The following is a 115,343-nucleotide window of genomic DNA, read 5'->3' as shown; positions in this document are numbered from 1 at the left end:
AACGGTGCTTCTGAAGCAGTGCGGCTGCCCGTGAAGAGGAATCCTCATCGTAGAATTCGATACGAAGTACGCCTTCTTCAAACTCCCTGTTATGGATGATTCCGATATTTTTAATACTGATATTGTTGGATGCAAGGATGGTTGCGATCGTAGCGATTCCACCGGCTTCATCAATAATATCACAGTATACGGCAAATACTTTTTTAATCGGACCGGATGAGCGGTTCGGAATCGAATTGCGGTAATTTCTGGAGCTGTCAAACCACTGGTAAATGCCCTGCTCGTCTTCGTCTTCTATTATAGAAGCAATCTGTTTCAGCTCATCCATATATGCGTCCAGGATATTGAGAATATTGTCTTTGTTCTTCAGGCAGATATGCTGCCACATAGTCGGTGAGGAAGAAGCGATGCGAGTGATGTCCTTGAATCCTCCAGCGGCCAGCAGCTTCATCAGTTCGTCTTTCGTGTCTACCTGCTTCACGTAGTTGACCAGAGAGGATGCGATGATATGTGGAAGGTGACTGATCGTACCTGTTACATAGTCATGCGTTTCGCAGTCCAGCTCAATTGGCAGTGCTTTCAGACTTTCAATGAGAGTAGTGTATGCATCCACTTTTTCACGGCTGACTTCTTTTGTCGGAGTCAGCACAAAGTAAGCATTCTCCAGTAACATTGCCTTGGAATTTGGGTAGCCGCTTTTTTCGGAGCCAGCCATCGGGTGTCCACCGATAAAGTTCGCATCCATGCCAAGGCGGTGCACTTCTTTGTGAATGCCGGTTTTCACGCTTCCTACATCAGTAAGAATCGTATCTTTATCAAGAAATGGCTTCACCTGAGGCAGGTAAGCATTATTATAAGAGACAGGTGCACACAGGAAAATGTATCCGCAATTCCGAAAATTCTCATCAATGGTAGTCGCGGCTACATCAATCAGAGATTCCTGAGTAGCCAGTGCCAGAGTCTCCTTATTCTTGTCAAATGCAACAATCTGATAATCCGGATAGTACTGGCGTATTGCCTTTGCGAGTGAGCCTCCGATCAGGCCAAGTCCGATAAATCCAATCTTTTTCTTCATATGTCATACCTCCGAATTCGTCACGATAATGACATTTTACTACCGTAGAACTTTTTTTGTCAATGATTTTACGATTTAAAGCGAAAAAGTATAATTGATTGTAAAAATTGTATATAAGTGTTGAAAATATCTGAAAATTTTAGTACAATATAACCATACTCAATCGAGTGTAAGATTTTACAAATTAAGGAGGCAGCGAAATATGAAGGTTTACAGAACAGACGAGATCAGGAACGTGGTCCTGTTGGGACACGGAGGCAGTGGAAAAACCAGTCTAGTTGAGGCCATGGCTTATGTATCAGGCGCTACGAATCGTATGGGTAAAGTTTCAGACAGCAATACGATCAGCGATTTTGATAAAGAGGAACAGAAACGCGGATTTTCAATTGGTACAACACTTGTTCCGATTGAATGGGAGAAAGCAAAGATTAACGTATTGGATACGCCGGGATATTTCGACTTCGTAGGCGAAGTAGAAGAAGCAGTCAGTGCAGCAGATGCAGCAGTTATCGTAGTATCTGGTAAAGCCGGTGTAGAAGTTGGAACAGAGAAGGCATGGGAACTCTGTGATAAGTATAATCTGCCTCGTATGATCTATGTAACTGAGATGGATGTGGATGATGCCAGCTTCCGTCAGATTGTAGAAGATCTTACCGAAAAGTATGGAAAAGTGATCGCACCGCATTTTTCACCGATTCGTGAGAATGAAAAGCTGGTGGGATATGTCAATATTATCAAGAATGCAGGAAGAAGATACACCGGTATCAGCCAGAGAGAAGAGTGCGAGATTCCGGATTACTGCATGGAATACGTAGAGAAGTATCGTGAGAAGCTACTTGAGTCTGTAGCAGAGACAAGTGATGAATTTATGGAGAGATATTTCGCAGGAGAAGAATTCTCTGTTGAAGAAATTCGTGCAGCCATGCGTACAGAAGTTATGGAAGGTACAATCGTACCGGTGGCTATGGGATCTAATATTCAGGCGCAGGGTGTTGCGAATCTCCTGTCTGATATCGTAAGATTCTTCCCGAGTCCGGATTACAGAGAGTGTATCGGTGTGAACCGCACGACCAACGAGATGTTTGAAGGTCATTATAACTTCGCTTCTCCAAAGACAGCGTATGTGTTTAAGACAATGGTAGATCCGTTTATCGGTAAATATTCTTTCATAAAAGTATGCTCTGGTGTGTTAAAGGGCGATGATGTCATGTACAATGCATCTTCAGAGACGGAAGAGAAGCTTGGTAAGATCTATACCATGTGTGGTAATAAGCCGATGGAAGTCAGCGAGATGTTTGCAGGAGATATTGGTGCCATTGCCAAGCTGTCTCCGAATACGAAGACCGGTGATACACTTTCAACCAAGAATAATCAGATACTCTATGGCAAGACGGATTACTCTAAGCCTTATACATATATGAAGTATGTATGCAAGAACAAAGGCGATGAGGATAAGGTATCTCAGGCTCTGCAGAAGATGATGGCAGAGGATGTAACTGTAAAGGTAGTGAACGACAGCGAGAATCGTCAGACACTACTGTATGGTATGGGAGACCAGCATCTGGAAGTACTTGCAAGCAAGCTGGCTGCCAGATACAAATGTGAGATCACACTGGAGACACCAAAGGTTGCATTCCGTGAGACTATTAAGAAGAAATCTGACGTAGATACCAAGTATAAGAAACAGTCCGGAGGACATGGACAGTATGGACATGTTAAGATGCGTTTTGAGCCATCCGGAGATCTGGAGACACCATATGTGTTCGAAGAAGAAGTAGTTGGCGGAGCAGTTCCGAAGAATTACTTCCCGGCAGTAGAGAAAGGACTTCAGGAATCTGTTCTGAAGGGACCTCTTGCAGGATATCCGGTAGTTGGAGTAAAGGCTGTTCTTTATGATGGATCTTATCATCCGGTAGACTCATCTGAGATGGCATTCAAGACTGCTACGATTCAGGCGTTCAAGAAAGGCGTGATGGAAGCAGGTCCGGTACTTCTGGAGCCAATCGCGTCTGTTAAGGTTACCGTACCGGATGATTATACCGGTGATGTTATGGGAGATCTGAATAAGCGCCGCGGTCGTGTGCTTGGCATGAATCCGGTTGGAAGCGGCAAGACCGTGATTGAGGCAGATGTGCCGATGACAGGTATGTTCGGATACTGTACCGTACTTCGTTCTATGACAGGCGGAAGAGGAACTTACGAATACGAATTTGCACGCTACGAACAGGCTCCGTCTGATGTGCAGGAAGCTGAGATCGCAAAACGCGCAGAGGAATAGTTGGAATAAATATGATAAGGGATATGCTCTTTTGAGGGCATATCCTTTTTAAATGCCGGTCTTCATGTTATAATGTGTTCATTGCAAAGAGAAAGGAAATTATCTATATGAAGAAATCAAGAAAAACAGCGATAGTAATCGGTGTGATCCTGCTGATCGGCATTTATTACTACGTGACCCTTCCGGCTATCAATATCCATTCCACGGACACATGGTTTTATATAGCAGGACTGATCGTATTTATTCTGGTGTTTTACATTATCAGAAAGCGGATGCGCCCGACAGAGATCCGGGAATCCAAACCGGCGAAGGCGATGCTTACGGTGCTTCTTGCAGTAGGCGTTGTGTATCTGATCGGCTCAATCCTGTCTTCTCCAATTGTAAATGCGAAGAAATATCAGAAGTTGCTGAAAGTAGAAAAGGGCAATTTTACAGAGGACGTAGAAGAGGTGTCATTTGACAGAGTACCACTTCTGGATAAGGATACTGCTGAGATCCTTGGAGACCGTAAGATGGGAAGCATGGTAGATATGGTATCGCAGTTTGAAGCGGACGACATTTATACACAGATCAACTACAAAGAGCGTCCGGTGCGTGTGACTCCGCTGAAATACGCAAGCTTTATCAAATGGATTACCAACCAGTCAGAAGGTATCCCGGCGTATATTCGGATTGACATGGCAAGCCAGAATACAGAGCTTGTAAAGTTAGATCAGGGCATTAAGTATTCTACAAGTGAATATCTGAACCGAAATATTTACCGTCATTTGCGTTTCAGCTATCCGACGGCGATCTTTGATGAACTGAGTTTTGAGATTGATGATAAGGGAGTCCCATACTGGGTAGCACCGGTAAAGAAGTTTAATATCGGACTCTTTGGCGGTGAAACGGTTGGAAGTGTCGTACTGTGTAATGCGGTGACCGGAGAGTGCAAGTCATACAAGATTGAGGATGTACCGCAGTGGGTAGACCGGGCATATTCCGCAGATCTGCTGGTAGAATTATTTGATTATTACGGCACATTGAAACATGGATTTCTGAACAGTGTGCTTGGACAGAAGGACTGCCTGAAGTCTACAGATGGATATAATTATCTGGCAATGGATGACGATGTATGGATGTACACGGGTGTGACTTCGGTAAATGGTGACCAGTCCAATGTGGGATTCGTACTGGCAAATCAGAGAACTATGGAGACCAGATATTATGAAGTGGAGGGCGCGACTGAGGCTGCTGCTATGGAATCGGCGGAAGGACAGGTGCAGAACCTGAAGTATACGGCGACATTTCCACTGCTTCTGAACCTGCAGGGTGAGCCGACGTATTTCATTGCCCTGAAGGATGATGCGGGGCTGGTGAAGAAGTATGCACTGGTTAATGTTCAGAAGTATCAGATCGTAGCCATCGGAGATACGGTCAGTCAGTGTGAGGATAACTATCTGGATCTGCTTTATACAAATGGTGTTAAAGAGACGGAAAAAGATACCAGAGAGGTGAAGACAATTACAGGCAAGATTACAAAAATCGCCCAAGCGGTTGTGGATGGCAATTCACATTATTATCTGATGCTTGAAGGTTCAGATGAGATCTTTGATGTATCGGTTGCAGATTATATCAATGTAATCCGGTATGATGTGGGGCAGGAAGTTAATCTGGAATATAAAGAAGGGGATACAACGAATACGGTATTATCTGTAAAGTAAATATAGCAATCATAGAGCCGCTCTGACAGAAGATCATTCTGTTGGAGTGGCTTTATTGATAAAATATATCAACAGAATAAGTTAGGCTTGAGCAACAACCAGAACGTGGAGTAAGGTAAGTTGTAATCAAAAGTAATTTATTTAAAATATATTTTACACAGGAGGTTTTTACTATGGCAGACATTAAGAAAATTGGTTTATTTGCAGGTGGAGTTTTATTTGGATCAGCTGGCATCAAAGCACTTTCAAGCAAGGATGCTAAAAAGGTATACACACAGGGAACAGCAGCTGTGCTCCGTGTTAAAGATTGCCTGATGAAGACTGCGACTAATGTACAGGAGAATGCAGAAGACATTCTTGCAGAGGCTAAGCAGATCAATAAAGACAGAGAAGAAAGCGAAGCAGAAGAAGTTCTCGAGGCAGAAGCATTCGAAGAGACTCTGGCAGAAGAATAGAATAGAGGCGTTTAAATATGAGGTTCATAATTAAGCATGAGATAAAGGGAAGAATTCGTGTCCATGCTGTGCAGCGGAAGATGACGATGCAGGAAGCTGACATTCTTTGTTATTATCTGGAACAGACGCCGGGTGTGACAAAGGTGAAGGTATATGAACAGACAGGAGACGCCACAGTTGAGTATCAGGGCGGTCGGGAAGAGATTCTTGACCGCTTTCGAGCATTCTCCTACGATGTATCGGTGCCGGACAGTGTACTGGAAAGTTCCGGACGTGCACTGAATGCAGAGTATAAGGAGAAACTGATTTACAGCGTGACAAGACGTGCTGTAATGAAATGGCTGGTTCCGTGTTCGATTACCAATGTTATTACTACTGTAAAGTCGGTCAAATACCTGGCAGCAGGTATCAGATGCCTGGCAAAAGGCAAGCTGGAAGTGCCGGTACTGGATGCAACAGCAATCGGGGTATCTGTATTACGTAGAGATTTCGGTACAGCCGGATCCGTTATGTTCCTGTTGGGAATTGGAGAGATTCTGGAAGAATGGACACATAAGAAATCAGTCGGAGACCTGGTGCGGAGCATGTCTCTGAATATTACCAAGGTATGGCTGAAGACGGAAGATGGAAAAGAAGTACTGGTGGATGCAGAGACCATCCGGCAGGGAGATCAGATTGTAGTACATATGGGTAACCAGATCCCGTTTGATGGAGTGGTAGTATCCGGAGAAGCGATGGTAAATCAGGCATCGCTTACAGGAGAACCGCTTCCGGTCCAGAAAAATGCAGAGAAATATGTCTATGCAGGAACGGTACTGGAAGAGGGAGAACTGGTAATCCGCGTAGCGGCCCAGAGCGGTGCAACCCGTTATGAGAAGATTGTTACCATGATCGAAGAATCTGAGAAAATGAAGTCTGCGATCGAGAGCAAGGCCTCCCATCTGGCGGACAGACTGGTGCCGTATACATTCCTGGGAACGGGTCTGGTATGGCTGTTCACGCGGAATGTTACCAAGACATTATCCGTGCTGATGGTAGATTTTTCATGTGCGCTGAATCTTGCAATGCCAGTTACGGTATTATCCGCAATGCGAGAGTCCAGTGACCATCATATTACCGTCAAAGGCGGTAAGTATCTGGAAGCACTTTCAGAAGCTAAGACGATTGTGTTTGACAAGACCGGTACACTGACGAAGGCACAGCCGGTATTCCGAGAGGTAATTCCGTTTGGTGGAAAAGATGAAGAAGAGATGTTGCGTATCGCCGCCTGCCTGGAAGAGCATTTTCCACATTCCATGGCGAAAGCCGTAGTACAGGCTGCAAAAGACAGGAATCTGACGCATGAGGAAATGCATTCCAAGGTGGATTATATTGTGGCACATGGTATCGCATCACACATCGGTGAGAAGAAGGTCGTGCTGGGAAGTTATCATTTTGTATTTGAGGATGAGCAGTGTGTTCTGCCTGAAAATGAACAGGAACGTTTCGACCAGATATCTGCAGAATGCTCCAGACTGTATCTGGCAATTGATCATCAGCTGGCGGCAGTGCTGTGTATTGAAGATCCGATCCGACCGGAAGCAGCAGAGGCAATTCAGAAGCTGCATGAGGCAGGATTTGAAAAGATCGTTATGATGACTGGAGACAGCGAACATACTGCAAAGGCGGTAGCAAAAGCAGTTGGTGTGGATGCTTATTATTCGGAAGTTCTTCCGGAAGATAAAGCAGCTTTTGTTCAGAAGGAAAAAGAAGCAGGTAATAAGGTTGTGATGATCGGTGACGGAATCAATGATTCACCGGCACTGTCAGCATCTGATGTGGGAATCGCAATTAGTGATGGGGCAGAGATCGCAAGAGAAATCGCAGACATCACGATAGCAGCGGATGATCTGATGGAATTGGTACAGCTGAAGAAACTGAGTAATTCCATGATGAAGCGTATCAATCGTAATTATCGTCTGATTGTGGCTATCAACGGAAGTCTGATCGGACTTGGCGTGGCAGGAGTGATCCAACCGGCAACGTCAGCACTGCTTCATAATACATCAACACTTATGATTGGTTTGGAAAGCATGAGAAATCTGTTACCAGAAGAGTAAAGTAAAGAAGTCACTGTATCGGGAATCCGGTACAGTGACTTTTGTTATTCATATCAACATATTCAATTGGATTAATTCAGGAATGTGCATCCTTCATAAGCATCACCTGTCAGGCTGTCTTTTTCAGCACTGAGGCTTACATAAAAGTCGATTCCACATTCAGCAGAGAGCTGTTTCAGTCGTGTAATAAATCCAGGGACATCTTCCAGATTAATTCCGGTGTGCTTCATCAGTCCGTCGATGAATACGCATTCCAGATCAAGATTACTGCTGTACATACCATATAAGAAACCGATGTATTCGTCAGCATTATTGATAGCCGGATAATCATCCATACATACGACACGGATATCAAATCCAACACCTCTGGTGTCGCGGTGGCTGTTCTTTAAAAAAACAAGATTACCCTTGCATGCTTTTACCTGCTCGTTAGCGAGCTCCATCATCTTCTGTGTTTTTCCGCTGCCTTTTGGGCCTGCTAATAAATTTACCATGGGAAACAACTCCTTTATGTAGATATTTTTGAGTCTCGATGTTCGCTCAAATCTTATGAGTTAATTATACACGAAATAGTACTGTCGGACAACCTAAAAAGACTAAAAAAAGAATTAATTATCAGTCAATTACAAGGGGTGAAAATTCTTGACTTATAGTCTGTTTCTTCTTATAATTATTTAGTATATGTGAGAAACTGAGTTGAGGTGCATAAACAGGTCTTTTCGTCTCTTTCGGGATGGAGAGGCTTTTATTAAAGAATATATCAGTATTAGCGAATTTGCGCCGATATCTGCGATATGAAAGGAAGGAAAGTTATGGCACAGAAGATTGTTTACAATCACAAGGCAATCGAGAAGAAATGGAGAGAAAACTGGGAAAAGAATCCGGTTAATGTTCAGTTTGATGAGAATGGAAATAAAAAACAGAAATATTACTGTCTGGACATGTTCCCGTATCCGTCAGGAAATGGACTTCATGTAGGACACTGGAGAGGATATGTTATTTCTGATGTATGGAGCCGTTACAAGCTGCAGCAGGGTTATTATATCATTCACCCGATGGGATGGGATGCATTCGGACTTCCGGCTGAGAACTATGCAATCAAGATGGGTGTTCATCCGGAGATTTCCACAGCACAGAATGTAAAGAATATTAAGCGTCAGATCAATGAGATCGCTGCATTATATGACTGGGATAGAGAGGTTAATACTACAGATCCTAACTTCTACAAATGGACACAGTGGATCTTCGTAAAGATGTTCAAAGAAGGTCTTGCGTATGAGAAGGAATTCCCGATCAACTGGTGTCCTTCATGTAAGACAGGTCTTGCTAACGAAGAAGTAGTAGGTGGCAAATGTGAGCGTTGCGGCGCTGAGGTTACGAAGAAGAACCTGCGTCAATGGATGCTCAGAATTACCAAGTACGCTGACAGACTTCTGAACGATCTGGATAAGCTTGACTGGCCGGAGAAGGTTAAGAAGATGCAGACTGATTGGATCGGTAAGTCATACGGTGCAGAGGTTGACTTCCCGGTAGAAGGAAGAGATGAGAAGATTACTGTATACACAACCCGTCCGGATACACTTCATGGTGCTACATTTATGGTACTTGCACCGGAGCATGAGCTTGCTAAGAGCCTGGCTACAGACGAGACAAGAGAAGCAGTAGAGCAGTATATCTACGATGCATCTATGAAGTCTAACGTAGACCGTATGCAGGATAAGGAAAAGACAGGTGTATTTACAGGAAGCTATGCAACCAATCCGCTGAATGGAGCAAAGGTACCGATCTGGCTGTCAGACTATGTACTGGCTGATTATGGTACAGGAGCTATCATGTGTGTACCGGCTCACGATGACCGTGACTTTGAATTTGCAACCAAGTTCAACATTCCGATCATTCAGGTTATCGCAAAAGACGGTAAAGAGATTGAAAATATGACAGAGGCATACACAGAAGCTGTCGGAACCATGATCAATTCCGGTGAGTGGAATGGTATGGAATCTTCTGTACTTAAGAAAGAAGCACCACACATTATCGAAGAGAGAGGTATTGGACGTGCAACTGTGAATTACAAGCTGCGTGACTGGGTATTCTCTCGTCAGAGATACTGGGGCGAGCCAATTCCGATCGTACACTGTCCGAAATGTGGCAACGTACCGGTACCGGAAGAAGAGTTGCCGCTTCGCCTGCCAGAGGTAGAGTCTTACGAGCCGACAGGTACCGGAGAGTCACCGCTTGCAGCAATCGATGAGTGGGTGAACTGTAAGTGCCCACAGTGTGGAGCAGACGCTAAGCGTGAGACCAACACCATGCCACAGTGGGCAGGATCATCATGGTATTTCCTGCGCTATGTGGATAATCATAATGACAAAGAACTGGTATCCAGAGAGAAAGCAGATGAGATGCTTCCGGTAGATATGTATATCGGTGGTGTAGAGCATGCCGTACTTCACCTGCTGTATTCACGTTTCTATACCAAGTTCTTATACGATATCGGAGTTATTGATTTCGACGAGCCATTCCACAAGCTGTTCAACCAGGGAATGATCACAGGTAAGAACGGTATCAAGATGAGTAAGTCAAAAGGCAATGTTGTATCACCGGATGATCTGGTAAGAGATTACGGATGCGATTCTCTGAGAATGTACGAACTCTTCGTAGGACCGCCGGAGTTAGACGCAGAGTGGGATGACCGCGGAATCGACGGAGTTAACCGCTTCCTGAAGCGTGTATGGAATCTGGTGATGGACAGCAAAGATGCAGACGTGAAAGCAAGTAAAGAGATGATCAAAGAGCGTCACAGACTGATCTACGATGTAACCACACGTCTCGAAAGCTTCAGCCTGAACACAGTAATCTCAGCATTCATGGAGCATAACAACAAGCTCATCGAGATCGCTAAGAAAGAAGGCGGAATCGACAAAGAGACACTGTCCACCATGGCAGTACTGCTGTCACCGTTCGCACCACATATCGCAGAAGAACTGTGGGAAGAACTGGGACACACAGAAAGCGTATTCAAAGCCGGATGGCCAGTATACGATAAAGAAGCCATGAAAGACGACGAGATCAAAGTACCGGTACAGATCAACGGAAAGACCAAAGCCGTAATCGAGATCTCAGCAGATGCAACCAAAGAAGAAGCATTAGAAGCCGGAAAAGCTGCAATCGCAGACAAACTCACCGGCAACGTAATCAAAGAAATCTACGTACCAAAGAAAATCATAAATATTGTAATGAAATAGGCAGTGCGCATGGAAGAAAGAGAGGAAAGATCCTACTTGTAGGGATCTGACCTCTCTTTCTTTTATGCATAGGGCGTATGCCCGTCAACTGAGTGAACGAAGTTCACGAGGTTGTAGCACTGCCGTAAGCATACATGGGGCGCCGCCCCCCCAACTGAGCAAGCTGTGCTTGCGAGGTTGTCTAGCGGCTTACGAATAGGCGAGGCGTATGCCCGCGGGCTGAGTGAACGAAGTTCACGAGGTTGTAGCACTGCCGTAAGCATACATGGGGCGACGCCCCACAACTGAGTGAGCAATGCTCACGAGGTTGTCCAGCGGCTTACGAATAGGCGAGGCGTATGCCCGCGGGCTGAGTGAACGAAGTTTCACGAGGTTGCCCGGCGGCTTTTGCTTAATCGGTAATAACGATTTTAGTGACAAGCCCGTCATCATCGTATGTGAACAAGAAAGTATCTGCGTCTTCAACAGACCCTTTTTTTAAGGTTACTTTTACGGTTTCGGAATTATCCTTCTTTTCTACCAATTCTATATTCTGAACGGAGATTTCATAATTATTGATAAAAGCGTCGGAGAAATATTTATCGGCAATTCCCTGGCTATAAAATGCATCAAAAGCTGTATCAGTAAAATATTCTCCGAGTGTATCTTTTAAATTCTGGTAGGTATCTACAGGCTCGGGCTCGGTTTCTGAACTTTCTGAACTACTGTCAGTACCTTCTCCGATAGCAGTTATATCGCTCGTAGAATAGTATTCTTCGTTCGGACAGTTAGCAATTGTCTGGATAATTTTTTTAGCGGCAGTACTGACAGAGTTATTATTTTCTGATGACTTGCATGCTGATAGAAAAATGGTTGCTGTTAGTGCGATAATTAGAAAACGGAACCTTTTTTGGGGCTTCATACGGATACCTCCTTTGAAATGGTTTTTAATTATTGGTACTATTTAGAAAATATCATAAAAAACAAGGAAAATCCATATGAATAACTCCAAAATACAGTCTTTATGCAACGGATATTGATCGCAATGGAGTAATAGAATTGCCTGTTAAAAACGATGGCAATAAAGAGAATGAATACCAAGAATCTGATAAGTTTACTCTTGCCTGAATAGCCACAGACGAGTAAAATGTATGAGTATACAAAGGCAATTAAACATTCAGACAGGAGGAATACGGATATGACGAAGAATTTGATCATCTACTATTCTCGAAAGGGTGAGAATTACGTGAATGGTAATATAGAGAAGCTTGCAAAGGGCAACACAGAAATTTGTGCAGAATACATCCAGAAAGCGGTGGGAGGAGATCTCTTTGAAATCGAAACCGTAACGGAGTATGGAGAGAGCTATCGTGCATGTGTAGAAGAAGCAAAGAAAGAATGGCAGGAGAATGCCAGACCGGAATTGAAAACATATTTAAAAGATATTGCTGCATATGACAATATTTATGTATGTGGTCCATGCTGGTGTGGTACTTATCCAATGGCAGTATTTACACAGCTCGAGAAGCTGGACTTTACAGGCAAGAAGGTAATGGGACTGATGACACATGAAGGCAGTGGGCTGGGAAGCAGCGAACAGGGACTTAAAAAGGCGTGCAATGGCGCAATCTTTGGGACAAGTCTTGCGATTCATGGAGCTGAGGCAAAAGCTTCTGAACAGAAGATTGCTGAATGGGCAGTTAGGAGCATTGGCTAAACTGTCATGAAAGATAATCATATAAAGCATAAAAAAGAAATGGACATGCTGAATGGAGGTCTTGCAGGAAAATTGATCCTATTTGCAATTCCACTGGCATTCAGCAGCATTTTACAACAGCTATTTAATTCAGCAGACGTGGCAGTGGTTGGAAGATTTGCAGGTGACAGGGCACTTGCAGCAGTAGGAAGCTGCGTGGCAATCGTAGGAATCTATGTGAATCTGTTGGCAGGACTTGCAGTCGGACCCAATGCAGTTCTTGCCACACTGATCGGACAAAAGAAAAGAGAACGAATTAACAGTACCTTACATACAGTGATCACGTTTGGAATATTGCTTGGTATTGGGTTGATGGCAGTGGGGATGCTGGTTGTCAGAATAGTACTGGAAGCATCTGGAACACCGACGGAAGTCATGGATGAAGCCATGATCTATATTCGGATCTATCTGTTGGGAGTGCCATTTATGCTGACATATAACTTTGGATCAGCAGTACTTAGAAGTTATGGTGATACGAGAAGACCTATGTATTATCTGCTTATATCAGGTAGCGTGAATGTGGTATTGAATCTGGTATTTGTGATCGGTTGTCATCTTGGAGTGGCAGGAGTAGCAATTGCAACTGCAATATCGAATGTACTCAGTACCGCTATGGTGCTCACTCATTTATATCGACGAGATGATGAATTCCAGTTCCGTTTTCATCGCATGAGAATAGAATGGAAAGTATTGAAAAGAGTATTGGCAATCGGTATTCCGGCTGGTGTACAAGGAGCAATCTTTTCTGTGTCTAACGTATTTATACAGACAGGAATTAATTCCTTTGGTGCGGATGCCATTGCCGGATCATCACTGGCATTGAACTTTGAGTATTTTACATACGATATATCGGCGGCATTTGGACAGGCAGCAGTGACATTTGTGAGTCAGAATTATGGCGCTGGCAATATAAAGCGATGCAAAAAGATATTTTGGCTCTGTATGTTGTTTGGTTTTGGATTCACGGAAATCCTGAGTGTTATATTTATGATTTGGGATAACTTTTTCGTCGGAATCTATACAACCAGTAGTGCGGTAGCATATTATGCGCTGATACGTATGCATAGAATCTGTTCACTGGAAGGATTGACGGCCACATATGAGGTGGAGAGTGCTACACTGCGTGGTATGGGTAAATCTGTAGAGCCGTCCATTATTATTATTCTGGGAACCGTCGTGTTCCGTATGATATGGCTGGTTACAATATTCCGTCAGATTCATACATTTGCAATGCTGATGGATGTGTATGTAGTATCCTGGATCTTCACAGGTGGTGCGATATTCATTATCTATCTGCATCATATGAAGAAAATCAGCAAGAATGTTCAGGTATAATTAGTACAATTAAAGAAAAGTCATCAGGGAGCGGTTTAGACAAGCCGCTCCTTAATTTCTGCAAAATTGATGACCAGATTGTTGTCATAGATCCGTACAGGGATCTTATCGTCGAAAGTATAAGAATGAGGCTTGCCACTTTCTTCAAAGAAATAGCACAGGACAGATTCTGTTTTAGGATCTACAATCCAATATTCACGTACGCCGGCATTCTGGTATTTCATACGTTTCTTTTCATAATCTCTTTTTCGGCTGGACGGGGAGACAATCTCAATGCAGAGATCGGGTGCACCGTATATGCCTTTTTTCACGATGCGGTCACGATGACAGATGACGGAAATGTCAGGCTGGAGCATCGTGCGGTTATCACAGTCTAATTGCACATCTAACGGTGACGGAAGAATCTTACAAGGACCGTTATTGGTACGTATATACAGCTTGATTTCAAAAAATAATTCGCCAATTAATTCCTGATGAATAGATGAGGGAGCCTCCAGAAAAATCAGTTCGCCGTCGATCAGTTCAGCACGGATATCGTCTGGTAGAGCATAGTAGTCTTCCAAGGTATATTCCCCCTGTCTTTTTCGTAGAACTGCATACGCAGGCATAGCTTTATGAACTTCGTTAACACGCTCCGTATTCTGTTCAGATTCGTGATTGATAGATTTGTGATTCATAGTCGTCCTCCCTTGCTTGTGGAGTAAAAGTTATTTAAAAGGCACGGTAAGTATACTATTTGGAATCAACTATGTCAAAATAATAAGCGAAATTCTAAAAATATTATTTACTTAATTCGTTATTGATTCTGGATTGATTTTGTGATAGGATGTGAGAAAATAACTAAAAGACAACATAAAATTAATTCTATAAAATCTGTTTGACTAAAAACTATAGACTATATAAAATAGTTATATAGCGAAGGCTTTGACGGTCATATCTGCTTTTATAGATATTCGTGAAAGGAGAGAGGATTGTATGAAGCCAAATGATAAATTAGTTTCAGATTTGCAGAAAATGCATGAAGCAGATTTGGAACGTATCAAAAAATTCCGCTTGTTAGATGATGACTTTATGAGTAAAGTATTTGAAGATTCGGAATGTGCAGAAATTCTTTTGAAGATTATTCTGAATCGGGACGATTTGAAAGTTCAGGATGTTCATGTGCAGCATGTCGTTCATAATCTTCAGGGAAGATCAATTCGGCTGGATATATATGCAGTTGATTTAGAAGGGAAATTATATGATATAGAGATACAGCGGGATGATAAAGGAGCTGGCGTCAAACGGGCTAGATACAACAGCAGCTTGTTGAGTGCAAATGCTACAGATACGGGTGAAGAGTATAATGAATTAAGAGAAACATATGTAATATTTATCACAGAAAATGATGTTTTAAAAGGTAATTTGCCGATATATCATATTGAACGTGTTATTCTGGAAAATGGAGAGTTGTTTTATGATGAAGAGCATATCATATATGTGAATTCCAGGATTGCTGACGAAACGACGCTTGGCAGATTGATGCACGATTTCTGGTGTACAGATGCGCGGGATATGTATAATACAGTATTAGCAAATAGAGTTCGTTATTTTAAAGAAGACGTGAAAGGAGTGGAGATTATGTGCAAGGAAATGGAAAAGATGCGTGATGAAGTGCGAGAAGAAGCCAAGCTTGAAATAATATATAAAATGATCAAAAAGAATTATTCAAATGCCGAAATTAAAGAATTTTATGATGTTACAGATGAAGAGATTGAACAGATAAAGGAAAAGATGAATGATGATTAGAATACGTAAGGCGGAATGGAAGGATATAGATGTGATTGATCAGACACAGGTGGATGTATATGTACTTGGTGAATGAAAACTATTTATTGTAATGCAAGAGAATAACGTATATATGTTAAGTTAAAATCCAGCGGACCGGTCAGGTCTGCTGGATTTCTTAAGTAATATTCTATGCTTTCAGTATCTCTGACAGATTTGCCTGGATACCTGCAGCAATCTCCGGTTTATTCATAGAGTATACATGGATATGCTTTACTCCATTTGCCAACAGATCGATGATCTGGTCTGTAGCGTAAGCAATGCCGGCCTGTTTCATGGCAGCTTCGTTGTCGCCAAAACGGTCTACGATGTTCTTGAAACGCTCCGGTACGTTACAGCCAGAGAGTTTCACAGCATTCTTTACCTGAGCGCGTCTGGTGATTGGCATGATACCCGGGATGATCGGAACGGTGATTCCGGCTTCTCTTACGCGGTACATGAAGTTGAAGAAGATATTGTTATCGAAGAACATCTGGGTTGTGAGATATTCGCATCCGGCTTCAACTTTTCTTTTTAAACCTTCAAGGTCATCTGCTTTGGTCGGAGAATCCGGGTGTACTTCCGGGTAGCAGGCTCCGCCGACACAGAAGTCACCGTTTTCTTTGATAAATGTTACTAGTTCGGAAGCGTGGGCAAAGTCAGTAAATACTTCACCCTCGAAGTTATTTGGCAAGTCGCCTCTGAGTGCAAGGATATTCTCGATGCCTGCGGATTTCATTTCGTTCAGTGCAGCTTTGATGTTTTCTTTGCTTGCACATACGCAGGTTAGATGTGAGATAGCAGGTACGTTGTATTTCTGTTGAATCTCGCTTGCAAGCTGGATCGTATTGCCCTTTGTGCTTCCACCGGCACCGTAAGTAACGCTCATGTAGCTTGGCTGCAGTTTGGCGATGCCGAGAGTGGCAGTTTCTACATTGGCAAAATCAGTATCTTTTTTTGGAGGAAAGACCTCGAAGGATAAGGAGGTCTGTTCTTGTCTGAGTAATTCTCTTATTTTCATCGTATGTATACCTCGTTGTCTGAAAAACAGCAGACCATTATGATCTGCTGTCTTTCTATGCTTTTAGGTTAGGGTTTATTTGCGTAACTGTTCAGAACCCACTCATGTATTCGCAAAACCGCACGATAACTCATGCTTTCTCACTGCTGCGCAGTTACTTATTTTCAAGCAATTTGTCAATGCTTACCAGTTTCACGCTGAGTACGAAGATTTTAGCAGCTTCCCGGATCTCTTGCAGTGTCGGATAAGAAGGTGCAATACGGATGTTGGAATCTTTTGGATCCTTGCCGTATGGGAATGTAGCACCTGCACCGGTCATTACAAGACCTGCTTCTTTTGCCTTGGCTACGATTGCCTTAGCGCATCCGTCCATGGAATCGAAGGAAATGAAATATCCTCCGCGCGGTGCGATCCAGGAACCAATCTCCAGTCCGCCAAGCTCTGTTTCCAGAGTATCAAGTACAGCGTCGAACTTCGGACGCATAATGTCTGCGTGTTTCTTCATATGCTGAACCATGCCATGGATATCTCCAAAGAATCTTGCGTGGCGCAGCTGATTTAATTTGTCATGACCGATGGTCTGGATTTTCATCTGCTTGCGGATGTCAGCAAGGTTGGCATCTGAGGCAGCGATGGCACCGATACCGGAACCTGGGAAGCTGATCTTGGAAGTAGAAGCGAATTTGTATACCATGTCAGGGTGTCCTTCTTTTTTACATTCCATCAGGATCTCGATCAGGTAATCCTGCTTGTCCTCATACAGGTGATGAATACCGTATGCATTGTCCCAGAAGATACGGAAGTCTTCGGCAGCCGGATTCAGTTTGGCGAAACGGTGAACTGTCTCGTCTGAGTATGTGATTCCCTGCGGGTTGGAGTATTTCGGTACACACCAGATACCCTTTACAGCAGGATCGTTATTAACGTATTCTTCGACCATATCCATGTCAGGACCGGTTGGAGTCATCGGGATATTGATCATTTCTATTCCAAAGTATTCGGTAATGGCAAAGTGACGGTCGTATCCAGGTACCGGACATAAGAACTTAACCTTGTCCAGTTTGCACCATGGAGTGCTTCCCATAACACCGTGTGTCATAGAACGTGCAATGGTGTCGTACATAACATTCAGACTGGAATTGCCGAAGATGATAATATTGTCTTTTGGAACTTCCATCATATCTGCAAGAAGCTGTTTGGCTTCTTTGATTCCGTCCAAAACACCATAGTTACGGCAGTCAACACCTTCTTCACATACAAGGTCTGAGTCACTTGTGAGTACATCCATCATACCCATAGACAGATTCAGCTGTTCGGTAGATGGCTTACCACGTGACATATCCAACTTGATGCCTTTGGCTTTTACTTTCTTGAATTCTTTCTCCAGATTACTTTTTAAGCTTAATAATTCTTCTTTTGATAAATCCTTATACGCAGTCACTTCAACACATCCTCCAATTACTTATATACTTATGTGATAACATCAACGTGTATAATTTTACCATAAATTGAAAAATCGTCAATTATTTCTTGCAAAATAAATTATAAAAACTTCGATTTTGGCAATAAAAATGAATATATGTGAAATGTGAATGCGGATTTTATTCATTTTTGCAAGAAATTGTTATGAAAAGATCAAATAAAGCACACATATCGGGATTGGTATCGTACATGCATTCCGGATGCCACTGGACACCCAGGGCAAATGTGTGGGCATCAGACTCCAGCGCTTCGATCACACCGTCATCGGTAAAGGCAGATGGGATCAGATGCTGTGCAGGGGTTTGGATAATCTGATGGTGATAAGAATTAGTGAAAGTATAAGAGCCAAAGAGCCTGTGGAGTATACTGTTTTTCGTAAATGTTACTTTGTGGGAAGGGTCACTTCGATGGAATGTCTGCTGAAAATGACTGATGCAAGGTTCTTGGGTAAGTGAGATGTCCTGGTAAATACTTCCGCCAAGTGCAGCGTTTAAGACTTGCATACCACGGCAGATTGCAAGAAGAGGTCTGTTATAGGAAAGAACTGACCGGATCAGGGCTAGATGAAATATATCAGTGGCTAGGTCTGTTGTGCCAATACCCGGCAAAGGATCTTCGCCAAGAAGAGTGGGAGTGATGTCGTTACCGCCGCAGAACAGGAAACCGTCACAGAAAGACAGCTCATCCATAGAAGGGCAGATATCGGTGATCGGAAGCAGTACAGGGATACCGCCGGAAGCCTCAATGGCATGAATATAAGGTGTGGATACAAACTGACGCTGCGCGCCTGGGGATTCTGAGAATCCGCAGACTGCGATACCGATGACTGGTTTCATGAAGGCTCCTTTAATGATGTGATTACGGCTAAGATGCCACGGATTGCATGCGATGTGATTACAGCTAAGACGCCACGGATTGCTTCGTGTTATGCATCTTAATATATGCAAAAGGAGCACTGCTTATGCAGTGCTCCTGATAAAATCATAGTCAGCTTATCAAGCTGCTTCATAGATATGAAGATTAGTTGGTGTGATTTTTTGCTTCCTGCATCTTCATAGCACGAACCTTTAACGGCAGACCGAACAGATTGATGAATCCGTCTGCATCGTGGTGGTCATACAGATCACCGGTTGTGAAGCTTGCAAGAGACTCGCTGTACAGTGAGTATGGAGAAGTAGTACCGGCTTTTGTGATATTACCTTTGTACAGTTTGAATTTTACTTCACCTGTCACATATTCCTGTGTGCTTTCGATGAATGCCTGGATTGCTTCGCGCAGTGGTGTGAACCATTTTCCTTCATATACTACCTGAGACAGCTTATTGCCCATCTCTTCTTTTACTTCATAAGTAGCACGGTCTAATACCAGTTCTTCCAGCTGCTGATGTGCTTCGTACAGGATGGTTCCGCCAGGTGTCTCGTATACACCACGAGATTTCATACCTACAACACGGTTCTCAACGATATCGATGATACCGATACCATGCTTGCCGCCAAGTTCGTTCAGCTTGCGGATGATGTCAGATACCTTCATTTCTACGCCGTTAACGCTCTTCGGTACACCTTTTTCAAATGTCATTGTAACGTATTCCGGCTCATCTGGTGCCTTTTCTGGTGTAACACCGAGTACCAGCAGGTGATCGTAATTAGGTTCGTTAGCCGGATCTTCCAGTTCCAGACCTTCGTGGCTGATATGCCAGATGTTACGGTCGCGGCTGTAGCTGTGGCTTGCGTCAAATGGAAGGTCGATGCCATGTGCTTTACAGTATTCGATTTCATCTTCGCGTGACTGCATGGTCCATACATCTGTCATTCTCCAAGGAGCAATGATCTTGATGTCCGGAGCCAGAGCTTTGATACCAAGTTCGAAACGGATCTGGTCATTTCCTTTACCGGTAGCACCGTGACAGATTGCAACAGCGCCTTCTTTTCTGGCAATCTCTACCAGTTTCTTAGCGATAGCAGGACGAGCCATAGATGTACCTAACAGATATTTGTCCTCGTATACAGCGTGTGCCTGTACACATGGTACAATGTAATTGTCGCAGAAATCGTCTACGATATCTTCAATATATAATTTGGAAGCGCCGGACATTTTAGCACGCTCTTCCAGTCCGTCAAGCTCTTCTGCCTGTCCACAGTCGATACAGCAGCAGACAACGTCGTAATCAAATGTTTCTTTCAGCCACGGAATGATCGCTGTTGTATCAAGTCCGCCAGAATATGCAAGAACAACTTTTTCTTTCATAATTAAATACCCTCCGATTTGTAAATGTGTGTTAATGTTTAATAAATATAACTGTTCAAAAACCTGGTCAGATAGATCGGATATTTCGAACGGTTATGCTTGCTTTATCAAATGACAACACCAACTATACACTAAAATTTATAAATATGCAAGGTAAATACTGTAAATAGAGATGAATAATATGCATGAAAAATGAATTAATATGCACAAAAAATATAAAAATCAAAGGCAGAGTATTTACAATGGACAAATAGTGGTCTAAACTATGTATTAAAACATCGATATTGCGAAAGAGAGGGTAACAATATGATTAAAGTTGGAATTATAGGTTCTACTGGTTATGCCGGAGCAGAGCTTGTAAGAATACTTACAGGACATAAAGAAGCAGAGATTGTGTGGTATGGTTCGAGAAGTTATGTGGACAAACAGTATGCGGATGTATACCGCAATATGTTCCAGATCGTGGATGCCGCTTGTATGGATGATAATATGGATGAACTTGCCAGACAGGTGGATGTGATCTTTACAGCTACACCACAGGGACTGTGCGCCTCTCTGGTGAATGAAGATATATTATCGAAGACAAAGATCATCGATCTGAGTGCGGACTTTCGTATTAAAGATGTATCGGTCTATGAGAAATGGTACGGCATCGAGCATAAGAGTCCGGAGTTTATCAACGAGGCGGTATATGGATTGTGCGAGATCAACAGAGATAAGGTAAAAGGAGCAAGACTGGTAGCTAATCCGGGATGCTATACCACATGCTCTATTTTGACTGCATATCCATTGGCGAAAGAAGGCATCATTGATATGAGCACATTGATCGTAGATGCCAAGTCCGGTACTTCCGGAGCAGGAAGAGGAGCAAAGCTTCCGAATCTGTTCTGTGAAGTTAATGAGAATATGAAGCCATACGGTGTGGCAACTCACAGACATACACCGGAGATTGAGGAGCAGCTTGGATATGCATCCGGTGAAAAAGTAGTGATCAATTTCACACCGCATCTTGTGCCGATGAACCGTGGTATTCTGGCTACGGAATATGCATCTCTGAAAAAAGATGTTACTTATGAAGATGTAAAAGCAATTTATGATAAATACTATGCAGATGAGAAGTTTGTCCGTGTGCTGAAGGAGAACGAACTTCCGGAAACCAAATGGGTAGAGGGCAGTAATTATGTGGATATTAATTTCAAGATTGATCCGCGTACCAATCGGATTATCATGATGGGAGCCATCGATAATCTGGTAAAAGGAGCAGCAGGACAGGCTGTTCAGAATATGAACCTGATGTTTGGAATGGATGAAGCAGAAGGACTGAACCTTGTGCCGATGTTCCCATAGTATCGTGTGATACAGGGCACAGATCCGATTACGGGACAGAATGGAGAAGAATAATGATAAGGGTAATGACTATCGAAGATTATGATGAAGTATATGCGTTGTGGAAGAAAATCCGCGGATTTGGCATTCGCAGTATCGACGATTCCAGGAAAGGCGTGGACCGGTTTCTGAAGCGGAATCCTACGACCAGTGTGGTTGCTGAGAAGGATGGCAGGATTGTCGGAAGCATCCTTTGCGGACATGACGGAAGACGGGGCTGTTTCTATCATGTATGCGTGGATGAGAATTACCGTAGACATGGGATCGGCAAGGCAATGGTAGTAGCGTCTATGGAAGCACTGAAAGCAGAGCATATTAATAAAGTATGTCTGATCGCATTTACCAGTAACGATGGTGGAAATGCGTTCTGGAATACGATTGGCTGGACCAGAAGACTGGATCTGAATTACTATGATTTTACACTGAATGCAGAGAATATTACCGCATTTAATCAGGGCACATAAACGAACAGATAATAAGAAAGGTGGAAAGAACATGGAGAAAATCAAAGGTGGAGTTACCGCAGCAAAAGGATTTGAAGCATCAAGTACAGCAGCAGGTATTAAATATAAAGACAGAACAGATATGGCACTGATCTACAGTCAGGTACCATGCGAGGCGGCAGGAACATTTACTACTAATGTGGTAAAAGCAGCGCCTGTGAAATGGGACCGCCAGGTCGTAGACAGCGGCAAGAAAGCGCAGGCAGTGATCGTGAACTCAGGCATTGCTAATGCATGTACCGGAGCAGAGGGTTTTGGATATTGCAAGGATACAGCAGAAGCAGCAGCTAAATATCTGTCCGTAGATGCAGAAGGAGTTCTGATCGGTTCTACCGGCGTTATCGGTAAGCAGATGCCAATCGATAAGCTGACAGCAGGCATCGAAATACTGGCTGGTAAGAAGAATGACAGTATTGAGAATGGTACAGAGGCTGCCAAAGCTATTATGACTACAGACACTCATGAGAAAGAACTGGCAGTGACGATTCAGGTGGGTGGTAAGACCGTAACTATCGGAGGTATGGCAAAGGGGTCCGGAATGATCCATCCAAATATGTGCACTATGCTTGCATTTGTTACAACAGATGCTGTTATTACAAAGGAAGCACTGCAAAAAGCACTTAGTGAAGATGTTGTAGATACTTATAATATGATTTCTGTAGATGGAGATACCTCAACCAATGATACGGCACTTGTGCTGGCAAATGGTATGGCTGAGAACCCGATGATTGAGTATGGTACAGAAGATTATCAGACATTCAAGGCTGCGCTTCACGAGATCAATGAATATCTTGCAAAGCAGATCGCAGGAGACGGTGAAGGGGCAACAGCACTTTTTGAAGTCAAAGTAAAGGGTGCTGAGAGTGTGAAAGCAGCTAAAGTGCTTGCCAAGTCAATCGCATGCTCTAATCTTACCAAGACGGCCATTGCAGGTCACGATGCCAACTGGGGAAGAATCGTATGTGCGATGGGTTATTCCGGAGCACAGTTTGATCCTGAGAAAGTAGACCTGTTCTTCGAGAGCAAAGCAGGAAAGATCCAGATTGCAGAAGATGGCGTAGCACTTGATTTCAGCGAAGAGAAAGCAACTGAGATTCTTTCACAGCCGGAAGTAACAGCAATTGCTGATGTGAAAATTGGTGATGCAGAGGCAACGGCGTGGGGATGTGATCTGACGCATGGCTATATTGAGATCAATGCAGATTACAGAAGTTAGGAGACAGGAAAATGGATAAGAATATGAAGCAGTATCTGGATAAGGCAGAGGTGTTGATCGAAGCGTTGCCTTATATCCAGAAGTTTAACCGTAAGGTTATCGTTGTAAAATACGGCGGAAGTGCGATGGTAGATGAGAATCTGAAAAAGCGTGTCATCGAAGATGTGACACTGCTGAAGCTGGTTGGATTTAAACCGATCATTGTACATGGCGGTGGTAAGGAGATCAGCCGCTGGGTAAGCAAGGTTGGCATGGAACCGAAATTCATCAACGGTCTTCGCGTTACAGATGAACCTACCATGGAACTGGCTGAGATGGTACTGGGAAAGGTCAACAAAGAGCTGGTACAGATGGTAGAGAGCCTGGGCGTACGCGCCATCGGTCTCAGTGGCAAGGATGGTGGACTTTTGAATGTTACGAAGAAATATTCCAATGGCGAAGATATCGGATACGTAGGAGAGATACAGAAGGTAAATGCGGATATTTTGTGGGATCTTCTGGACAAAGATTTTCTTCCGATCGTATGTCCAATCGGTTTGGATGACAGCTTCCATACCTATAATATCAATGCAGATGATGCGGCATGTGCCATTGCCCGTGCAATGAATGCAGAGAAGCTTGCATTCCTGACAGATATCGAAGGCGTGTACAAAGATCCAAACGATCCGGCTACGCTGATCTCAGAACTTCAGATTTCTGAGGCAAAGGAATTTATCGAAAAAGGTTATATCGGAGGCGGTATGCTGCCGAAGCTCAATAACTGTATTGACGCCATTGAGAATGGTGTATCCAGAGTACATATTCTGGATGGAAGAATTCCGCACTGCCTGCTTCTGGAGATTTTTACGAATAAGGGAATTGGTACAGCCATTCTAAAAGATGGCGATGAAATGTATTCTAACAAATAGAGTCGTCTAAAAAACCAATCAGTGGATATACTAACGGTAGGATAACAGGAGGTAGATCTATGATTGGTTTTTTGATTGCGCTTCTTTCGGGTGCGCTGATGAGTGTTCAAGGAGTGTTTAACACGCAGGTGACGAAGACGACAGGTATGTGGGTGAGCAACGGCTGGGTACAGCTCAGTGCTTTTCTTGTGTGTGCAGTGGCATGGCTGATCGCAGGACGGGATGAGATCCGTACGATCGCAGAAGTCGAACCCAAATATATGCTGCTTGGAGGTGCTATCGGTGCGGGGATTACGTGGACGGTTATTAAGAGCATGGATCAGCTGGGACCTGCAAAAGCGGCGCTTTTGATCGTTATTTCACAGCTCATTGTGGCTTACGTAATTGAACTTCTGGGACTCTTTGGCATCGAGAAAGAACCATTGGAATGGCGAAAGGCAGGCGGTATGCTGCTGGCGTTGATTGGAGTTGCAATTTTCCAGTGGAAATAGTAGAATATTCTTACCTGAGCATAGGAAGAGGGTATTTACGGTGTCGACAGCTGTAAAGGAGCAAATATGCGGGACAGGAAAAAGAGAATAACAGTAGTCATAATGCTCTGCATTCTGCTTGCGGTGGTGTCAGGGTGCGGTAAAGAGAAGCATTCAGATACGCTGGAAGAAGTGCAGAAGAGAGAGAAAACCGAGTCTGTAGAAGTGTCAGATGAGACGGAAAACGAGGCAGATGAAACGGAGCAGACAGTAGATACAGAATCTGTGAAGAAAGCAGGGAGCGAAGGCGTGATCTATGTATTTGTATGCGGGCAGGTAGCAAGTCCCGGGGTCTATGAGCTCCCGGAAGGAAGCAGAATCTGTCAGGCAATTGATGCAGCAGGCGGGATGCTTGACACAGCATCGACGGACTGGGTGAATCAGGCTGAGACTGCAGAGGATGGGCAGAAGATTTATGTACCATCGACAGAAGAAGCAGAGACAATGCCCGAAGGTCAGCAGACCGGTCAGATGCAGGAGACATCATCGGCAGAGGGAACCGATGGAAAAGTGCATCTGAATGCGGCGTCCAGGGAAGAACTTATGACTCTGACCGGAATCGGAGAGAAGAAAGCAGACGCCATTATCCGATACCGGGAATCTAATGGCGGTTTCCAATCTGTAGATGAACTGATGCAGGTGGAAGGAATTAAAGAAGGAACTTATAATAAGATCAAAGACAGTATTGTGATATAGAGGGTGAGAGTAACATGATGAATAAAAGAGTGCTGGTTGTAGACGATGAGAAGCTGATCGTAAAGGGAATCCGCTTCAGTCTGGAACAGGATGATATGAAGGTAGATTGTGCGTATGATGGCGAGGAGGCACTGAAACTTGCGAGAGAGAATACGTATGATATGATCCTGCTGGATATTATGCTTCCGAAATTCGACGGATTCGAAGTGTGCAGACAGATCCGGGAGTTTTCGGATGTGCCGATTATCATGCTGACAGCAAAAGGGGATGACATGGATAAGATCCTGGGACTGGATTACGGTGCAGATGATTACATTACCAAGCCGTTCAATATTCTGGAAGTGAAAGCAAGGATCAAGGCGATTTTCAGGAGAATCGGACGAAAAGATGCATCAGAAGATGAGAAGATGCTGGTTCACAGAGATATGAAGATTGATTATGAGAGCCGGAGAGTATTTATCGCTGACCGGGAAGTGAACCTGACGGCCAAGGAATTCGATCTTCTGGAGCTTCTGGCAAAGAATCCGAATAAAGTATACAGCAGAGAGAATCTGTTGAATATGGTCTGGGGCTACGAATATCCGGGGGATGCAAGAACAGTGGATGTACATATCCGGAGACTGAGAGAGAAGATTGAGACACATCCAAGCGATCCAAAGTATGTGTATACAAAGTGGGGAGTTGGTTATTATTTCAAGGCTTAAACGTTATATCAGAATCAGAGTATTCAAGAGCCTGCGCCTGTATATTACGGTGCTTTTGATGCTTGTCGGCATCATTCCGTGCCTGGTGCTTAAAGGGCTGGTTCTTAAAAGCTATGAGACCAGAGCAGTCGAAGTGCGTACTGCCGAAATCCAGAATCAATGCACGATTCTGTGCAGTCAGCTCAGCAATTCTAACTATCAGGACAATGGCATTTCAGACATTATTCAATCAGAGCTTACACAGCTTGCAAATGTATATCATGGGCGGATTATGGTCATTGACAATGATTTCTGCATCATGAGTGACACGGATGATAAGGACGTGGGACGGAAGATGGTGGCAGAATCTGTAGTGAAATGTTTCCGCGGGGACAAGGCTTTTCGTTATGACAGGGATAACCGTTTTATCGAAGTGACCGCGCCCATCCGAGTGTCAGAAGACAGTGAGATCACAGGAGTGGTGCTTGTCAGTGTATCAACCGATACGGTTGCAGCGACCAAAGCACTGCTGGCAAAGAAAACGAATATGGTAGAGCTTGCGATTATTCTGATCGTAGTGATTGCAGCATTTTTCCTGGGAACGATCATGGTGCGTCCGTTTGCAAGGATTACCAGATCCATTGGAGATCTTCAGGATGGATATGATGCAGATTATCTGCACGTGTATACCTATAAAGAGACTACTCTGATCTCAGATGCATTTAACCAGATGCTTGGAAGATTGAAGAAGCTGGATGATTCCCGTCAGGAATTTGTGTCCAACGTGTCTCATGAACTGAAGACACCATTGACATCTATGAAGGTGCTGTCGGATTCTCTGTTGTCGCAGGAGGAAGTTCCGGTGGAACTGTACCGCGAATTTATGGGGGATCTGTCAGAAGAGATCGAGCGAGAGAATAAGATTATTAACGATCTGCTGTCTCTGGTGAAAATGGATAAGACAGCAGCAGCCATGAATATCCAGTCAGAGAATATCAATGAACTGATTGAAAAGATTCTGAAGCGTCTGCAGCCGCTTGCATCGGAGGCAAATGTGGAAGTAGTATACGAAAGCTTTCGTCCGGTAACGGCAGAGGTGGATGAAGTGAAGCTGTCGCTTGCCATTTCCAATCTGGTAGAGAATGCGATCAAGTATAATCGGGAGAATGGCTGGGTACATGTCTCTTTAAATGCAGATCATAAGTATGTCTATATAGAAGTGGCAGATTCTGGGATCGGTATTCCGGAGACAGAGACGGAGCATATATTTGAGCGATTCTATCGGGTGGATAAGTCGCATTCCAGAGAGATCGGCGGTACCGGACTTGGACTTTCCATTGCGCGCAATGCAGTAGTTATGCACCGTGGTGCAATCAAAGTGTTCAGCCAGCCGGGGGAAGGTACGACATTTTCCGTAAGAATCCCGATCAATTATGCAGGTTAGGAGGCAAGTATGAAAAAGAGTGGATGGATGATCGCATTGCTTATGTTCGGTTGTCTTCTGACAGTGGGATGCCATAAGGAAGAATCTTATGATATGCAGATCTATTATCTCAATTCAGAAGAAACAGCATTGAATACCGAGGGATATAATCTGAAGTCTGATAAAGCAGAAGGGCAGGTACAGGAAGTCCTGAAGAAGATGCAGAATCCAAAGGATTCGGTAGAATGTGTGCCTGCAATTCCGACAGATCTGATGATCACAGATATTCGCCTGGAAGACGGAAGGCTGGATCTGTATTTCAGTGAGGATTATAACATTCTGGATGCGGCATCGGAGGCACTTTTGCAGGCTGCGGTGGTACAGACTGTGACACAGATTGATGGAGTGGAGCGAGTACAGTTCCATGTAGCCGACGAGGTGCTGAAAGATCATCATGGCGATGAGGTGGGTTATCTGCGCAGTGAGGACTTTGTGCAGAAATAAGAGAACTGATAGAAAAGATTATACGAAAAATCATTAATAAGATAAAAGATAAAATAAATAAAAGAAAACTATTTGCTCTATGTGTGCTGTATCTGGTCATTATGCTGGTTATGGTAAGTCGTGAAATGATGACTGGTGCAGGAATATTTGTTACATTTCCGGTGGATACAGTGGAAAACGGAAGATTGGTGACGGTAACGGGTGAGGTGTTTCGGATAGACGAAACGGAAGAGTATCAGACATTATATCTGAAAAGGGTTGGAATCAGTGATGGCAGACAGAACATACAGGAGCGATATTTTCTTGCATATGTCAAAGGAAATCATTCCTTTGCACTTGGCAATAAGATAAAGGCGTCCGGATCTCTGGAATTCTTTGAGAATGAAAGAAATCCCGGCGCTTTTTCCAGAAAGAAGTATTATCGGACACAAGGAATTCCTGCCTGTATCTGGGCAGAAGAAGCAGAACTTGTGAATAGGAATACGGATCTGTTCAGGGAAAGACTGAGGCTCTTAAGAAAGAGATGGTCGGAAACTGTCCTGCAGATTCTGGGAGAGAAAAAAGGCGGGATACTGAATGCTATGCTTCTGGGAGATAAGCAGAAGATGGACGCTGAGATAAAAGAGCAGTATCAGTTAAATGGGATTGCCCATATACTGGCAATATCCGGGCTGCATCTGTCTTTTGTCGGACTTGGATTTTATCGTTTTGTGCGCAGAACAAGTGGCTCGTATCTGGCGGGAGGCTTGGCAGGGATTACATTTCTGTTGCTTTATATTGCCATGATCGGCTGTACTGTATCGGCAGTCCGGGCGGTAATTATGTTCTGTATGCAGGTGGGAGCTGATATGACGGGCAGAGTGAATGACAGGTTGACCGCGTATACACTTGCCATGGCAGGTGTGATCTGGTGGAGACCGCTGGCATTTCTTGATGCAGGTTTTCAGTTGTCTTTCGGTGCAGTAGGAGCGGTGCTGTTTCTTTATCCGATAATCGCGTCAGAGAAGAATGCGTTTGGAAAACTGGCAGAGAGTCTAAGGGTCAGCGTTTGCATTGAACTTCTTACAGTTCCGGTGATCCTGCATCATTATTACGAACTGCCGACCTGGTCGGTGTTATTGAATCTGATCGTGATTCCACTTATGAGTCTGGTGCTGTTGCTTGGGTTTCTGGGTGGTATGGGACTTATGCTGATACGTCCGGCAGGAATCGGTATGCTGTATGGATGTGGATATATCCTGGATTTTTTTGAATTGTTGTGTAAGGGTATGGAATATCTTCCCGGAAGAAGACTGACAACCGGAAGACCGGGAACCGCCGGGATCATTTTGTATTATATGATATTAGCAATCGTTGTGTTTTGGTACCGCAAGCAGAAAGAAGTGTGCGAAGAAGTGAAGGACGTGCACTTCATGCCAGGGACAGGCTTGCGGCTCATTTTATTGGCAGCAGGCATTTTTGCATTGGTGATGAATTGTCCTGCGTTCCGTCACACAGGGCTGGAAATCACATTTTTGGACGTAGGACAGGGAGACTGTGCTTTTGTGCGGACGGAGGGTGGGAGGACCTGTCTGATTGATGGAGGCAGCAGTGATACGAAGAAGGTGGGACGATATCAGATCGAGCCATTTCTAAAATGCAGAGGAGTGAGAAGGCTCGACTATGTATTTGTCAGTCACGGAGATATGGATCATATCAATGGTTTGGAAGAGCTGCTTGAGCGGCAGCAGGAAGGTATAGCCATCGCCTGTATGGTATTGCCGGAGCGGAAGTTATGGGATGGCAAGCTGGAACAGCTTTACGAGCTGGCGACATCCAATGGAATCCGTGTTGTAACAATACAGAAAGGTCAGGAGATTTCATGGGAAGATGTGACACTTACCTGTCTGGAACCGTGTGCAGAGAGATTTGAGAAAGCAAGTGGTGAGATATCGGGTAATGCAGCATCTATGGTGCTGGAATTACAGTATGGAGAATTGAAGGTGCTGTTTACCGGAGATGTGGAAGGTGAGGGAGAAGAAATACTGACAGAAGATATGAAAGAAGACTGTACAGTATTAAAAGTTGCGCATCATGGATCAAGAAATTCTACTTCAGAAGCATTTCTTAAGAAATCGGAACCGATGCTTGCCATTATTTCAGCAGGACGGGAAAACCGGTACGGGCATCCACATGCGGAGACAATGGAACGGTTAACAGTGGAAGGGTGCAGTATTTTGAATACGGCAGAATGCGGTGCGATTACTCTCAGACAGACTGGAAAAGAGGTGGCAAATTTGCGGATTATCCAGTATAATAGGTTCTATGAAAAGTTTGAATGAAGATATTAAGCAGGGACAATTTAAGAATATATATCTGCTGTACGGGGAAGAGGATTATCTGAAAAAGCAGTACAGGGACCGGCTGGTGAAAGCGATGCTGCCGGAGGGTGATACTGTGAATTATGCCCATTATGAAGGTAAGGGAATTCCTGTCGGAGGGATCATTGATCTGGCTGAGACGATGCCTTTTTTTGCAGAACGCAGACTGATCGTTATTGAGGATTCCGGGCTGTTTAAGAGTAGTGCGGCGGAGTTTGCGGATTATATAAAGAATCTGCCGGAGACCACCTGTTTTCTGTTTGTGGAGAATGAAATCGACAAACGGAATAAGCTATACAAGGTAGTGAAGGATAAAGGACGCGTGGTAGAGATGGCGCGTCAGGATGAGAAGACGTTGACAATCTGGCTGATGGGACTGATCCGTAAGGAAGGCAAGCAGATCCGAGAGTCCACGATCCGGCACATCCTGGATCGGGCAGGCACGGATATGAAGAATCTTGAGACAGAGATGGAGAAGCTTTTCACCTATACGATCGATCGGGATGAGATTACAGACGAGGATGTGGATGCGGTGTGTACCGCACAGATTGAAGGACACATTTTTGAGATGGTAGATGCAGTAGCGGTTGGGGATAAGAAGAAAGCCCTGGATTATTATTATGATCTGCTGGCACTTAAGGAGCCGCCGATGCGTATCTTATACATGCTGACCAAGCAGTTCCGGTCACTTCTGGTGGTACAGTCACTGATGCGGCGGGGCATGGCACAGAAGCAGGTTGCTTCTGAAGCGGGGCTTCATCCATTTGTAGCAGGCAAATGCATGCGACAATGCCGAAGCTTCAGCCAGGATCAGCTAAAGGATATTCTGGAACTTGGAGTAGAATTGGAAACAGACGTTAAGACAGGGCGTATGAAGGATACGACCTGTGTGGAATTATTTATACTGTCTCCGCAGACCGGTGGACAGCAGAGAGCTTAGAACAGTCTGACGAAGATAGAGCAGAAGAATTTAGAAGAAGATGGAAGGAAGATAAGAAAAACATGGCAGGAACAGACCAGAGTAAAATTCGTAACTTTTGTATTATAGCGCATATCGACCACGGGAAATCGACCCTGGCAGACCGTATTATTGAGATGACAGGACTTCTGACCAGCCGGGAGATGCAGGCGCAGGTACTGGATAATATGGAGCTTGAGCGAGAACGTGGTATCACGATTAAGTCTCAGGCAGTGCGTACGGTGTATAAGGCGAAAGATGGAGAAGAGTATATCTTTAACCTGATCGACACTCCGGGACATGTAGACTTTAATTACGAGGTATCCAGAAGTCTGGCGGCCTGTGATGGCGCAATCCTTGTAGTAGATGCAGCGCAGGGTGTGGAAGCACAGACCCTCGCTAATGTATATCTGGCATTGGATCACGATCTGGATGTGATGCCGGTGATCAACAAGATTGATCTTCCGAGCGCAGAGCCGGAGCGTGTTATTGAGGAGATTGAAGATGTGATCGGTATTGAAGCAGAGGATGCACCACGTATTTCTGCCAAGACCGGACTGAATGTAGAGGAAGTACTGGAGCAGATTGTAGAGAAGATTCCGGCTCCGGGCGGAGATCCAAAGGCACCGCTGCAGGCACTGATCTTTGACTCATTATATGATGCTTATAAGGGCGTCATCGTGTTCTGCCGTCTGATGGAAGGTACGATAAAGAAGGGTACGCCGATTCGCATGATGGCGACCGGAGCAGAGGCAGAGGTTGTTGAAGTGGGATATTTCGGAGCAGGACAATTTATTCCATGTGACGAACTGAGTGCAGGTATGGTAGGCTATGTGACCGCCAGTCTGAAGAATGTAAAGGACACCCGTGTGGGTGATACGATCACGAATGCGCAGGATCCTTGTGCAGAGCCATTGCCGGGATATAAGAAGGTGAATCCGATGGTATATTGCGGACTCTATCCGGCGGACGGAGCCAAGTATCCGGACCTTCGTGACGCACTGGAAAAGTTACAGTTAAATGATGCATCGCTGCAGTTTGAGCCGGAGACATCAATTGCATTGGGATTTGGATTCCGCTGCGGCTTCCTGGGACTTTTGCATTTAGAGATCATTCAGGAGCGTCTGGAGAGAGAATATAATCTGGATCTGGTAACAACAGCACCGGGCGTTATTTACAAGGTGCATAAGACCAATGGAGAGGTCATGGATCTGACGAATCCGTCGAACCTGCCAGACCCATCTGAGATTGAATACATGGAAGAGCCAATGGTAAAAGCAGAGATCATGGTGACTTCAGAATATATCGGAACGATCATGGATCTGTGTCAGGAACGCAGAGGTATCTATCAGGGCATGGAATATATCGAAGAGACCAGAGCAGTACTGCACTATCACCTGCCGCTGAATGAGATCATTTACGATTTCTTTGATGCGCTGAAATCCCGCTCCAGAGGTTATGCATCGTTTGATTATGAGATGCTTGGCTATCAGCAGTCCAACCTTGTGAAGCTGGACATTCTGATTAACAAAGAGACAGTGGATGCATTGTCATTTATCGTATTTGAGGGCAGTGCATACGAGCGCGGCAGAAAGATGTGTGAGAAGCTGAAAGAGGAGATTCCGAGACATCTCTTTGAGATTCCGATCCAGGCAGCAGTGGGAAGTAAGATTATTGCCAGAGAGACGGTAAAAGCGATGCGTAAGGACGTGCTTGCCAAGTGCTATGGCGGTGATATTTCGCGTAAGCGTAAGCTGCTGGAGAAACAGAAGGAAGGTAAGAAGCGTATGCGTCAGGTGGGCAATGTAGAGATTCCGCAGGAAGCATTTATGAGTGTATTGAAGCTGGATGAGAATTAATGAAAAAAGAATTAGAATTATATCTGCATATTCCCTTTTGTGTAAGCAAATGCAAGTACTGTGACTTTCTGTCGGCACCATCTGGTGAAGAACAACGGCAGATCTATGTCGAACGGTTATGCCGCAGGATCCGTTACTGGTCGGATGTGATACACAATTATGGATATGAGATCGTCAGTATATTTGTGGGCGGGGGAACTCCGTCCATTTTGACAGAAGCGCAGATCACGCAAGTTTTTGAAGCAGTTTATGAGAGCTTTCCAATCAGGGAAGATGCAGAGATCACGCTGGAAATGAATCCGGGAACCGATGTGAAAGATAAGCTTCCAGTGTATCGTAAGCTTGGAATCAATCGGCTGAGCATGGGGCTTCAGTCTGCTGATAACAAAGAACTGAAGTGTCTGGGACGAATTCACACATATGAAGATTTCAGACAGGTGTATCAGTGGGCAAGAGAGGCCGGATTTACCAATGTTAACGTGGATCTCATGTCAGCGATTCCGGGACAGACATTGGAGAGTTACGTAGATACACTTCGAAAGGTGGCAGATCTTGAACCAGAACACATTTCTGCATACAGTCTGATCATTGAGGAAGGTACGCCGTTTTGTGAGCGGTATGGGGAAGGCAGACACGCAGAAGAACTGCCAGATGAGGATACAGAACGGCAGATGTATGTGCGCACCAGAGAGATTCTGGAAGACTATGGTTATCACCGCTATGAGATCTCTAATTATGCGAAAGATGGTTATGAATGCAGGCACAATCTGGGTTACTGGGACAGAAAAGAATATCTGGGACTCGGCGCAGGTGCATCGTCACTGATGGATCATATCCGATGGAAGGAACCAGATCATATCGGACCGAGTACGGGACTGGTGCTGGAAGAGCGGGAAGACTTCACCAGACTCAGCAGAAAAGATGAGATGGAAGAATTTATGTTCCTGGGACTACGTAAGATCAAAGGTGTGTCGGAACAAGATTTTTATAAATCATTCAAAGTGTCGATGGATGAAGAATATAAAGATAATATAGAAAATCTGATAAAAGAGGGACTGTTAGTAAGAGAAGAGGATCGGATCCGACTGACAGACCGGGGAATTGATCTCAGTAATTATGCACTCAGTCAGTTCCTGTTAGGGAAATAAAAAACACAGCCACTGGAACTTCCATGGCTGTGTTTTTTACTTTACAGGAAATTGCTTTCCTGTAAAGTAAAAATCGCTCCGCGAGAATGTGCCAAGGCACATTCTTTGCTCTTGTATATTACCGTTCGTCTTTGTGAGCCAGAGCTGCCTCTACGAATCCGCGGAATAACGGATGTGGGCGGTTTGGTCTGGACTTCAGTTCCGGATGTGCCTGAGTGGCGATAAACCACGGATGTTCCGGAATCTCTACCATCTCTACGATACGTCCGTCCGGTGACAGCCCGGAGAGCATCATGCCTGCTTTTTCCAGCTGGTCACGGTAGTCATTATTAACCTCGTAACGATGACGATGACGTTCCTCGATATTTTCTGAACCATAGAGCTGATACGCCTTTGACTCTTTGTTCAGTACACATGGATAAGAACCAAGTCTCAGTGTACCACCGATGTCTTCGATGCCGATCTGATCCGGCATGATGTGAATGACAGGGTTCGTTGTCTGAGGATCAAGTTCTACGCTGTGTGCGTCTTTCAGTCCGACTACATCTCTTGCAAATTCTACGATGGAAAGCTGCATACCAAGACACAGTCCCAGGAATGGGAGACCGTGGGTTCTTGCATAGCGGATCGCTTCGATCTTACCATCGATACCGCGGTCGCCGAAACCTCCCGGTACCAGAATACCATCTACATCACTGAACAGCTCGTCCGCATTCTCAGGAGTCACTGTTTCAGAGTCAATCCATTTGATGTGTACCGTAGCACGGCTAAAGATACCGCCGTGTTTCAATGCCTCTACAACACTGATATAAGCATCGTGAAGCTGGATATATTTGCCGACCAGGGCAACAGTTACATCAGTATTCGGATGCTTCAGGTAGTCCACCATCTCTGTCCAGTCTTTCAGATCCGGTTCCGGGCATTCCAGGTGCAGACATTCGCAGACAGCACCGGCCAGATTCTCCTTTTCCATGGCGAGTGGTGCTTCATACAGATATTCTACGTCCAGATTCTGCAGTACGTGATTAGACGGTACATTACAGAACAGTGCGATCTTATCCTTGATGCCGTCAGTCAGCGGGTGTTCAGAACGGCAGACAAGGATGTCCGGCTGGATACCCATTCCCTGGAGATCTTTTACGCTGGCCTGGGTAGGCTTGGTTTTCATTTCCTGAGATGCACGCAGATAAGGAATCAATGTAACATGGATCAGGATGACATTCTCATGTCCTTTATCGTGTTGGAACTGACGGATTGCCTCCAGGAAAGGCTGGCTTTCGATATCGCCTACCGTGCCGCCAACCTCGATGATGGCAATCTCTGTATCCTTAGCAGCAGGATTCCGATGGAATCTGCTCTTGATTTCATTTGTAATATGAGGAATTACCTGTACGGTACCTCCGCCGTAATCACCGCGGCGTTCTTTGTGAAGTACAGACCAGTAGATCTTTCCAGTGGTAACATTGGAATTCTTGGTCAGGCTTTCATCGATAAAACGTTCATAATGTCCCAGGTCCAGGTCAGTCTCAGCTCCGTCATTGGTAACAAATACCTCGCCGTGCTGTACCGGGTTCATTGTGCCTGGGTCAATGTTAATATAAGGATCGAATTTCTGCATGGTTACTTTGTAACCGCGTGCTTTTAAAAGACGTCCCAGAGAAGCAGCTGTGATTCCTTTACCGAGTCCGGATACCACTCCGCCTGTAACAAATACGTATTTTACTGCCATGTGTTCCTCCTTCATATATATGCAGGGGATACCTGCATGTTATCTGATACTATAATACACCGGATTATTTGGCAAATACAGGATTTTTTTCAAATTTGGCTTCATAAGTTGCCTGGATAGACAACTTTTTAAACATTCTGCTGTCTACGTTGCTGACCATGACAGAAGTGTGCGCCTGACATCCTTTCAGCTTCGGAAGCTGTTTCAGAACTTCCTGGGCAGTAGGGTCTGTGGCAGCACTTACGGACAGTGCGATCAATATTTCGTCGGTGTGAAGCCTTGGATTCTTGCTTCCAAGATAATTAACTTTTAATCTCTGGATAGGCTCAATCGCCTCCGGTGAAATGACTTTCCTCTCGTGATCAATACCGGCAAGTTCTTTTAATGCATTCAGAAGAAGTGCAGCTGATGCTCCCAGCAGATCGGATGTCTTGCCTGTGACGATACGTCCGTCTGGCAGTTCCAACGCTGAGGCTGGTGCGCCGGTCTCTTCTGCACGTTTCAATGCGGCATCCACAACATGGCGGTCGTGAACGGTGATTCCGGTCTGATTCATCAGCATCTCGATCTTGTATACTTCATTCTCCGTACATGCGCCTAACAGAAATCTGCGGCGGGAATCGTAGTAGCGGCGGATGATCTCCTGACGGGATGCTTCTCTGCAGGCTTCGTCATCACTGATGCAGAAACCTGCCATATTAACGCCCATGTCAGTCGGTGACTTGTATGGGCTTTCACCATAAATGCGTTCAAATGTGGCACACAGTACCGGGAAGATCTCTACGTCACGATTGTAGTTAACGGTAGTCTCTCCATAAGCTTCCAGATGGAACGGATCAATCATGTTGATGTCGTTCAGGTCTGCGGTAGCTGCTTCATATGCCAGGTTGACCGGATGATTCAATGGGATATTCCAGATCGGGAATGTCTCGAATTTGGCGTAGCCGGCTCTTACCCCACGTTTGTGTTCATGATAGAGCTGTGAAAGGCAGGTCGCCATCTTTCCGCTTCCAGGTCCCGGTGCTGTGACAATGACTAAAGGATGCGTGGTCTCGATGTAATCATTCTTACCATATCCCTCGTCGCTGACGATCAGTGGGACATTAGCCGGATATCCCGGTATTAAATAATGAATATACACTTTGATGCCAAGACGCTCCAGACGCTGCTTGAAGAGATCAGCGGCAGTCTGTCCGGCATATTGGGTAATGACAACACTTCCTACATAAAGACCTGAATTCATATAAGCTTCACGAAGGCGGATTACATCGGTATCGTAGGTTATCCCCAGATCTCCACGTACCTTATTCTTTTCAATGTCTCCGGCACTGATGACGATAACGATCTCAGCCTGGTCGGCCAGTTCTTTTAACATGCGCAGTTTGCTGTCCGGCTGAAAGCCTGGCAGTACTCTGGATGCATGGTAGTCATCAAAAAGCTTGCCTCCGAATTCCAGATACAATTTGTTATCAAAGTGGCTGATACGCTCACGGATGTGAGCAGACTGCATTTCCAGATACTTGTCGTTGTCAAATCCTAATTTCATTTGTATATTCCTCTTCCCCAATGTTATTGCTTTATCCTGCTGATAAAAACTCCAAATCCAAGTATACTACAAATTATATCCTGTTTACAATATTTTCATAAATTATTTGTTGATTTTAAATGGGTCGATATTTATAATTAGAACTGATAAACACAGGAGGACCACTATACTATGGATAATCAGAATAACAGAAATAGTAATAGAAATAATCAGAATGATAATAAGAATAACAAACCGGACAGACAGGGTATCTCCTTTGTCCTGCTGATCGCGTTGATTACTACATTTCTGGTGCTGTCACTCTATCAGTTCCAGAAGACATCATCTGCAGAAGAGATTACGTATGACAAGTTTCTGAACATGATCAAGCATCACAAGGTGCAGGAAGTTACGATTTCCAGTGACAAGATCATGATCAAGGCCAAGAAGGAAAAAGGCGAGACTACAGCGAAGGAATATTATACCGGAGTTGTGGATGATAATACCCTTTCCGAACGACTGTATGAGGCAGGTATTAAATATGAACAGGAGATACCGGATACGACTTCGATGATGGTATTGAATGTGATTGCGACCTTCCTGCCGGTCGTACTGATCGTGGCGATGTTCTACTGGAGCTTCAAGCGGATGTCTAAGGGTGGAGGCATGATGGGTATTGGCAAGAGCAATGCCAAGATGTATGTAGAAAAAGAGACCGGCGTTACATTTAAGGATGTAGCGGGACAAGACGAAGCGAAGGAATCTTTGCAGGAAGTCGTAGATTTCCTGCATAACCCTGGCAAATACACCGGTGTGGGAGCGAAGCTTCCGAAGGGAGCCCTGTTAGTAGGACCTCCGGGAACCGGTAAGACACTGCTTGCGAAGGCAGTAGCGGGAGAGGCGAAGGTGCCGTTTTTCTCGCTGTCAGGATCAGCATTTGTGGAAATGTACGTAGGTGTAGGTGCATCCAGAGTGCGCGACCTGTTTAAGCAGGCACAGCAGATGGCACCATGTATTATTTTTATCGACGAGATCGATGCTATCGGTAAGAGCCGTGATAATCAGTTGGGTGGCAATGATGAACGCGAGCAGACACTGAACCAGTTACTGGCTGAGATGGACGGATTTGATACGAACAAGGGACTGTTGCTTCTGGCAGCAACGAACCGTCCGGAGATTCTGGATCCGGCTCTTCTGAGACCGGGACGTTTCGACCGTCGTATCATCGTAGAACGTCCGGATCTGAAGGGACGTGTAGAGGTACTGAAAGTACATGCCAAGGATGTGCGTATGGATGAGACAGTGGATCTGGAAGAGATCGCACTGGCAACTTCCGGAGCAGTTGGTTCAGACCTTGCCAATATGATCAACGAGGCTGCGATCAATGCAGTTAAACATGGAAGGAATGCAGTATCGCAGAAAGACCTCTTTGAGGCTGTCGAAGTGGTACTGGTTGGTAAAGAAAAGAAAGACCGCATTATGAGTCAGGAAGAGCGACGTATCGTATCTTACCACGAGGTAGGACATGCACTGGTAAGTGCTCTCCAGAAGGATTCAGAGCCTGTACAAAAGATTACTATCGTACCGAGAACCATGGGTGCTCTCGGATATGTAATGCAGACACCGGAGGAAGAGAAGTTCCTGAATACCAAGAAAGAGCTGGAAGCAATGCTTGTCGGAATGCTTGGTGGACGTGCTGCGGAAGAGATTGTGTTTGATACGGTTACTACAGGTGCTTCGAATGATATTGAGAAGGCAACCAAGATTGCACGTTCCATGATCACACAGTATGGTATGAGCGAAAAGTTCGGACTGATCGGACTGGAATCTATTCAGAACCGTTATCTGGACGGAAGAGCCGTTATGAACTGTGGAGAGGCTACAGCAGCTGAGATCGATCAGGAAGTAATGGAGATGCTGAAGAAGGCATATGACGAAGCGAAACGTCTTCTTACAGAGCATAGAGAGGCTCTGGATAAGATCGCAGCATTCTTGATTGAGAAAGAGACTATTACCGGTAAGGAATTCATGAAGATTTTCCATGAAGTGGAAGGCATTGATCCGGATGCGCCGAAGAAGACCGAAGAGCGTATTGGTATGAAAACAGTACCGGGACGTGAGAAAGCAGTTGAAGCAGATCTGGCAGCAGAGAAGACAGTGGCAGAAGATACACCGGAAGAAAAGACGGTGCCTGAGACACCATCAGCCGATGTAGAATAAGATAAAAGGTATATGGGGAGAAAGCATTTGCTTTCTCCCTTTTCAGTATATGGGAAGATGATGTAGAATAGAGAATATGGAGAGGGGAAAGAGAGGCAGACAGATGTTTGATATACAGGAAGAATTGAAAAAGCTTCCGGGAAAACCGGGCGTATATCTGATGCATGGCGAGAAAGACGAGATTATCTATGTGGGTAAAGCAATCAGTCTGAAGAACCGGGTGCGGCAGTATTTTCAATCCAGCAGGAATAAAGGGCCGAAGATTGAACAGATGGTAACGCATATTACCAGATTTGAATATATCATCACAGATTCGGAGCTGGAAGCTCTGGTGCTGGAGTGTAATCTGATCAAGGAGCACAGACCGAAATATAATACTATGCTGATGGATGACAAGAGTTATCCATTTATTAAAGTGACGGTGCAGGAGCCATTTCCGAGGATCATGATGGCAAGACAGATGAAGAAGGATAAGGCGAAGTACTTTGGACCGTATACCAGTGTAGGAGCAGTGAGAGATACGATTGAGCTAATCCGGAAACTGTATAAGATCCGCAGCTGCAATCGGAGACTTCCGCGTGATATCGGGCTGGAGAGACCATGCCTGAATTATCATATCCATCAGTGTGGTGCACCTTGTCAGGGGTATGTGGATCAGCAGGAATACCGGGAATCCATCGATCAGGTACTGCAGTTTCTGAACGGCAATTATGATCTGATCCTGGGAGACCTGCAGCGTAAGATGGAAGAGGCGTCGGAGGCAATGGAATATGAACGGGCGATTGAATACCGGGATCTCCTGCAGAGTGTACAGAAAATCGCGCAGAAGCAGAAGATTACGGATACGGCCGGGGATGACAGAGATATTGTGGCAATGGCGAAGGATCTGGAGGATGCAGTCGTGCAGGTATTCTTTGTGCGTAATGGCAGACTGATCGGCAGAGATCACTTCTTCCTGCGACTGACAGGAGAGGAGACCAAGAGCGAGATCCTGTCCAGCTTTATCAAACAGTTCTATGCAGGTACACCGTATTTGCCGGCGGAACTGATGATGCAGGAAGAGCCGGGAGATATGGAGTTGCTGGAAGAATGGCTGACAGAAAAACGGGGGCATAAGGTACACATCCGGGTGCCGAAGAAAGGATCCAAGGAAAAGCTGGTCGAACTGGCACAGAGGAATGCAGCGTTGATCCTGACGAAGGATAAGGAACGCTTGAAGCGGGAAGAGGGTCGAACAATCGGTGCGGTTAAGGAGATTGAAAATCTGCTTGGAATGAAAGAGATTGTGCGTATGGAAGCCTATGACATTTCCAATATCAGCGGCTATGCATCGGTAGGATCTATGGTTGTGTATGAGAAAGGACGGCCGAAGCGCAGTGACTATCGTAAGTTCCGGATTAAGAGCGTGCAGGGACCGGATGATTATGCCAGCATGGAAGAGGTGCTGACACGCCGGTTTGAACATGGCAGAAGGGAACGTGAAGAAGGAAGCATGGAGAACAGCTTTACTGCATTTCCAGATCTGATCCTGATGGACGGCGGACGCGGTCAGGTAAATATTGCATTGGAAGTATTAGATAAATTACGGATCCATATTCCGGTATGCGGTATGGTAAAGGACGATAATCACAGAACGCGAGGACTGTATTATAATAATGTGGAGATTCCGATCGACCGTAATTCGGAAGGGTTTAAGTTGATCACAAGGATTCAGGATGAAGCACATCGCTTTGCAATTGAGTATCACAGGAAGCTTAGAGGACAGGGACAGGTGCATTCTGTACTGGATGATATACCAGGCATCGGACCTGCCAGAAGAAAGGATCTGATGCGGAGATTTCCGGGACTGGAAGCCATCCGTAATGCAGATGTGGAGACGCTGAAAGAACTGCCGTCTATGAACGAAGCAGCGGCCGAATCTGTCTACAATTTTTTCCATCCCAAGGTGTAAGACGGAGGGAAGTATGATATAATAAACATTAACGAGCGCAAATCTTTTTGTGCCATTCTATTATGGAACGAACATCAAAAGATACAGGAGGAAATAATTATGCCCAGAATAGAAATGTCTAAGCTTGTGGAGAAGATGGATCTTAAGAATCTAACACCGGATGTGGATCTGTCAGGTATTTATCTGGAAGAACCAGAAGTGAACCGTCCGGCATTACAGCTGACCGGTTATTTTGATCATTTTGACAATCAGCGTATCCAGATCATCGGATATGTAGAGTATACATTTCTGGAACGGATGGATCCGGAAGAAAAGGAGCGGATCTATGACCAGCTTCTTGCATGTCGCATTCCGTGTCTGATCTTCTGCAGAAATATGAGACCGGATAAGATACTGGTGGAGAAAGCAGAAAAAGCTGATATTCCGGTATTTATTACAGAAAAGGTAACCTCCGCATTCATGGCAGAAGTAATACGCTGGCTGAATGTACAGCTTGCACCGTGTATTTCCATTCATGGTGTGTTAGTGGATGTATATGGTGTCGGTGTGCTGATTACAGGAGAAAGTGGTATTGGTAAAAGTGAGGCAGCTCTGGAGCTGATCAAGCGAGGCCATCGTCTGGTCAGTGATGATGTGGTAGAAATCCGCAGAGTCAGCGATGATACTCTGGTGGGTACAGCACCGGATATCACAAGGCATTTCATTGAGCTGCGGGGTATCGGTATTGTAGATGTTAAGACATTGTTTGGTGTCTTAAGTGTACGCGAGACACAGAATATTGATCTCGTAATCCGTCTGGAAGACTGGAACCGTGAAAAAGCATACGAACGCCTGGGACTGGAAGAGGAGTACACAGAGTTCCTTGGCAATAAAGTCGTATGTCATCAGCTTCCGATCCGTCCGGGACGTAATCTGGCGATTATCGTAGAGACCGCTGCAATTAACCACAGACAGAAGCAGATGGGTTATAATGCTGCTCAGGAGCTGTACAAGCGTGTAGAGGAAAGTATGACTAAGAAAGGAAAATAAAAGGATGAGATATTGCATGGGTGTGGATGTCGGGGGTACCAGTGTGAAGCTTGGTCTCTTCGAGACAGAGGGCAAACTGCTGGACAAGTGGGAAATTCCGACCAGGAAGGAGAATCATGGGGAACAGATTCTTCCGGATGTGGCAGCATCGATTCTGGAGAAATTAGAGGAGAGGAAGATCCGGAGAAAAGATGTGGCCGGAGTAGGAATGGGAATCCCTGCACCGGTTGATTCAGAAGGTGTTGTACAGCAGACAGCGAATGTCGGCTGGGGATATAAGGAAGTTACAAGAGAACTCAGCGAACTGCTTGACGGTATGCGGGTAGAAGCCGGGAATGACGCCAATGTAGCTGCTATGGGCGAGATGTGGCTGGGGGCCGGAAGAGGCGAAAAAAATGTTGTCATGGTAACCCTTGGCACAGGTGTTGGCGGTGGTGTGATCGTGAATGGTCATATGATTGTCGGGCAACATGGCGCGGGCGGCGAGATCGGACATATCTGTGTGAACCGTGAGGAAGAGGATGCCTGTGGATGTGGACTGCATGGATGTCTGGAACAGTACGCATCTGCAACTGGAATTGCAAAGCTGGCAAGAAAGGCCTTGAGTGGGGAACATGAAGAGACTGTGCTTCATGGAGAACCAAGTGCCAAAGATGTGTTTGATGCAGTAAAAGCGGGAGATGCACTTGCAACTCGCATTGCGGATGAATTCGGACGATATCTTGGAGCGGCATTGGCGAGTCTTGCTGTAGTGGTGGATCCGGCAGTGTTTGTAATCGGTGGCGGTGTGTCAAAAGCAGGTCCGGTATTGATTCCGTTTGTGGAAAAGGAATTCCAGAAGAGAGCATTCTTTGCGAATAAAGATACGAAGATTGTATTAGCTGAACTTGGCAATGATGCAGGTATCTGTGGAGCTGCAAGGTTGATTTTGAATTAAATACACGATACATAAAAGGAGTGAAGTTCCAATTGAACTTCACTCCTTTTGAGTTAACTTTTAAATTTGTAGATACCTCTCAGATTCGGTAAGAGCAATCTTGCAGAGGGCTGCTCCGGAGTTGGTGTCTCTCCACCTCCGTTTTCACCGCCACCAGTATTACCACCGGAATTGCCGCCAGTGTTGCCACCAGAATTACCGCCGGTGTTACCGCCAGAATTGCCACCGGTGTTACCACCAGTGTTGCCACTGTTATCAGTGTTACCGGTGCTTCCAGAACCATTTTCACTGCTATTGGTTGATTCTTCGTCTGTAGAGTCACTTTCTTCATAATAATCACCGTGTCCCGGACAGGTCTCATCAGGTACAGAACCTTTTGCAAAATATTCCGTTACTGTAGGGCAGGATGGTCTTGCCAGACATCCGGTGATCGAGCATACAGATTTCTTTTCTACACTGGAAGGCATGGTAAAATCTTTTTCTTCCAGATTTGCATGAACTCTGCTCATAATGCTTTTCCAGATTCGGAAACGATACTGGGTATCGATACCTGTCAGTGACTTGTTCTCGTCATATCCGCCCCATACTGCACAGGTGTAATATGGAGTGAAAGCACAGAACCAGAGGTCCTGATCGTGGTCAGTGGTACCGGTCTTACCGGCTACCGGCATGTTGTCAAGCTGCGCATTGCGTCCGGTACCGCTGGTAACAACGTCTTCCATGGCACTGGTGAGCAGTGCAGCAGTGGAATCTTTAATTACTGTCTTAGTCTCTTTATTACCTTCCAGAAGAACATTACCGTCATGGTCAAGGATCTTGGTATAAAGAGTTGGCGTGTTGTATACGCCGCCGTTAGCAATCGTTGCAAATGCTCCGCAGAGCTGATAGTTATATACACCGTTAGTCAGACCACCAAGTGCGATGGATTCTACTTTGTCAGAATCCTCCAGGGTGGTGATTCCGAAGTTCTTAGCATACTGATATCCCAGTGCAGGTGTTACTTCGTCAATTGTCTTAACAGCGCATACATTCTGTGACTGTTCAATGGCTTTTCTCATGGTAATGTCACCAAGATAACTTCCGGATGCATTCTTCAGAGAAGCCCCATTGGAATAATGCCATGGTTCATCGCGGATGATGGTTGCCAGTGTCTGACCACATGCATCCAGCGCAGGCGCGTAAGTGGAAAGAATCTTGAAACATGATCCCGGCTGTCTAGGGGAACCCTTGTATGCACGGTTCAGGCTCAGACTGGATGTTTTGGTGCCACGTCCGCCGACCATTGCTTTGATCTGTCCGTTGGATTGATCCATCAGTGTGACAGATGCCTGAGGCTGTGGAGTAAGAGTAAGGTTCTCTACGTAAGTGTCACCTTCCTGTGCAATGGTGGATTTCCATTCCTCTACAAAGGCTCTTGCTTCATCCTCAGAAGAATAGAGCAGTCCCTGCTTGTCACCTTTGACATTCTTCGCATAGTTACGCAGGTCGTTGGAGCCGTAATTTTCAACTGTTCCATCTGCACGGGTTACTGTCAGTGCGTAGGCAATACCAACTTCTGTCAGCCATGGATAGTTTTCTGAATTGTTCATTTCTTCATCGCAGATTTTCTGCATCTCTACATTCTGAGTAGAGTAAATGCTGAGTCCACCGCTGTACAGTGCATTGTATGCCTGTGTCTCAGAGTAGCCGAGACGATCCATCAGATCACTTACTACCTGTTCAGACAATGCATCTACAAAGTAGCTGTTTGGAGAATCCTGTCCAATCTCACTGTTAACAGTCTGGATTCTGGCATATACATCATCTGCCATTGCTTCATCGTAGGCAGCCTGATCAATATATCCCTGCTTAAGCATATTGCCCAGAACCTTTTTTCGTCTCTTTGCATTGGCTTCCGGCTGAGTGACTGGATCATAACCGGATGGATTCTGAGTAATACCTGCGATTACTGCCGATTCCGAAAGCGTAAGTTCGGATACATCCTTATTAAAATAGCGTTTGGAAGCAGCCTGAACACCCAGTGTGTTCTGCCCAAGGTTAATCGTGTTCATATAACACTCCAGGATCTCATCTTTGGACATCTGCTTTTCAATCTTCAGGGCAAGGTACTGCTCCTGGATCTTACGTTCCAGTTTTTCGGAAAATGTATTTTCAGATACGAAGTTCGGGAATACGTTGTTCTTGATCAGCTGTTGGGTAAGAGTACTGGCACCCTCACTGAAGTTACCACCGTGTGCGACACCTACAACGAAGGCACGCAGGATACCCTGTGGGTCAATTCCCTTATGATCATAGAAACGTTCGTCCTCAATTGCGACAAATGCATGCTGCAGATCAGTTGGTATCTCATCAATCGATTTGTAGATACGGTTGGATCCTGATGCAACGAAACGTTCCAGCTCTGTGGTTCCGTCATCTGCATACACAAAAGTAGTATAGCCACTTGGACGTACATCATCCGGAGAAATATCGGGCGAGTCGTTGATGATCTTTTTTACAAAGATGAGGCCGCCTACTCCCACACTTACACAGGCGACAAGTATCAAAAGCAAAAAGGCCTTGAATAATCGCACTCCCATGCGTTTTCCCTGCATGGTACCTTTGGAGGTGATTTCTTTTTGCCTTTTTGAAGCTTTTCGTCTTCCATAATTCATGAATTTAGCCTCCTTTATCCACAGTATTATACCAAACTTGATAATTTAAATAAAGAAAAAATTAAAATCTTCATATTTATGTAGGAAAATCTTAATAAATCCGTTATAGTAGTATTCAGGACAAGAAGGAAAGGTGAAAATATGCCAGAAGAATACAAGTTGGCCTATAGAGGCGGAACAGGTGAAATTGTAGAAAAAAAGTCTCGTTTTATTGCAGACGTAATGCCGGTGTCAAGTGAAGATGAAGCACAGGCATTTATTGCTGATATTAAAAAGAAATACTGGGATGCCAGACATCACTGCTTTGCATATGTGATCGGTGACCGACATGAACTTGCCAGATTCAGTGATGATGGGGAGCCGGGAGGTACAGCGGGAAAGCCAATGTTAGATGTGCTGATGGGAGAGGATATCCATAATGTAGCAGTGGTGGTGACCAGATATTTTGGAGGCACACTGCTTGGTACGGGAGGACTGGTAAGAGCATATTCCGGAGCAACGAAAGAGGGACTGGCCCATTCACAGATTATATCCCGGATTCGGGGAATAAAGCTTTCCGTAGATACCGGGTACGGAGACCTTGGTAAGATTCAATATATATTAGGAGAGCGAAAGATTACCATTCTGGATTCTGTGTACACAGATAAAGTGCAATTGACCTGCGTGATTCCTGTAGAGGAACTTACTGCAGTACAGGAAGAGATTACAGAAGGGACGGGGGCAAGAGTTTCTATGGAAGAGATAGGAGCTTGCTTTTATGCAGAGATAAATGGACAGATAAAAATCCTGGAGGAATGACCTCCAGGATTTTTGATATCAGGGATTATTCCTGAACTATTATGCATATTGTTTACTGAAATTCAGGCTCGATCAGACCAAATGTACCGTTCTTTCTCTTATACACGACATTAACTTCTTCTGTCTCTGCGTTAGAGAATACGAAGAAATCGTGTCCAAGAAGTTCCATCTGCACACAAGCATCTTCCGGGAACATTGGCTTGATACCAAACTTCTTTGTGCGCACGATCTGAATTTCGTCATTGCTGTCGATGGCAGGTTCTTCTTCAAAGAATTCCTGTTTGAAAGTACCGCCTTCCTGATGCCTTGCTATCAGTTTGTTTTTATATTTGCGAAGTTGACGTTCGATCACTTCTTCTACGAGGTCAATGGATACATACATATCTGTGCTTGTCTGCTCAGAACGGATGATATCACCTTTGACCGGAATGGTTACCTCAATCTTCTGACGGTCTCTTTCAACGCTTAAGGTTACGATAATCTCTGTGTCAGGTGTAAAATACCTCTCCAACTTACCAAGCTTACTGGTGACGCTGTCCTTCAGACCTGGGGTTACTTCGATGTTCTTTCCACTGATGATAAAATTCATAAAATCCACTCCTTTAACAGTGATTTTCAGAAATATAAAATGTCTGACAATTGATACTTCAAACAACAATCTTTCTGATATGTTGAGTATAGCACGTTTGTCAGACATTGTATAGTTTTTATTTGTTTTCTTCTTCACTCTTTTTGTCGTCTTCGTCATCGGTATCGGCGGAGAGTACATGAGTGGTAAACAGGAACTTTCTTGTGGCGAACAGTACGGCAATGGCGCATACACCGATCAGGCTGGTAATCGCTGAGGTGTGGTCGATAATGACCTGCCTTGCCAGTGCAAATACCAGCAGTTCGAATACCATATCAGAAGTGTGATAATACATCATGCGGATCAGTTCTACACAGATTATCAGGTTCATGCTGTAAGAAAGGAGATGCTCATATGCTTCGAACGGATCAGCATCCATCAGGTGAAAGATGGAGCAGATCAGACGGAAGCAGAGGAGTCCGGTGCCGATCAGCATGGCTATGGTGATGATCATTTCCAGTGCATAGGCAAGACTGGAAATGATAAGAGTACATTTTTCTTTCATAGGCATCCTCCACAGATTAGCTCTGTTTCATGTTAGCACGTTTACGGAGTCTTGGATCCAGGATCTTCTTGCGGATACGAAGACTCTTAGGTGTTACCTCCAGTAATTCGTCAGTGTCGATGAAGTCCAGAGCTTCTTCCAGACTCAGTACCTTTGGTGTGGTCAGACGAAGCGCGTCATCAGCACCAGATGAACGGGTGTTGGTCAGATGCTTGGTCTTGCATACATTTACTTCGATATCGTCAGTCTTGCCGTTCTGCCCGATGACCATACCAGAGTATACTTTTTCACCAGCACCGATGAAGAGAGTACCACGTTCCTGAGCATTGAACAGACCGTAAGTAACAGATTCTCCGGTCTCGAATGAGATCAGGGAGCCCTGTTTACGATACTGGATGTCGCCCTTGTATGGAGCATATCCATCGAACAGTGTGTTCATGATACCATTTCCCTTGGTATCAGTCATGAATTCGCCACGGTAACCGATCAGACCACGGGCTGGGATAGAAAATTCCAGACGAGTATAAGCACCGCTGCTGGCATCCATGTTGCGAAGTTCACCTTTTCGCTGACCTAATTTCTCGATGACAGTTCCGGTAAATTCGTCCGGTACGTCAATATATGCAAGTTCCATTGGCTCCAGAAGTTTGCCTTTTTCATCTTTTTTGTACAGAACCTCAGCTTTACTTACTGCAAATTCATATCCTTCACGGCGCATATTCTCGATCAGGACAGACAGGTGAAGCTCACCACGTCCGGATACTTTAAAACTATCCATATTGTCTGTTTCTTCTACGCGGAGGCTGACGTCAGTATTCAGCTCGCGCATCAGACGGTCACGAATGTGACGGGAAGTTACGTATTTACCTTCCTGACCTGCGAGTGGACTGTCGTTTACGATAAACTGCATTGCAATCGTAGGCTCAGAGATTTTCTGGAATGGGATTGCCTGCGGATTCTCCGGTGAGCACAAGGTATCACCAATGGAAATGTCTGAGATACCGGATACAGCTACGATAGAACCGATAGTAGCCTCCTTAACATCAATCTTGTCCAGTCCGTCGAATTCATACAGCTTACTGATACGTACTTTTTCCTGACGATCCGGATTGTGTTCATTGACTACGACCATATCCTGGTTTACACGGATGGTTCCGTTATCAACTTTACCGATTCCGATACGTCCTACGTATTCGTTGTAATCGATGGTGCTGATCAGTACCTGTGTGCCGGCTTCCGGATCACCTTCTGGTGCAGGAATATAGTCCAGAATCGTCTCGAACAGTGGAATCATGTTGTCCGGGCTGTCATCCAGCTCCAGGATCGCGTAACCATTTTTGGCGGAAGCGTATACGAATGGGCATTCAAGCTGCTCCTCGTCAGCATCCAAATCGATAAAGAGTTCCAGTACTTCATCGATGACTTCCTCCGGTCTTGCTTCCGGACGATCGATCTTATTGATGCACACGATAACCGGCAGTTTCAGTTCCAGAGCTTTGCGCAGTACGAACTTGGTCTGTGGCATGGCACCTTCAAATGCATCTACTACCAGAACTACACCATTTACCATCTTGAGAACACGCTCTACCTCGCCGCCGAAGTCGGCATGTCCCGGTGTGTCGATGATATTGATTTTGGTATCTTTATAATATACGGCGGTGTTCTTGGAGAGGATGGTAATACCACGCTCGCGTTCGATGTCGTTGGAGTCCATGACACGTTCCGCGACTTCCTGATTCTCACGGAATACACCACTTTGCTTCAGCAATTCATCCACAAGTGTCGTCTTGCCATGATCGACATGGGCAATGATCGCGATATTGCGGACGTCTTCTCTTTTCTGTCTCATAAATATCTTCCTTTACAATTCAATACTTTTACCTATTTAATGTGTTCAACTTTAGTATTGTATCATATTTTTTTGAAATTACAACTACTAATCAAAGAAAAGAAAAACCGGAAGAAAAGCAGTTCTAAAGAGAAATGTGAATGCATAAACTAGGTATTACCCCGGTGGATGACAGAGTAATGCCGGGAGACAAAGAAGCCTGAAATACATTTCGGAGGAAGGGAGAATTACATTGATGTCAGATAAGATTATTGAAAACAACCAGGTGACAATTATCGGAGAGATCGCAGGGAAATTTGTATTCAGCCATGAAGTTTTCGGAGAAGGCTTTTATATGGTAGATGTGTTGGTCAGACGACTCAGTAACTCGGAAGATCAGATTCCGCTTATGATCTCAGAGCGACTTTTGGATGTGACGCAGGACTATACGGGTGAATACATTATGGTAAATGGACAGTTCCGTTCCTATAATCGTCACGAAGAGCAGAAGAACCGGCTGATCTTGTCGGTATTTGTGCGGGAAGTGGAATTTATCAGTGAGGAACCGGACGGTGCTAAGACGAATTCAGTGCTGCTTGATGGCTATATCTGTAAACAGCCGATTTATCGAAAAACACCGTTAGGACGTGAGATCGCAGATCTGTTACTGGCAGTTAACAGACCATATGGTAAGTCGGATTATATTCCGTGTATCTGTTGGGGACGCAATGCAAGGTACGCTTCCGCTTTTGAAGTAGGAGAGCATGTACAGGTGCTTGGAAGAATTCAAAGCAGAGAGTATGTGAAACGTCTGTCGGAGACTGAGACAGAGAAACGGACGGCTTATGAAGTATCTGTCAGCAAGCTGGAATGTATGGATGATGCAGAGGAATGATAAAGATTAAATTCGCTCCGGTCACAGAGACGCCATAATCGCTCCATTGACACGAAAAAAGAATAATGTTAAAATTTTGTACATATAAATATTCAGCAGTTCAGGAGGGATAATATGGCAATATTTACAGGCGCAGGAGTGGCACTGGTCACACCTTTTCATGAAGATGGAAGCGTTAATTATGACAAATTAGATGAGCTGATTGATTACCATTGCGAACATGGTACAGACAGTATTATTATATGTGGAACAACAGGAGAATCTTCTACTTTATCGGAAGAAGAACATATGGAGTGCATCCGTTTTGCGGTAGAACGTACCAGGAAGAGACTTCCGGTAATTGCAGGTACCGGTTCCAACGCTACTTATACAACGATTGATATGTCGAAAGAAGCAGTAGAGTATGGTGTAGACGGACTTCTTTTGGTAACACCATATTATAACAAAGCGACACAGGATGGATTGATCGCACACTACAAGGCAGTTGCAAAGGAAGCAAATGCTCCGATCATTATGTACAGCGTAGCCAGCCGTACAGGCATGAATATTGCTCCTGAGACGGTAGCAACACTGGTAAAAGAGACGGATAATATCGTAGCAATCAAGGAAGCATCCGGTAATATCAGCCAGGTGGCTAAGATCATGAACCTGACAGACGGAAAGATAGATCTGTATTCCGGTAATGATGATCAGATTGTTCCGCTTCTTTCATTGGGTGGTATTGGTGTGATTTCGGTACTCTCTAATGTAGCCCCACAGTATACACACGATATCTGTGCGAAGTTCTTTGAGGGAGATGTAAAGGCTGCACGTGATATGCAGCTTAAGGCGATTCCGTTGATCGAGCAGTTATTCTGTGAGGTGAATCCGATCCCGGTTAAGAAGGCAGTGAACCTGATGGGAATGGAATGCGGAGGACTTCGTATGCCTCTGACAGATATTTCAGCAGAGCATGAGAAGAGCCTGGCAAAAGCCATGAAGGATTTTGGTATTCAGCTTGTATAAGTGAGTTAATAAGTCATATAACAAGGACAGACGGCGGGATGATCGCCCTCTGTCCTTACATAGCATATAGGAGGATTCTGATGATAAAAGTATTAATGCATGGATGTAACGGCAAGATGGGACAGGTAGTCAGCCGCATGGTGGATGAGACAGAAGGAATGGAACTGGCTGCAGGTGTGGACAGATTCCTTGGAAGAGAGAATCCATATCCGGTATTTGAAAGCGTGGAAGCGTGTGATGTGCCGGTAGATGTAGTGATCGATTTTTCCAATGCGGCAGCAGTAGATGACCTGCTGGAAGCATGTGCGAAGAAAGGGCTTCCGGTGGTTCTGTGTACTACAGGACTGAGTGAAGAACAGATTGCAAAGGTTAAGAAGACTTCGGAAAAAGTTGCAGTGCTTCGTTCTGCTAATATGTCTCTGGGAGTGAACCTGTTGATGAAGCTTCTGAAGGATGCATCCAAGGTGCTTGCTCCTGCAGGATATGACATTGAGATCGTAGAGAAACATCATAATCAGAAAGTAGATGCACCGAGTGGTACAGCACTGGCACTGGCAGATTCTATCAATGAAGCGATGGATAATGTATATTCATATACCTACGACAGAAGTCAGGAGAGAAAGAAACGTTCTGATAAGGAAATTGGTATTGCGGCAGTACGCGGCGGTACAATCGTAGGCGAACATGAAGTGATCTACGCCGGTGAAGATGAAGTGATCGAATTCAAGCATACGGCATATTCCAAAGCTATTTTTGCAAAGGGAGCAGTGTCCGCAGCAGCATTTCTGGCAGGAAAAGAGCCGGGACTCTATGATATGTCAGATGTGATCCAGTTCTAGTTTTCCAGATACTTCCATTCATGTAATGAGCCTGATATGGTATATATTCTTAAATAATGCAGATATTACTGGTACCAAGTATTACTTGATTATCAAAGAATATACATGAAAGGGAGATTTAATCTATGAAACAGTTAAAGAAAACGCTGGCAATCCTGCTGTGTGCAGGATTGATGTGTGGACTTACCGGTTGTGGAAACAGTGGCGATGCTGCAGATAACGGCACGGTAAATGACGGCACAATTGATGATGCCGGTGATGCAATCCGGGACGGTGCCGACGATGCTGGTGATGCAATCCGGGACGGTGCCGACGATGCTGGTGATGCAATCCGGGACGGTGTCGACGATGCTGGTGATGCAGTTCGTGACGGCGCGGATGATCTGGATGGCGATGTGCAGAACAAAAACAGTGATAACAGAACTAACAGATAAGAGAGTTAAGCAGACGGAGGATGTGCTCCTCCGTCTGTCTTTATATAAGGAATAAGATTGGGAGAAAGAGAATGCGGTTCAGACCATGTATCGATATACATAATGGAAAGGTGAAACAGATTGTGGGCGGAAGCCTGAAAGATGCCGGAGATCAGGCAGAAGAGAATTATATTTCGGAACAGGACAGTACCTTTTATGCAAAAATGTACAAAAAGGACAATTTGAGAGGTGGACACATTATCCTGCTGAATCCGGCAGGATCCGAATACTACGAGGCAACCCGTAAGCAGGCACTGGCAGCACTTCAGGCATTTCCAGGAGGGATGCAGATCGGTGGCGGTGTGACAGCGGAGAATGCAAAAGAATATCTGGATGCAGGAGCAAGCCACGTGATTGTGACATCTTATGTGTTCCGGGAAGGAAGAATCCGTTGGGACAGGCTGGAACAACTTCTGCAGGTAACAGGGAGGGAGCATCTGGTTCTGGATCTCAGCTGCAGGAAGCGGGAAGATGGTGCATATTATATTGTGACTGACCGTTGGCAGACATTTACGGATGAGAAGCTTACTTCGGAACTCATGGGAAAGCTTGGCACTTATTGTGATGAATTTCTGATCCATGGTGTAGATGTGGAAGGAAAATCAGCGGGTGCACCGGAGGAGCTGGTGAGCATTCTGGCATCTTGTGAGGGGCGGCCGATTACTTATGCGGGAGGAATCGGAACTATGGAAGATCTGGAACGATTCCGAGTGCAGTCCGGAGGAAAACTGGACTTTACCATTGGCAGTGCTTTGGATCTTTTTGGCGGCAAGGTTGCTTACGATGTTGTTAAGAATTATCATTAAGAATGATAGCGGGAGTCTGATGACCTGAATCTGTACGGTTGATCCTGTACTTTCAGTAGTTGAAATGATTGAATTGGATGAGGGTTAGTGGTACAATAAAATAGTTATTTTATAGAATTAATGAAAACGAGGAGTTACCAATATGGGCTTATTACAAAAGTTGTTTGGAACACATAGTGAAAATGAATTAAAGCGAATTTATCCTATCGTGGATCGCATAGAAGCACTGGAGCCGGAGATGCAGAAGCTGTCGGATGCAGAGCTTCGGGACAAAACCCGTGAATACAAAGAACGTTATGCAGAAGGAGAGTCTTTGGATGACCTGCTTCCAGAGGCGTACGCGACGGTGAGAGAGGCGTCTGTCAGAGTACTTGGCATGCGTCATTTCCGTGTACAGTTAGTCGGCGGTGTCGTTCTTCATCAGGGACGTATCGCTGAGATGAAGACTGGTGAAGGTAAGACACTGGTATCTACCCTTCCGGCATATCTGAATGCATTGACAGGAGAAGGTGTACATATCGTTACGGTCAATGACTATCTGGCAAAGCGTGACTCAGAGTGGATGGGACAGGTACATGAATTTCTGGGACTGACAGTCGGCGTAGTACTGAACAGTATGGACAAAGAAGAACGTCGTGCTGCTTATAACTGCGACATTACTTACGTAACAAATAACGAACTCGGATTTGATTATCTGAGAGATAACATGGTCATTTACAAGGAACAGCTGGTACAGCGCGGTATGAAGTTTGCTGTTATCGATGAGGTCGACTCTGTATTGATCGATGAAGCACGTACACCACTGATCATTTCCGGACAGAGCGGCAAGTCAACGAAGCTTTATGAAGCATGTGACATTCTTGCAAGACAGATGGAAAAAGGTGAAGCCAGCGGAGAGTTCTCTAAGATCAACGCCATCATGGGAGAAGAGATTGAGGAAACCGGAGACTTTATCGTAGATGAGAAGGAAAAGAACATCAACCTGACAGAAGATGGTGTGAAGAAGGTAGAGAAGTTCTTCCATCTGGACAATCTGGCTGATCCGGAGAACCTGGAAATCCAGCATAACATTATCCTGGCACTCCGTGCGCATAACCTGATGTTCCGTGACCAGGATTATGTGGTTAAGGATGATGAAGTACTGATCGTAGATGAATTTACCGGACGTATCATGCCGGGACGCCGTTATTCTGATGGTCTGCATCAGGCGATTGAGGCGAAGGAACATGTAAAGGTGAAACGTGAGAGTAAGACGCTGGCGACCATTACATTCCAGAATCTGTTTAATAAATACGAGAAGAAGAGTGGTATGACAGGTACCGCGCTGACAGAGGAGAAGGAGTTCCGTGAGATCTACGGAATGGACGTTGTAGAAATCCCGACCAATAAGCCGGTCATCCGTCAGGATCTGGATGATGCCGTATATAAGACGCAGAAAGAAAAATACAGAGCAGTCTGCGATGCAGTAGAAGAAGCACATGCCAAAGGACAGCCGGTGCTGGTTGGTACGATCACGATCGAGGTATCGGAACTTCTGAGTGGTATGCTGAAGCGAAGAGGTGTACAGCATAATGTATTGAATGCCAAGTTTCATGAGATGGAAGCTGAGATTGTAGCGCAGGCAGGTCAGCATGGAGCAGTAACGATTGCTACTAATATGGCCGGTCGTGGTACGGATATTAAGCTGGACGATGCGGCAAGAAAAGCCGGCGGTCTTAAGATCATCGGTACAGAGCGTCATGAGTCCAGACGTATTGACAATCAGCTCCGTGGACGTGCCGGACGACAGGGAGATCCGGGTGAATCCAGATTCTACATTTCTCTGGAAGATGATCTGATGCGTTTGTTTGGTTCTGAACGTCTGATGAGCGTGTTTAATGCACTTGGTGTAGAAGATGGCGAACAGATTGAGCATAAGATGTTATCCAGTGCAATCGAGAAGGCACAGGAGAAGATTGAGAATAACAACTTTGGTATTCGTAAGAACCTGTTGGAATATGATCAGGTAATGAATGAGCAGAGAGAGATCATCTACTCTGAGAGGAAGAAGGTACTGGACGGCGAGAGTATGCGTGATTCTATCATCCATATGATCACAGAATATGTGGAGAATCTGGTAGACAGTGATATTCCTGCGGATGCAGATCCGGAAGACTGGGATCTGGTGAATTTTAATGTAAGCCTCTGCAATGTAATCCCGATGAAGCCGGTTGCACCGGAAGAAGTTAAGGATATGAATGCTAAGAAGCTGAAGCATATGCTGAAAGAGCGTGCGGTGAAGCTGTATGAGCAGAAAGAAGCAGAGTTCCCGGAACCGGAGCATATCCGTGAACTGGAGCGAGTGGTTCTTTTGAAGGTTATCGATAATAAATGGATGGATCACATCGATGACATGGATCAGCTGCGTCAGGGTATTGGATTGCAGGCATATGGTCAGAGAGATCCGAAGGTTGAGTACAAGATGATCGGATATGAGATGTTTGATGAGATGACAAGAGCAATTTCTGCTGATACGATCCGTGCATTATACCGTGTGAAGATCGAGCAGAAAGCAGAACGCGAAGAAGTAGCCAAGGTGACCGGTACGAATAAGGATGAAAGTGCCGTACGTGCACCGAAGAAGCGTGAAAATAAGAAGATCTATCCAAATGATCCATGTCCATGTGGAAGCGGTAAGAAGTATAAACAGTGCTGCGGGCGTAAATAAATGTCCCAGTATCTCATGCATTTAAGATAGAAAGAGGTGATAGTGTGGTAGAACTGGACCAGTATAAAGGACGGCTCAGTGCTTACGAGAGCCCACTTGCTGAAATGAGGGATTCACTTTGACATCCCTGGAAAGAAACAGAGGATTGAAGAATTAGAACGTAAGATGGAAGAACCGGGATTCTGGGATGAACCGGAAGAAAGCCAGAAGATTATGAAGGATCTCAAAGATCTAAAAGATCAGGTAGAGACAGTGGAACATCTGGAACAGAGCTATGAAGATATTGGACTGTTGATTGAGATGGCGTATGAGGAAGAAGACGAATCGGTGCTTCCTGAGATAGAAGAAGAGCTGAATGCATTTGAAGAGGGTTATGAGAGCCTGCGCATCCAGACGCTTCTGTCGGGCGAATATGATAAGTATAATGCAATTGTAACACTTCATGCAGGAGCTGGCGGAACGGAGTCCTGTGACTGGGCGAGCATGCTGTACCGCATGTACAGCAGATTTGCGGAGCGCAAAGGATTCGGTGTGAAGGTACTGGACTTTCTGGAAGGAGATGTGGCGGGGATTAAGACGGTTACGTTTGAGGTCAGTGGTGAGAATGCCTATGGATATTTTAAGTCTGAAAAAGGCGTACACCGCCTGGTGCGTATTTCGCCATTTAATTCTGCAGGAAAGAGACAGACATCATTTGCATCCTGTGATGTGATTCCGGATATTGAGGATAATATTGATGATATTGAACTCAGTGATGATGAACTGAAGATCGATACCTATCGAGCCAGTGGAGCGGGTGGTCAGCATGTCAATAAGACATCATCGGCAATCCGTATCACGCATCTGCCGACAGGAATTGTGGTACAGTGCCAGAATGAACGTTCACAGCATCATAACCGTGATAAGGCAATGCAGATGCTGAAAGCGAAGTTAAAGCTCCTGAAAGAGCAGGAGCAGGCGGATAAGGTGTCAGATATCCGTGGTGAGATCAAAGAGATCGGATTTGGCAATCAGATCCGTTCATATGTTATGCAGCCGTATACGTTGGTGAAGGATCACCGGACAGGTGCGGAGAGCAGCAACGTCGGCGCAGTGCTGGACGGAGCATTGGAACCATTTATTAATGCTTTTTTACAGGAACAGAGGAAAGGGTAGAAGATATGGCAAAGATAGCAGTGCTTGGATATGGAACAGTAGGATCCGGAGTCTATGAGGTACTCCGTACCAATCGTGAAGTGATCGCGCAGAGAGCAGGAGAAGAACTGGAAGTAAAATATGTACTGGATCTGAGAGATTTTCCGGGAGATCCGGTGCAGGAGGTAATCACTCATGATTTTGAAGAGATCGTAAATGACGAAGAAGTTCAGATCGTTGTAGAAGTGATGGGTGGTATTGAACCGGCTTATACATTTGTAAAGAGAAGTCTTCTGGCAGGAAAGAATGTTGCTACATCGAATAAGGCATTGGTGGCAAAGCATGGCGCAGAGTTGATTCGTGTTGCAAAAGAGCAGAATGTGAATTTCTTCTATGAAGCAAGTGTGGGTGGAGGCATTCCAATCCTCAGAAGCTTGTATGAATCTCTGACTGGAGACGTGATCGAAGAGATCGTGGGAATTCTGAATGGAACAACCAACTATATGATGACTAAGATGTTTTATGAAGGCGCCGGATACGATGATGTGTTAAAAGAGGCACAGGACAATGGATTTGCAGAGCGTAATCCGGAGGCAGATGTGGAGGGCTATGACGCTTGCCGTAAGATTGCAATCCTGGCGTCTATTATTTCCGGTAAGCAGGTAGATTTTGAAGACCTTTACTGTGAAGGTATTACGAAAGTAACAGTAGAAGATATGCAGTATGCAAAGGTAATGGGACGAACGGTGAAGCTTCTTGCAACATGCAAGAGACATGGTGAGACGCTTAGTGCCATGGTATCTCCGTGTCTTCTGAGTCAGGATCATCCACTGTTCAGTGTTAACGGAGTCTTTAATTCAGTATTTGTACATGGCAATATGCTGGGCGATGCGATGTTCTACGGAAGTGGCGCAGGCAAGCTTCCAACGGCCAGTGCTGTAGTTGGTGATGTGGTCGAAGCAGTTAAGAATATCGGTTATAATCTTGGCTATGGATGGAGCGAGGAGAAACTTCAAATCCAGAAACAGGAAGAAGTTGAGCATCGTTTCTTTGTACGTATCAAAGGTAAGAAAGAAGAACTTCAGCAGAAACTGGAAGCATCTTTCGGAATGCTACAGTATGTTGAAGTTCCGGAGATTGCCGGAGAGTTCGGATTTGTGACAGAATCCATGAAAGAGGGCTTATATGAGAAAAAAGTGTCTGATTATACAGAAGATATTATCAGCATGATTCGCGTGGAGGACTAGTTTATGAAATATATCATCGTGTTAAGTGACGGAATGGCAGGAAGACCGCTGGAGAAATTGGGCGGTAAGACAACGCTGGAAGCTGCTGATACACCGAATTTTGACCGCCTTGCAGAGAAAGCGGAGATCGGACTGGCATCTATGGTGCCGGAAGGAATGGCACCGGGAAGTGATACCGCCAATCTGTCAGTAATGGGATATGATCCGAAGATTTATTATACCGGAAGATCACCGTTAGAAGCACTCAGTATCGGTGTAGATATGGCAGCAGATGATGTGTCGTTCCGCTGTAATCTTGTGACACTGACGGAAGATGGTGGTGCTTACGAAGATCAGAAGATCATCGATCATAGTTCCAGTGAGATCAGTACCGAAGATTCTACCGTTTTGTTAGAGGCATTAAAAGAAGGCCTGAAAAGAGAAGGTTATGAATTCTACGCAGGTACCAGTTACCGTCATCTTCTGATCTGGAAACATGGTAAAGTGTTAGAACTTACGGCGCCGCATGATATCCTGACAAAGACCGTTGGAGAATACCTGCCGAAGGATCTGGTACTCCTTGACATGATGAAGAAGAGCTATGAGATATTGAAAGATCATCCGATCAATGTAGAGCGTAAGAAGCAGGGACTGAACCCGGCTAATTCTGCATGGTTCTGGGGTGCAGGTACCAGACCGGCACTTGCATCATTTGAAGAAAAGACCGGCAAAAAGGGTGTGATGATCTCGGCGGTGGATCTGTTGAAAGGAATTGCAGTCGGTGCAGATATGGATCGCATTATCGTAGAAGGTGCCAATGGTGGACTGCATACCAATTATGAGGGCAAAGCAGATGCGGCAATCCACGCATTGTTAGAGGATGGTTATGATTTTGCTTATGTACATGTAGAAGCACCGGATGAGATGGGACACATGGGTTCTGTGACGGATAAGATTACAGCAATTGAGAATGTGGACGGTCGTGTTGTGGCAAGGATTACGGAAGCAATGGACCGGTCGGGAGAAGATTACAGACTAATGATACTTCCGGATCATCCGACGCCGATCTGTGTGAGAACACATACATCTGAGCCGGTTCCGTATATGATCTACGACAGTAGAAAGGCAATAGACGGAATTCATACATATAATGAAAAAGAAGCAGCAAAGAGCACATGCATTTGGAAGGATGGTTATCGATTGATTGATCATCTTCTGGAATGCTAAGGAGGAACTATGTTAATTGTAAAAAAGTTTGGCGGAAGTTCTGTGGCTAATAAAACAAGAATATTTCGCGTGGCAGAGAGATGCATCGAAGATTACAGAGCCGGTCATGATGTAGTAGTAGTATTGTCAGCAATGGGAGATACGACCGATGATCTGATCGCTATGGCACATAGCATTCATGCTAATCCAAAGAAAAGAGAGTTGGATATGCTCCTGACAACAGGAGAACAGGTATCCGTATCCCTGATGGCTATGGCTATGCAGAGCCTGGATGTGCCTGCAGTATCGCTGAATGCGTTTCAGGTGCAGATGCATTCTACAGAACGGTATGGCAATGCAAGATTCAAGAGGATTGATACAGATCGTATTACCCACGAGCTGGATTCACGAAAGATTGTAATCGTGACCGGTTTTCAGGGCGTTAATAAATATGATGATCTGACGACACTTGGCCGAGGTGGATCAGATACCACAGCAGTGGCACTGGCAGCGGCGTTACATGCTGACAGGTGTGAGATATTTACGGATGTCGACGGTGTCTACACAGCTGATCCGAGAATCGTAAAGAATGCGATGAAACTGGATGAAGTGACCTATGATGAGATGCTGGAGTTAGCCTCTCTTGGAGCGAAAGTCTTACATAACAGATCGGTGGAAATGGCTAAAAAATACGGCGTAGAGCTGGTGGTAAGATCCAGCCTGAACCGTTCAGAAGGTACAGTGATCAAGGAGAAAGTCAAAATGGAAAAAATGTTAATCACAGGCGTTGCAGCCGATACGAATACCGCAAGAATCTCAGTGATCGGAGTAGACGATCAGCCGGGAACTGCATTTCGCATTTTCAATACACTTGCAAAAAATAATATTAACGTAGATATCATCCTGCAGTCAGTGGGACGAGATGGAACTAAGGATATTTCATTTACTGTATCCGAGGATGATCTGGATGATGCAATCCATATTCTGGAGGATCACAAAGAAGCACTGACGATTAAAGAAATCACAAGCAATAGAGATGTGGCTAAGATTTCTGTAGTCGGTGCCGGTATGATGAGTAATCCTGGTGTGGCTGCTAAGATGTTCGAGACTCTCTATAATGCGAGAATTAACATCAATATGATTGCTACATCCGAGATCCGTATTACAGTACTGGTTGATAAAAAGGATGTAGAGAAAGCATTGAATGCTGTACACGACGGATTTGCCGGACAGCTGGAATAAAGAAAAGCAACACTGTTAAATCAGTGTTGCTTTTCTTTCGGAAGCATTAGGGATGTTTGCTAATGTCCGATACTTAGTTACGGTTCTTCTAGATATATGTATACCTTTTTGAATGAGGGCGTTAGTAAGAGCCTGATCGCTAAATGGTTTCGCTTTATTTTCATGTTGAATCAGTTGATGTAATAGAAGAGTAACCTGTGAACAACTGATTTCTTCATTGCCTGTCTGTGATAATCCTGTAGAGAACAATGATTTGAGAGGAACGATACCATTTGGATATTGGATGTATTTATTTTTTATGCCGCGGCTAATGGTTGAGACAGAAAGATTTAATTCGTCTGCAACATCAGACATTGTCATGGGATGTAAGGGTGCAGTTCCGTTGAAAAAAGCTTCCTGACGTTGTACAACGGAATTTGAAATCGCAAGAATTGTGTTCCGTCGCTGTTCAATCTGTTGGAAAATAAAATGTACCCGTTTGTATTTTTTCTCAAAGTAATCTTTTAAAAGCGCGTCTGTAGATATCTGCATCATGTGGATATAGTAATCATTTAAACTATAATTTTCTATCCAGTTATCATTCAGAGAGATATTCCAGTTGTTTTCAGATTTTTCAACAATTATATCAGGAATGATATATTCGTTTGTGGAGTCTCCAATGCCTGTTAGCGGGGGAGGCGGTAAAAGTTTAACCAGCCGGATCATCTGCCGGACTTCAGGAACAGAGATGGCGAGGTCATCTGCAATAGTTCTCAGATTTCCAGATGCAATATCATCGAGATGATTTAAAATCAAGCGGGTATAAGATTGATTTTCAATGCCGTTGATGTGAAGCTGATACAGGAGGTAATGGGCAATATCCGGCTGGAATATTCCAGAAGGTTCCAAAGTTTGTAAAATGCCAAGACATTTTGCAGAGGATTCAGCAGGAATGTGATACAACTCCATCAGATCCTCTGGCGTATATGGAAAGAATCCCTTGTCATCCATTAAAAGGATCATCAACTTCATGATTTTTAATTCTAATGTGCTGAACTCGGAATAATGGATCTGGTTCATGATAAAATCAACGAGGTAATTATTATCAAGAGCGCGTATCTCTGGCTGGAATGTCTCATCCGATGTTACTGATGCCTTTGAAAAGGGGCGACTAACTGCAGAATCTGAGTTTTTTACATCCAATAAAGGGTTTTCATTATATTCTTCCTGCAAAAAAGTACTTAATTCATAGTTGTCCATGGCAAGCAGTTTTAAAGATTGAATCTGTTTTTGACTGAATATCAGTTGTTGCTTTTGGGAAAAAATAAAACCTTGTTCCATAATGAATATCACCTCCTATAATTTATAATAGCAAAAAACGTGCCAAATTTGTGTGTTAAATTTTGAAAAGAACACACTAAAATGGCATGTTTTTTGCTTTATTAAAATAATAAAAAATAAAACAAAGGAGTGTGGAAAATGTTAACAGAGAAAAGAGTAGAAGAATTAGAAAAATTTGCCACGGATATACGGATTCAGACAATCCGTCAGATGAAAACAAGAGGTTTCGGACATATGGGAGGCGCGATGAGTATATGTGATCTTCTTAGTGTGTTGTACGGAGAACAGATGAAATATGATGCAGATAATCCAGAATGGGAAGAACGGGATTGGTTGATCTGCTCGAAAGGTCATGCGGGCCCGGCAGTGTATGCAGCGTTGGCGTTGAAAGGCTTTTTCCCAATGGATTGGCTGGATACCCTAAATCAGCCGGGAACAAGATTGCCGAGCCACTGCGATCATTCAAAGACACCGGGAATTGATGTGACAACCGGTTCACTGGGACAGGGACTATCGGTGGCTGCCGGAATCGCGTTCGCTAAGAAGATTGAACAAAAAGAAAATACAATTTTCTGTATTATTGGTGATGGAGAAAGCCAGGAAGGGCAGAACTGGGAAGCTGTTATGTTTGCTGCACAGCAAAAACTTGGTAATCTGATTCTGTTTGTTGATGACAACAAGCAGCAGTTGGACAATATGACGTCTAAAATATGCAACATGGATAGCTTTGCTGAAAAATTCCGTAGTTTTCATTGGGATGTTCAGGAAGTAGATGGACATAACATTAATGAATTAAATACTGCAATTACAACTGCGAGAAATAATGATGAAAGACCTCATGTGATTGTGATGAACACAATAAAGGGAAAAGGATGTTCCTTTGCGGAAAATATATTAAAAAATCATCATATTAACGTGTCAGCAGAGCAGGCGGAAGATGCAGTCAATAAATTGAAACGATAGGAGGATTATAGAAAATGAAAAAAACATATACAGTATCTGAAAGAAAAATGGCCGGAGTATATTCAGATACGATTACAAAAATAATGCGGGAAAATAAGAATGTAGTTGAATTAGAAGCAGATCTCGGTGGTTGTATTATGGGTAGTAAAATGGATGAAATCGATCAATATCCGGGACAACTTGTTAATTGCGGAATTCAGGAAGCAAATATGGTTGGCGTAGCATGTGGTATGTCTGCAGCAGGGAAAATCCCGTTTGTACATTCGTTTGCACCGTTTATATCTAGAAGAGCAAATGATCAGATTTTTATTTCTGGATGCTATTCTCATGCGAACGTAAAATTAGTTGGCTCAGATCCGGGAATTATGGCGGCTTACAACGGAGGAACACATATGCCATTTGAAGATGTAGCCGCATTGCGGGCTTTTCCAGAACTGACAATTATAGAGCCAACGGATGAAGTGATGTTAGAAAAACTGCTTCATCAGTTGGTGGATTTAAAAGGAATGTATTATATAAGATGTGCCAGAAAAGCGGTTGTCAGGTTGTATGACAGTCAGGAAGAGTTTGAGATTGGAAAAGGGAAAGAACTCAGAGAAGGTACAGATGTGACAATTATAGCGAGTGGAATTATGACGGCAGAGTCCTTGAAGGCAGCAGATGTTTTAGCAGAAAAAGGTATTTCTGCCAGAGTGGTAGATATGTTTACTATTAAGCCATTAGATAAGGAACTTGTCCTGAAATGTGCAGAAGAAACAGGTGCAGTTGTTACAGCAGAAAACCATTCTATGTATAACGGTCTTGGAAGTGCGGTATGCGAGGTGCTTGCAGAAAACCTGCCGGTACCGGTAGAACGGATTGGCATAGAAGATGAATTTGGAGAGGTTGGAGATATGGAGTATTTAAAGAAGAGATTCCATCTGACCGCAGAAGATATTGTGAAAAAAGCAGAGAAAGCAATAGAAAGGAAAAGCAAAAAATGAAACGGATAAAAGCAAAACTGACGAGGGCTGGTCATTTTGAATTATATGAAGAGCAGATGCCGGAACTAAAAGAAGATGAAGTATTATTGAAAATGATTAGTGTAGGTTTATGTCATTCAGATGTTCCTGCATATCTGGGAACAAGTGCAATGGGCAAAAGTCCACTGGGTTTTGAAGCCATGGTGAAAAATATCCAATATCCAATGGGACTGGGACATGAGCCTGTAGCTGTAGTACAGGAAATAGGGAGAAGTGTTACGAAATTTAAGACGGGAGATTATGTGACAGGAGTATCTTCTGAATGCTTTACAAGTCATATGATGCTGAATGAAAATAAACGTCTTGTTAAAATTCCAGATACGGAGAAACCTATTGATGCCTGTCTTGGAGAACCAATGATGTGTGTTGCAAATATTGTTCAGGCAGCGAATCCACGTTTTGGTGATCATGTAGCTGTGATTGGATGTGGATTTATGGGACTATTGGCAATAGCTGGATTGAAAAATGATAGATTGGGAAGTCTAACAGCAATTGATTTTGATTCAGATCGTCTGAAACTGGCAGAAAAATACGGAGCTTCTGAAACTATATGCCCTTTGCAGGAAGATTTACAGTCAAGCATGATGAACATTACAAAGGGAAAAGGATTTGATGTAGTTATTGAAATAACAGGAAGCTTAAAAGGCCTGGCATCAGCATTGCAGATTATTAGAATTGCAGGAAGAGGAAAGATCCTTGCACCGTCTATGTATACGAAAAATGAAATATTTACAGAGGAAATGGCTTATAATATGATGTATCGTTCTCCGATTATTCATGTAGTTCATCCTTGGTACTGTGAAAACTATATGGATGTGCTAAAAAAGGCAGTGGATGCGTATGTAAAAGATATTTTCCCAACAGATAAACTGATTACACACAGAATTCCAGTCACAGAGATTAATGAAGGCTTCCAACTGCTTACAACAAATCCAAAAGAATACATAAAAGGAATTATTACATTTAACTAGAACAAATGCTGGCAGATGGAATGATATCGGAATAAGATAGCTCTGTATTCTGGACTCCTAGTAGAGAAAATGATAGAATTCTTTTAAACGATAGATGGAAACGCCTGGTTGGTGCATTGATTTACTAGAAGAGAGGGTTAAAGACTTGAATAGAAAAGAAAAAATATTGCAATGTGTTCGACAAATGGTAGATGAACAGGAAACGAAAACCGGAATAGATTCTGGTACGATTGCAGAGGCGTTAGGATTAGAACGAAGTAACGTGAGCAGAGATTTGAATGAATTGGTGCGGGAAGGTCTTGTAGTAAAATCAGAAAGTAGACCGGTACTGTTTATGGAAGCATCAGTCTGTGAAGAGTTAGTAAAAAAAGCAGAGGAAAAAGACGGTAAAACCGCATTTAGCAATCTGATAGGCGGGAACGGATCGCTGAAATCTCAAATCGAACAGGGAAAATCAGCAATTTTGTATCCACCAAGAGGCTTACATACACTTTTGGCTGGACCGACTGGGACGGGAAAAACAACATTTGCAGAAAAGATGTATGAGTATGCGGCACAATCGGGGATAATTCGTGAAAAGGAAAAACTGATTGTTTTTAATTGTGCAGAATATGCACAAAATCCTCAGCTGATCCTGTCACAGTTGTTTGGATGTAAAAAAGGAGCCTATACTGGTGCAGAAAAGGATAAAATTGGACTTGTTGAGCAGGCGGATGGAGGAATTTTGCTGTTGGATGAAATTCACCGCCTGCCTCCGGAAGGTCAGGAGATGCTATTTTTATTGATGGACAAAGGAATCTATCGGCGTCTGGGTGAAACAGATAAATTCAGAGAGGCAGATGTACTGATTATCGGTGCTACGACAGAAAATATTAATACAGTTCTTTTAAAGACATTTTTGCGGCGTATGCCTGTTGTAATCCATTTGCCAGCATTGAATGAACGCCCTATAGTGGAACGTCTGCAGCTGATAGAGATGTTCTTTGTAAATGAACAAAAAAAGGTGGGAGTGCCGATCAGAGTTTATAAAGAGGCACTCATAGCACTTCTGTTATATTATTGTCCAGGCAATATCGGACAGCTGAAAGCAGATATTCAGCTGGTCTGTGCAAGAGCCTTTTTACAGTATAAGGTAGATAAACTGCAGTATGTTACGGTGGAATTGCCGGTACTGCCTGAGTATATCCAAAAAGGCCGTTTAGAACATCAAAATCAAAAGAATGATCTGATTGATTTTTTGAGATATTCGGATGATTATCATTTTTTTGAAGGTGAAGAAACAATCGGCAATCAAAAACAGTCGCTATATGATATTATTTCGGAGAAATATCAGACTTTTAAACAGCAGGGAAGAACAAAGGGGCAGATTACAGGGATATTACAGGAAGATCTGGACCGATATATGGAACAGCTGATGGAAAAATATCATGTGACAGATCAGGAGGATGGCAGAAAGAATCTGTTGAAAATTATAAATGCCAATGTGTATTATGCAGTTGAAGAAGTGATTCAATTTGCAGAAGTGCGGTTGGAAAGAAAATTATCTGAACAGGCTAAGATTGGAATGACAATGCACGTAAATGCCATGCTCGAACGGATTGAAAACGGAATTCCGATAAGGGAAGAGGTTGGCAGTGACATTGCATTAAATCATCCGAAAGAATTTCGAGTAGCAAAGACAATTAAAAGGCTACTGGAAGAGGAACTCGATGTTCAGATACCAGAACGAGAATTGGTATACCTGACAATGTTTTTATGTGTTTCGAATGAACAGATAAAACAGTATACAGGCATAATGGTTATGGCTCATGGTAATTCAACTGCGAGCAGTATGTCAGAAGTTGTTAATCAGCTGATGAATACGGATCATTGTAAAGCACTTGATATGCCGTTGGATATGTCTACTGAAATTATGTTTGAAAAAGCTGTGGCAATGGTGAAGGAAATCGATGAGGGCAAGGGAGTCCTGCTGCTAACTGATATGGGTTCACTGACCATGATGGGAGAATTGATTGAACAGAAAACCGGAATTAAAGTGAGAACCATAACACTTGCTTCGACCGCGATTGTGCTGGAAGCATTAAGAAAGTCATTGATGCAAGATATGTCCTTGGATGAAATCTATGCAGATTTGAAACAGACATTTCAGTTCCTGATAAAGAATCAAGATGAGAAGAATATGGGGTGTATCCAGCACAGGATTATAACGACATGTTTTACCGGACAGGGAACAGCTGTAAAAATCAAAGATATTATCATGGAAATGCTCCCAGGAGCATTGAAAGATATGGTGCATATACAGTGCATGGATTTCAGGCAGGCCGTAGACGTGCAGAATGGGAAAGAGGGACTGCAGCGGAAAAGGATTGATGCTGTAGTTGGAACAGTAGATTTGAAATTGGACGGTGTACCATATATTTCTGTCGATGAATTGATTGCGGGGGAGGGAATGCGTCGGCTGGAACATATATTATCGAATGCATCGGATTTGAATATTTCGAATGAACAGGAGAGCGATGTAAAGACAGAAATATTAGCTGAGACGCTTTCGGGGATACTGGCTTTTCTTAATCCGGCAAAGATTATTCCATTGCTACTGAAATCGTTTGAGGAACTGACGACTCAGGGGAAAAACAGAAAGGATATTAAATTTCGTTATGTAATTCATACGGCATGTATGCTGGAACGTATTATGCAGGGAGAAATTATACAGCATAAACAGACGGAAGAGATAAAAAAGAAGTATGAGACACTGTTTAATAGAATCAAGCAGAGTTTGGGAGATATTGAACATATGTTGCATATTGATATTCCGGATTCAGAAATTGTGTATTTGATAGAAATGATGGAAAATATATAAGATGAAAGTATCGGTTTATGACGCAGGTAATGCGTTATAGATCGATACTTTTTTGTCTAAACACACTTTATGCAGAAAAACAACACACAAAGCTGGCACGCAATTTGCTCTATAAATAAATAAAAGAAAAAAGAAATGAGGTGATGGGTAATGATTGGTGTGTTGGTTGTGACTCACGGAAATTTCAGCGAGTCCATTATTAAAAGTATGGAGTTGATTTTCGGTCATCACGATAAGCTGGAAGCACTGACATTAAATCATGGCGATGATGTGCAGGAACTATTGCGCAAGGTAAGAGAGAAATCTAAAGAATTAGATGATGGTGACGGTGTGATCGTTCTTGTCGATCTGCTCGGCGGAAGTCCTTGCAATGTGACTGCATCCTGCTTGAGGGAAGAAAATATTCAATGCGTGACAGGACTGAATCTACCAATGTTGATTAATGTATTGGAGAATAGGACAGAAATTTCACTAAACAGTCTTCCGGAAGTAGCAATGGAAGGAGGAAAAAATGGAATCGTAAATATGAAAGAACTGATCAGCTGATGAAGAGGTGATTAATTGATGAATGAAATATTTTTTCGGGTTGATGAACGTTTGGTTCATGGACAGATTCTTTTTAAATGGCTCGAACATGCGTCATGCAGTAAATTATATATCATTGATGATCAGGTGGCAACGGATCCTATTTTACAAGGTGTACTAACAATGACGGTTCCTGAGTCTGTAGAAGTGTTTTTTTATAGTACAGATGAAGGTGCTGAAGCTGTTATGATAGCGGATGCAAATGTACTTGTACTGTTAAGAACATTGGATACATTGTGGAGAATATATGAGAAGGGAACTGAAATAAAAACAGTAAATATCTGCAGGCTTCCATTTGCTCCTGGCAAAAAGGAATTATATGAAAATATATATGTGTCTGGGCATGAAGAAGAAATTATAAAAAGTTTGACGGAGGATGGGACAGTTCTTTATATACAGATGGTTCCAGATAATGAAGTAGTGTATATCAGAGATCTTATATAACAGCAAAGAGGAAAATTGTATGAAAACAAAAATAATACTGTTAACACATGGAGGCTGGGGAGAAGAATTATTACAGTCTGCTCAGATGGTTGTAGGAAAAATAGAATGCTGTGAAACACTGAGCCTGATGCCAGAGGATTCCATTTCTAATTATATGCAGCGCATAGATGCAGCGATAGAAAATGCAGAAAATGTTTTGCTATTGACTGATCTTGCAGGGGGAACACCGTCGAATATAGCCGGTGTCTATGCAAAGAAGTATGGAACGGTCTATGCAGTATGTGGTTTGAATATGGAAATGCTGATATGTGCGGATAATCTGAGAAATACGTATTACGGTGGAGAACTTGTTGACAAGATAGAAATATCAGTAAAAGAAAAAATATTAAATTTAAAAAGATAGGAGAGGATTAGTATGGCAAAAATTTCATTAGTACGCCTGGATAGTCGTTTGATTCATGGGCAGGTTATCACAAAATGGGTGAAGATTGCGAAAGCGAATCGGATTATTATCATTGATGACGAATTATCAAAAGATGATTTTATGGTCATGATCTATGCGGCTGCCGCACCAAAAAATGTGTCTGTTGAGATTATATCAGTTGATAAGGCAGCAGAGGAATGGGAAAAAGATGAATTTGGAACGGGAACGGTGATGTTGTTGTTTAAAGATGTTGAATCATGTATGCGGACAGCACAGAAGGGCGTTCCGATTTCTAGCTTGCAGATTGGGGGCATACCAAACGAACCAGGGCGAGTGACGATATTGCGTGCGGTTTCATTGAATCAGGCGGATATGGATCTGTTAGAGGAAATGCATCAAAAAGGAACTGAAATTTATATTCATATCATACCGGAAGAACCAAGAATGGATTTCGATAAGATTAAAAGAACGTTTGAGGGATAGGAGGATAAGATTATGGTATTTGCATTAGCATTAGCAGCAGGAATTTGGTGGTGGATCGGACAAAGTAAAATGGGATATACATTTCATGCGGTTATCTGTCAACCGATTGTGATGGCACTTCCTTTTGGAATTATTGCAGGAGATGTCGGTACAGCGATGAAAATAGGAGCAAATGTAGAAATGGTATATCTTGGAATGGTAGCAGCTGGAGCAAATATTCCAGCAGATGAATGTCTGGCAGGATGTATTTCAATTCCAATTGCGTTATTAACCGGAATGGATCCTGCAGCAGCAGTGACACTAGCCGTTCCATTTGGTCTGCTGGGCGTATTTCAGGATCAGATTAGAAGAACGTTACAGGCAGTGTTTGCGCATAAGGCAGATGCTTATGCAGAACAGGGAAATGTAAAAGGAATCGAACGCTGTGCGGTTGCGTATCCTCTTGCACTGGGATTTTTATTGAGATTCCCGATTGTATTTGCGGCTATTTATCTGGGAGCAGATGTTGTAGAGAAGTTATTGGATGTGATTCCGGAATGGCTTACACACGGATTGTCAGTTACTGGATCAACACTCCCTGCATTAGGATTTGCAATTACGATTTTTATTATTGGCAAAAATATTTATCTTCCATTTTTTATTATTGGATTTTTTGCGGTTCAGTATTTGGGAATTAGCACAATGGCAGCTGCAATCTTTGGAACATGTATAGCATTATTGATCACGTTCCTGCGCAGAGAACAGATGGCCAAGTAAAGGAGGGGATTCAAATGGAGAATACAGTTGAAAAAAAGATGAATAGTAAAGAGCAGGTATTGTTGACAAAGAAAGATATCAATAAATCATTTTACAGATGGTATTTTGATGCTGAGGTGTCCAATTGTTACGAAAGACAGCAGGGAGTAGCGTTTTGTTATAGTATGATTCCTTGTTTGAAGAAGCTGTATACCGACAAAGGGGAATTGAGCGGAGCACTGCTCAGACATTTGAACTTTTTTAATTCTCAGGGTACATGGAGTACACCGATTCATGGAATTACATTGTCTATGGAAGAAGAGCGTGCTAACGAGGGTGAAATTACAGATGGAGCAATTACAGGTATTAAGACCGGATTAATGGGTCCATTATCAGGAATCGGAGATACAATTGACTGGGGCACATTGAAAACTATCATATATGGAATTGCAGTGACATTTGGAATTACCGGAAATGTACTTGGAGCAATTATTCCATTTGCATTTATGCTGATTACGTTTTTTATAGGAAAAAATCTGTGGGCGTTAGGATACAAGATTGGAAAGGAATCTGTAAAAAGTATTTTGCAGGCAGGATGGGTCAAGGAACTGATTTCTGCAACAAGTATTCTGGGACTGTTCATGATGGGAGCATTAAGTGCTTCATATGTAACACTTACAACTGCCCTTAAGTTTAAAATTGCAGGAACTGAGATTATTCTGCAGGACATTTTGGATAGCATAGCTCCTGGAATTCTTCCTTTGTTAGTAGTTTTCGGCATTTATTATATTTTGAAAAATAAGAGCCAGAAATATGGACTGATTTCACTGGGGATCGTGTTGATATGTATTTTAGGTGCATTTATTGGGCTGTTTTAGCAGATTGAAATAAAATGTGCGTAGGGTAAGGAGGAAGACAATGATATTATCAATGGCAGAAATATTAAATGATGCAAAAAAAAGAAAATATGGCGTGGCAGCACCAAATGTGTTTAGCAGTATTACCGTGAAAGCATGTTTTGAGGCAGCAGAAGAGATGCATGCACCGATTATCCTTGATTGTGCAGGAATGCCTTTTTTAGAAGAAACGGCTGAGATTGCAAGGTTTTATGAAAGAAAATATCCAAATGTGTATGCAGCATTGAATTTGGATCATGGTGGTCCGTATGAAGAAATTGTAAGTGCGATTCGTTTTGGGTTTAGCTCAGTGATGATAGACCGTTCTATGGTTCCCTACGAAGAGAATGTACGAGAAGTTGCGGAGATTGTAAAAATTGCACATGCAGTTGGTGTGTCAGTTGAAGCAGAATTGGGACATGTGGGTCAGGGATTTGAATATGAAGAAACAAGAAATGCGGGGCTGACCAATCCAGAAGAAGCAGTTTCTTTTGTAAAAGAAACTGGAATAGATTGTCTGGCAGTTGCAGTAGGAACTTCGCATGGAGTATATAAAGGGAAACCGCATTTGGAATTTGATTTATTGTCAGAACTGAGTGAAAAAATACAGATTCCGCTGGTTCTTCATGGAGGTTCTGGAACAGGTGATGATAATCTTGCGAAAGCAGTATGCTGTGGTATTCAAAAGGTTAACTTGTTTACGGATTTAAGTAATGCTGGATTAAAGTCTCTGATGAAATATTTGGGCATTGATTGGGATCAGATGCAGCAGGATGGTACAAAAGGAGAATTTGCCAATATGAAAGCAAATTTGTGTGATGCTGGTCTGGAAGCAGGAAAAGGATACAAGGAATTGCTCTGCCACTATATTGAATTATTTGGAGGAGTCGGAAAAATTTAAGAAAGTTGGGGAAAGATTATGAAGAATTTTAGATTTACTTGCCCGACCACGTTTGTGTTTGGCAAGGGGGTTGAAGCAGAAGCGGGAAAAGAAGTGAAAAAATACGGAACAAAAGTATTGTTGCATTATGGCGGCGGTCATATTAAAAAGGATGGATTATATGACAGGATTGTTCAGGCACTAAAAGGAGAAAATCTAGAAGTATATGAACTTGGCGGCGTGAAAGCCAATCCAGATATTGGTCTTGTACGTGAAGGAATCAGTCTTTGCAAGAATGAAAAAATCGATGTTATTCTTGCTGTAGGTGGAGGAAGTGTGATTGATTCGGCAAAAGCTATCGGAATTGGTAGATATTATGATGGAGATGTATGGGACTTTTTCACGAAAAAGACCCCAGTAGAAAAGATGATGCCTTTAGGCGTTGTGCTTACAATACCAGCAACCGGAAGCGAAGCAAGTAATACAACGGTAGTTACAAATTCTGAAAATGGACATATGAAACGAGCACTGTCACATGAATGTCTCCGACCGGATTTTGCACTTATGAATCCTGAACTGACTTATACGCTTCCGGCTTATCAGACAGCAGCAGGAGGAGTTGATATCTTATCTCATATTATGGAAAGATATTTTACGAATGAAGAAGACTGTGAATTAACAGACAGACAATGCGAAGCACTTATGAAAACAGTGATCAAGCAGTTGCCAGTAGTAATGGAGAAACCAGAAGATTATGCTGCTAGAGCAGAAGTGATGTGGGCTGGTACAATGGCACATAATGGTGTATTAGGAGTCGGACGTGTAGAAGACTGGGGAAGTCATATGTTGGGTCATGAACTAAGTGCATATTATGATATGACACATGGTGCAACACTTTCCATTATTATTCCGCATTGGATGGAATATGTGTATCAGAATAACATAGCAAGATTTGTGAAATATGCAGTGGATGTATGGGGAATTGAAAATGATGTATTTCATCCGGAAGAAACCGCAGTGCGTGGCATTCAAAAAACAAAAGAGTTTTTCAAGTCATTAGGATTGCCAGTTTCTTTTGTAGATGCCGGAATTGATGGAGAAAAAATCGAAGAGATGGCAGAGAACTGTACGAAATTCGGAAGTGTAGGACACTTTATTAAGCTAAATAAAGAAGACTGTGTTCAAATTTATCAGGCTTCCTTAGAAAGATAAATATTATGTAAAAGCAGGAAAGAAGGTACTTATATGGGACGTGAGAAAATGCGTTTTTCAGTTTTGACAGAAAAAGGTCATGCAGAAGTGCGGGAGCGAAAACTTCCGGAAATCGGGACACACCAGGTGCTGGTGAAGCAGTTGGCATGTAATATTTGTACAACAGATTATGGTCAGTGGCTTGGATTGCGGGAACATCAGGGGTATCCAATGGCAGGTGGCCATGAAGGTTCTGGAGTTATAGAAGCAGTCGGTGAAGGTGTAAAAGATTATAAAGTAGGAGATTTTGTAGCAATTGCTTATGACGGATGTGGAGAATGTCTCGCATGTCGAAAAGGAGATGTTCTTCACTGCAGTAATGCAGCCTCAATGAAGGCAAAAACAGAGGACGGATATCTGGGCGGTTTTGGCTTTGCTGACTACTTTGTAAGAAATACGCGCAGTCTGATCAAGATGAACCCTAAGCTGGATCCAAGCGAAGCTGCTTTTTTGGAACCTCTTGCTACCGTTGTAAAAGGAATGAAAAAATTGCGTGTGAAACCATTAGAAACAGTAGCTGTGATCGGAGCTGGAACAATGGGATTAGTGAATGCATTAGCAGCGAGAGCATTAGGGGCAAGAGTAATTGTTTCAGAGATTATGGAGAAAAAGATCAATACTGCAAAAGAGATGGGATTTGAAGTTATTGATGCCGGAAAAGAAAATCCGATTGAAAAAGTAAAGGAATTAACAGATGGAATTGGAGCAGACGCAGTAATTATCGCAGTTGGAGCTTCATCAGCCAATAAACAAGCGTTTGAAATGGTAAAGGATATGGACGGAAGAATTTTGTTTTTTGCGGCAGGATATCCAGCACCAGAATTAGAAATTGATTCTAATGTAATCCATTATAGAAGACTTGAAATGATTGGAACATATGCCGCAGATACAATTGACTTTTTTACTGCAGGAAATATGTTGAATTCTGGAGCAGTGGATGTTTCGAAAATTGTCGAACCAGTGAAATATAAACTTGATGATGTGCAGGAGGCATTCAAAGCAGCTGCAACTCCAGGAATGTACCGTGTAAGCGTGCTGTTAAATGAATAGAGGTTATGTTGCTTGTCTTTAATGATATAGATTCCTGGAAAAGGACTGTCGCTAATTAGCGGCAGTCCTTTTGGATGATAAAATGTTATATAGAAATAATTATAGTCTGCTCAGATTGCTGTTGTGATATCTGGAAGAAAATGTCACATCTTCACCAAACCATTCCGGAGGCGTGAACTGATTGGCCTCATCTTCGTCTGCAAATTCTACTTCTGCTAAAATTAATGGTGCAAGATCCCCGTGAAAGATATCCAGTTCTATTTTGTGACGGTCATCTAAAGGGATTTCGTAGCGTGTCTTGACAATCAGTCTGCCATCTACTTTTTCACGAAGGTGTTCATATGCTTCCTTAGTTAACGGAAGATTGTATTCCTGGCGAACCATAAGACCGGAAGATTTATAAGTGAGTTCGTATTGATCATTATCTTTTCGGATGCGTACAACCGGAGAGGTACAGAGATAGCCTTGTTCCAGTTCTCTTGTCTTAGTAATATGTAGGTTATTCGGAATCTCCGGAATCAGATATTTGCGTTCTATTTCCATAAGTGTCTCCTTTTATATGTCCATTTGGTATTGCTGATATTCAGTATACACTTTCGTTTGCTTTTTTAGTAGTAGTTTGATAAACTTATAAAGAAATATGAGACTATAAAGGTGGAGGGCGACAATGAAGAAAGTAGCAGTTCTGTTAGCAGACGGATTTGAAGAGATTGAGGCTCTGACCGTTGTGGATATACTTCGCAGGGCAAGTGTGTATGTAGATACAGTATCTATTACAGATGAATACAAAGTCAGAGGTTCACATGGAATTAATGTGCAGACAGAAGATCTGTTTGATGAAGTGAATTTTGTAGAGTTTGACATGATCGTGCTTCCGGGTGGCATGCCGGGTACGACCAATCTGGATGAGCATCCGGGTGTAAAGAGAGTGGTAGAGGATTACGTGACATCCGGCAAATATGTAGCTGCAATCTGTGCAGCGCCAAGCATTCTTGGAGGTATGGGACTGTTAAAGGGAAAACGTGCGGCATGTTATCCGTCGGTAGAAGACAAACTGTCAGGCGCAGTGATTAGCAGGCTTCCAGTGGTACAGGATGGTAATATCATCACCAGCCGGGGCATGGGAACAGCAATCGATTTTGCATTAAAGCTTACAGAAATCCTATTTGACAGAGAGAAAGCAGAGGAGCTTGCAGCATCCATCATTTACGAATTATAAAGACATTATAAAATACATAAATCTATACTAGCCAAGCACAGAGGTTTGTGTTATACTAGTGCAATGAGTGTAATGTAAGATGCTTGTTCCTCACCTACCGGGGAATGAGATAGAAATAGGAGGAAATGTCAATGAGTTTACAGGTAGAAAATTTAGAGAAGAATATGGCAAAGCTTACAATCGAAGTTCCAGCCAGTGAATTTGAGAAAGCACTTCAGAGCGCATACAACAAACAGAAGAAGAGTATCAGCGTTCCGGGATTCCGTAAAGGTAAAGTACCGCGTCAGATGGTAGAGAAGATGTACGGACCAGAGATTTTCTATGAAGATGCAGCGAATGAACTGATTCCAACAGCGTACGAAGAAGAACTGAAGAACTGCGATCTTGAGATCGTATCACGTCCGACAGTTGACATCGTTCAGATCAAAAAGGGTGAGAACTTCATCTTTACAGCAGAAGTAGCTGTTAAGCCGGAAGTTACACTTGGTGAGTACAAGGGAATGGAAGTCGACAAGACATCTACCCGTGTAACACAGAAAGAAGTAGAAGCTAAGATCAAAGAAGAAGCTGAGAAGAATGCAAGAACTGTAACCGTTGAAGGACGTCCGGTACAGGATGGCGACGAAGTAATTCTTGATTTTGAAGGATTCGTTGATGGAGAAGCATTCGAAGGCGGAAAGGGTGAGAACTACCCACTGACCATCGGTTCCGGATCATTTATCCCAGGATTCGAGGAGCAGTTAGTTGGTGCTGAAGCTGAGAAAGAAGTTGAAGTTAAGGTTACTTTCCCGGAAGAGTATCATGCAGAAGAACTGAAGGGTAAAGATGCTGTATTCAAATGCACCATTCACGAGATCAAAGAGAAACAGATTCCGGAGATCGATGATGAATTCGCAGCAGAAGTATCTGAATTCGACACATTAGATGAATACAAAGCTGATGTTAAGGCTAAGATCAAAGAGCAGAAAGAGAATGAAGGCAAGCAGAAGAAGGAAGATCAGGCTGTAGAGAAGGCTGTAGCTAACGCTACAATGGAGATTCCGGAAGCAATGATCGACGAGCAGGTTCGTCAGATGGTTAACGAGTTTGCTCAGAATATGCAGTATCAGGGAATCAGCTTCGAGCAGTATTGTCAGATTACAGGCATGACTCTGGAGAAGATCCAGGAGGAGACCCGCCCACAGGCTGTTAAGCGTATCGAGACTCGTCTGGTTCTGGAGGCAATTGCCAAGGCTGAGAACATCGAAGTAACAGAAGAGAGACTGGATGAAGAGATCAAGAAGATGGCAGAGTCTTACAACATGGAAGCTGATAAGCTGAAAGAGCTTATGGGCGAAGAAGAGAAGAAACAGATGATGGAAGACATCGCTGTTCAGGATGCTGTTACATTCCTGGTAGAGAATGCTGTAGAGAAATAATTCATCCGGTTATCGCATAAACAGGTCAACGTATAGGAGGCGTGTAACATGAGTTTAGTACCTTATGTCATTGAACAGACAAGTCGTGGAGAACGCTCTTATGACATCTATTCAAGATTATTAAAAGATAGAATTATTTTCCTCGGCGAGGAAGTAACAGATGTGGCTGCCAATATTATTGTGGCACAGCTTCTATTCCTGGAGGCAGAGGATCCGGATAAGGATATCCATCTGTATATCAACAGTCCGGGAGGTTCTGTAACAGCAGGACTTGCAATCTATGACACTATGCAGTACATCAAATGTGATGTGGCTACATACTGTATGGGTATGGCAGCAAGTATGGGATCGTTCCTGTTATCAGGAGGAACCAAAGGTAAACGGTATGCAATGCCGAACTCTGAGATTATGATTCACCAGCCGTCTGGCGGAGCTCAGGGACAGGCAACGGAGATTCAGATTGCTGCAGAGCATATTCTGAAGATTCGTACCAGATTGAATCAGATTCTGGCGGAGAATACCGGACAGCCTCTGGATGTGATCCGTATCGATACTGAGCGCGATAATTTCATGAGCGCTGAGGAGGCCAAAGAGTACGGATTGATCGATGAAGTAATCAAAAACCGCAAATAAGCATTCATGCAATAGACGCAGCGCGCTTGGCGGGCTGCGTCTATGTGGTTTTTAGAATGATATTGAAATGAGAGGTGACAGAGCATGGCAGGAAGACTTGATGATCAGATCAGATGTTCATTTTGCAACAAACCACAGTCTCAGGTCCGCAAGTTGATCGCAGGACCGGCGGGATCGTACATCTGTGATGAATGTGTAGAGGTTTGTACGGAGATACTGGAAGAAGAACTGGAATATGAAGAAGGCAAAGGCCCTTTCGATGATATTACATTGTACAAACCGGAAGAAATCAAAGCATTTCTTGATGAATATGTGATTGGTCAGGAACAGGCAAAAAAGGTTCTCTCTGTAGCGGTGTATAATCACTATAAACGTATTATGGCTCAGAAAGATCTGGGCGTGGAACTGAATAAGAGTAATATTCTGATGCTGGGACCGACCGGATGCGGTAAGACACTTCTGGCACAGTCGCTGGCGAAGATATTAAATGTGCCATTTGCCATTGCTGATGCAACAGCTTTGACAGAGGCGGGATATGTCGGAGAAGATGTAGAGAATATTCTTTTGAAGATCATTCAGGCAGCAGATGGAGACATCGAGCGTGCAGAGTATGGCATTATCTACATTGATGAGATCGACAAGATTACCAGAAAATCCGAGAATCCATCCATTACCCGTGATGTATCGGGCGAGGGTGTGCAGCAGGCATTGCTGAAGATTCTGGAAGGTACGATTGCTAATGTACCACCACAGGGTGGAAGAAAGCATCCACATCAGGAACTGATTCAGATTGATACAACAAATATCCTCTTTATCTGTGGTGGAGCATTTGAAGGACTGGATAAGATAATAGAGACTCGTATCGATAAGAAGTCCATTGGATTTAATCAGGAAATTGCGGAGAAGCATGAGGACAGTGTAGATCGTCTGCTGAAGCAGGTGCTTCCGCAGGATCTGGTGAAGTTTGGCATTATTCCGGAGCTGGTTGGTCGTGTGCCGGTTACAGTATCTCTGGAAATGTTAGATCAGGATGCATTGATCCGGATTCTTACAGAGCCTAAGAATGCGATTGTAAAGCAGTATCAGAAGCTTCTGGAACTGGATGGAGTGGATTTGAAGTTTGATGACAGAGCACTGGAAGCGATTGCGGAGACGACTCTGAAACGTCGTACAGGAGCAAGAGGACTTCGTGCGATTATGGAGAATGTCATGATGGATACGATGTATAAGGCACCGTCTGAAAAAGCGCTTAAGACATGCCGCATTACCGAAGATGTGGTTAATGGTACAGCCGATCCAATCTATGAATATGACACATTGAATACTGAAAGTGCATAAATGTGCTGAATCAGGGGCGGGGCAGAATATAACTCCGCCCCTTTCATAATAAATACCGATGAGTAGACAGGAGTGACAGGAATGAACGAAATCAGTATGCCTGTAGTTGCATTGAGAGGACTTACCATTCTCCCGGAGATGGTAGTTCATTTTGATGTGAGCAGAGAGTGCTCAATCAATGCTGTCAATGCGGCTATGGAAGAGGAGGGACAGAAACTCTTTCTAACGGCTCAGAAAGACCCCGAGATAGATATGCCGGAAGCGGAAGATCTTCATAAGATCGGATGTGTGGCAGTGATTAAGCAGATCATTAAATTGCCGAAGAATATCCTGCGTGTACTGGTTGCAGGAGAATGCCGGGCAGAGTTTACAGAGTTTGAAATGACCGACCCATATTACCGGGCTATCATCTGTGAACTGCCGGATGAAAACCAGCTGAGTGATCTGGTGGCTGTTCAGGCCGATAATCCGAAGATTCAAGGGATGTGCAGAAGTCTGCAGGAATTATATAATAATTTTATTATGTGGCATCCGAAGTATCCACGGGATATGGTAAAGCAGATCAGTGAATACCGAGATCTTCATAAGCTGGTAGATGCTGTTGCCGCCAATGTGCCACTGCATTATACCGATTTGCAGGATATTCTGGAAGAGCGGGATCTGATGGAACGATATGATCTGTTGTCTTATAAGCTGGTTCATGAGATTCAGGTTATGAATATCAAAGAAGAGATCCAGAATAAGGTAAAAGAACGCGTTGACAAACATCAGCGGGATTATATTTTAAGAGAGCAGTTAAAGTTAATCAGGGAAGAACTTGGTGAGGAGAGTACGGTATCAGATGCGGATGAATTCAAGGAAAAGGCGGAGAAACTGAATGCGCCGGAGGAAGTAAAAGAAAAGCTTCTGAAGGAAATCTCCAGATTCAGAAGTTCTATGAACAGCCCGGCGGAAAACGGTGTGATCCGCACATATATTGAGACAATGCTGGAAATGCCCTGGGATACCATGTCTGAGGATTGCCATGATATTGTAAGGGCACGGGAGATTCTTGACAGGGATCATTACGGTCTGGAACAGGTAAAAGAGCGTGTACTGGAATTCCTTGCAGTCCGTGCGCTTGCAGAAAAGGGCAACAGCCCGATCCTGTGTCTGGTAGGTCCTCCGGGAACCGGTAAGACATCCATTGCCAGATCTCTGGCTACGGCATTGGATAAAAAATATGTACGCATTTCACTGGGTGGCGTTCGAGATGAGGCAGAGATCCGCGGACATCGTAAGACTTATGTGGGCGCAATGCCGGGACGTATTGCAAATGGATTGAAGACAGCCGGCGTGAAGAATCCACTGATGCTTTTGGATGAGATTGATAAGGTCAGCAATGATTATAAGGGAGATACATTCTCTGCGCTTCTGGAAGTTCTGGACAGTGAGCAGAATAATAAGTTCCGGGATCATTATCTGGAAGTGCCGTTAGATTTGTCTGAGGTATTCTTTGTGACAACAGCGAATACGCTTCAGACGATTCCGGGACCGCTGCTGGATCGTATGGAAGTGATAGAGATCAGCAGCTATACGGATAATGAGAAAGTACATATTGCTGTAGATCATCTGATTCCGAAGCAGCTTAAGAAGCATGGTATCAAGCCGGAGCAGCTCACTATCAGCAAAGGAGCTGTCGAAAAGATTGTTAGAAATTATACCAGAGAAGCAGGTGTGCGTCAGTTGGAGCGTAAGGTCGGCGAAATCTGCAGAAAGTCAGCCCGTGAGATCCTGGAAGATAAAAAGAACCGAATCCGTGTGACAGAGACTAACCTGCATAAATATCTTGGAAAAGAGAAATACCAGTATCAGATGGCTAATGAGACAGATGAAGTGGGAATTGTCCGTGGACTTGCATGGACCAGTGTTGGTGGTGTCACTCTTCAGATTGAAGTAAATGTAATGCCTGGAAAGGGACAGATCACTCTGACCGGTAAACTGGGGGATGTGATGAAAGAATCTGCCCGCACAGGTATCAGCTATATCCGTTCTATCGGAGAGAGTTATGGTCTGGAAGAGGATTACTTTGAAAAGCATGATATCCACATCCATATTCCGGAAGGTGCAGTGCCAAAAGACGGACCTTCGGCCGGAATTACTATGGCAACGGCAATCCTGTCAGCTGTTACAGGACGCAAGGTACATGCTGATGTTGCTATGACCGGGGAGATTACACTGCGCGGAAGAGTACTGCCGATCGGCGGAGTTAAAGAGAAGCTTCTGGCAGCTAAGAATGCAGGTATTCAGAAAGTTCTTGTGCCTGTAGAGAATGAAAGAGATGTAAAGGAATTGTCAACAGAGATAACCAGGGGGCTTGAGATAGTACCGGTATCCAGAATGGAAGAGGTACTTGAGCATGCACTCGTGAAAGGAGAGACCGAATGATTATTCGAAGCCTGGAACTGGAAACCGTATGCGGTATCACCAGTACATTGCCGGAGAACACATTACCGGAGATTGCATTTGCGGGGAAATCAAATGTAGGAAAATCGTCATTGATCAATGGACTTATGAATCGCAAATCATTTGCCCGTACATCGGCAACGCCTGGTAAGACGCAGACCATTAATTTTTATAATATTAATCAGGAATTATATCTGGTGGATCTGCCAGGATATGGATATGCTAAGGTATCGGAGCAGGAAAAGAAGAAATGGGGACAGATGATCGAGCGTTATCTGCATCAGTCCAAGCAGTTACGTGCTGTTTTTCTTTTGATTGATATTCGTCATGCACCGTCTGCTAATGATAAAATGATGTACGACTGGATTCTGTCTCAGGGGTATCATCCAATCATCATTGCGACGAAGCTTGATAAATTGAAACGAAGTCAGGTACAGAAACAGATCAAGGTAGTTAGACAGGGACTGGGCTTAAGCAAAGACAGTATTCTGATCCCGTTTTCAGCAGTGACCAAACAGGGACGGGATGAGATCTGGGATCTGGCAGAAGAGATCTGTGGATTGAAAGAGTCAGAAGAAGGCGAAGAATAGAATTACAGGAGGCAGGAATATGAGTGTGAAAGAAGACCTTGGCGATACCAGACCTTACTGGAAAGTTCTGGTCAGCCTGGTATTCAGTCTAACGGCAACCGTATTATTTATATATGTGGGAATCAAAGCAATCTTCTATTTTATGCCGTTTGTAATCGGATGGATCCTGTCAGTGATCGCAGGCCCGCTGGTGACATTTCTGGAAAAGAAATTAAAGGTTATGAAACGGTTGGGCTCGGCGATTACCATTATTCTGGTACTTGCGTTGTGTATCGGTCTAATCTATCTGATCATTAGCCAGATATGGGAAGAAATTTCGGTATTGATCCGCAATTTTCCAAGCATGTATCATGATCTGGAGCGTGGACTGAGCCAGATTGGAGCACAGGGGAATACACTTTTTGAACGTTTTCCTGAACAGATACAGAACAGTTGGGCAACGCTGATGAATAATTTGGATGATACTGCATCTTCACTGATTGGACGTATCGGAGAGCCAACTATCGAAGTGGCAGGAAATGTGGCAAAGCGGATTCCATCCGTGCTGATCGGAACAATCGTAGCCTTTGTATCTGCATATTTCTTTATTGCCGATAAAGAAAATCTGGGAGAATGGGTGAAAAAAGTAGTGCCAAAGTCCATTACCAGCAGATTACTTCTGGTAGGCGAGAACCTGAAATATGCCATGGGTGGATATTTTAAAGCACAATTCAAGATTATGGGCGTCGTATTTGCGATTCTACTTGTTGGTTTTACACTGATGCAGATTCGTTTTTCGATACTGTTGGCGATTGTCATTGCATTTTTGGATTTCTTACCGTTTTTCGGAACAGGAACTGCATTGATTCCGTGGGCAATCTACAAATTTCTGGTAGGGGATTATAAGATGGTGGCTGCGCTGGTAATTTTGTATGGTGTTACACAATTAGTACGACAGCTGATTCAGCCGAAGCTGGTAGGAGATTCCATGGGATTGAATCCGTTGTATACACTGTTTTTGCTGTATCTTGGATATCGGGTCGGAAGTGTATTAGGAATGATCTTTGCAGTACCGATTGGTCTGATCCTGCTGAATCTGTATCAGGCAGGTGCATTTGATTATATTCTGAACGATGTGAAGATCCTGGCAGAAGGAATATTGAGTCTGAGAGAATAAATATAAGAATTAAGAAAGGTTACTTTATTACCGGTGAGGCGATAAAGTAACCTTTTTTATACAATTGCAATTTCACGCAATTCCAAGAATCGCTAATCCTAATTTCATTACGCCTGCCAGAAGCATGACCCAGATAGGATTTAGTTTATATTTCTGAAGAAGAATCAGGCAGATAACAAAAATACCTACCAGATACCAGTTGGTAGTCGCGAGCTGAACAGTACCCTGACTGCTCCAGAACGCAGTGGTAAGGATTGTAATACCTGCGGATGCAATCATAGCTACGACAGCCGGACGCAGGGAAGTAAGGATCAGCTGCATGGCAGAGAGATTACGATACTTCATATAGAGCCAGGCAAGAAGTGTTACGATGATACAGGATGGAGTAATACATCCCAATGTAGCTACAAATGCACCGAAAAGACCGGCTATTTTGATGCCGACAAAGGTAGCACCATTGATTGCGATAGGACCTGGCGTCATCTGTGAAATAGTAATCAGATCAGTAAATTCACTAGCGCTCAGCCATCCATGAGCGGTAACAACCTGCCCCTGGATCAGTGGGAGAGCAGCATAGCCGCCACCAAAGCTGAATAGTCCAATTTTCAGGAAGCTTAAAAACAGCTGAAGGTAGATCATGATTTATGCCTCCTTCCTGCCATAAGAGCCCGGCAGACCCCAATCAGAATGCAGACCAGAATGATGTAGATTACATTAATCTGGAATATACAGTCTGCAATAAATGCAGCAATCATGATCAGTACGGCGCCCGTATTTTTATCTTTGATGATGCCGGATACCATGTCCCAGGTAACCGAGGCAATGACGGCACCGACACCTGCCTGCATACCTTCCAGCATCTGACTGACAATAAAATTATCCCGGAAAGCATTATAAAAAAATGAGATAACTGAGATGATTACAAACGGTGGAATCACGGTCGCAAGAATTGTAATGCCGATACCCAGGATGCCGGCTAACCGATAGCCTACAACAATCGCACCATTGATTGCAATAGGACCAGGAGCAGACTGGGCAATAGCGACAAAATCCAGCATTTCATTTTCATCGATCCAGTGGTAATCATCAACAAATTTTTTCTTCATTAAGGAAACAATGACATATCCTCCGCCGAATGTAAATGCACTGATATATAGTGTCGACAGAAACAGGCGGAAGAGCATATTATGGTTATTTTTCAGATTGTCTTTCATAAGAAGCCTCTTTGGTTCGGAAATTATTTTTGTTAGTGCCGGGAAATATTTCCAGCACAACAATTATAACATTTTCCCTTGAAAAGGAAAGCACGCATGGATAAAATTGTAGTAATGGGATTTTTTAGATTGAATTTTTAAATTAGGAGGAGAAGTTATGTGTACAGCAGCAACTTATAAGACAAAAGATTTTTATATAGGGCGAACTTTGGATTATGAATTCTCTTATGGAGAAGAGGTTGTGGTAACACCGAGAAATTATCCATTTGCATTCCGCTTTCAGGGCGAGATGAAGAGCCATTATGCAATGATCGGAACTGCATATGTGGCAGGCGACTATCCATTATACTATGATGCAGTCAACGAAAAGGGTCTCGGCATGGCAGGACTTAATTTTGTTGGAAATGCAGTATATCAGGAACCGGTAGAGGATAAAGAAAACGTTGCTCAGTTTGAATTTATTCCATGGGTACTCAGTCAGTGTGAGTCCGTAGAGGATGTGAAAACACTGCTGGCAAACATGAATCTGACCGGAACACCGTTCTGCGAGGAACTTCCGACAGCTCAGTTACACTGGATGATCGCGGACAGAGAACAGGCAATTACGGTAGAATTTGTAGAGAGTGGTATGCATATCTATGATAATCAGATGGGTGTTATGACAAATAACCCTCCATTTGAGATGCAGATGTTTCTGTTGAATCAGTATATGAACTTGTCACCAAAACAGCCGGAGAATCATTTTGCAGAAGCACTGCCACTTGAGACTTACAGCCGTGGTATGGGAGGAATGGGACTTCCGGGAGATCTGTCTTCCACTTCGCGTTTCGCTAAAGTTGCATTTACCAGAATGAATTCCATATCCGGAGATTCAGAAGAGGAAAGCGTTGGACAGTTTTTCCATATTCTGGGTTCTGTAGAACAGCAGAGAGGATGCTGCGAGGTAGAAGAAGGAAAATATGAGATTACCATTTATACGTCCTGCTGTAATGCAGATAAAGGCATTTATTATTATACAACATATGAGAATCAGCAGATCACAGCAGTAGATATGCATCGGGAGAATCTGGATAGTGATACTCTGGCGAGATATCCGATGGTAATGAAACAGCAGATTTACTGGCAGAATTAAATGATATTATGTATATATATTGAGAAAAATTATCACTGTTTCCTTGTTGATTTTATGGTTTCTTTTTATAATTAAGAATAACAGCAATACCAACAAAGGAGTATCAATTATGAATGCGGAAGAACTGATTAAGGAACTACAAACACTGCCTGATGAAATGACGTCATCTGAGCGTTATGCGGCATATGCCAGAGGTGAGGAAGTTGACCATATTCCATTTTATTATCCGGGAAACGGCAGTACTCTTGCTCCTCTATACGGTTATACAATTGAACAATATCGTTCAGATTTCGAGATACATTGCAAGGTTATGGATGAACTTCATAATGAATTCGGAAATTCCATTTCCGCAAGTGCGAACATGGGATTAAAAGGAGTTGGTGAAGCAGTTGGATCTTTGGTCGTTTATCCGGTCAATTCAATAGATTATATTTCGGATTATATTCTCAAAGATTATAAAGATCTTGAGAGTCTTCGTTTTGAACCGGCTAGTAATGCTTTTTTACAAAAAAAATTAAACCATGTATATGCATTGAAAAAACATTATGGAGATTCGCTTCCGGTTGGTGTTAGTGTTGCCGGACCGCTTTCAACGGCTGCATCGATTCGTGAACCGGAAAGTATATTAAAAGATATGAGGAAAAATAAAGATAATCTTCATAAGCTGTTGGCATTTTCTACATCATGTGCATTAACATGGGTAGAAACATGTAAAAAAGAGTTTGGAAAAGTCTCGGCAGGAATAGCTGATCCGGTTTCTTCCAGTACCATCATCAGCCCTAATAGTTTTCGTGAATTTTCGAAGCCTTATCTGAAAGAACTGGTTCAGGGCATTACGGAAATTACTGGTTCAGCACCGGGGTTGCACATTTGCGGCAAAACAAAGCCTATCTGGGAAGACCTGCTTGAGCTGGGAATTAATGAATTCTCTGTGGATAATTGCGAAGATTTATCGGAATTAAAAAACAGCTTAGGTAGGCATATGACTATATCAGGCAATGTTCCGCCTGTGGAAGTTATGCTGAATGGAAGTATAGATGATGTAATCGAATCCGTTCGCAAATGCCTCTTAAAAGCCAGTGATAGTCCGAATGGGTTTATCCTGGATGTTGGGTGTCAGCTTCCGATCGGTACTCCGCGAGAAAATGTTTATGCATATATATATGCAGCTAAGAAGTATGGAAGACATGCTAAAAAGGGGCAGCTTTGCGGTGGATTACTGTAACCTGGAAATAGGGATTGTTTTGCGAAAAGCGTTTGATATTTATTATTCCAGTAAACTTGCTGAACAAATTTCAAATGACAGTTATGGAATAGAAATATTGAAGTGCAGATTGTTTAAAAAGTACAGAACAAACATTCGAATTGTTCTGTACTTTTTTTATCCTGAATGATATACTGGACAAGTAACATACTAAGAACACAATTACTATTTCTAAAATATCACCGCCAACTTAGAGCAGATCAGGAGAAATCATATGGATCATTTTGAATTAGTATCTGAATATCAGCCAACCGGAGATCAGCCGAAAGCCATTGCAGATCTCGTGGCAGGTTTTAAAGAAGGGAATCAGTGTCAGACATTGCTTGGTGTCACTGGATCAGGTAAGACATTTACCATGGCGAATGTCATTCGGGAATTGAATAAACCAACACTGATCATTGCGCATAATAAGACATTGGCTGCACAGTTATACGGAGAGTTCAAAGAGTTCTTTCCGAATAACGCAGTAGAATATTTTGTCTCCTATTATGACTACTACCAGCCGGAGGCTTATGTTCCATCCTCTGACACATATATTGCGAAGGATTCAGCGATCAATGATGAGATTGACAAATTGCGTCATTCAGCGACAGCGGCACTGTCTGAGCGGCGGGATGTCATTATTGTAGCCAGTGTTTCCTGCATCTATGGTCTGGGTTCGCCGATTGACTATAAAGATATGGTGATTTCTCTGCGCCCGGGCATGGAGAAGGATCGGGATGAGATGATCCATAAGCTGATTGATATTCAGTATACCCGTAACGAGATGGATTTTCATCGTGGTACGTTCCGTGTGCATGGAGATGTGGTAGAGATATTCCCGGCAGGATCAGGAGAACTGGCGGTTCGCGTAGAGTTTTTTGGAGATGAAGTAGATCGGATCACAGAAGTGGATGTGCTGACCGGCGAGATTAAGCGGGATCTGAAGCATATTGCGATATTCCCGGCTTCTCATTATGTCGTGTCCAAGGAGAATATGGAGCGTGCGATCACAGCAATTGAAGCGGAGCTGGAGCAGCAGGTGCGTTATTTTAAGGGCGAAGATAAGCTGTTAGAAGCACAGAGAATAGCGGAGCGTACGAATTTTGATATTGAAATGATGAGGGAGACAGGTTTCTGCTCAGGAATTGAGAACTATTCGAGACATTTGACGGGACTTGCACCGGGACAGCCACCGCATACATTGATTGATTATTTTCCGGATGATTTCGTTATGATGATTGATGAGTCGCATATGACGGTGCCGCAGATAGGCGGCATGTATCACGGCGACCAGTCCAGAAAGCGGACGCTGGTGGATTATGGATTCCGTCTGCCGTCAGCACTGGATAACCGTCCGCTCAGTTTTGAAGAGTTTGAGAGTAAGATCAATCAGGTTCTGTTTGTATCTGCTACACCTGGCAAATACGAAGATGAGCATGAACTTCTGCGCACAGAGCAGGTAATCAGACCGACGGGTCTTCTGGATCCGGAGATTGATGTGCGTCCGGTAGAAGGCCAGATTGACGATCTGGTCGGTGAGATTAAGAAAGAGACAGATAAGAAGAATAAGATATTGGTAACAACGCTGACCAAGAGAATGGCAGAAGATCTGACAGATTATATGCGGGAACTTGGTATCCGTGTCAAATATCTCCATTCAGATATTGATACGCTGGAGCGTTCGGAGATCGTGCGCGATATGCGTCTGGATGTGTTTGATGTATTGGTCGGTATTAATCTTCTGCGAGAAGGACTGGACATTCCGGAGATTTCACTGGTGGTGATTCTGGATGCAGATAAAGAAGGATTCCTGCGTTCCGAGACATCGTTGATCCAGACGATTGGACGTGCTGCAAGAAATTCCGAGGGTCATGTGATCATGTATGCAGATACGATCACAGATTCTATGCGAAAGGCATTGGATGAGACCGAGCGTCGACGCAGTATCCAGATGAAGTACAATGAAGAGCATGGTATCACACCGCAGTCTATTCATAAGGCAGTCAGAGATCTGATTACGATTTCCAGAAAGGCAGCATCTGCGGAGATGCAGATAGAAAAGGATCCAGAGTCGATGAGCAAAGCAGAACTGGAGAAGCTGGTAGGGGAAGTGACCAAGCAGATGAGGAAAGCAGCAGCAGAATTGAACTTCGAGGCAGCGGCAGAGCTGCGTGATAAGATGACAGAGCTGAAGAAACAGCTACTGGACATGGATGAAACATAGAATAAGTATAGAATAAACTAAAAATAAATCATTGAATTAGTAACAAAGGAGCATGTTATGTCGGATAAGAATAAAAAATGTATTCGTATACGGGGAGCCAATGAGCATAATCTCAAGAATATTAGTCTGGATATTCCAAGAGACGAGCTGGTGGTTCTGACAGGACTGTCGGGATCCGGTAAGTCTTCGCTGGCATTTGATACCATTTATGCAGAAGGACAGCGCAGATATATGGAGTCGTTGTCATCTTATGCCAGAATGTTCCTGGGACAGATGGAGAAGCCGGATGTGGAAAGCATCGAAGGACTTTCGCCGGCAATTTCAATTGACCAGAAGTCTACAAATCGTAATCCTCGTTCGACAGTAGGTACTGTGACAGAGATATATGATTATTTCCGATTATTATATGCGAGGATTGGTATTCCACATTGCCCGAAATGTGGAAAAGAGATTAAGAAGCAGACGGTTGATCAGATGGTCGATCAGATCATGGAGATGGAGCAGGGAACCAGAATTCAGCTGTTGGCACCGGTGGTACGAGGACGGAAAGGTACGCATGTGAAGCTGCTGGAGCGTGCAAAGAAGAGCGGATATGTCCGTGTGCGGATCGATGGCAGTATGTATGAATTGTCGGAAGACATTCAGCTGGATAAGAATCTGAAGCATAATATAGAGATTGTTGTAGATCGTCTGGTGGTAAAGCCGGGGATTGAAAAGAGATTGACGGATTCGGTGGAGAATGTTCTGCATCTTGCAGAGGGACTGATGACAGTCGATGTGATTGGCGGAGAACAGGTGAATTTCAGCCAGAGCTTTTCCTGTCCGGATTGTGGTATCAGCATTGAAGAGATTGAACCGAGAAGCTTCTCATTTAACAATCCGTTCGGGGCTTGCCCGGAGTGTTCCGGACTTGGATATAAGATGGAATTTGATGCTGATCTGATCATTCCGGATAAGAGCCTGAGTATCAATGAAGGTGCAATCACAGTCATGGGATGGCAGTCTGCCAGCAAGAAGGGCAGTTTTACCAGAGCCATACTGGAAGCACTTGCGGAAGAATATCAATTTTCACTGGATACGCCGTTTGAGGAATATCCGGAGGAGATTCAGAATATACTGATTCACGGTACGAATGGTAAGAATGTGAATGTGCATTATTTTGGACAGCGCGGAGAAGGGTTCTACGATATTGCATTTGAAGGTATTGTTAAGAACGTAGAGCGCAGATATCGTGAGACTTATTCGGAAGCATCCAAGGCAGAGTATGAAGAATTTATGCGGATCACACCTTGCCGTGCATGCAAGGGACAGCGCTTGAAGCCAGGAGCACTTGCGGTAACGATTGGGAATCATAATATTGCAGAGATTACATCATTTTCGATTGAGGAACTGGCTAAATTCCTGGATAATCTGGAGCTGACCAGTCAGCAGCATATGATCGGTGACCAGATATTGAAAGAAATACGTGCGAGACTGCAGTTCTTGCTAGATGTAGGATTGGATTATCTGACGCTGTCGCGTGCAACCGGAACGTTGTCCGGAGGAGAAGCGCAGCGAATCCGACTGGCAACACAGATTGGCTCCGGCCTGGTAGGTGTGGCATATATTCTGGATGAACCAAGTATCGGTCTGCATCAGAGAGATAATGATAAATTGCTTGGAACACTGAAACACCTGCGGGATCTGGGTAATACGGTAATCGTGGTAGAACATGACGAGGATACTATGTTTGCAGCAGATCATATTGTGGATATTGGACCTGGTGCCGGAGAACATGGTGGTGAAGTGATCGCAGAAGGAACGGCAGAGGAGATCATGCAGGTGCCGGAATCTATCACAGGCGCATATCTCAGTGGTCGGATTCGTATACCGATTCCGGAGGAGCGCAGGAAACCGACAGGATGGCTGAAGATCGTAGGTGCACAGGAGAATAACCTGAAGAATATTGATGTGAAGATTCCACTGGGAGTCATGACGTGTGTAACCGGTGTGTCAGGATCAGGTAAGAGTTCGCTGGTCAATGAGATCCTTTACAAATATCTGGCGAAGAAGCTGAACCGTGCCAGAACGATTCCGGGAAAGCATAAAAAGATAGAAGGTGTGGAGCAGTTGGACAAGGTGATCAATATCGATCAGTCACCAATTGGTCGTACACCGAGATCCAATCCGGCAACTTATACGGGTGTGTTTGATCAGATCCGTGACCTGTTTGCAGCAACACAGGATGCCAAAGAACGAGGCTATAAGAAAGGGCGTTTTAGCTTCAATGTAAAGGGCGGACGATGCGAAGCATGTTCCGGTGACGGTATTCTGAAGATTGAGATGCATTTTCTGCCGGATGTGTATGTTCCGTGTGAAGTGTGCGGTGGCAAGCGCTATAACCGCGAGACACTGGAAGTACATTATAAAGGCAAGAGTATTTATGACGTGTTAAATATGACGGTAGAAGAAGCGTTGACTTTCTTTGAAAATGTTCCATCCATCCGGAGAAAGATTGAGACGCTGTATGATGTGGGACTTTCCTATCTGCGTCTTGGACAGCCATCGACGACATTGTCCGGAGGTGAGGCACAGCGGATCAAGCTGGCAACAGAGCTTAGTAAGCGCAGCACCGGTAAGACGATTTATATTCTGGATGAGCCGACGACGGGATTGCATTTTGCAGATGTGCATAAGCTGACCGAGATTCTGAAGAGGCTGGCATCCGATGGTAATACGGTTGTAGTAATCGAGCACAATCTGGATGTGATCAAAACGGCAGACTACATTATCGATATCGGACCTGAAGGCGGTGCGAAAGGCGGTACGGTGATCGCAGAAGGCACGCCGGAAGAAGTTGCACTGAATCCGGTATCTTATACAGGTAAATACATCGACATGATGTTGAAGAAAGGATAAACCTGAAAAAAAGACTTTTCAACAGACACAAAGTTTACTATAATGTCATTGTTGACAGATTTCATGAATAAGAACGAATGATAAAGAGGTATAATAAGTAGAGTTACTTATTATACCTCTGTGCATAAATGAAGTGGCTGGTTCAGAAAGTAACCGGATGATGAAAGGGGAACAGGAATGGCAGTTGAAATCGGAATTGATTTGGGGACCGCAAGCGTTCTGGTGTATGTGAAAGGGAAGGGCGTAATATTAAAAGAGCCTTCCGTAGTAGCATATGACCGGGATACCAACAGCATCAAAGCAATCGGAGAAGAAGCCAGACTGATGCTTGGCAGGACGCCGGGGAATATTGTGGCAGTGCGTCCGCTGCGTCAGGGCGTGATTTCTGATTATACAGTGACAGAAAAGATGATCAAATATTTTGTGCAGAAAGCAATGGGCAGGAGAGCTTTCAGTAAGCCGAGAATCAGTATCTGTGTGCCGAGTGGAGTGACAGAAGTAGAACGTAAGGCAGTTGAAGAGGCGACCTATGCAGCAGGAGCTCGTGAAGTCAGACTGATCGAAGAACCGGTGGCTGCTGCAATCGGTGCTGGAATCGATATTTCCAGACCGTGCGGCAATATGATCGTAGATATCGGAGGCGGTACGGCAGATGTGGCGGTTATCTCGCTGGGTGGAACTGTGGTTAATACTTCTATTAAGATTGCCGGAGATAACTTTGATGATGCGATCGTGCGCTATGTGCGGAAGAAGCATAACCTGCTGATCGGGGAGCGTACAGCAGAAGATATTAAGATCAAGATCGGATCAACATATCCGCTGGTAGAGGAAGAGTCTATGGAAGTGACAGGACGGAATCTTATGACCGGGCTTCCGAAGACGGTGACGGTAACATCTGCGGAGACCGAGCAGGCATTGAAGGAGCCGGTTGGGCAGATTGTAGAAGCGGTTATCAGCGTGCTTGAACGTACACCACCGGAACTTTCAGCAGATATTCTGGATCGTGGAATTGTGCTGACCGGAGGTGGGGCAATGCTGCGAGGACTGGAAGAACTGATTGAAGAACGAACCGGAATCAATACTATGACTGCAGAGAATCCTATGACAGTTGTAGCCATCGGTACCGGACAGTATGTGGAATTTATGAGCGGACGGAATGAAGGATAAAAGCAGAGAAAAGCGGTTATATGGAAGAAATCAAAGGATATGTAGAACACATCGTATATCGGAATGAGGATAATGGATATACGGTATTTAATCTGAATAACGAAGATGGAGATCTGACCTGCGTGGGTACATTTCTCTATATTGAAGAAGGTGAGCTGCTGAAGCTGACAGGCGAATATGTGAATCACAGCCTGTACGGACTGCAGCTTTCCGTGTCTGAATCAGAGGTCTGCGAACCGGAAGATCTGATGTCGATCGAGCGATATCTGGGCTCAGGGGCAATCCGTGGAGTCGGCGCTGCATTGGCAGGGAGGATTGTGCGAAAGTTTAAAGAAGATACATTCCGAATTATAGAGGAAGAACCGGAGCGGCTGGCAGAGGTCAAAGGCATCAGTGAGCGCAAAGCAAGAGAGATTGCAGAGCAGGTAGAAGAGAAGAAGGATATGCGTCAGGCAATGATCTATCTGCAGAAATATGGCATTTCTACGACGCTGGCAGCAAAGATTTATCAGTATTATGGCAATGGAATTTACCGTGTGCTGGAAGAGAACCCTTACCAGATGGCGGATCATATCAGTGGTGTGGGATTCCGAACTGCGGATGAGATAGCGAAGAGAATCGGTATTCATACGGATTCCGATTACCGGATCCGCAGTGGAATATTTTATACATTGCTTCAGGGAGTGAATGCAGGGCATATTTTCCTGGATGAGGAACTTTTGGCACGCAGGGCAGGACAGCTACTGGAAGTGGATCTGGAGCATATTGAAAAATATCTGATGGATCTGTCTATGGAACGCAAGGTGATCCTGAAAGAAGCAGATGGCGTGAAGCGAGTATATCCATCGAATTATTATTATATGGAAATGAATACGGCGAAGATGCTCCATGATCTAAATGTTACTTATGATGTGAGTGAGACAGGAGTATTGCACCGACTGGCACAGATTGAGGAAAATATGGATCTGCCGCTGGATGAGAAACAGCGGGAAGCGGTTGTTGAGGCGGTACGTCATGGAGTACTTGTGCTGACCGGAGGACCGGGAACCGGTAAGACGACGACAATCAATGCCATGATCCATTATTTTGAAAGTGACGGAGCGGATATTCTGCTGGCAGCACCGACCGGAAGAGCAGCAAAGCGTATGACGGAGACAACCGGATATGAAGCACAGACGGTACACCGCCTGCTGGAAGTCAGCGGTAATCCAGAGGATGAAGAACAGAAAAACGGCTTCAGCCGGAACAGGGATAACCCACTGGAAACAGATGTGATCATAGTAGATGAGATGTCGATGGTGGATCTTCCGCTGATGCATGCACTCTTATCGGCTGTGTGCGTGGGGACGAGACTCATCCTGGTGGGAGACCGGAATCAGCTTCCATCTGTGGGACCGGGAAGCGTGCTGAAGGATATTATTGCGTCCAAATGTTTCCCAGTAGTGAAACTGACGCGTATTTTCCGTCAGGCAGGCGAGAGTGATATCGTGGTAAATGCTCACAAGATCAACCGCGGAGAACCTGTGATTCTGGACAATAAGAGTCGTGATTTTTTCTTTCTGAAGAGGCAGGATGCCAACACGATCATCAGTGTGGTGCTGACATTGATCCAGAAGAAATTGCCAAAATATGTAAATGCAGAGCCATACGATATCCAGGTGTTGACACCCATGCGGAAAGGTCTGCTCGGGGTAGAAAGGTTAAATGGTATTCTGCAGGAATATCTGAATCCGCCATCACCGTCTAAAGCGGAAAAAGAATATGGTGATAAGAAGTTCCGCGAGGGCGATAAGGTCATGCAGATCCGCAATAATTACCAGATTGAGTGGGAAGTATGCACCAAATACGGTATGACGGTGGATAAAGGTCTGGGTGTGTTTAATGGTGATATGGGCATTATCCGGGAGATTAATACATATGCAGAGACTATGACGGTAGAGTTTGATGAGCACAGACGGGTAAGTTATTCGTTTCAGTCGTTGGACGAACTGGAACTGGCTTATGCGATCACCATTCACAAGTCTCAGGGAAGTGAGTATCCGGCGGTAGTAATTCCGCTCCTTCAGGGACCGAGACAGTTATACAACCGCAATTTGATTTATACAGCAGTAACCAGAGCAAGAAAATGTGTGACACTGGTAGGCAGTGAACAGGTCTTTGCAGACATGATCCAGAATAATAACGAGCTGAATCGTAATTCGAGTCTGGCAGAGCAGATCAGGGAGTTCTGCCTATGAGAATACGAGCATTTATTTCTAAAACTATTTCTAATATTACAGTCTTTACAGATAAAATCATGGTATTCCTGTTTCCTAATACCTGTCCGTTTTGCGGTAAGGTATCGGAGGCGGGAATCTGTGGTGCGTGCAGAGCAAAGCTTCCTTATGTGAGGAATCCATATTGTATGCGCTGTGGTAAGCCAATTCGGCGTGAAGAAGAGGAATACTGTTACGACTGCAGCAGGCACTCGCATTATTATGAGAGCGGCAGGGCGGTCTGGCAGCATGTGTCAGTGGTGCGCCCGGCAATCTATCAATTCAAATATCATAATCGACGGATATATGGCCGTGCATTTGCCCGTGAGATGGTACGTGCATATGGCAGAACAATACGTAAATGGCAGATCGCCATCATCATTCCAATACCACTCAGTAAAAGCAGAAGACGGAAAAGAGGATATAATCAGGCAGAAATCCTGGCAAAAGAGATTGGCAGACTTATGGACATTCCGGTAGATACAGAAAGCCTTATCCGAAATAAAAATACAATTCCACAGAAAGTTATGGACGCGCGGGGACGGCGGAAAAACCTGCAGCACGCATTTGCCTGGAAGGGAATGAAACTGCAGGGAGTCAACGTGTTGCTGATCGATGACATTTACACGACAGGAAGCACGATCGATGTGGCAGCGAAGACGGTAAGACTTGCTGGCGCTGAGAAAGTGCATTTTCTGACGGTAAGCATTGGACAAGGTACATGATATTTGGTATACTGAATAATAATGTTTAGAAATAATAATAACTAAGTGTAGAGATAACGAGGTGCAGAATGTTAGATGAGAGAAAAGTCAAGCTGATGACAAGAATGGCTCTCTATGAGGAACAGCAGGGGAGAGAGGATCTGAAGGTCAGCGCTTACTATAGAAAAGACTATACCAGTCTGCATACGCTGGCGACTATTTTGTGGGTAACGATAGGATATGTATGTCTGGTTGTACTTCTGGGAATCAGTGTGTTTGATAAGTTGATGGAAAAGATGTCTGTCGGCATGATCATTGTTACAGCAATTGCGATTGTAGCAGCGTATCTGGCAATTATAATTGCATATGCAGTATATACGCATGTTACCTGCAATAACCGACACAAAGAGGCAAGGGCGAGAGTGAAGTTATATAATCATGATCTTGCCAGACTTCTCAATTTATATAAGAAGAAAGATATGAAGAAGGAGAACAGATAGTTATGGAAAGCGTATTAGAACTGAAAGGGAAATTACAGAATGTCTATGCACAGTATTCGACATACATAGATAAGGTGGTACGCTTTGTACTGGCGTTTGTGGCGTTCTTTATGATTAATCGGGAGATAGGTTATATGCATATGCTGGCGAATCCGGTAGTTGCATTGGGGCTGGCTGTGATATGCGCTTTTCTGCCACCGATCTTCACACTGATAGCAGGAGCGGTACTGACGATGGCACATGTCTATAGCGTATCCCTGGGCATGCTGATCGTGACAGCGCTTCTGTTTGTGATCATGTATGTATTCTATCTTCGATTCGCACCAAAGACAGCGATCGTGATATTAGTAGTAGTGACAGCATATATTGCTAAGGTTCCGGCAGCTGCATTGGTGGCATTAGGTCTGCTTGGCACACCGGCATATGCAGTTCCGGCAGCACTTGGAACGATTGCGTATTATATGATTCACCAGGTGAAAAAGTCAGCAGCGGCAATTCAGGCTGCAAAGAGTAGCAGCTTTGTAAATGATATGATCAAATTTGCCAAACAGGCAGTTTCCAGCAAAGAAATGTGGCTGATGGTGATCGCCGGCATAATCTGTATCATACTGGTATATACCATTCGTCGTGCAGCGATGGCACATGCGTGGAAAGCCGCAAGCGTGGCTGGGGCATTGGCGTATCTGATCGTGGCAGCAGCAGGCGGCTCTGTACTGGGTGTAAAGATTTCTACAACAACACTGTTCGTAGGGGCAGTTGTAGCGGTAGTGACCGGACTGGTTCTGGAAATTATATTCTTTGCAGTAGATTACAGCAAATGCGAATCCCTGCAGTTTGAAGATGATGAGTATTATTACTATGTAAAAGCAGTTCCGAAAGTGGGAGTAACTGTTCCAGAGAAGACAGTACAGCAGATCAACAAGCGTGAAGAATATCCTTCTGAGACAGAAGTGATTGATGCAAAGGAACTGCGTAAGAAGACACAGCAGCATGCACAGAAAGATGCTGCGAAGAAGCATGTGAGAAAAGAAACTCCAAGTCATGCGGCACAGGAACCAGTCAGACATGCTAAGAAACAGCAGGCAGGACAGGAACGTAAGCAGGCAAAACCAAGAAAGACAGTGGACAGACAGCAGCCGAATCCAAAGAAGGCAGCAGTTAAGAGAAAACCGTCTCCACAGAAGAGACAGTTATCCGATGCGGATACTGAGCATCTGCTTCTGACACGGAGTCTCGAGAAAGAATTGAATCTGAATAAAGATAATAAATAAAAGATATAAAAGAAGTAGCACAGGCAGACAACAAGTTCAGAAGAATGGGGAGGTGACAGAATGGCGCAGAGAATATCGCAGTTTTTTGAACAATATGTAAAAGGCATTTATTTTCCGGAATTGCGTTTCACGGACATTCTGGAAATCTTGATCATTACATTTCTGATCTATCAGATTATGGTATGGATCAAGAATACCAAGGCGTGGATGCTGATGCGTGGCATTCTGGCACTTGCGGGATTCATACTGATGGCAGCCATTTTACAGATGCATACGATCCTGTGGCTGGCAAAAGAAGCAGCAGCAGTTATGGCTGTGGCGGCAGTGGTCGTTTTTCAACCAGAACTCCGGCGAGGTCTGGAGAAGCTGGGCGAAAAACAGATGCTGACATCCATGCTTCCGTTTGATTCCAAAGAACGAGTACGGTTCAGTGATGAGACAGTTGACGGTATCGTGCGTGCTGTATTTTCCATGAGCAAAGTAAAAACAGGAGCACTGATCGTAGTAGAGCAGCTGATCCAGCTGACAGAATATGAGAGTACCGGTATTCAGATGGATTGTCTGATCTCCAGCCAAGTACTGATCAATATATTTGAGCATAATACTCCGCTTCATGACGGAGCTATTATCGTGCGGAACGACAGGATCGTGGCGGCAACCTGTTACCTGCCATTGTCTGATAACATGGAACTGAGCAAGGATCTGGGAACCAGACACCGTGCGGCAGTCGGTATGAGTGAAGTCAGTGATGCCATGATCGTAGTGGTATCTGAGGAGACCGGAGGAGTATCTGTAGCACAGGGCGGCAGACTTTCCAGAAACCTGACGGAAGCAGAACTGAGAGAGCGCTTCCATGCAATCCAGCAACGGAAGCATTCTAAGAACCCGGCGAACATTCTGGTAGAAAAACTGAAGAAAGGAAGGCATGATGATGATAAAAAAGCTGAAAAATAATTTTAGCCTGAAGCTGTTAGCCTTCCTGTTTGCATTTATGCTGTGGCTGATAGTGGTCAATATTGACGATCCGGTAATGACTAAGACATTTACGAACATACCGGTTACAGTAGAACACTCCGAGATATTGACGGAACAGAATAAGACTTATCAGATCGTAGACGACACGCAGAATGTAAGCGTAGTAGTTTCGGCAAAACGTCGGACGCTGAGTAAGATTAAGGCAAGCGACATTGTTGTTACAGCAGATATTAAGGAAATGTATCTGAATACACAGATTCCATTGGAAGTAACGGTAAATGGATATGAGGGCAGCTGTGAAGCAACGGCAAGTCCGCGTAATCTGCAGATACAGATCGAGGATAATGTAAGCAAGACCACATATATTACACCAGTGGCAAGCGGTCAGGTACGAAGTGGTTATGTGCTCGGCAAGCTGACAGCTGATCCGGAGACGGTAACGATCAACGGACCAAAGTCTCTGGTGGAAAAGATCAGTAAGGTAGAGGCTGAAGTTAATGTGTCCGGACTCTCAGAGAATACCGTGCTGGATTCTGCGCTGGTATTGTACGATGAGAACAATAACGTGATCGACCAGTCAAGGCTGGCAAACAACCTGGGTAATGTAGGTGTGAGTGTATCGGTAACGCTGTATCGGACAACGACAGTACCTGTGGAGGCGGATACATCGGAAATTGAAGTAAAAGAAGGATATTCCATTTCCAATGTGAAGCTGGCTCCGGAAGAGATAGAGATTGCGGGACCGGAAGATGCTTTGGCAAAGGTTAAGAGTATAGATATTCCTGCGGAAGAATTCAGTGGTGAAGCCATTGATTCCCGCACAGATTACACGATAGATATTAGCAAATATCTGCCAGAAGATATCGAACTGGCAGACAGTAACGCAAGTTCGGTGATTATTACAGTAACACTGGAAAAAGACGGAACCAAGAACTATGAGCTTCCGGTTGGATCTATTACAGTGAAAAATCTGGATGAGAACCTGCGTATGAGTTATAACAAAACGGATAATCTGGAAGTACATGTAAAAGGATCAAAGGAACAGTTGGATACTCTGAACATTGAGCAGATTGCAATCATTGATCTGGCTGAATATACAAAAGCAGGAACCTATAAAGTGCCAGTACAGTTTAAGCTGCCGGATGGATGTACGCTGACAGAAGATGTTGAAGTAGAACTCGTGCTGGAAGAGAAAGATAGCGGAGGAAATTAAAAGTATGATTACAAAAAAAGTAAAGATCACCAATCCTACGGGACTTCATATGCGTCCGGCCGGAATCTTCTGCAACAAAGCATCTGAGTTTGAATGCAGTGTCAGATTTCGTTATGACAATACGATGGCTAACGCAAAAAGTGTACTCAGTGTACTTGGCGCATGCATTAAAAGCGGAGATGAAATCGTGCTCGAGTGTGAGGGACCGGATGAAAAAGAAGCAATGGAAGCAATGGTAAAAGCAATTGAAGATGGTCTGGGAGAATAAACCAGACAAAGAGAGGTACAAATGAGTAAAGTAACACTGGTCGTCATGGCAGCAGGAATCGGAAGTCGGTTTGGCGGCGGTATCAAACAGCTGGAGGCAGTAGGACCAAACGGTGAGATCATTATGGATTATTCCATTCATGATGCGCTGGAGGCGGGATTTAATAAGGTTGTATTCGTAATCCGTAAAGATCTGGACAAGGATTTTAAAGAGATCATCGGCAGACGCATGGAGAAGCTGGTAGAAGTAGAATACGCTTATCAGGAACTGAATGATATCCCGGAGCGTTTCCAGAAGAAGACAGAAGGAAGAAAGAAGCCGTGGGGAACCGGTCAGGCAATCCTGTGCTGTAAAGATGTGGTAGATGAGCCATTTCTGGTAATCAATGCAGACGATTATTACGGCAAGGAAGCTTACAGAGAAGCATATGCATATCTGACAGGAAGAAAAGATGATAATGCGTATGAAGCGTGTATGGTAGGTTTCGTGCTGAAGAATACTTTGAGCGATAATGGCGGTGTAACCCGTGGCGTGTGCAAGGTAGATGAACACCGCATGCTGTCTGAGATCGTAGAGACATCCAATATTGTCAAGACCGCTGAAGGTGCGGCAGTGCAGACAGAGGACGGAGCAGTGCCAATCGATGTGGAATCAGAAGTCTCTATGAACATGTGGGGATTATCACCGAAGTTCTTTGAGGTGTTGGATAAGGGGTTTGATGAATTTCTGGAGAAGTTGGATCCGGAGAATCTGAAGGGCGAATACCTTCTGCCGACGATCATCGGCGATCTGCTGAAAGAAGGCAAGATGAGAGTCGAGGTGCGAAAGTCACATGATGAGTGGTTCGGTGTAACCTATAAAGAAGATAAGCCGGATGTTGTGGCGGCTATCCAGAAGCTGATTAAAGACGGAGTGTATTCGGAGAAGTTGTTTTAAGTGAAGAAGGAATGAGGGCTTTGACGCGGAAGTGTCAAAGCCTTTTTCTTTATGAACGGAAGAACTGCGAGACGGCCTTTCCGGCTTTGTGTATAGGAAATGCCAGCAGTATGGATGCTGCGATTAAAAGATGATAATTAGTGAAATCAGCCGGGTAGTCGAAAATACTTCTAAAAGCAACATGCAGCAGGTAGATTTCCATAGTCATCCTGCCGGGAACACACAGCAGAATTTTGATAACGCTGTATATTTTTAAGTTTTCAATAAAAGCCAGCAGAGTAATCAATATTAAGAGAAAAGATAATGCATAAAAGATTCCTTCGATACTTCGATCTGCTACATTTGTCAAAAATGGCAGGCGGCAAAATTTTATCAGGGCAGTGCTTGATAAAAGACCTGCATAAGCAGCTGCGAGAGGTTTTTTAGTTATGTGCTGTTTGTTATACACTTTCTCTCCTAAAAATATACCAAGAATAAAGCAGGGAATACGTCCCAGTGCTATCTCTATATTTGAGTAAACCGATGGTGCTGTTTTCCACAAGCCTGCAGCAAAAATAAGATATACGGCAAATGATAATGCAGTTCCGATCCAGCGGTTCTTCCAGTGATAGATTATTTTGTAGAATGCCGGGAATAAAAGGTATAATACTATGATCAGTCCGATAAACCAAAAACGGCGGCACGCTTCTGTAACAAAAGAAATAAAGGAAAAGTCCAGAAGTACATTCATCCATGTCCTGGTGCTGAAGATCAGATCGTAATAGATCCAGTACGGCATTGCTATGATGCAGTAAGAAGGCAGGATGTTGAACATTCTTCGAATATAGAAATTTTTAGTATCTTCATTTTTTCGATAAGAATAGTACAGGCCTATTCCAGACAGGATTAAAAATACATCTACAAAGCGATTGCCAAGAGAAAAGAGTTTTAGGAAACCGGTTAGCGGGATTCCATGGTTTGAACAGTTTTCAGACCAATGAAAGAGTATGATTCCAAGGATTGAACATCCCATTAATTCGGTCCGGTAAATGCTTAGTAAATTCCACGTAAATATTTTTTTGTTCATAAGAATCTCCATTCTGCCATCAGATAGCACAAATTGTAATAAAAGTATAGCATTGTTTTACTTAACAGGCAAATCCGGCCTTTTTCATTGAAAAATTCAGCTATAATAGCTATAATGAGATATGTAAAATTGCGTGTACTATATGCGGAGGTAAGTATAATGAAAAAGAAGATTGCTGTTGTAGTGCTGATAGCAGCGTTATGTGCGGGCTGCTGGATGCCGGGAATACAGAGTAAAGCAAGTGAAGTTACACAAGTACAGGAGGAGACTCAGGGCGATCCTTCAGTGGACGATGCGGATTCAGAATCTGGAGATGAACAGCAGCCGGAGGTTAAAGAGCCGGATAGCGTGTCAGGAAATACGGACAATACTCCTGCTGAAGAGGAACAGGATGCAGAAGAGATGGTACCGTCTGTTTCTTATTCAGCGCATGTACAGAGTATAGGATGGCAGAAAAGTGTAAAAGATGGTGCGCTTGCCGGTACATCAGGACGTTCGCTCCGGATGGAAGGCATTAAGATCAATCTGGAAAATGTTCCGGAGGGACAGGGCGGAATCGAATACGCAGCACACGTGCAGAGTATAGGATGGCAGCCATATGTAAGCAATGGACAGCTGTCAGGTACTTCAGGAAGAAGGCTCAGAGTAGAGGCGGTAAAGATACGTCTTACCGGAGAACTGGCAGATAAATATGATGTATATTACAGGACGCATATTCAGAGTTATGGATGGCTTGGATGGGCAAAGAATGATGAAAGATCAGGAAGTGCAACCTACGGTAAACGTATGGAAGCGATCCAGATCTGTCTGGTTAAAAAAGGAGATCCGGCACCGGGAAGTGAAAGTAACAGCTATGTAACCAGAAAGATTGCATATCAGGCACATTCACAGTCTTATGGATGGCTGGCAAAGGTGTATGATAATGCAAATGGCGGAGTAACCGGAAAGGGAAAGCGCCTGGAAGCATTGAAGATCAGTCTGCCGGATAAGGAATATGACGGAGATATAGAATACCGGGCTTTTGTACAGGGAACAGGCTGGCAGGCATGGAAGAAGAACGGCCAGCAGATCGGTACGGTTGGAACATCCAAACGTATTGAAGCAGTAGAAGTACGGCTGACTGGAGAGATGGCAGAACATTACAGTGTATATTACAGTGTGCATATGGCTAAGATTGGCTGGAGCAGTTACGCAAAAGACGGTGAGACTGCCGGAAGTACAGAATTGAGCAAACGTATCGAAGCAATCCGGATCCAGCTGGTAAAAGAAGGAGAACAGACGCCGGATACCAGCGGAGTTAAATATGTAAGAGGATTGACAAAAGGACAGCTGGTTTACAGCGGTATTGTACAGGAGTCAGGAGAAAGCAGTGTTGCGGCAAGCGGAGAGACACTGGGAACAACCGGCAAGGCAAAACGACTGGAAAGTCTGAACATAACACTGGACAATAGTGATGATGCAAGTCCGGCAGGAGATATCAAATATGCAGTATATCTTTCTGATTCAGGCTGGCAGGATGAAGTGTCAAATGGCACAGTGAGTGGATGCACAGATGGAAGTCAGGGAATAGAAGCTGTTAAGATATCTCTGACAGGAGATCTGACGAAGTATTATGACATTTATTACCGGACATATATTGCAAAATACGGATGGCTTGGCTGGGCGAAGAACGGACAGGCTGCCGGTTCGACGAAGATAGGTTATCGTCTGGAAGCTCTTCAGATTAAGTTAGTATCTAAAGATGCTTCGGCACTGGCAAACAGCCGCTATTACACAGAGACCAAATACAGAAAGTATCAGAATCCTGCACAGTATTATCAGATCAAAGATAAGATTACGTTATCTGGCGGTGATTATACACTTTCTTATGGATATGAAGGTATTAAAGTACGTAAGGTTATCCAGAAACTGAGACTTGGAAATGGCGTTGGCATGGGCGGTGCTTTTTATGGCAATAATGTCGTAAATGCAGTCAAGAAATTCCAGAAAGCGCATGGACTGACAGCGACCGGTAATGTAGATCTGCTTACATGGCTTGCAATGGGATTTGATGAGACACAGTGGAAATCATGGGGTGAATATGTGAGTCCTATCCGTGTTAATGAAAACAGTACACGTAATCAGCACATTGAAGCAATGATCAAGCGGGCATATGATTATCTTGGTAATGATTATGTGATTGGCGCATCTGGAGCACCGGGACTTGGCGTCGACTGCAGCGGTCTGGTTATGCAGGCACTGTATGCAGCAGGATTGGATACATCCCCGATCAATCCGGTCAGCCATGCACAGCCGGGACATGAGTATGAGTCCAGAAATATGTGGGCGTCATCTAAGTTTAAACATGTGCCGTACAGCCAGAGACAGCGGGGAGATTTGATTTTCTACCAGAGCAGTAACGGCGTAGTAATCCATGTGGCAATTTATCTTGGTAATAATCAGGTGATTGAGGCATGGCCGAATAAAGTAATGGTAGCACCGGTTCGATATGGAAGCGGATCCAGAGCGAATATTAAAGGTGTTGCAAGACCTTTTGTATAAAATGAATGGCATCAGTGGATAAGGCAGTACACAGGAGGGAAGTATATGCGGAGAGCGAAAAGGATTATAATGGGGTTATTATGTGCAGGAATGCTGATCGGGAATGCCGGATCAGTGTATGCGCAGGAAGATGTTTCGCAGGAACAGGTTGCAGAAGAACAGAATGTGTCAATCATTAATGACGATTCAAGTAAGGATGCGTCTATGGATGGACAGCGCAGACTCGATGAGATCTACCGGGTAGATGAAAATGGTAATACATCTCTGATAGAAGACAGCAGCTCAGATACAGCGCTTCCGGCAGAGGATGAAGAGGACAGCGCTGACAGAGCCAGAAGCACTTCAGTAAAGATTGTGAATTTCCGTGCTAATAAAAAAGGGGAAGCAGTCAGCAGTTCACAAGTGACAGAATATACGGAGTACAAGACCGGCGCATCGGGATATATCTGTGGTGCAGTAGGAGCAGATGGAGCGTATCTTGGCACATCGAACGGAAAAGTAAGATTTATGATAGCCGGCGTGATCGGTGAAGTGGATGAATCTAAAGTACAGGTTACAGATCTTGATAATGCACAGAGTTACAGCAGTTATTATGCGGACAGTACAACATTAGTACACCATATCTGTATGAATATGACGACACCGGGGTGGGGTGCATCTGTGATGGTTGGAATGCGTCCGGATTATCTGACAGCCGGAACTACCTATTATAGTTATGACGGACATTACTTTTATACCAGTTATTCAAAAATGTTGTTAGATTACCAGTCTGATACCAGAAGTCATGCAGTGAATGCAGGTAATCCTTATTACAATTATTATCAGTATCTGCCGCTTAGAACGGTAACGGAATATTCGGGCAGTGAACTGGACAGTTTTATTAATACTTATGCCGGCAGCAGTTCGAAGATGTATAACACCGGAAGTACATTTGTGAATTACCAGAATACATATGGTACAAATGCACTTCTTATGGCCAGCGTGGCAGCATGTGAAAGTGGATGGGGAAAAAGTTATTATGCATTAAACCGCAATAATCTCTTTGGACTGAATGCGGTAGATAGTGATACCGGCCAGGCATTTACTTTCAACAGTGTAGACGGATGTATTAAAGATTTTTCAGAAACATATCTGTCGAAACGATATCTCAGGCCTGGTTATACATATTATCATGGCGCATTTCTGGGTGACAAGTCCAGCGGCATTAATGTCAGTTATGCATCGAATCCGTATTGGGGCGAGGAAATAGCTAATGTAGCATGGAATCTGGACAAAGCAGGCGGATATAAAGATAAGGAAAAGTATACGATAGGAATAAAGGATACAGACAATATTACACATAACAATGTGAATGTCCGGAAAGAAGCATCTACATCAACTGCGGTATTATACACAACAGGAAGTCATTCTAATTATTCGGTATTGATCCGCGGAGAAAAAGACGGATTTTATGAGATCCAGAGTGATGCAGTACTCAACAGCGGACGTTCAGCAGTTGATACTTCTTCCGGCAAATATAGTGTTGATAATATGTACAGCTATATCAGCAAAGACTATGTGAAGATCATATCACAGGGAAGCTGGAAACCGGGAGATAATTCCGGAGATAACAGCGGAGGTAATTCCGGCGGCAGTGGCGGCGATTCAGGAACGGATATTGTGACGCCGGAGGAAGGAATTGATTATTCGGTACATTGTCAGACCTACGGCTGGATGGATACGGTATCCGATGGAGAGACAGCGGGAACTTCCGATGAATCGAAACGTCTGGAAGCGCTGAAGATCAGTCTGCGCAGTCCATCTGTGGAAGGCGGAGTAAAGTATAGAGTACACTGTCAGACCTATGGCTGGATGGATTGGAAAGAAAATGGAGCAGAAGCAGGAACTTCCGGCGAATCGAAACGTCTGGAAGCAGTGCAGATTCAGCTGACAGGCCAGATGGCAGATAAATATGATATTTATTACCGGGTACACAGCCAGAGTTACGGATGGCTTGACTGGGCGGTGAATGGTGAATGTGCAGGAACTTCCGGATATGGAAAACGTCTGGAAGCAATACAGATTAAATTAGTTCCAAAAGGAGGAACTATACCGGGCAGTACAGAGAATCCGTATGTTCAATCACTGGTAAAATATAAAACACATGTACAGACCTATGGATGGCAGTCCTGGGCGTTCGATGGAGAGACAGCTGGAACTTCCGGTGAATCGAAACGTCTGGAAGCACTTCAGATTAAATTAGTAAATCCAGAAGCAGAAGGAGCTATTGAATACCGCGCGCATGTACAGTCTTATGGCTGGCAGGACTGGGTAAGTAATGGAAAGTCTGCCGGTACATCGGGCAAAGCCAAACGTCTTGAGGCGGTACAGATACGGCTGACTGGAGCTATGGCTGAGAAGTATGATGTGTATTACCGGGTACACAGCCAAAGTTATGGATGGCTTGGATGGGCTAAAAATGAAGAGCCGGCAGGAACATCAGGTCTTGCTAAACGTATGGAAGCAGTCGAGATTAAGCTGGTTCCAAAAGGAAATGACGTACCGGGAAGTACAGAAGGCAGCTATATAACACAATAATATATAAGAAGTATTTCGGGAGTGTATTATGAAAAAACAAAAGAGAGCAATTGCCCTGATTATGGCGGGTCTGATGCTTGTGGGAAGTATAACTGTGAACCCGTTGAAAGCAGATGCTGAAGAACAGCAGAACATTTCTCAGACAGAAACAGGCAGTACAGCAGAAGACTCACAGGACAATGAAAATCAGCAGGAAGATGTTACAGCTGATGAAGGGCAGCAGGATCAGCCAGATGAAAACAGTGAAGCAGAAGAAGAGCAGTCTCAGACTGAGGATAATACCGATGATGCCAGTGAACCTGAGGAATTAAAGGCGAACAGCTGGAGATATCGTGACGGTGAACCGGTTGACCAGGGGGATGGAGTGGCCGCATACAGCAGCAGAGCAGCATCTAATGCCTGGAACAAAGTAAACGGCCGATATGTGAATGGCAATGGCGACATTATTCAGGGAGCTGAAAAGAAAGGTATTGATGTCAGCCAGTGGCAGGGAAAGATTGACTGGGCGAAGGTAAAAGCGGATGGTATCGAATACGCTGTGATCCGATGCGGGTATGGAAGTAACCTGACATATTATGACGATACATACTGGGAGTACAATGTGTCGGAATGTGAACGTCTTGGAATTCCTTATGGCGTATATTTATATTCCTATGCAGATAGTACAGCAGATGCGCGGAGTGAGGCAGAGCATACGATCCGTCTTTTGAAAGGACATCACCCATCACTTCCGGTTTACTATGACTTGGAGGATAAGACGGTAGAGAATGCAGGAAAGAGTATGATATCACAGATGGCTCAGACATACTGTGATAAAGTATCAGCGGCAGGATACCGCGTAGGTATTTATGCCAGCAGAAGCTGGTGGACTTCTTACCTGAATACGTCTACATTTGAGAATGCTTCCTGGTCAAAATGGATTGCAGAATGGGGAAACAAATGCAATTACAGCGAATCTTACGATATGTGGCAGTGTACAAGTACCGGCAGTGTAAATGGCGTGAACGGTAATGTGGATCTGAACTTCTGGATGTTGAAAACTTTTGATGAACAGCCTGTAAAAGTGAATGATTCTAAGATTATCTCATATCAGTCTTATATGCAGACATTTGGCTGGCAGCCGGTGGTGCAGAATGGATACCAGACAGGTGTGACCGGATATGCGAAACGTCTGGAAGCATTTAAGATTAATGTAGGAAGTGGATACGGAGATCTTGGAATCCAGTATTCTGCACATGTGGAGTCATATGGCTGGCAGGATTATGTGTCAAATGGAACGCTTGCAGGTACAACGGGAAAAAGTAAACGTATTGAAGCTGTTAAAATCAAACTGACAGGAAGTCAGGCGTCTAAGTATGATATATATTATCGTGTACATGCGCAGAGTTATGGCTGGCTTGACTGGGCAAAGAATGGCGAAGCAGCTGGAACACAGGGATATAGTAAGAGAGTGGAAGCAATGCAGATCGCTGTTGTACCAAAAGGAAGCGCAGCACCGGGAAGTACAGCTGAGCCGTTTGTAAAAACTGCAACTGCGGTGAAATATAGTGCATATGCCAAAGGGATCGGCTGGCTGTCGGCAGCGGATGGAAAAACAGCTGGAACCAGCGGACAGGCCAGAATACTGGAAAGTCTGCAGATGAAGATTGCGAATGGAGAAGGGACAGGAAGCATTGTATATAATACATATGTGCAGAGTACAGGATGGACTGGTGAAAAGAAAGATGGAGCGTCATCAGGAACGCAGGGAAGCGGTAAGCGTATAGAAGCTGTTAAAATCCATCTGACAGGTGAGATGGCATCGTATTACGATGTATATTACCGGACGTACTGTCAAAGCTTTGGCTGGCTTGGCTGGGCAAAGAATGATCAGACGGCAGGTACGATAGATTATGGAAAACGAGTAGAGGCAGTACAGGTGAAGCTTGTGCGAAAAGGAGCGGCGGCACCGGGAAGTACGGCAAATACATATAAACAGGCTGAAATAAAATACCGCACGCATGTACAGACCTATGGCTGGAAAGATTACAGCTATGATGGAGAAACAAGTGGAACGACAGGAAAAGCAAAGCGTCTGGAGGCAATTCAGATTCGATTCCCGGATGCTAAGATGAACCAGTACATTCAATACAAAACGCATGTACAGACCTATGGCTGGCAGAACTGGGTAACAGGCGGGAATACAGCTGGAACCAGCGGACAGGCGAAACGTCTGGAAGCAATTCAAATTAAGCTGACCGGCCAGATGGCGGAGAAGTACGATATCTATTATCGGGTGCACAGTCAGACTTATGGATGGCTGGGCTGGGCAAAGAATGGTGAGAGCGCAGGTACGGAAGGATTTGCAAAACGTCTGGAAGCGGTACAGATTGTACTGGTGGAAAAAGGAGGCAAAGCTCCGGGAAGTACATCGAAGCCTTTTGTGAAAAAATAAGAGAGTATACAGGGATTGAATTGACGCCTGGCATTATATAATGGTAATATTATATGTAAATATTGGTAATATACAATATAGGACAGGATGATCTGTCAATATCAATATGGGAGGAAATGAAAATGAAGTCACGCATTCGGAAAAGTATAATGGCTATGCTTCTTTGTCTGACACTTGTGGGCACCAGCTCCATCTCCGCACTTCATGCAGATGCATCGGAAGTGAATGGAGATATCCAGAGCGGACAGAGTGTTGGAGCAGGCGGTAATGCCGGTACAGGGGATGAGAGTTCAGATGTGGCAGATGCGGTGAAAGATTCGGAACTGGATGGAGAAGGAGAGAATGACGGGGAACCAACAGAAGAACCCGCAGCAGAAGAACCATCTGATGAAGAAGAACAGGAAGAAGAAAAACCGGTCAGCATAGAATATCAGACGCATGTACAGAGTTATGGATGGCAGAAGACGGTGAAGGATGGTGCGCTTGCAGGAACATCAGGTAAAGCGAAGCGCCTGGAAGCAATCAAGATCAAATTAACTGATCTGCCTGAAAAGTACGAAGGCAGCGGTGTTGAATATGCAGTACATGTACAGAGCTATGGCTGGCAGAATGCAGTCAAAGATGGTGCTGTGTCCGGAACCAGCGGACAGGCGAAACGTCTGGAAGCAATTACTGTAAAGCTTACAGGATCTATTGCGGATGATTATGATGTGTATTACCGTACACATGTACAGACTTACGGATGGCTCGGCTGGGCAAAGAATGGAGAAAAAGCCGGAAGTGCGACAGCGTCAAAGAGAATGGAAGCCATTGAGATCAAACTGGTGAAGAAAGGTGAAGATGCACCGGAAAGTACAGGAAATGCATATAAGTGTCCGCTGGTAGGTTACCAGACGCATATGCAGAGTTATGGATGGAGATCCAAAGGATATGACAACGCAGTAAATGGCGTAACCGGAAAGAGCAAGAGAATGGAAGCGCTTAAGATCAGTCTTCCGGATGTGGAAGGAACAACCGGATATACCGGAGGAATTGCATACCAAGTATATGTACAGGGAAATGGCTGGCAGGACTGGAAAAGTGACGGACAGCTTGCCGGAACGACCGGAAAGAGCAAACGTATTGAAGCACTCCGCGTGAAGCTGACAGGAGAAGTGGCGGAATATTATGATGTATACTACAGGGTATATCTTGCCAGAATCGGTTGGTCAGCATATGTGTGTGGCGGAGATGACGCACTTGCCGGATCTATGAATCTCAGTAAGCGTATCGAAGCGATGAAGATCAAACTGGTGAAAAAAGGCGATACACCACCGTCTACAGCTGGCACGACATATCTGCAGGGATACCAGAACAGTGACTTTTATTATACCGGTAAAGTACAGGGCCAGGGCACAACTGGAAAAATAGCACAGGGAAGTACCGTAGGTGTGACCGGAAAGAGTAAGAGACTCGAAGGCATTACATTGTATCTGAATCAGGATGAAAGTATTGCGAATCTTCCAAAAGGATCTATTCAATATGCAGCATATTTGTCAAGTACAGGCTGGACAGGATGGTCTGAACAGGGACAGTTCGCAGGCTGCGACGATGGTTCCCGCGGTATGGAAGCTGTTAAGATTAAATTAACAGGAGATTTTGCAAAGCATTACGATATTTATTACCGTACGTATGTTCAAAAATATGGCTGGCTCGGCTGGGCGAAGAATGGACAGACAGCAGGAACATCTAAGATCAGTTATCGTATGGAAGGTATGCAGATCAAGCTTGTATCAAAAGATGCATCTGCGCCGGGAGCTAATTCCAGATATTATACACAGACCAGAAAGTCATCCGGACCGGATGCTGCAATGTACGCACGTGCTAATATGTACAGCAGTCCGACGCAGTACATTATCATGGTAGATGGAAAAACTCACAGAGTTGGTATTTACCAGGGATCAAGAGGATTCTGGACTTGTGTCAAGTACTGGGCATGCGGTGACGGAAAACCAAGTACACCGACAGTAAGAGGTGTATTCAGTGTGGGTAACAGAGGTTATTATTTCAATTCCGGTGCATACAGATGCTTCTGGTGGACACAGTTCTACGGAGATTATCTGTTCCACAGTGTATTATGCTGGCCGAATGGCTCTATTGCAGACGGACGTGTGGGAATGGGATTATCTCACGGATGTGTCAGACTGGAAATGCCAAATTGTAAATGGATTTATGACAATATTCCGCGAGGAACAACGGTTGTTGTATATAACTAAATAACAGTCAGCAGACAATTAATAAACAGTCTGTGCAGAATAATAAAAACACTCTTTCGTGGTATTGATATGCTCCCTTTTAGGTAGACAAGTAAAATAATAAAAACTTGTTTCCTGAAAGGGGGTATTTTTTTGAGTAGAAAAGTTAAGTACAGCATAGAAGAAAAACTAAATGCTGTACAAAAATATTTAGATGGTAAAGAGAGTATGTATTCCATTGCGAATAGATTTGGAATTGATGTATCTGCCGTTAGACTGTGGGTGAATAAATACAGAGCGATGGGTGTGGATGCATTTTCTACAAATCAAAATAAGCATTATACTAAAGAAGAAAAAGAACAAGCGGTTGCAGCATATTTGCATGGAGAAGGTTCTCTTATGAGTATCTGTAAAAAATTTAAAATTCATTCAACTGCTCAACTCAGGAACTGGATAAAGAAGTATAATGGTCATGAGGAGCTGAAAGCTTCCGGAACAGGAGGAACTGTCATCATGACCAAAGGAAGAAAAACCACATTTGAAGAACGAATAGAAATCGCTTCATATTGTATTTCGCATGATCATAATTACGCTGAAACTGCTGAAAAATTTTGTGTTTCCTATCAACAAGCACGAAACTATACCGTAAAATATGAAAATGGCGGAATTGATGCGTTGCAAGATAATCGTGGCAAACGCAAGCCGGAAGATACGCTTACTGAAATAGAACGACTTCGTGCTGAATTAAAGTTGGAAAAAGCCAAGCGACAAAAAGCTGAAATGGAGGCATCATTCCTAAAAAAACTCAACGAAATAGAGAGGAGGCGGGGCTAAGCCTGCTACGACACAAACATATTTATCAGGCGATTAAAGAAGAAAACGAAACATACGGATATCCAATTTGTGCTCTTTGTAAATTGGGAAATGTAAGTAGAGCAGCCTATTACAAGTGGTTAAATAGGGAAATTCCGACTAATGAGATAGAAAATGAGCGTATTGCAGAAACGATTGAACAAATACATACAGACTCTCCAGACAAAGGTTACCGAAGAATACGAGACGACCTAGAACGCTATCATGATATAAAAGTGAATGATAAACGAGTACTTCGCATTTGCAGAAAAAAGAATATCAAATCAACAATTAAGTACTCAAACAATGGATGCACGCGTCAGGCTGCAAATCCACAATTTATAGCTGAAAATGTATTGAATCGAGAATTTTATGCTGATGCTCCAAACGAAAAATGGCTTACTGATGTTACAGAGTTTAAATATTATACCGGACAAGAAAAACACAAAGTATATCTAAGTGCCATTCTGGATCTTTATGATAGACGGATTGTATCCTACGTAATTAGAGACAGCAATAATAATGCATTAGTATTTGATACTTTTGACAAAGCTATTGAAAGTAATCCGAATGCTCATCCATTGTGTCATTCTGATAGAGGTTACCAATACACAAGTCGTACTTTTCACGCAAAATTAGAAGCTGCAGGAATGACTCAAAGTATGTCCAGAGTTGCAAAATGTATTGACAATGGTCCAATGGAAGGGTTTTGGGGAATCCTAAAGAGAGAACGCTATTACGGCAAAAAATTTACCGATCGAGAATCTCTTATTACTATGATTGAAGATTACATTGAGTATTACAACACGAAACGATTACAAAGAAATCTTGGAGTATTAACTCCGTTTGAAAAACACGAACAGTATATGTTGGCGGCATAAAAACTGCCACCAGTTTCTCGTATCTGGTGGCAGAAATAGTTTTTATTTTTTTGATTGTCTACTTGACGGGAAGCAGTTCA

94 protein-coding genes (1 of these 94 running past the window's edge) are annotated in these 115,343 nt (G+C 43.9%); 75 read left to right on the top strand and 19 right to left on the bottom strand.

Annotated elements, in window-relative coordinates; all coding sequences use genetic code 11:
- On the bottom strand, positions 1-1,075 hold the 5' portion of the coding sequence (locus OCV65_RS05095; RefSeq protein ID WP_262581172.1) for a prephenate dehydrogenase. 20 nt of this gene lie to the left of the window's left edge; only the first 1,075 of its 1,095 coding nucleotides appear in the window; it begins with the start codon at positions 1,073-1,075; the stop codon falls past the left edge of the window.
- A gap of 202 nt (positions 1,076-1,277) precedes the next feature.
- On the opposite strand from OCV65_RS05095, the gene OCV65_RS05090 reads away from it, so the two are divergent.
- The 4 genes from OCV65_RS05090 to OCV65_RS05075 all read left to right on the top strand — a co-directional run bounded on the left by OCV65_RS05090 (position 1,278) and on the right by OCV65_RS05075 (position 7,610).
- Positions 1,278-3,353 (top strand): elongation factor G, encoded by a 2,076-nt coding sequence (locus tag OCV65_RS05090; protein WP_118383806.1) that lies wholly within the window; start codon positions 1,278-1,280, stop codon positions 3,351-3,353.
- Between the two features lie 107 nt (positions 3,354-3,460).
- Positions 3,461-5,056, top strand: coding sequence for an AI-2E family transporter (locus tag OCV65_RS05085; protein WP_262581170.1), 1,596 nt, complete (start codon positions 3,461-3,463; stop codon positions 5,054-5,056).
- Positions 5,057-5,229: 173 nt separating this feature from the next.
- Complete coding sequence (locus OCV65_RS05080; protein WP_118383804.1) at positions 5,230-5,511, top strand: DUF6110 family protein; 282 nt, start codon at positions 5,230-5,232, stop codon at positions 5,509-5,511.
- Positions 5,512-5,528: 17 nt separating this feature from the next.
- On the top strand, positions 5,529-7,610 hold the full coding sequence (locus tag OCV65_RS05075) for a heavy metal translocating P-type ATPase (RefSeq protein ID WP_262581169.1): 2,082 nt from the start codon (positions 5,529-5,531) through the stop codon (positions 7,608-7,610).
- Positions 7,611-7,681: 71 nt separating this feature from the next.
- On the opposite strand, the gene OCV65_RS05070 is transcribed toward OCV65_RS05075, so the two are convergent.
- On the bottom strand, positions 7,682-8,104 hold the full coding sequence (locus OCV65_RS05070; RefSeq protein WP_118383795.1) for a P-loop NTPase family protein: 423 nt from the start codon (positions 8,102-8,104) through the stop codon (positions 7,682-7,684).
- A gap of 318 nt (positions 8,105-8,422) precedes the next feature.
- Here OCV65_RS05070 and leuS point away from each other — a divergent pair, with 318 nt between their 5' ends.
- Entirely contained in the window at positions 8,423-10,855 is a 2,433-nt protein-coding gene (leuS, locus tag OCV65_RS05065) for a leucine--tRNA ligase (RefSeq protein ID WP_317258782.1), read from the top strand.
- A gap of 391 nt (positions 10,856-11,246) precedes the next feature.
- On the opposite strand, the gene OCV65_RS05060 is transcribed toward leuS, so the two are convergent.
- Positions 11,247-11,756 carry a hypothetical protein gene (locus OCV65_RS05060; protein ID WP_262581168.1) on the bottom strand — a complete coding sequence of 170 codons (510 nt, stop codon included), beginning with the start codon at positions 11,754-11,756 and terminating at the stop codon, positions 11,247-11,249.
- 276 nt (positions 11,757-12,032) lie between these two features.
- Between OCV65_RS05060 and OCV65_RS05055 the strand changes: the two genes are divergently transcribed.
- On the top strand, positions 12,033-12,551 hold the full coding sequence (locus OCV65_RS05055) for a flavodoxin (protein ID WP_262581166.1): 519 nt from the start codon (positions 12,033-12,035) through the stop codon (positions 12,549-12,551).
- Between the two features lie 39 nt (positions 12,552-12,590).
- The gene (locus OCV65_RS05050; protein ID WP_262581165.1) at positions 12,591-13,925 is read left to right on the top strand and encodes an MATE family efflux transporter; all 1,335 of its coding nucleotides are present in this window, start codon (positions 12,591-12,593) and stop codon (positions 13,923-13,925) included.
- Positions 13,926-13,960: 35 nt separating this feature from the next.
- Here the strand turns inward: OCV65_RS05050 and OCV65_RS05045 are convergent, their stop codons facing one another.
- Entirely contained in the window at positions 13,961-14,602 is a 642-nt protein-coding gene (locus OCV65_RS05045; protein ID WP_262581163.1) for a Uma2 family endonuclease, read from the bottom strand.
- Positions 14,603-14,900: 298 nt separating this feature from the next.
- On the opposite strand from OCV65_RS05045, the gene OCV65_RS05040 reads away from it, so the two are divergent.
- Entirely contained in the window at positions 14,901-15,713 is an 813-nt protein-coding gene (locus OCV65_RS05040; protein WP_262581162.1) for an Rpn family recombination-promoting nuclease/putative transposase, read from the top strand.
- 169 nt (positions 15,714-15,882) lie between these two features.
- On the opposite strand, the gene metF is transcribed toward OCV65_RS05040, so the two are convergent.
- From metF to OCV65_RS05020, 4 genes are all read right to left on the bottom strand, one after another.
- Entirely contained in the window at positions 15,883-16,752 is an 870-nt protein-coding gene (metF, locus tag OCV65_RS05035) for a methylenetetrahydrofolate reductase [NAD(P)H] (protein ID WP_262581161.1), read from the bottom strand.
- Between the two features lie 154 nt (positions 16,753-16,906).
- Positions 16,907-18,193: an aspartate aminotransferase type Ic gene (locus tag OCV65_RS05030; protein ID WP_118384111.1), complete on the bottom strand. Its 1,287-nt coding sequence runs from the start codon at positions 18,191-18,193 to the stop codon at positions 16,907-16,909.
- Positions 18,194-18,353: 160 nt separating this feature from the next.
- Complete coding sequence (locus OCV65_RS05025) at positions 18,354-19,070, bottom strand: gamma-glutamyl-gamma-aminobutyrate hydrolase family protein (protein ID WP_262581160.1); 717 nt, start codon at positions 19,068-19,070, stop codon at positions 18,354-18,356.
- A gap of 184 nt (positions 19,071-19,254) precedes the next feature.
- Positions 19,255-20,481 carry an argininosuccinate synthase gene (locus OCV65_RS05020; RefSeq protein WP_118384113.1) on the bottom strand — a complete coding sequence of 409 codons (1,227 nt, stop codon included), beginning with the start codon at positions 20,479-20,481 and terminating at the stop codon, positions 19,255-19,257.
- A gap of 306 nt (positions 20,482-20,787) precedes the next feature.
- Here OCV65_RS05020 and argC point away from each other — a divergent pair, with 306 nt between their 5' ends.
- The 13 genes from argC (at position 20,788) to hemW (ending at position 34,655) form a co-directional block, all read left to right on the top strand.
- On the top strand, positions 20,788-21,828 hold the full coding sequence (argC, locus tag OCV65_RS05015) for an N-acetyl-gamma-glutamyl-phosphate reductase (RefSeq protein WP_262581158.1): 1,041 nt from the start codon (positions 20,788-20,790) through the stop codon (positions 21,826-21,828).
- Positions 21,829-21,881: 53 nt separating this feature from the next.
- Complete coding sequence (locus OCV65_RS05010; RefSeq protein ID WP_262581157.1) at positions 21,882-22,331, top strand: GNAT family N-acetyltransferase; 450 nt, start codon at positions 21,882-21,884, stop codon at positions 22,329-22,331.
- A gap of 31 nt (positions 22,332-22,362) precedes the next feature.
- A complete protein-coding gene (gene argJ / locus OCV65_RS05005) occupies positions 22,363-23,586 on the top strand; it encodes a bifunctional glutamate N-acetyltransferase/amino-acid acetyltransferase ArgJ (RefSeq protein WP_262581155.1) in 1,224 nt (407 codons plus the stop codon).
- An 11-nt stretch (positions 23,587-23,597) separates the two neighbouring features.
- Complete coding sequence (gene argB, locus OCV65_RS05000) at positions 23,598-24,494, top strand: acetylglutamate kinase (RefSeq protein WP_262581153.1); 897 nt, start codon at positions 23,598-23,600, stop codon at positions 24,492-24,494.
- Between the two features lie 59 nt (positions 24,495-24,553).
- Positions 24,554-24,985, top strand: coding sequence for a DMT family transporter (locus tag OCV65_RS04995; RefSeq protein WP_262581151.1), 432 nt, complete (start codon positions 24,554-24,556; stop codon positions 24,983-24,985).
- 66 nt (positions 24,986-25,051) lie between these two features.
- Positions 25,052-25,720, top strand: coding sequence for a helix-hairpin-helix domain-containing protein (locus OCV65_RS04990; RefSeq protein ID WP_262581150.1), 669 nt, complete (start codon positions 25,052-25,054; stop codon positions 25,718-25,720).
- Between the two features lie 17 nt (positions 25,721-25,737).
- Positions 25,738-26,424: a response regulator transcription factor gene (locus tag OCV65_RS04985; protein ID WP_262581248.1), complete on the top strand. Its 687-nt coding sequence runs from the start codon at positions 25,738-25,740 to the stop codon at positions 26,422-26,424.
- A complete protein-coding gene (locus OCV65_RS04980) occupies positions 26,381-27,847 on the top strand; it encodes a sensor histidine kinase (protein ID WP_262581149.1) in 1,467 nt (488 codons plus the stop codon). Before OCV65_RS04985 ends, OCV65_RS04980 begins: the two co-directional genes overlap by 44 nt.
- 9 nt (positions 27,848-27,856) lie before the next feature.
- Complete coding sequence (locus OCV65_RS04975) at positions 27,857-28,330, top strand: GerMN domain-containing protein (RefSeq protein WP_262581148.1); 474 nt, start codon at positions 27,857-27,859, stop codon at positions 28,328-28,330.
- On the top strand, positions 28,327-30,651 hold the full coding sequence (locus OCV65_RS04970) for a DNA internalization-related competence protein ComEC/Rec2 (protein ID WP_317258786.1): 2,325 nt from the start codon (positions 28,327-28,329) through the stop codon (positions 30,649-30,651). The genes OCV65_RS04975 and OCV65_RS04970 overlap by 4 nt, the downstream gene beginning before the upstream one ends.
- Entirely contained in the window at positions 30,635-31,630 is a 996-nt protein-coding gene (holA, locus tag OCV65_RS04965) for a DNA polymerase III subunit delta (protein WP_262581147.1), read from the top strand. Before OCV65_RS04970 ends, holA begins: the two co-directional genes overlap by 17 nt.
- 62 nt (positions 31,631-31,692) lie before the next feature.
- Complete coding sequence (lepA, locus tag OCV65_RS04960; RefSeq protein WP_262581146.1) at positions 31,693-33,507, top strand: translation elongation factor 4; 1,815 nt, start codon at positions 31,693-31,695, stop codon at positions 33,505-33,507.
- On the top strand, positions 33,507-34,655 hold the full coding sequence (gene hemW / locus OCV65_RS04955; RefSeq protein WP_262581145.1) for a radical SAM family heme chaperone HemW: 1,149 nt from the start codon (positions 33,507-33,509) through the stop codon (positions 34,653-34,655). The genes lepA and hemW overlap by 1 nt, the downstream gene beginning before the upstream one ends.
- Positions 34,656-34,773: 118 nt before the next feature.
- Here the strand turns inward: hemW and OCV65_RS04950 are convergent, their stop codons facing one another.
- Together OCV65_RS04950 and OCV65_RS04945 are read right to left on the bottom strand one after the other, a co-directional pair.
- Positions 34,774-36,384: a CTP synthase gene (locus OCV65_RS04950; RefSeq protein ID WP_262581144.1), complete on the bottom strand. Its 1,611-nt coding sequence runs from the start codon at positions 36,382-36,384 to the stop codon at positions 34,774-34,776.
- Between the two features lie 64 nt (positions 36,385-36,448).
- Positions 36,449-37,930 (bottom strand): DUF1846 domain-containing protein, encoded by a 1,482-nt coding sequence (locus OCV65_RS04945; RefSeq protein ID WP_118451639.1) that lies wholly within the window; start codon positions 37,928-37,930, stop codon positions 36,449-36,451.
- Between the two features lie 171 nt (positions 37,931-38,101).
- Between OCV65_RS04945 and ftsH the strand changes: the two genes are divergently transcribed.
- From ftsH to OCV65_RS04925, 4 genes are all read left to right on the top strand, one after another.
- Positions 38,102-40,129 carry an ATP-dependent zinc metalloprotease FtsH gene (gene ftsH / locus OCV65_RS04940; RefSeq protein WP_262581143.1) on the top strand — a complete coding sequence of 676 codons (2,028 nt, stop codon included), beginning with the start codon at positions 38,102-38,104 and terminating at the stop codon, positions 40,127-40,129.
- Positions 40,130-40,232: 103 nt separating this feature from the next.
- Positions 40,233-42,080 (top strand): excinuclease ABC subunit UvrC, encoded by a 1,848-nt coding sequence (gene uvrC / locus OCV65_RS04935; RefSeq protein ID WP_262581142.1) that lies wholly within the window; start codon positions 40,233-40,235, stop codon positions 42,078-42,080.
- A 99-nt stretch (positions 42,081-42,179) separates the two neighbouring features.
- On the top strand, positions 42,180-43,109 hold the full coding sequence (hprK, locus tag OCV65_RS04930) for an HPr(Ser) kinase/phosphatase (protein WP_118384126.1): 930 nt from the start codon (positions 42,180-42,182) through the stop codon (positions 43,107-43,109).
- Positions 43,110-43,113: 4 nt separating this feature from the next.
- Positions 43,114-44,046 carry an ROK family glucokinase gene (locus OCV65_RS04925; RefSeq protein WP_262581141.1) on the top strand — a complete coding sequence of 311 codons (933 nt, stop codon included), beginning with the start codon at positions 43,114-43,116 and terminating at the stop codon, positions 44,044-44,046.
- Between the two features lie 53 nt (positions 44,047-44,099).
- Here OCV65_RS04925 and OCV65_RS04920 read toward each other — a convergent pair whose 3' ends face one another.
- Positions 44,100-46,700: a transglycosylase domain-containing protein gene (locus OCV65_RS04920; RefSeq protein ID WP_262581140.1), complete on the bottom strand. Its 2,601-nt coding sequence runs from the start codon at positions 46,698-46,700 to the stop codon at positions 44,100-44,102.
- Positions 46,701-46,841: 141 nt separating this feature from the next.
- Between OCV65_RS04920 and OCV65_RS04915 the strand changes: the two genes are divergently transcribed.
- Positions 46,842-47,498 carry a YigZ family protein gene (locus tag OCV65_RS04915; protein ID WP_262581139.1) on the top strand — a complete coding sequence of 219 codons (657 nt, stop codon included), beginning with the start codon at positions 46,842-46,844 and terminating at the stop codon, positions 47,496-47,498.
- A gap of 52 nt (positions 47,499-47,550) precedes the next feature.
- On the opposite strand, the gene hpf is transcribed toward OCV65_RS04915, so the two are convergent.
- The 3 genes from hpf to typA form a co-directional block, all read right to left on the bottom strand.
- The gene (gene hpf, locus OCV65_RS04910) at positions 47,551-48,087 is read right to left on the bottom strand and encodes a ribosome hibernation-promoting factor, HPF/YfiA family (RefSeq protein ID WP_262581138.1); all 537 of its coding nucleotides are present in this window, start codon (positions 48,085-48,087) and stop codon (positions 47,551-47,553) included.
- 118 nt (positions 48,088-48,205) lie between these two features.
- Positions 48,206-48,631: a hypothetical protein gene (locus OCV65_RS04905; RefSeq protein WP_262581137.1), complete on the bottom strand. Its 426-nt coding sequence runs from the start codon at positions 48,629-48,631 to the stop codon at positions 48,206-48,208.
- Positions 48,632-48,647: 16 nt separating this feature from the next.
- Positions 48,648-50,480 carry a translational GTPase TypA gene (typA, locus tag OCV65_RS04900; RefSeq protein WP_118384131.1) on the bottom strand — a complete coding sequence of 611 codons (1,833 nt, stop codon included), beginning with the start codon at positions 50,478-50,480 and terminating at the stop codon, positions 48,648-48,650.
- A gap of 235 nt (positions 50,481-50,715) precedes the next feature.
- On the opposite strand from typA, the gene OCV65_RS04895 reads away from it, so the two are divergent.
- From OCV65_RS04895 to OCV65_RS04850, 10 genes are all read left to right on the top strand, one after another.
- Complete coding sequence (locus tag OCV65_RS04895) at positions 50,716-51,354, top strand: single-stranded DNA-binding protein (protein WP_118384132.1); 639 nt, start codon at positions 50,716-50,718, stop codon at positions 51,352-51,354.
- 114 nt (positions 51,355-51,468) lie between these two features.
- The gene (gene dapA, locus OCV65_RS04890; RefSeq protein ID WP_262581136.1) at positions 51,469-52,359 is read left to right on the top strand and encodes a 4-hydroxy-tetrahydrodipicolinate synthase; all 891 of its coding nucleotides are present in this window, start codon (positions 51,469-51,471) and stop codon (positions 52,357-52,359) included.
- Between the two features lie 80 nt (positions 52,360-52,439).
- Positions 52,440-53,198 (top strand): 4-hydroxy-tetrahydrodipicolinate reductase, encoded by a 759-nt coding sequence (dapB, locus tag OCV65_RS04885; RefSeq protein ID WP_118384134.1) that lies wholly within the window; start codon positions 52,440-52,442, stop codon positions 53,196-53,198.
- 125 nt (positions 53,199-53,323) lie between these two features.
- Positions 53,324-53,632 (top strand): hypothetical protein, encoded by a 309-nt coding sequence (locus tag OCV65_RS04880; RefSeq protein ID WP_262581135.1) that lies wholly within the window; start codon positions 53,324-53,326, stop codon positions 53,630-53,632.
- A 71-nt stretch (positions 53,633-53,703) separates the two neighbouring features.
- The gene (gene hisA, locus OCV65_RS04875; protein WP_262581134.1) at positions 53,704-54,477 is read left to right on the top strand and encodes a phosphoribosylformimino-5-aminoimidazole carboxamide ribotide isomerase; all 774 of its coding nucleotides are present in this window, start codon (positions 53,704-53,706) and stop codon (positions 54,475-54,477) included.
- 142 nt (positions 54,478-54,619) lie between these two features.
- A complete protein-coding gene (gene secA / locus OCV65_RS04870) occupies positions 54,620-57,184 on the top strand; it encodes a preprotein translocase subunit SecA (protein WP_118451647.1) in 2,565 nt (854 codons plus the stop codon).
- A gap of 44 nt (positions 57,185-57,228) precedes the next feature.
- Positions 57,229-58,339, top strand: a protein-coding gene (gene prfB, locus OCV65_RS04865) for a peptide chain release factor 2 (RefSeq protein WP_118451648.1) whose coding sequence is annotated in 2 segments (ribosomal slippage) — positions 57,229-57,303 and positions 57,305-58,339 — 1,110 coding nt in all. Because the reading frame shifts where the segments join, the coding sequence is not laid out codon by codon here.
- A gap of 5 nt (positions 58,340-58,344) precedes the next feature.
- Positions 58,345-59,565, top strand: a complete 1,221-nt coding sequence (locus OCV65_RS04860; protein WP_262581133.1) for a homoserine dehydrogenase — start codon at positions 58,345-58,347, stop codon at positions 59,563-59,565.
- 3 nt (positions 59,566-59,568) lie between these two features.
- Positions 59,569-60,771: a cofactor-independent phosphoglycerate mutase gene (locus tag OCV65_RS04855; RefSeq protein WP_262581132.1), complete on the top strand. Its 1,203-nt coding sequence runs from the start codon at positions 59,569-59,571 to the stop codon at positions 60,769-60,771.
- A gap of 9 nt (positions 60,772-60,780) precedes the next feature.
- Positions 60,781-61,992 (top strand): aspartate kinase, encoded by a 1,212-nt coding sequence (locus OCV65_RS04850; RefSeq protein ID WP_262581131.1) that lies wholly within the window; start codon positions 60,781-60,783, stop codon positions 61,990-61,992.
- A 15-nt stretch (positions 61,993-62,007) separates the two neighbouring features.
- Here the strand turns inward: OCV65_RS04850 and rpoN are convergent, their stop codons facing one another.
- Entirely contained in the window at positions 62,008-63,312 is a 1,305-nt protein-coding gene (gene rpoN / locus OCV65_RS04845; RefSeq protein WP_262581130.1) for an RNA polymerase factor sigma-54, read from the bottom strand.
- A gap of 138 nt (positions 63,313-63,450) precedes the next feature.
- Here rpoN and OCV65_RS04840 point away from each other — a divergent pair, with 138 nt between their 5' ends.
- From OCV65_RS04840 to OCV65_RS04780, 13 genes are all read left to right on the top strand, one after another.
- Positions 63,451-64,275 carry a transketolase gene (locus OCV65_RS04840; RefSeq protein ID WP_118384348.1) on the top strand — a complete coding sequence of 275 codons (825 nt, stop codon included), beginning with the start codon at positions 63,451-63,453 and terminating at the stop codon, positions 64,273-64,275.
- A 14-nt stretch (positions 64,276-64,289) separates the two neighbouring features.
- The gene (locus tag OCV65_RS04835; RefSeq protein WP_262581129.1) at positions 64,290-65,258 is read left to right on the top strand and encodes a transketolase family protein; all 969 of its coding nucleotides are present in this window, start codon (positions 64,290-64,292) and stop codon (positions 65,256-65,258) included.
- On the top strand, positions 65,255-66,268 hold the full coding sequence (locus tag OCV65_RS04830) for a zinc-dependent alcohol dehydrogenase (RefSeq protein WP_262581128.1): 1,014 nt from the start codon (positions 65,255-65,257) through the stop codon (positions 66,266-66,268). The genes OCV65_RS04835 and OCV65_RS04830 overlap by 4 nt, the downstream gene beginning before the upstream one ends.
- A gap of 145 nt (positions 66,269-66,413) precedes the next feature.
- A complete protein-coding gene (locus tag OCV65_RS04825; protein WP_262581127.1) occupies positions 66,414-69,128 on the top strand; it encodes a sigma 54-interacting transcriptional regulator in 2,715 nt (904 codons plus the stop codon).
- A gap of 150 nt (positions 69,129-69,278) precedes the next feature.
- Entirely contained in the window at positions 69,279-69,674 is a 396-nt protein-coding gene (locus OCV65_RS04820) for a PTS sugar transporter subunit IIA (RefSeq protein WP_262581126.1), read from the top strand.
- 18 nt (positions 69,675-69,692) lie between these two features.
- Positions 69,693-70,157, top strand: a complete 465-nt coding sequence (locus OCV65_RS04815) for a PTS sugar transporter subunit IIB (protein WP_262581125.1) — start codon at positions 69,693-69,695, stop codon at positions 70,155-70,157.
- Positions 70,158-70,176: 19 nt separating this feature from the next.
- Positions 70,177-70,560 carry a PTS sugar transporter subunit IIA gene (locus OCV65_RS04810; RefSeq protein WP_262581124.1) on the top strand — a complete coding sequence of 128 codons (384 nt, stop codon included), beginning with the start codon at positions 70,177-70,179 and terminating at the stop codon, positions 70,558-70,560.
- A 12-nt stretch (positions 70,561-70,572) separates the two neighbouring features.
- Positions 70,573-71,064, top strand: coding sequence for a PTS sugar transporter subunit IIB (locus tag OCV65_RS04805; protein WP_262581123.1), 492 nt, complete (start codon positions 70,573-70,575; stop codon positions 71,062-71,064).
- A gap of 12 nt (positions 71,065-71,076) precedes the next feature.
- Positions 71,077-71,820 carry a PTS mannose/fructose/sorbose/N-acetylgalactosamine transporter subunit IIC gene (locus OCV65_RS04800; protein WP_118384356.1) on the top strand — a complete coding sequence of 248 codons (744 nt, stop codon included), beginning with the start codon at positions 71,077-71,079 and terminating at the stop codon, positions 71,818-71,820.
- A 14-nt stretch (positions 71,821-71,834) separates the two neighbouring features.
- Positions 71,835-72,677: a PTS system mannose/fructose/sorbose family transporter subunit IID gene (locus tag OCV65_RS04795; protein WP_262581122.1), complete on the top strand. Its 843-nt coding sequence runs from the start codon at positions 71,835-71,837 to the stop codon at positions 72,675-72,677.
- A gap of 40 nt (positions 72,678-72,717) precedes the next feature.
- Entirely contained in the window at positions 72,718-73,596 is an 879-nt protein-coding gene (locus tag OCV65_RS04790) for a class II fructose-bisphosphate aldolase (protein ID WP_118384358.1), read from the top strand.
- 18 nt (positions 73,597-73,614) lie between these two features.
- Positions 73,615-74,787, top strand: a complete 1,173-nt coding sequence (locus OCV65_RS04785) for an iron-containing alcohol dehydrogenase (protein ID WP_262581121.1) — start codon at positions 73,615-73,617, stop codon at positions 74,785-74,787.
- 33 nt (positions 74,788-74,820) lie between these two features.
- Positions 74,821-75,876, top strand: coding sequence for a zinc-dependent alcohol dehydrogenase (locus OCV65_RS04780; RefSeq protein WP_118451655.1), 1,056 nt, complete (start codon positions 74,821-74,823; stop codon positions 75,874-75,876).
- A 99-nt stretch (positions 75,877-75,975) separates the two neighbouring features.
- Here the strand turns inward: OCV65_RS04780 and OCV65_RS04775 are convergent, their stop codons facing one another.
- Positions 75,976-76,419 (bottom strand): CYTH domain-containing protein, encoded by a 444-nt coding sequence (locus OCV65_RS04775; protein WP_262581120.1) that lies wholly within the window; start codon positions 76,417-76,419, stop codon positions 75,976-75,978.
- Between the two features lie 124 nt (positions 76,420-76,543).
- Here OCV65_RS04775 and OCV65_RS04770 point away from each other — a divergent pair, with 124 nt between their 5' ends.
- The 7 genes from OCV65_RS04770 to ytvI all read left to right on the top strand — a co-directional run bounded on the left by OCV65_RS04770 (position 76,544) and on the right by ytvI (position 84,675).
- The gene (locus OCV65_RS04770) at positions 76,544-77,095 is read left to right on the top strand and encodes a DJ-1 family glyoxalase III (RefSeq protein WP_118384361.1); all 552 of its coding nucleotides are present in this window, start codon (positions 76,544-76,546) and stop codon (positions 77,093-77,095) included.
- A gap of 131 nt (positions 77,096-77,226) precedes the next feature.
- Positions 77,227-78,513, top strand: coding sequence for a trigger factor (gene tig / locus OCV65_RS04765; RefSeq protein WP_118384362.1), 1,287 nt, complete (start codon positions 77,227-77,229; stop codon positions 78,511-78,513).
- A 48-nt stretch (positions 78,514-78,561) separates the two neighbouring features.
- Positions 78,562-79,146, top strand: coding sequence for an ATP-dependent Clp endopeptidase proteolytic subunit ClpP (gene clpP, locus OCV65_RS04760; protein WP_118384363.1), 585 nt, complete (start codon positions 78,562-78,564; stop codon positions 79,144-79,146).
- A gap of 84 nt (positions 79,147-79,230) precedes the next feature.
- Positions 79,231-80,484, top strand: coding sequence for an ATP-dependent Clp protease ATP-binding subunit ClpX (gene clpX / locus OCV65_RS04755; protein WP_118384364.1), 1,254 nt, complete (start codon positions 79,231-79,233; stop codon positions 80,482-80,484).
- Positions 80,485-80,565: 81 nt separating this feature from the next.
- Positions 80,566-82,911, top strand: a complete 2,346-nt coding sequence (lon, locus tag OCV65_RS04750) for an endopeptidase La (protein ID WP_262581119.1) — start codon at positions 80,566-80,568, stop codon at positions 82,909-82,911.
- Positions 82,908-83,519, top strand: coding sequence for a ribosome biogenesis GTP-binding protein YihA/YsxC (gene yihA / locus OCV65_RS04745; RefSeq protein WP_262581117.1), 612 nt, complete (start codon positions 82,908-82,910; stop codon positions 83,517-83,519). The genes lon and yihA overlap by 4 nt, the downstream gene beginning before the upstream one ends.
- A gap of 19 nt (positions 83,520-83,538) precedes the next feature.
- Positions 83,539-84,675, top strand: coding sequence for a sporulation integral membrane protein YtvI (gene ytvI / locus OCV65_RS04740; RefSeq protein ID WP_262581116.1), 1,137 nt, complete (start codon positions 83,539-83,541; stop codon positions 84,673-84,675).
- Between the two features lie 72 nt (positions 84,676-84,747).
- Here the strand turns inward: ytvI and OCV65_RS04735 are convergent, their stop codons facing one another.
- Both OCV65_RS04735 and OCV65_RS04730 read right to left on the bottom strand, forming a co-directional pair.
- Entirely contained in the window at positions 84,748-85,314 is a 567-nt protein-coding gene (locus OCV65_RS04735) for a chromate transporter (RefSeq protein WP_262581115.1), read from the bottom strand.
- Positions 85,311-85,889, bottom strand: coding sequence for a chromate transporter (locus OCV65_RS04730; protein WP_262581114.1), 579 nt, complete (start codon positions 85,887-85,889; stop codon positions 85,311-85,313). The genes OCV65_RS04735 and OCV65_RS04730 overlap by 4 nt, the downstream gene beginning before the upstream one ends.
- 157 nt (positions 85,890-86,046) lie before the next feature.
- On the opposite strand from OCV65_RS04730, the gene bsh reads away from it, so the two are divergent.
- The 13 genes from bsh to OCV65_RS04665 all read left to right on the top strand — a co-directional run bounded on the left by bsh (position 86,047) and on the right by OCV65_RS04665 (position 102,678).
- Positions 86,047-87,021, top strand: coding sequence for a choloylglycine hydrolase (bsh, locus tag OCV65_RS04725; protein ID WP_262581113.1), 975 nt, complete (start codon positions 86,047-86,049; stop codon positions 87,019-87,021).
- 109 nt (positions 87,022-87,130) lie between these two features.
- Positions 87,131-88,246 carry a uroporphyrinogen decarboxylase family protein gene (locus tag OCV65_RS04720; RefSeq protein WP_262581112.1) on the top strand — a complete coding sequence of 372 codons (1,116 nt, stop codon included), beginning with the start codon at positions 87,131-87,133 and terminating at the stop codon, positions 88,244-88,246.
- A gap of 253 nt (positions 88,247-88,499) precedes the next feature.
- On the top strand, positions 88,500-90,491 hold the full coding sequence (gene uvrB / locus OCV65_RS04715; RefSeq protein WP_262581111.1) for an excinuclease ABC subunit UvrB: 1,992 nt from the start codon (positions 88,500-88,502) through the stop codon (positions 90,489-90,491).
- A 57-nt stretch (positions 90,492-90,548) separates the two neighbouring features.
- Positions 90,549-93,389, top strand: a complete 2,841-nt coding sequence (gene uvrA / locus OCV65_RS04710) for an excinuclease ABC subunit UvrA (RefSeq protein WP_262581110.1) — start codon at positions 90,549-90,551, stop codon at positions 93,387-93,389.
- Between the two features lie 177 nt (positions 93,390-93,566).
- Positions 93,567-94,556, top strand: a complete 990-nt coding sequence (mreB, locus tag OCV65_RS04705; protein WP_118451667.1) for a rod shape-determining protein — start codon at positions 93,567-93,569, stop codon at positions 94,554-94,556.
- 20 nt (positions 94,557-94,576) lie between these two features.
- Complete coding sequence (recD2, locus tag OCV65_RS04700; RefSeq protein ID WP_262581109.1) at positions 94,577-96,793, top strand: SF1B family DNA helicase RecD2; 2,217 nt, start codon at positions 94,577-94,579, stop codon at positions 96,791-96,793.
- Complete coding sequence (locus OCV65_RS04695; protein ID WP_262581108.1) at positions 96,790-97,536, top strand: ComF family protein; 747 nt, start codon at positions 96,790-96,792, stop codon at positions 97,534-97,536. Before recD2 ends, OCV65_RS04695 begins: the two co-directional genes overlap by 4 nt.
- A gap of 68 nt (positions 97,537-97,604) precedes the next feature.
- Positions 97,605-98,015 carry a hypothetical protein gene (locus OCV65_RS04690; protein WP_262581107.1) on the top strand — a complete coding sequence of 137 codons (411 nt, stop codon included), beginning with the start codon at positions 97,605-97,607 and terminating at the stop codon, positions 98,013-98,015.
- 2 nt (positions 98,016-98,017) lie between these two features.
- The gene (locus tag OCV65_RS04685) at positions 98,018-99,286 is read left to right on the top strand and encodes a hypothetical protein (RefSeq protein ID WP_262581106.1); all 1,269 of its coding nucleotides are present in this window, start codon (positions 98,018-98,020) and stop codon (positions 99,284-99,286) included.
- A gap of 60 nt (positions 99,287-99,346) precedes the next feature.
- On the top strand, positions 99,347-100,240 hold the full coding sequence (gene cdaA / locus OCV65_RS04680) for a diadenylate cyclase CdaA (RefSeq protein WP_262581105.1): 894 nt from the start codon (positions 99,347-99,349) through the stop codon (positions 100,238-100,240).
- Positions 100,212-101,474 (top strand): CdaR family protein, encoded by a 1,263-nt coding sequence (locus tag OCV65_RS04675; protein WP_262581104.1) that lies wholly within the window; start codon positions 100,212-100,214, stop codon positions 101,472-101,474. Before cdaA ends, OCV65_RS04675 begins: the two co-directional genes overlap by 29 nt.
- 4 nt (positions 101,475-101,478) lie before the next feature.
- Positions 101,479-101,742: an HPr family phosphocarrier protein gene (locus OCV65_RS04670; RefSeq protein ID WP_118384412.1), complete on the top strand. Its 264-nt coding sequence runs from the start codon at positions 101,479-101,481 to the stop codon at positions 101,740-101,742.
- A gap of 21 nt (positions 101,743-101,763) precedes the next feature.
- On the top strand, positions 101,764-102,678 hold the full coding sequence (locus OCV65_RS04665; RefSeq protein WP_262581103.1) for a nucleotidyltransferase family protein: 915 nt from the start codon (positions 101,764-101,766) through the stop codon (positions 102,676-102,678).
- A gap of 49 nt (positions 102,679-102,727) precedes the next feature.
- Here OCV65_RS04665 and OCV65_RS04660 read toward each other — a convergent pair whose 3' ends face one another.
- Positions 102,728-103,744, bottom strand: a complete 1,017-nt coding sequence (locus tag OCV65_RS04660; protein ID WP_262581102.1) for an acyltransferase family protein — start codon at positions 103,742-103,744, stop codon at positions 102,728-102,730.
- Between the two features lie 159 nt (positions 103,745-103,903).
- On the opposite strand from OCV65_RS04660, the gene OCV65_RS04655 reads away from it, so the two are divergent.
- From OCV65_RS04655 to OCV65_RS04630, 6 genes are all read left to right on the top strand, one after another.
- The gene (locus tag OCV65_RS04655) at positions 103,904-106,285 is read left to right on the top strand and encodes an NlpC/P60 family protein (RefSeq protein WP_262581101.1); all 2,382 of its coding nucleotides are present in this window, start codon (positions 103,904-103,906) and stop codon (positions 106,283-106,285) included.
- A 45-nt stretch (positions 106,286-106,330) separates the two neighbouring features.
- Positions 106,331-108,862, top strand: a complete 2,532-nt coding sequence (locus tag OCV65_RS04650; protein WP_262581100.1) for a glucosaminidase domain-containing protein — start codon at positions 106,331-106,333, stop codon at positions 108,860-108,862.
- Positions 108,863-108,890: 28 nt separating this feature from the next.
- Complete coding sequence (locus OCV65_RS04645; RefSeq protein ID WP_262581099.1) at positions 108,891-111,296, top strand: GH25 family lysozyme; 2,406 nt, start codon at positions 108,891-108,893, stop codon at positions 111,294-111,296.
- Between the two features lie 122 nt (positions 111,297-111,418).
- On the top strand, positions 111,419-113,551 hold the full coding sequence (locus OCV65_RS04640) for a L,D-transpeptidase family protein (RefSeq protein WP_262581098.1): 2,133 nt from the start codon (positions 111,419-111,421) through the stop codon (positions 113,549-113,551).
- A gap of 132 nt (positions 113,552-113,683) precedes the next feature.
- Positions 113,684-114,364 (top strand): transposase, encoded by a 681-nt coding sequence (locus OCV65_RS04635; RefSeq protein WP_262581097.1) that lies wholly within the window; start codon positions 113,684-113,686, stop codon positions 114,362-114,364.
- Positions 114,319-115,263, top strand: a complete 945-nt coding sequence (locus tag OCV65_RS04630) for an IS3 family transposase (RefSeq protein WP_317258785.1) — start codon at positions 114,319-114,321, stop codon at positions 115,261-115,263. The genes OCV65_RS04635 and OCV65_RS04630 overlap by 46 nt, the downstream gene beginning before the upstream one ends.
- Positions 115,264-115,343 lie beyond the last annotated feature (80 nt).

It is taken from the genome of Dorea ammoniilytica (assembly GCF_025567415.1).
GTDB lineage: Bacteria > Bacillota > Clostridia > Lachnospirales > Lachnospiraceae > Claveliimonas > Claveliimonas ammoniilytica.
Note: the sequence above shows the minus strand (reverse complement) of the source record. Positions and strands in the feature narration are given on the sequence as shown.

What these genes read in the sequence shown, in the direction of transcription:
- OCV65_RS05090 (WP_118383806.1), top strand. Translation starts at nt 1,278, where the DNA reads ATGAAGGTTTACAGAACAGACGAGATCAGGAACGTGGTCCTGTTGGGA.
- OCV65_RS05085 (WP_262581170.1), top strand. Translation starts at nt 3,461, where the DNA reads ATGAAGAAATCAAGAAAAACAGCGATAGTAATCGGTGTGATCCTGCTG.
- OCV65_RS05080 (WP_118383804.1), top strand. Translation starts at nt 5,230, where the DNA reads ATGGCAGACATTAAGAAAATTGGTTTATTTGCAGGTGGAGTTTTATTT.
- OCV65_RS05075 (WP_262581169.1), top strand. Translation starts at nt 5,529, where the DNA reads ATGAGGTTCATAATTAAGCATGAGATAAAGGGAAGAATTCGTGTCCAT.
- OCV65_RS05070 (WP_118383795.1), bottom strand. Translation starts at nt 8,104, where the DNA reads ATGGTAAATTTATTAGCAGGCCCAAAAGGCAGCGGAAAAACACAGAAG.
- leuS (WP_317258782.1), top strand. Translation starts at nt 8,423, where the DNA reads ATGGCACAGAAGATTGTTTACAATCACAAGGCAATCGAGAAGAAATGG.
- OCV65_RS05060 (WP_262581168.1), bottom strand. Translation starts at nt 11,756, where the DNA reads ATGAAGCCCCAAAAAAGGTTCCGTTTTCTAATTATCGCACTAACAGCA.
- OCV65_RS05055 (WP_262581166.1), top strand. Translation starts at nt 12,033, where the DNA reads ATGACGAAGAATTTGATCATCTACTATTCTCGAAAGGGTGAGAATTAC.
- OCV65_RS05050 (WP_262581165.1), top strand. Translation starts at nt 12,591, where the DNA reads ATGGACATGCTGAATGGAGGTCTTGCAGGAAAATTGATCCTATTTGCA.
- OCV65_RS05045 (WP_262581163.1), bottom strand. Translation starts at nt 14,602, where the DNA reads ATGAATCACAAATCTATCAATCACGAATCTGAACAGAATACGGAGCGT.
- OCV65_RS05040 (WP_262581162.1), top strand. Translation starts at nt 14,901, where the DNA reads ATGAAGCCAAATGATAAATTAGTTTCAGATTTGCAGAAAATGCATGAA.
- metF (WP_262581161.1), bottom strand. Translation starts at nt 16,752, where the DNA reads ATGAAAATAAGAGAATTACTCAGACAAGAACAGACCTCCTTATCCTTC.
- OCV65_RS05025 (WP_262581160.1), bottom strand. Translation starts at nt 19,070, where the DNA reads ATGAAACCAGTCATCGGTATCGCAGTCTGCGGATTCTCAGAATCCCCA.
- OCV65_RS05020 (WP_118384113.1), bottom strand. Translation starts at nt 20,481, where the DNA reads ATGAAAGAAAAAGTTGTTCTTGCATATTCTGGCGGACTTGATACAACA.
- argC (WP_262581158.1), top strand. Translation starts at nt 20,788, where the DNA reads ATGATTAAAGTTGGAATTATAGGTTCTACTGGTTATGCCGGAGCAGAG.
- OCV65_RS05010 (WP_262581157.1), top strand. Translation starts at nt 21,882, where the DNA reads ATGATAAGGGTAATGACTATCGAAGATTATGATGAAGTATATGCGTTG.
- argJ (WP_262581155.1), top strand. Translation starts at nt 22,363, where the DNA reads ATGGAGAAAATCAAAGGTGGAGTTACCGCAGCAAAAGGATTTGAAGCA.
- argB (WP_262581153.1), top strand. Translation starts at nt 23,598, where the DNA reads ATGGATAAGAATATGAAGCAGTATCTGGATAAGGCAGAGGTGTTGATC.
- OCV65_RS04995 (WP_262581151.1), top strand. Translation starts at nt 24,554, where the DNA reads ATGATTGGTTTTTTGATTGCGCTTCTTTCGGGTGCGCTGATGAGTGTT.
- OCV65_RS04990 (WP_262581150.1), top strand. Translation starts at nt 25,052, where the DNA reads ATGCGGGACAGGAAAAAGAGAATAACAGTAGTCATAATGCTCTGCATT.
- OCV65_RS04985 (WP_262581248.1), top strand. Translation starts at nt 25,738, where the DNA reads ATGAATAAAAGAGTGCTGGTTGTAGACGATGAGAAGCTGATCGTAAAG.
- OCV65_RS04980 (WP_262581149.1), top strand. Translation starts at nt 26,381, where the DNA reads ATGTGTATACAAAGTGGGGAGTTGGTTATTATTTCAAGGCTTAAACGT.
- OCV65_RS04975 (WP_262581148.1), top strand. Translation starts at nt 27,857, where the DNA reads ATGAAAAAGAGTGGATGGATGATCGCATTGCTTATGTTCGGTTGTCTT.
- holA (WP_262581147.1), top strand. Translation starts at nt 30,635, where the DNA reads ATGAAAAGTTTGAATGAAGATATTAAGCAGGGACAATTTAAGAATATA.
- lepA (WP_262581146.1), top strand. Translation starts at nt 31,693, where the DNA reads ATGGCAGGAACAGACCAGAGTAAAATTCGTAACTTTTGTATTATAGCG.
- hemW (WP_262581145.1), top strand. Translation starts at nt 33,507, where the DNA reads ATGAAAAAAGAATTAGAATTATATCTGCATATTCCCTTTTGTGTAAGC.
- OCV65_RS04950 (WP_262581144.1), bottom strand. Translation starts at nt 36,384, where the DNA reads ATGGCAGTAAAATACGTATTTGTTACAGGCGGAGTGGTATCCGGACTC.
- OCV65_RS04945 (WP_118451639.1), bottom strand. Translation starts at nt 37,930, where the DNA reads ATGAAATTAGGATTTGACAACGACAAGTATCTGGAAATGCAGTCTGCT.
- ftsH (WP_262581143.1), top strand. Translation starts at nt 38,102, where the DNA reads ATGGATAATCAGAATAACAGAAATAGTAATAGAAATAATCAGAATGAT.
- uvrC (WP_262581142.1), top strand. Translation starts at nt 40,233, where the DNA reads ATGTTTGATATACAGGAAGAATTGAAAAAGCTTCCGGGAAAACCGGGC.
- hprK (WP_118384126.1), top strand. Translation starts at nt 42,180, where the DNA reads ATGCCCAGAATAGAAATGTCTAAGCTTGTGGAGAAGATGGATCTTAAG.
- OCV65_RS04925 (WP_262581141.1), top strand. Translation starts at nt 43,114, where the DNA reads ATGAGATATTGCATGGGTGTGGATGTCGGGGGTACCAGTGTGAAGCTT.
- OCV65_RS04920 (WP_262581140.1), bottom strand. Translation starts at nt 46,700, where the DNA reads ATGAATTATGGAAGACGAAAAGCTTCAAAAAGGCAAAAAGAAATCACC.
- OCV65_RS04915 (WP_262581139.1), top strand. Translation starts at nt 46,842, where the DNA reads ATGCCAGAAGAATACAAGTTGGCCTATAGAGGCGGAACAGGTGAAATT.
- hpf (WP_262581138.1), bottom strand. Translation starts at nt 48,087, where the DNA reads ATGAATTTTATCATCAGTGGAAAGAACATCGAAGTAACCCCAGGTCTG.
- OCV65_RS04905 (WP_262581137.1), bottom strand. Translation starts at nt 48,631, where the DNA reads ATGAAAGAAAAATGTACTCTTATCATTTCCAGTCTTGCCTATGCACTG.
- typA (WP_118384131.1), bottom strand. Translation starts at nt 50,480, where the DNA reads ATGAGACAGAAAAGAGAAGACGTCCGCAATATCGCGATCATTGCCCAT.
- OCV65_RS04895 (WP_118384132.1), top strand. Translation starts at nt 50,716, where the DNA reads ATGTCAGATAAGATTATTGAAAACAACCAGGTGACAATTATCGGAGAG.
- dapA (WP_262581136.1), top strand. Translation starts at nt 51,469, where the DNA reads ATGGCAATATTTACAGGCGCAGGAGTGGCACTGGTCACACCTTTTCAT.
- dapB (WP_118384134.1), top strand. Translation starts at nt 52,440, where the DNA reads ATGATAAAAGTATTAATGCATGGATGTAACGGCAAGATGGGACAGGTA.
- OCV65_RS04880 (WP_262581135.1), top strand. Translation starts at nt 53,324, where the DNA reads ATGAAACAGTTAAAGAAAACGCTGGCAATCCTGCTGTGTGCAGGATTG.
- hisA (WP_262581134.1), top strand. Translation starts at nt 53,704, where the DNA reads ATGCGGTTCAGACCATGTATCGATATACATAATGGAAAGGTGAAACAG.
- secA (WP_118451647.1), top strand. Translation starts at nt 54,620, where the DNA reads ATGGGCTTATTACAAAAGTTGTTTGGAACACATAGTGAAAATGAATTA.
- OCV65_RS04860 (WP_262581133.1), top strand. Translation starts at nt 58,345, where the DNA reads ATGGCAAAGATAGCAGTGCTTGGATATGGAACAGTAGGATCCGGAGTC.
- OCV65_RS04855 (WP_262581132.1), top strand. Translation starts at nt 59,569, where the DNA reads ATGAAATATATCATCGTGTTAAGTGACGGAATGGCAGGAAGACCGCTG.
- OCV65_RS04850 (WP_262581131.1), top strand. Translation starts at nt 60,781, where the DNA reads ATGTTAATTGTAAAAAAGTTTGGCGGAAGTTCTGTGGCTAATAAAACA.
- rpoN (WP_262581130.1), bottom strand. Translation starts at nt 63,312, where the DNA reads ATGGAACAAGGTTTTATTTTTTCCCAAAAGCAACAACTGATATTCAGT.
- OCV65_RS04840 (WP_118384348.1), top strand. Translation starts at nt 63,451, where the DNA reads ATGTTAACAGAGAAAAGAGTAGAAGAATTAGAAAAATTTGCCACGGAT.
- OCV65_RS04835 (WP_262581129.1), top strand. Translation starts at nt 64,290, where the DNA reads ATGAAAAAAACATATACAGTATCTGAAAGAAAAATGGCCGGAGTATAT.
- OCV65_RS04830 (WP_262581128.1), top strand. Translation starts at nt 65,255, where the DNA reads ATGAAACGGATAAAAGCAAAACTGACGAGGGCTGGTCATTTTGAATTA.
- OCV65_RS04820 (WP_262581126.1), top strand. Translation starts at nt 69,279, where the DNA reads ATGATTGGTGTGTTGGTTGTGACTCACGGAAATTTCAGCGAGTCCATT.
- OCV65_RS04815 (WP_262581125.1), top strand. Translation starts at nt 69,693, where the DNA reads ATGAATGAAATATTTTTTCGGGTTGATGAACGTTTGGTTCATGGACAG.
- OCV65_RS04810 (WP_262581124.1), top strand. Translation starts at nt 70,177, where the DNA reads ATGAAAACAAAAATAATACTGTTAACACATGGAGGCTGGGGAGAAGAA.
- OCV65_RS04805 (WP_262581123.1), top strand. Translation starts at nt 70,573, where the DNA reads ATGGCAAAAATTTCATTAGTACGCCTGGATAGTCGTTTGATTCATGGG.
- OCV65_RS04800 (WP_118384356.1), top strand. Translation starts at nt 71,077, where the DNA reads ATGGTATTTGCATTAGCATTAGCAGCAGGAATTTGGTGGTGGATCGGA.
- OCV65_RS04795 (WP_262581122.1), top strand. Translation starts at nt 71,835, where the DNA reads ATGGAGAATACAGTTGAAAAAAAGATGAATAGTAAAGAGCAGGTATTG.
- OCV65_RS04790 (WP_118384358.1), top strand. Translation starts at nt 72,718, where the DNA reads ATGATATTATCAATGGCAGAAATATTAAATGATGCAAAAAAAAGAAAA.
- OCV65_RS04785 (WP_262581121.1), top strand. Translation starts at nt 73,615, where the DNA reads ATGAAGAATTTTAGATTTACTTGCCCGACCACGTTTGTGTTTGGCAAG.
- OCV65_RS04780 (WP_118451655.1), top strand. Translation starts at nt 74,821, where the DNA reads ATGGGACGTGAGAAAATGCGTTTTTCAGTTTTGACAGAAAAAGGTCAT.
- OCV65_RS04775 (WP_262581120.1), bottom strand. Translation starts at nt 76,419, where the DNA reads ATGGAAATAGAACGCAAATATCTGATTCCGGAGATTCCGAATAACCTA.
- OCV65_RS04770 (WP_118384361.1), top strand. Translation starts at nt 76,544, where the DNA reads ATGAAGAAAGTAGCAGTTCTGTTAGCAGACGGATTTGAAGAGATTGAG.
- tig (WP_118384362.1), top strand. Translation starts at nt 77,227, where the DNA reads ATGAGTTTACAGGTAGAAAATTTAGAGAAGAATATGGCAAAGCTTACA.
- clpP (WP_118384363.1), top strand. Translation starts at nt 78,562, where the DNA reads ATGAGTTTAGTACCTTATGTCATTGAACAGACAAGTCGTGGAGAACGC.
- clpX (WP_118384364.1), top strand. Translation starts at nt 79,231, where the DNA reads ATGGCAGGAAGACTTGATGATCAGATCAGATGTTCATTTTGCAACAAA.
- lon (WP_262581119.1), top strand. Translation starts at nt 80,566, where the DNA reads ATGAACGAAATCAGTATGCCTGTAGTTGCATTGAGAGGACTTACCATT.
- yihA (WP_262581117.1), top strand. Translation starts at nt 82,908, where the DNA reads ATGATTATTCGAAGCCTGGAACTGGAAACCGTATGCGGTATCACCAGT.
- ytvI (WP_262581116.1), top strand. Translation starts at nt 83,539, where the DNA reads ATGAGTGTGAAAGAAGACCTTGGCGATACCAGACCTTACTGGAAAGTT.
- OCV65_RS04735 (WP_262581115.1), bottom strand. Translation starts at nt 85,314, where the DNA reads ATGATCTACCTTCAGCTGTTTTTAAGCTTCCTGAAAATTGGACTATTC.
- OCV65_RS04730 (WP_262581114.1), bottom strand. Translation starts at nt 85,889, where the DNA reads ATGAAAGACAATCTGAAAAATAACCATAATATGCTCTTCCGCCTGTTT.
- bsh (WP_262581113.1), top strand. Translation starts at nt 86,047, where the DNA reads ATGTGTACAGCAGCAACTTATAAGACAAAAGATTTTTATATAGGGCGA.
- OCV65_RS04720 (WP_262581112.1), top strand. Translation starts at nt 87,131, where the DNA reads ATGAATGCGGAAGAACTGATTAAGGAACTACAAACACTGCCTGATGAA.
- uvrB (WP_262581111.1), top strand. Translation starts at nt 88,500, where the DNA reads ATGGATCATTTTGAATTAGTATCTGAATATCAGCCAACCGGAGATCAG.
- uvrA (WP_262581110.1), top strand. Translation starts at nt 90,549, where the DNA reads ATGTCGGATAAGAATAAAAAATGTATTCGTATACGGGGAGCCAATGAG.
- mreB (WP_118451667.1), top strand. Translation starts at nt 93,567, where the DNA reads ATGGCAGTTGAAATCGGAATTGATTTGGGGACCGCAAGCGTTCTGGTG.
- recD2 (WP_262581109.1), top strand. Translation starts at nt 94,577, where the DNA reads ATGGAAGAAATCAAAGGATATGTAGAACACATCGTATATCGGAATGAG.
- OCV65_RS04695 (WP_262581108.1), top strand. Translation starts at nt 96,790, where the DNA reads ATGAGAATACGAGCATTTATTTCTAAAACTATTTCTAATATTACAGTC.
- OCV65_RS04690 (WP_262581107.1), top strand. Translation starts at nt 97,605, where the DNA reads ATGTTAGATGAGAGAAAAGTCAAGCTGATGACAAGAATGGCTCTCTAT.
- OCV65_RS04685 (WP_262581106.1), top strand. Translation starts at nt 98,018, where the DNA reads ATGGAAAGCGTATTAGAACTGAAAGGGAAATTACAGAATGTCTATGCA.
- cdaA (WP_262581105.1), top strand. Translation starts at nt 99,347, where the DNA reads ATGGCGCAGAGAATATCGCAGTTTTTTGAACAATATGTAAAAGGCATT.
- OCV65_RS04675 (WP_262581104.1), top strand. Translation starts at nt 100,212, where the DNA reads ATGATGATGATAAAAAAGCTGAAAAATAATTTTAGCCTGAAGCTGTTA.
- OCV65_RS04670 (WP_118384412.1), top strand. Translation starts at nt 101,479, where the DNA reads ATGATTACAAAAAAAGTAAAGATCACCAATCCTACGGGACTTCATATG.
- OCV65_RS04665 (WP_262581103.1), top strand. Translation starts at nt 101,764, where the DNA reads ATGAGTAAAGTAACACTGGTCGTCATGGCAGCAGGAATCGGAAGTCGG.
- OCV65_RS04660 (WP_262581102.1), bottom strand. Translation starts at nt 103,744, where the DNA reads ATGAACAAAAAAATATTTACGTGGAATTTACTAAGCATTTACCGGACC.
- OCV65_RS04655 (WP_262581101.1), top strand. Translation starts at nt 103,904, where the DNA reads ATGAAAAAGAAGATTGCTGTTGTAGTGCTGATAGCAGCGTTATGTGCG.
- OCV65_RS04650 (WP_262581100.1), top strand. Translation starts at nt 106,331, where the DNA reads ATGCGGAGAGCGAAAAGGATTATAATGGGGTTATTATGTGCAGGAATG.
- OCV65_RS04645 (WP_262581099.1), top strand. Translation starts at nt 108,891, where the DNA reads ATGAAAAAACAAAAGAGAGCAATTGCCCTGATTATGGCGGGTCTGATG.
- OCV65_RS04640 (WP_262581098.1), top strand. Translation starts at nt 111,419, where the DNA reads ATGAAGTCACGCATTCGGAAAAGTATAATGGCTATGCTTCTTTGTCTG.